We start from the raw sequence: 88491 nt of genomic DNA, 5'->3' as shown, positions 1-88491 counted from the left end.
GATGGAGAAGCGACAACTATGAACTAGCCAGCGACAATTACACCCGTCGACCGGCCAGAATAGTTGTCGCTGACCGGCCGTGCCGCTTGACGCTGTCTATGTTATTTAGGTTCTTTCTCCACTCTCGAATAAGGTCCTACTGCTCGCAGGGACCGTCGTTCGCCAATCGCCACATGTCGGGCCTACGGTCGGCGCACACGTGCCTGAACACAGTACACGAGCGGCGCGATGGGACGACCTTCGGTCGATCGCTTCGTCTCGCGAAAGCGAGGTTTCGCGCGCTCGAGTTGCACTCTCCGTATCGATCTGTGGCGGTTGTACTTGTACGAAAGACTCTACGTCTCGATGATTTTACAATGGCACTCGATACGGGCGCATGCGTTCTCCACCGCTGATTTGAGCGCGTCCCTTGTAGCCAGAATTCCGGCCGGACGCGGATACGGTTCCAGGCACGCATATATCACTTCTCCCGTAACCACATGTCGAATCATCACGTCGACCCAGACACTATCTGACTCTCGAAGAGGCTTTGCGACGTCGAGCGAAACTTCATAGTCTTCGTGGACAATTGTCTCTGCCAATGTTGTTCTCCCATAACCAAATACACGTCTCGTTTTAACGGTCGAGCGTCGCCCAAGCGCTGCCACGGCCCCATACCCCCTTCCAACGGGCCGATGTTCGTTGCCAAGAATGGAGCACTTTCTTCCCCCACACTTAAGCACGGCTTAAGTCGATCAACGTTCCAAGCGTCCTATCGCGCCGCCTACATCGACGAAAGCGCGATAAGCCCGCGATCGGTCCGGTTGTGGCACCACGGTCGGATGACGCTCTCGCCACACTAGCCGTGCGCTGAAGTCAGTGCAATCAAGGTCTTTTTGTTTTCGAGATCGAACCAACGGAGAGGCGAGTTGCGTCCAGGCTCAGCCCGACGCACCGATCGCTCAGCCAGCCCAGCACTGAAATTTTGCGGAACTCTTGTGCCAACGCGCGGACTGACTGTAAGTGAGAGTAACTGAGATGGGAGAAATTACCGATGCAATCGCTAAGTTCGGCAAATTGGTTCGACTTCGGGGCAATTTTCGGCATCCCGGCAATCGAGTGGCTCTATGCCGCGATTGCCGTGTTCGTGAGCTATCTGATTTTGTCAGGCGCACTTCGCGTCTGCGTCGCGCGCCTTGGCGCGATTGCGGCAAAAACGTCAACCCATTTTGACGACATTGTTGTTGATGTGCTTGACCGCACTCATCGGTTAACAATCGTGATGGCGTCGATATTAATCGGAGCGGAGTTCATCGACCTATCGGCCAAATGGGATAATCGAATCAGCCACCTGTGGTTCCTCGTCATCGGCTTTCAGCTCGCGTTATGGGTTAATCACGGCGTCTCAGTTTGGACTGCGCAGCGGCTCACCAGTGCGGCAGCTACCGCCCACAATCCCGTCATCACGACGATGATGTCGTGGATGCTCCGCGCATTGCTGTGGTCTGTTCTCCTCCTGGCTATCCTGGCCAATATGGGGGTCAATATCACCGCTTTCGTTGCCAGCCTGGGGGTCGGCGGTGTCGCCGTCGCACTCGCTGTCCAAAGCATTCTTAGCGATCTTTTCGCGTCCTTGGCCATCGGGCTCGACAAGCCGTTTGAGATCGGGGACTTCATCGTGTTCAATGACGTCGCCGGTAGTATCGAGCACATCGGTCTCAAAACAACCCGCATTCGTAGCCTGAGCGGAGAGCAGATTGTCTGCAGCAACACCGAGCTGCTCAAGAACACAATACACAATTACAAGAGAATGTCAGAGCGTCGGATTGTATTTGCCTTCGGCGTCACGTACGAGGCCAAACCCGAGCAGTTGAGAGAGGTCCCGCAGATTGTGAAGAAAGCCGTTGATTCTGCGGGTAACACGCGGTTTGACCGGGCGCACTTTAAGCAATTCGGCGAGAGCTCGCTGGACTTTGAAGTCGTGTACTACGTCACCGATTCCAGCTTCAACCTGTATATGGATATTCAACAGAAAATCAATCTGGATCTCATGACGGCGTTGACCGAGCACGGCATGGACTTCGCCTTCCCCACCCGAACGCTTTACGTTGTCGGCGACGGCATGAAGCAAGCGGAACAAAGCAATAGCGAGCCTACGCGCCCGCGCATCCGAGCTTTTGGCAATTCTTCGACGCCTATCAATGGCTAGCGCGCGCTAGCTGAGACAGACACCGCGTCGCATGTCGCTGTCGCCCACCGGGTGGCACTCAAGGCTGCTGAGTAAAAAAGGATCGTCTGTGCTTGACATCATCGCAATTAGCATTTCGATGACCGCGATCCTGGCCTACGTGAATCATCGATTCATCAGGCTTCCGACGACCATCGGCGTCATGGCGACTTCGCTGGGGGTCTCCGCCTTGCTCGTCGTCCTCGACGGGCTAGGATGGGACGTGCTCGGCTTCGTCCATCGCTTGAAGCTAGCCGAAGCAGGTTTTCTCCAGTCCGTCGACTTCAGTCAATTGCTATTGCAGGGGATGTTGTCGCTTTTGCTATTCGCGGGCGCGATGCATGTCGATCTCGCCAGGCTTGCGAACTATCGTTGGCACGTTTTGGCGCTCGCCATCGTGAGCACAAGTATCTCAACTGCCGTCATCGGCGTCGCAATGTGGTTGGTGTTGCCATCTCTCGGCATGCACCTGTCTCTGCCCTATTGTTTGGTGTTCGGCGCTCTGATCTCCCCGACCGACCCGATTGCGGTCATGGGCATCCTACGTTCCTCGGGCGCGCCTCGCAATCTTGAAATTGTCATTACTGGCGAGTCCCTCTTCAACGACGGCGTTGGCGTCGTGCTCTTTTCTCTGCTGCTGGCCCTGGCAACAAGTGGCGATGCACCGAGTGCGTCTAAAGCTTCCCTCATCCTGTTGCGCGAGGCTGGCGGGGGCCTTGCTTTCGGCTGGATATTGGGTTACGCCCTGTATCGACTCCTCGCATCAGTCGACCAATATCAAGTGGAGGTATTGCTCACTCTTGCCGCCGTCCTCGGAGGTTACGCCCTGGCCAGACATCTGGAACTCTCTGGTCCGCTCGCCATGGTCATTGCCGGCGTGATGACAGGAAATCGTAGTCGCAAGCAGGCTATGTCAGAGACAACGCGACACTATATCGACATGTTCTGGGAGCTGGTCGACGAAATTCTCAACGCCTTCCTTTTTGTTTTAATTGGAATGCAGGCCCTGCTCGTCCCATTCACCTCAAGGATGATACTGGCGGGCGCTCTCGCCTGCATCATTGCGCTCGCAGCGCGGCTCCTGACCGTCGGCGCTCCGATTGCCTTTCTCAAAAGCGCTACTGGACTGCCACGCGGCTCATGGGTAGTCCTCACATGGGGCGGCTTGCGTGGTGGCATCTCCGTCGCACTGGCCCTTTCGCTTCCGAGCGGTGACGCACGTGATATCACGCTGGCCATGACCTACCTCGTGGTCGTGCTCTCGATCTTCGGTCAGGGACTGACTATCGGACGCGTGGTTCGCAGGTCCGTCTGCGCTCGTGCAACCGATGGAATGACCGATTCAGACCGATGCTAGCGCTAGGTTTAACGCTGATCCCCGCACCTTGGATTCGTCATGCTGAGCACGGGGCGGCATCCGTACATGCCCGTCGACCCCTAACGAGAACGCCGGAGGCAAACTGATGCAGCTACTCGGTCTTCAACTCAACAAGCCTTCGTTCTGGGACATCACGCTCACCATGGCGGGCTGCGCTCTCCTCGTGCTACTCGTTTTTGCATGTTGCCTGGCGCTTGGATACGTTCCCGACCTCGTTACCAAGCTATTATTTACGGTATCCTTGATGTGGGGCGCATTGTGCAGTCTCTTTGGACTTCGACCATCGTCGGGACGCCGCCATGTTGTCGTTATCGTAGGAGGATGGATCCTTCTCGGTACGGTGTCACTTTTTGCGGTTCAGGCAGCAAGCGTTTGAGAAAGGGTTCCCCTGTCAACCCGATCGCTCCCCAACATCGCTTTTGGAGAACTTAAGGCAGTTGTCAAAAGGGCCGCTCCATGAAGGCAAGGCAGCGAGCGCATCAATCGACTGGGAACGCCGCCGTGCACGAATCGTGTCGATTAATGATGCAAATACAAGCGCTTTCGCTGCGGTTTGGAGTGCTTTGAGGATGACGTTGCCCACATTCCTCCATACGTGAAGCAGTAGCCTGAGAGGTTTGATCCGGGTACGATCTTGGCCCAATCTGACGATCCCTCCGCTCGCATCTTCGGATACGACAGTCCGAATGTCTCCGCATTTGCGCTCCCCGCTTGGCGCGCGCCCGCACCGTTCGTCGCGTTATTGTCAGTTGCGAAGGACGCGGTAGGAACAAGAAGGGCAATGCAAATTCCGGTACTTAAAAGGCAACTCATTTTTCTCTCCCGGTGTTCGGTCGGAGTTTCTCATGTTAGGGTAATACGATCGAAGCTTATCTCTCAGCCGCGAAGCGGTTCTCACGCATCGCCGCGTGTTCGACGTTTCGCTAATTGAAGCATCAGTGCAACTTGTCGATCGCCAACGGCAGCGGTCTTACTTCTCAAGTCTGCGAGACATCGCTTAAGTCAGCCTTAAGACAGGTCGTTGACACGCCGCCCAGCTAGTCCCAAATTCCACGCAGCAGCGGCTCTGTCCATTCAACAAGTGACGTGCTAGGGTAACGGTTTGCTCGTCGATAGTCGATACCGATGCGCGCCCGATCGGCGATTAATAAAGCCGGCGTACGCGCGCCATCGCGGCAGTTTCTATAAAAGCAATGACGAGCGGCTGGTCTCGGTGTTGTTATGGGCTAAGGAGACTCGATCATCGTCAGAGAACTTGTGACGCAGCAGCATCTGGCACTCGTGCTAAGCCTTTGTTTGACCCTGCTTGCTTGTTCCCGGGAGGACGGTCCGTTTGCCATGTCTCCAGTACTAACGGCTCGCACGGATGCTTCCGCGACGCGGGTCGCCACGTGCATTGAGTCTCATTGGGCTGACGCGACACGCAATCTGAGTTCTGCCGAGGCGAATCATTCGATCTTGGTACGTGCAAGAACCTTTTTCGCAGGCGTCCAAATCGGTGCACGACTAACGCAAATGTCCGGTCACACAAGAGTCGAGTATTTTGAGAGACGCCTTGCGGACCGCCGCTACGTTTCGATGGTTCGGAAATGTCTGCATCCTGGCGTGCGGGGCGAGCCCTAATCAATTGGGCGCCATCGGCGCACCACACGAACACTATTCATTGCTCCGCCGGATTATTCGCGACGGCGCGCACGCCCAAAGCCAGCAGACGCAACTGAATCTTATCTTCCTCGAGATCAAGCGCGAGCTCGGCTCGTTTCTGCGCTAGTACGGAGTGACGAACAGCCGCCGCCGCGAACGCGGCGTCGCCGTTGCGAGCGAGCAACGCCAAGGACTTCTGCAGCCGTATTCCGACTTCGACCATGCTCGCTCCATCACGGGACATCGGGCCGAAGAAGTCGTCGAAGAGATCATCGAGCGACAAGCCGGGCACGAAGATCTGGCCGCAGCCCGGCATCGTATCCTCCTTCAACTCCAGTCGTTTGTCCCACAGCGACAAGATACGCACGCCCCTACCGATGACATCGATCGCAGTGCCGGGGTCATTGACTGCCGGAGAAAGAGCACGTGACGCAATCTCAGAAAGGACCGAAATGCCAAAACGTGGATCCTGTTCGAATGAGCGCCGCACGCCAACTGTAAACGCGGCCCGAATCGACTCTACAGGCACGTCATCCAGCACTTCAATATGGGTCAGTACCGTGTGCTTGTCGACGAAGCTCCCCGGAAGGACACGAAGGGCAAACGAGGTGGACAGCTCCTCGGAAAGCTCACCGAGGGCCTGCATGTCGATATGCTGGATATAACCAATTGCATTTGAGTGCACAGCACGCCCACGTGCCAAGAACTTCTCATGTGGTAACGGACTGCCGCCCAGATAAGGATGCTTGAGTCGCTGCTCCAGCGCATCGACTGCGGCCGCCTCAACGCGATCCGACGTTTCACCGAGTCGGCCGAGACGAGCAAGGTGATCAATCCATCGCAGAAGCGTATATACGATCAACACTATGACCGCAATCGTCACCGCGAACATCACGACACGTCCGTTTTTTCCGTACAGGCCCGTGCTTAAAGCGATGATGCCGACTAGACTAAACAGAAACGAACCGATAAACGTAGCGAGTACATTCTGAGTTGTTGTGTCTTCAACAAGCAGTGGCGTAGCACGAGGCGTTACATTCGTTGTGGCCGACCCGTAGGCAGACACCATGATGTTTAGAGAAAATGTGGTAGCCGCCAACATGCTCGACGCGATGATGCCGAGAATATTATCAACCGCGTCTGCGCCGACGCGTGTGGAAAGCTCGTCTGGAATATAGCGCTTGACTGCCAGCGCGAGCAACGCCGTCGCGACACCTAAAACGGAGAAGAGGCCTGTGCGAAACCACAGTCGCTTGCTGATCCTTTTCAGCACCCATTGCCATCGAGCGATCATATCGAGACACTCCTCTACTCTGCTTATCGTTCCGCTTTCTTGAAGGGCCAAATCTTCTCCATGATTGGAGTAGTCTGACGCAGCGACCACACACAGAAACTGTTAAGCCCTATTCTGACGACGCCTCGACTTCGCCGCCGAGTGTACGACCGTCGCTATCACGTTGCGATTTTCGGTCGTTGCCGACCATTCTGCAATGCCGAGGTCGATGAGCGTTACGACGAGGAGAACAGGGCGCCCACCAATTAGAGCGCCGAGTGTAAGACCGACTTCCTGATTGGTGCCGCCGTACACTGGGACGACATAGACCGCACCAAATCATCCCTCGACTTGATCGCATTGCGCCGATCGCAGCCTCCGTTCCTGGTCGATCACGAGCCGCTCGTGGACGGTCTTCAACAGCATACTTCCATCTCAACGCGCGCATCCGGTCTGCTATTGGCCTGTTGTGCGATCCTGGCGTCGTGGAAGGATTTGCTTTAAAGAGCGTCCATTCGCACGCTGGAGCCCGAGCCGCCACACGGACCGGCTTTTGCAGTCGTTTCGAAAAGCGGCAGTCCGGCGGTGATACGGTGATGCTGACAGTCAGCGAAGAGCTCGGTGCGCTCGTTGAACTATTTCTTTCTCTCGTCGCTATTGGTCTGTCGATGTTCACTGGGAACCTGCTGCTCGACGCGCTCGACAACTTGACAGCGTCGGCGGCGGCCTGATCCTGATAACAACCGTACTTTTCGTGGCGCGCGAGTCGCTCTTCATTGCGGAGTCGGCGAACAAGCGAACAAGGAAACGCTTGAAGCGATGGATACGTGGCTTGGACGACGCGCCGAGACTCGGCGAATCGTGATCTGATTGTTTCAAACTGGTGGGGACGATTTCGTCGTCGCGGTTCAGGACGCACTGAACCTCTCGACGACACAGACGAATTTGTTCGCATGATCGCCACATTGAGAGTGCCCAGCGGTGAGATTCCCTGGAGCAAGATGGATATTTTCGAACCGGTCTTCCCTGACATCTCAAACCGCTTCGGACATCATTGGCCTGCGACCGTAGAAGTCTCTGATGAAATGCATTATTTGGCTTAGCCCGTCGTACCCCCGCCTTCACGCTCGCTCTTTACCGATCCTCCTCGACCCTCCGGTCCCATTGCTGAGCAGAGACGCCGACAGCATTTATCACGAAGCGTTCCTCAGACGCGCACTCTAGGTTCCGAGGGCCGCAGTGAAGGCGCATCGCCGGATTTCCAGCAAGCCAGACGCGAACGGAGTCACCCGCGCCCACCAGAGCATTCCGTCCCCATGCTACCCGGTATGTCAACGGCTCGCGAAAAAGCTGCCCATCTGATTGCGGTTCGACGATAGCCTCACCGGTGCCGAGGTCGCCCTCGATCAAGCGCAAGCGCACGATGGCACCATTATCGGCTTTTCCGGTGTAGATGACCGTATGGTCATAGCCATCGGCATAACAAACGGCGGACGCCAGAAAGAAGGAGATCGAAAGTAGCGCAGAAGTTCTGGTCATTCTGAAAGCTGGCTCCACTACACCCGTGCCTGTCGAAACAGTTGAAAGCTTACCACGCGACAGTTCACTATTCCCGCGCAACGGTCGTGTGAGATCTGCGCATTTGATGTGGGCAAAGGTTCCTCAGGCTCCTTCGGCACCGGATCGCCTTCATCGGCGTCTTCCTTGTCCCGGTCTGCGGTCGCCAACGAGTCCGTTGGCATGCGGTACGCACTACCCTACGTCGCTCTGCGCGTCCTGTCCACTACGGTTCCCTAATTGAAATGGAGACAACCCGGACAATTTGGGCTGCTTCGCTACTGCGTTTGCAGCCCCGCCGACGAAACCGCGCATCGATGACTTCTCATCGCGATCTCAGTTCTAACCGAATGTTAGTACCCGCTAATGATGAATTGCCGCGCGCAGCGTTTTCACTTCGCGCTCAGAGATCGGGGTGGCATGATTGCCCCAGGCATTGCGGATGAAACTGACAACCTCGGCAATCTGCAACGACGTTAGCTGGTCGTGAAATCCGGGCATCTCCTGCGGCGCGGGTCCTCTCTCGGTTGCGGGGCTCTTGCTGCCCTCGATCACAATGCGCAAAACCGATGTTGCGTCTTCCGCCATGACGAGCGGACTTCCTGCTAGCGCCGCAACCTTTCCCGGTTGCCCCCGTCCATCAGCTTCATGGCAGCGCGCACAGAACGATAAGTAAACGCCCGCCCCATGTCGCTCGACTTCGCCCGTACCGAGACTTCGTATCGTCTGGACCTTCGCGTGCTGATTGTTGTCGAAACTGCCGTAGGCCATTTTTGCAGGAAGTGACTTCAGATAGGCTGCAATCGCCTCGAGATCCGGCGCGCTCAGATGCTGCGTGCTTTCTTCGATAACAGGTGCCATGGCGCCGAACGCCATGGCGCCGGCGCCGTGACCGGTCCGCAAAAATCGTGCAATGTCCTCGGCGGACCAACGGCCGAGTCCGCTTGCCGGATCTCCAGTCAGATTGGGCGCGGACCAGTGATCGTTCACGGCGCCCGTCAGGAACCACGGTGAAGCCTCGCTGTACCCGAGTTCGTTGTAGGCCGGCCCGCGCGGCGTATGGCATGCGCCGCAGTGTCCAAAGCCTTGCACGAGATAAGCACCACGATTCCACTGCGCGCTTTGCTTCGGATCGGGAACATACTGATCACGATTGGCGAACGCGAAACTCCAGAACAGCAATCCCCAGCGCTGGTTGAAAGGGAACGGCAGCTCCGTCACGGGTGCGCGTTTGGCGGCCGGCTTCACACCGTGCATGAGATAGGCATAGAGTGCCACCACATCGGCATCGCTTACATTCGCAAGCGACGGGTATGGCATGGCCGGATACAATCGCTTGCCATCGCGGCGCCGACCAAAGCGGATCGCTTGCGAAAACTCTCTGAGCGTATAGCGCCCAATCCCGTACGTGGAATCCGGTGTGATGTTGGAGGCGTAGATCGGGCCAAAAGGTGAATTGATCGCCAAGCCGCCGCCCAGCGGCGTATGATCCGCCGCGTCATGGCACGCGGCGCAATCGCCGGCCTTCGCTAGATATTCGCCGCGCGCGATTAGCTTCGGATCGTTTGCGAGCGGCGATGCGGCATCAACGTTCGCAGGTAGATTGTCCCCTGCGCCCTGACTGCACGCACCCGTCAAGATGGCTGCTCCGATCAGGATCGAGGCGGCGAGGCAGCGGCTTGTTCGGATCGACTTTTCCATTTCCTAGTGCTATCGGCTACAGGAGAGAAAAAACACTTCGGCCTGGATCGTGAAGACCAGGCCGATCACAAAGCCGCAGCCGATCAGCGCGCTGCACAACGCGATGAAGCGCTTGCGTGTCACTTCTTCTTGCTCGCGTGTAGGCTGCGCATGCGAGGCTTCGCTATCTGCGTCGGCCCCCATGCGCCGCTGCAATCGCTGCAGGAAAACGAAGCCGAAGGTCGCCATTCCCGCGGAGATCACGGAAATGAGCATGGCCACAATCGATGTCCCATACAGCCACGCATGTAGATGCGAGACGCCCGACTGAGGTGGGGGCGGCGTGTTGCTCGAGCAAGCCTGTGCGGAAATCGTCTCCGAGACAATCACCTGGAGCAACCACGCACCCGGCGACAGAAAGAAGCCCGCACACGCGCAGAGCGCGAGACGCCGTCGTTCCTCGCGAGCTAGCCGCGTTTCGCTGGTTGCGCGCCGTTGCATCAGTGACCTCTGAGCCAAACCGGCGTCAAATAGAGCGACGTAAAGATGAACAGCCACACCACATCGACGAAGTGCCAGTACGCCCCGCCAATGCGTATCGGCGCGTAGCGTTCCTCGTCGAAATAGCCGAGCGCGATCCACACCGCCAGCAGCGACAGGATCACCAGACCGACAATGACGTGCGCCAAGTGAAATCCAGTGATGGTGTAATACAGCGAACCATACAGATGCGCGGTTGGGCCATATGGATGATCGTGCCACTCCTTCAGCTGGATGCCGACGAACAGACAGCCCAATATGATCGCGACCACCATCCAGCTCAGCGCCCGGCCGCGTCGGCTCTTCTTGAGTGAGCGCTCGGACAGCCACGCGAACACACTGCTTAGGAGTAGCACAGCGGTGCTCGCTGCGCCGATGCCGATCTTCGGGAGCCCTTCCGGCGGCCACGGCAGCGATGTCTGCGATTGCGAATAGAAGTAGCCGAAGATTAGATAACCGAACAGACTCGCCTCGGTGAGTATCAGCGCGAGCACGCCCCACCAGCCGCCCGAATGCTCGCCCGCGCTGCCCACTGGAAGTGTACCGTCGTGCCGCGCAGTGTCGACGCGCGCAGTCTGGTCGGGCTTCGGTGGTTCACGCTGAGCAAGCGAACGGCGCGGCCAGAGCCAGGCCACAGTCGTCGCCCCGCACGCGCTAAGTGCGATGAGCGCAAACGCGGGCGAATGCAGCAACATCGCGACAAACATCAGCGCGGCAAACAGTCCGAGGAAGAAGGGTGACCACGCGTCCTCCGGCATTTTCAGGATCACGTCCGGCATACCGCTCAGCGGATGTACGCCTAGGGCCTCGCGCCCTTGATGCAGCAGATAACCTGAATCGAGGCGGGAAAGTCCGCCTGGCGGATGCAGGCGTGGCTCCCAGAGCGGATGGCGCGATCCAACTTGCGGAAGCACTGCGAAGTTGTAAGCCGGTGGCGGCGATGGCGTGGACCATTCGAGCCCGGGTCCATCCCAGGGGTTGTCGGGCGCGTTTCTGCCGCGCCTTGCCGACCAGAGCGCATTTACCGCAAACAGGAGCACGCCGATGCCGAGCAAAAACGATCCGATTGAGGTGATGAGATTGGACGTGTCCCATCCCATGCCTTCGGGATAGGTATAAACGCGTCGCGGCATGCCGAGCAGACCGGAGATATGCATCGGAAAGAAACCCACGTTGAACCCGATGAACACGGTCCAGAAGGCGATCTTGCCGAAGCGTTCATTCATCAGCCTCCCGGTGAATTTCGGGAACCAGTACGTGATGCCACCCAGCACCGGAAATACGTTGATGCCGAGGAGCACGTAATGCAGATGTGCCACCACGAAATACGTATCCGTTAATTGCCAATCGAGCGGCACGGCCGCAGTCATGACTCCGGAGACGCCGCCCACCACAAACATGAGCACAAAGCTCCCGAAGTACAAGAACGGCACGGCGAAGACCGGTCGGCCGGTCCAGATTGTGGCGATCCACGCGAAGACCGCCACTGCGCTGGGTATTGAAATGAGCATGCTTGCCGCGCCGAAGAACGCCAGTGCAAGGGGCGCGATGCCGGTGGCGAACATGTGGTGGATCCACACCTCGAAACCGATGATCATCGTGGCAACCGTGGACATCGCCACAGCGGCATAGCCCACCAGCGGACGGCGGCAGAAAGTCGGCAATGCGTCCGACACGATGCCCATCGCGGGGAGCACAACCACGTAGACCCACGGGTGGGCGAACATCCAGAACAGATGTTGCCAGAGCAGCGGCCGGCCGTCGGCCGCGACATCGAAGAAATGCGTGCCAACGTTGCGGTCCATCCATAGCAGCATAAACGCGAGGCTGACCGCCGGAACCGCGAACAGGTTGGCGAAGGAGATGGTGAGCGTTCCCCACACGATGATTGGCAAGCGGTCGACCGACATGCCCACTGCCCGCATGCGAAACAACGTGACCACAAAGTTCACCGCACCCACGGTGGTCGAAATCCCCAACAACACCATGCCAAGTGCATACACGTCGATGTTCGGCCCGTTGTTGTAGTCGAGCGATGAAAGCGGCACATAGTTGAACCATCCCGCATTGGGCGCCTGCCCCAGCGGGAAGCTGCAATACAGGAAGATTCCTGCGAACACGTAGACCCAGTAGGACAGGGCGTTCAGCCGCGGAAAGGCCATATCACGCGAACCAAGCATAAGCGGCCAAAGAAAATTGGAGAAGCCGCTCAACACCGGCAGCGCGTACAGAAAGATCATCGTCACGCCATGCATCGTGAAGAGCTGCGCGTATTGCTCGGGCGTCAGCAGCGACTGGTTCGGCTGCGCCAACTGCAGGCGCATGATGAGCGCCTCGACCCCGCCCAAAAGCAGGAACACGAACGCCGTGACGATGTAGCGCAAGCCGATCTTCTTGTGATCGACGGTCGTGAAAAACCCTCGCCAGCCCGGCTCGGTCTCCCATATCTCGCGCAAACGCTTCTCAGCTTCCGAACCCTGTTCCACGCGACCAATTTCGGGCTCGCGCCGAAACGCGACTCGGGCGATTCGGATGACGCTGCGCTCAGGGGTCGTGGACATCGTCTAAGCCTTTTACCTTAGCGTGGCGAGATAGGCAGCGAGATCGCCTGCCTCCGAAAGCGTGAGCTTCATGTCCGGCATGAGGCATTCAGGCTTGATCTCTTGCGCATGTTGGATCCATTTCATCAGGTTCTCCGGCGTGTTCACGAGTGTCCCCGCTGCGATCAGCCTGCGCGTCAGTAGATGAGTGAGATCGGGGGCTTGCACGCCGGCGGATCCGCTGCCTCGAACGGTATGACATCCCGCGCAGCGCTGTTCAAAAAGTTTTCCTCCGCGCACCGCCTGCGGCGTCGCGGGCATCGGCGCGGGCTGTCGTTGCGCGGCAAGCCAACGCTCAAAGTCAGCCTGAGGCTGCGCATAAACTTCAAGTGCCATATGTGCATGCTGCGCGCCGCAGAATTGCGTGCACTGGCCGCGGTAGACACCGGGCCGGTCCGCCTGGATCCACTGCCGGTTCATGACGCCCGGAACGGTCTGCGTCTTGCCCGCCAGCTCGGGCACCCAAAACGCATGAATGACGTCGGCGCTCTTGAGCTGAATGAGTACGGGCTTGCCAACTGGGATATGAAGTTCGTTGGCCGTGGGAAACCCTCCACTGTCTTGGCCATAATCGATCTTCCACCACCAGTCATAAGCCGTCACAGTGACCGTCACTGCCGGTTCTTCCGGCGGGTCGGCGACTTGCGCTAATACCACCAGCATGTAGATCGTGATGCCGAAAAGCGCGAGCACCGAGATGGCTGTGCCGACATAGACCAGCTTCAACCCGCCTTGCGCAGTAAGCGCTTCAGGATCGCCCCGCTTGCGCCGCCGAAACATCGCAAGAAGGAGCATCGCGGCGATAACGATGCAAACGAAGCTGCATAGGGCCGCGAGAACCCAGCCAAGGTGTAGCACTGGGAGCGCCGCTGGGCCCTTGCCGTGCAGGAAATAGGCGAGCGGGGTCGGGCCGCTCGTGATGGTCTCGCCCGGCGGCGACTCCGCGCCGTAGGCCAGGGTGCACTGTCCGACACCCGCAATAGCCGAGATTGCAAACGAGAGAAGCAGAAGCGGTCGGCGCACGGAGCTCACATCTTCTCCTTGGTGCCGCGTCGGATGAGCCACCAATTGACTGGGTATGTCGTCACGAATCCCGCGATCATCGCCACCTGCATCCTGACCCAATAGGTGGGGTCCGTCGGATCGAGCGGACTGGCGAGTTCCGCAAAAGCAATCATGGCCCCGAACATGCCGATTTCGTAGGCAAGCAACGACAAGGTGTCCGCCTTGATCGCCGCAATGATGCCCGCCCGGAGGTCAAGCCCTCGCATCGGCGCGATGGAAAAATACTGAAACACGATGCCAATGAAGTAAGCCAAAGTGAATGCGACTGCCAGCTTCGCGGCCAGTGCGGACCCTCCAATCGACCATCCGAGCCAGAACGCGAGCCACTCGCCAATAAAGTCACCGAGCGCGCATCCTGCACCACAATGCGTCGCTCCGAGAAAGGCTGCTCGCCACATCGGCGGCTCGTCCTGCTGGATATGCGCGATCGCCCGCTGCTGTTGGCGTCCAAAGGAAAAATACAACGCAAGGCCCACTGGCCCCCAGTACAGCATCGTCAAAGGCCAGACGACCGCCATAATCGCCATTTTCTGACGATGCCCACCTACCGTAACGTCCCAAGCCACGACGCACGCGCTGACTACCGACAGCGCCAACCAAGTAGACGAGAACGTGCTTGCCGAGAGCAAGGGCATGAATGTTCTTCCTAGAGACACGGGCCTAAGACCGCGAGCCCATTGCTGTGCCAAGGGCGTTAGCTCGACCGTACGCGGCAGGAAGCGAAGAGCAAACTGCATTCCCCTCGCGCAGGATTTTTTTTGGCGTCGTACACTCCTTTTTCTTTCATCCAGCGATGGCTCTGCTTTCAGATTGCTACGGTCGCTTCCGGCCTTCATAGCGATGAGCCAGCGCCTCATACAACGGCGGTGCAAAAAGCCGTGACACCTGGCTTGCAATCAAAGCCGTTGCCATCAACGATATGACAAGCGAATGCCCGTTAATCATCTCGATGACGATCACGAAGGCGGTGATCGGGCTCTGAGTCACTGCCGCGAGATATCCCACCATGCCCAATGCAATCAGCATCGAGAGCTGCATGTGCCCAAAGAGCATGTGCAGCGCGTTGCCGATTCCCGCGCCGATAGCAAGGGAAGGCGCAAACAGGCCGCCAGGCGCACCCGGAAGATAAGAGCCGATCATCGAAACAATCTTTAACACGGGGTACTCCACGCCAAGCTGGACGCGTCCCTCGAGCATGCCTCGCGCTTCCGCGTAGCCGCTACCGAAGGTATGACCGCTCGTCGAGATGCCAATCAGCGCGATAACAAGTCCACACGCAGCGCCAAAGAGCACGGGGTGCCGCTCGCGCCAGTCCCGCAGTGACTTCGGCATCCACCGGTGGGTGTTCAACAGAAGCCAGCAGAAGATGCCGCCGGCCACGCCCGCAACGACGCCAATCGCGACAACGGCCAGCGCCAATAGATTAGGAAAGTCGGATCCGACGTTGATCGAACCGAAGTAGGTGTAGTTACCCTGAAGGCCCAGCGAGACTACACCGGCAAAAATGATCGCCGTAATCAACACGCCGCTAGTGCGCTGCTCGAAGCTTCGCATCAGTTCTTCAATGGCGAACACGACGCCGGCGAGCGGGGCGTTAAACGCGGCGGACAATCCCGCCGCTGCCCCCGCCAGCGCAAGCCGTCGCTCGAGACCGGCGGCCCGAAGCGCGCGCACCCGGGTCGGATAAAACCGTCGAAGCGAATACATCAATGCGGCGCCGACATGAATCGTCGGTCCTTCCCGGCCGATCGTGAACCCGCCCAGGATCGACAGAAACGAAATCCCAATCTTGCCGACCAGTATCCTTAAACTAAGCAACTCGGGCGCACGCTCACGTGCACCGTGCAATGTTGCAATCACCTGAGGGATGCCGCTACCCTCGGCGCCAGGAAAAAAGCGCCGTGTCAGCCAGACGCCCAAGGCGCCAATCGCTGGCGTAAGCGGCAACGGCAACCACCAATATTTTTCGGTGATAAGCAGGAAGTGCTCATACCCGAAGTCGATTAGGCGAGCATAAAGGACGGCGAGCACGCCCGTCGCGATGGCACCGAGCCAGAAAATTCCGTAATGAAACCACAGGCGTCGCCCTCGTCTGAGTGAGCGCGGTCCGATTATTGTCTTGAGTTGCATCCTAATGCCTGGTCGGTTGCTGCTATTGTGTCAGACTGTGCCATAAAGTATCCACTTTTAGTTATGTCACATCATGCCTTTTTTTCCACGCATTGAAAAAGTGACAGGATAGCGGCCGCGCCCAGCCGGGGAGCGCAGGCTTCGCCAGCGTTTGCTACGATGACCTTCTCGGTGGGGCGGCTTTCTTCTGGCATCCGTTCAAATCTTCGGCCGTCTCCGTTTCCTGACCTTCTCTCTTTAGCCTCAACATGAAGCGACCTGCATCAGCAAAAAGGGCGACTCCCGATAAGAAAGATCTCGAGCGGCTTTCCGCTTTCCGTTATCAGTTGCGACGCTTCCTGCGTTACTCAGAAGAGGTGACCCAAGCCGAAGGCGTGACGGCGCTGCAGTATCAGCTTTTGCTTCATGTCGTCGGCTTTCCCGAACGAAATTGGGCTTATGTGGGGGAACTCGCCGAGCGTCTGCAGGCAGCGCCCAACGGTACTGCAGCGCTCGTCAACCGGTGCGAATTGGCAGGTCTTGTGGTTCGGAAGCCAGCAAGGGACGATCGCCGACAGGTTGAAGTGCATCTGACTGCAAAAGGAGAACGCTGCCTCATGAAGCTTGCCAGACTGCACTTGGCTGAGATCGACTCGTTGGGATGGCTGATTTCCGCGTCCGAGTAGTGGCTGACACACTCAGTACAGTGATTTCTTAGTCGCACGGTCGAAGCTACACCGCCATAAGGATTTCATTGCCCTTTCGCTGCCTTGACCAGCGCCTGTCCGGCATGTCAATTGCGCTCGACGTTGTACTCAAGGAGCGCGATTCCGCACCCGTTGTATTTGTGTCGCGATACTCCTCTCACCGCCTTGCCGTCCGATCGAGGAGTTCGCTGTTATGTCGACCACTGTTGGAGACTTTTTAATCGACCGTCTGCACGCCTGGGGCGTGCGCCGCATCTACGGTTACCCCGGCGACGGTATCAACGGCGTGTTCGGCGCGCTTGCTCGCGCGAAAGGCAAGATCGAGTTCATTCAGGCGCGCCATGAAGAGATGGCTGCGTTCATGGCCTCCGCGCATGCGAAGTTCACGGGCGAACTGGGTGTGTGCATTGCCACTTCGGGACCGGGCGCGGCGCACCTGCTCACTGGCCTCTATGATGCGCGGCTCGACCATATGCCGGTGCTGGCCATCGCGGGCCAGCAGGCGCGCGCGGCGCTCGGCGGTCACTATCAGCAGGAGTTAGACCTTCCCGCGATGTTCAAGGACGTCGCCGGCGCGTTCGATCAGCAGGCGAGCGTGCCGTCGCAGATTCGCCATCTCGTCGATCGCGCGGTGCGGATCGCAATATCGGAGCGCAAGGTGACGGCGCTCATTCTGCCCAACGATCTGCAGGACCTCGAATACGAGCCGCCGGGCCGCAAACATGGCACGGTGCATTCGGGCGTCGGTTATAGCGCGCCGAAGGTCCTGCCTTACAGCGACGATCTGCAACGCGCCGCCGACGTTCTTAATGCGGGCAAGAAGGTCGCGATTCTTGTCGGCGCGGGCGCATTGCAGGCGACGGATGAAGTCATCGCCATCGCGGAGAAGCTCGGCGCGGGCGTCGCTAAGGCGCTCCTCGGCAAAGCCGCATTGCCCGACGATCTGCCCTTCGTCACGGGCTCAATCGGCCTGCTCGGCACCGAGCCGAGCTACAAGATGATGACGGAATGCGACACGCTGCTCATGATCGGCTCGGGCTTTCCCTACGCCGAATTTCTGCCAAAGGAAGGCGCCGCGCGCGGCGTGCAGATTGACATCAAGGCGGACATGCTGTCCATCCGCTATCCGATGGAAGTGAACCTCGTCGGCGACAGCGCCGAGACCTTGCGCGCACTCCTGCCCTTGCTACAACAGAAGACGGACCGCGCATGGCGCAAGGACATCGAAAGCTGGCTCGGAGACTGGTGGAACACGCTCGAGAAGCGCGCGCTCGAGCCCGCGAAAGGCGGCGTGAATCCGCAGCGCACCGTGTGGGAGTTGTCGCCGCGCGTGCCCGCGAACGCGATCGTCACGAGCGATTCGGGATCGGTCGCGAACTGGTACGCGCGCGATCTCAAGGTGAAGCGCGGCATGCTGTGCTCGCTCTCAGGCGGCCTCGCATCGATGGGCGCGGCCGTGCCATATGCGATCGCGGCAAAATTCGCGTATCCGGAGCGGCCGGTCATCGCGTTGGTCGGCGACGGCGCGATGCAGATGAACAACATGGCCGAACTTATCACGGTCGCCAAGTACTGGAAGCAATGGTCGAATCCGCGCTGGATCTGCATGGTGCTCAACAACCAGGACCTGAATCAGGTCACCTGGGAGCAGCGGGTGATGGAGGGTGACCCGAAGTTTGAGGCGTCGCAGGACATTCCGTCGGTGCCCTATCATAAGTTCGCGGAGCTGATCGGGCTGAAGGGCCTCTATGTCGACGATGCAGAACGCATGGCCGCGGTATGGGATGAGGCGTTTGCATCGGACCGTCCGGTCGTGATCGAAGTGAAGGCCGACCCGAACGTGCCGCCGCTGCCGCCGCACATCACGATGGCGCAAGCTAAGGCATTCGCGACGACGCTCATGAAGGGCGACCCGAATCAGGGCAACGTGATCATCGATACGGCGAAGCAGGTGCTCGGCGCGGTACTGCCGGGACACCGGGACAAGTGAGTCGCAACATGCTCCTCACCAAGCGAAAAGCACCGATCGAGACCGTGCGAACCGGCGCGTACACCATTGCCACCGACAAACCAGAGGCAGATGGCACGTTCGCCTGGAGCTCGACGACGCTCGTCATCGCCGAGGTCGTTGCTGCCGGCAAAACGGGCCTCGGCTACACGTATAGCGATGCGAGCGTCCGAAATCTGATCGACGCGACACTCGCGCCCACACTTATCGGCGAGGATGCCTGGAACGTCGAGGCATTGTGGTTGCGCCTGCAACAGCGCGTGCGCAATATCGGCCGCTCGGGCGCCGCGGCCACGGCGATCTCAGCGCTCGACTGCGCGCTCTGGGACGTCAAGGCGCGTCTGCTCGATATCCCGCTTGCACGCCTGCTGGGCCTGAGTCGCGCGCGCGTCCCGATCTACGGAAGTGGCGGCTTTACGACCTATACAGACGATGATATGCGCGAGCAGCTCGCGCACTGGGTCCAGGAGAATGGCTGTCGTTGGGTCAAGATCAAGATTGGCAGCGACTCCGCGCGCGATCCGCATCGCGTGCAAGTTGCCCGTGACGTGATCGGCAACGACGCAGGACTTTTCGTCGATGCGAACGGCGCGCTGGATCGTAAGCAGGCGCTGGATTATGCGCAGATCTTCGCGGAGCAGGATGTCGAATGGTTCGAGGAACCCGTCTCGTCAGATGACGTCGCCGGGCTCGCCTTGCTCAGGAACGCGCTGCCCGCGCCTATGGAGTTGGCCGCCGGCGAGTATGGCTACACGCTCGACGACGCCCGCGTGCTGCTCGCGAATCAGGCCGTCGACGTGCTCCAGGCCGATGTCACGCGCTGCGGTGGTATCACCGGCTTTCTGCGCGTGGCCGCGCTGTGCGACGCGTTCCACGTGCCGCTCTCCGCGCACTGCGCGCCGGCGATGCATTTACACGTCGCCTGTGCCGCGCCGCGCCTGAGGCATCAGGAATGGTTCCACGATCACGTGCGCATCGAGCACATGCTGTTTGACGGCGCGCCGCGCGTCATCGAAGGCGCCATCGCTCCGGACCTTTCGCGGCCCGGCTGCGGCCTCGATTTCAAGCACACGGACGCACAACGCTACGCGGTGTAAGCGACACAGGCCGATCAATGAAACCACTCACAACGGGAAACATCGCGATCGCATGCGGGCTTGCCGCAGCAGGCGCCGCGTTGATCGGCACGAAAACGAATCGGCGAGGGACTGCAGTCGAGACGCATATCGACACGGCGCGCACCTTCAACCACAGCTCGGCGCTGCTCGCGCTCTCAGTGCTCGCGGACAGCGCGATGGAGCATTACCGCGGCTGTTTCGACAACCCCGCTATGTACACGCCCCTCGTCGCCTCCGCGCTGTCCTTGCTCGCCGGGCTACACGGCGGACGCGATCACGAGCCGCAGCGGCATGCGGTGCGCAATTCAGTCTATGTCGGCGCGGCGCTCGCGGGAATCGCGGGCACTGGATTTCATCTCTACAACATCACCAAGCGACCGGGCCGATGGAGCTGGCACAACCTCTTTTACGCGGCGCCGATCGGCGCGCCGATGGCGCTCCTGCTCTCCGGCGCGCTCGGCGCGGTCGCCGAACGGCTGCGCGACCAGCCCGCTCATGAGCCGCGCCTCTTAGGTATGCCCGCGGGTCGGGCGCTGGCGCTGCTCACGAGCGCGGGGCTCGTTGGCACGCTCGGCGAAGTCGCGCTGCTGCATTTTCGCGGTTCATTTCAGAACCCGGTGATGTACGCGCCTATCGTCATTCCGCCCGTGGCGACGGCGCTGCTTGTCCATACCGCCCTCGCCAGGCCGCGTCCGCGCTGGTTCACGCGGTTTTGGCTGCGCATGACGACGGCGCTCGGCGTCGTCGGCGTAGCCTTTCATGCGCGCGGGGTCGCCCGCAATCAAGGCGGCTGGCGCAACTGGAGCCAGAACCTCTTCAACGGACCGCCGCTGCCCGCGCCACCAAGCTTCTCGGCGCTCGCGCTCGCGGGCCTCGCAGCGCAACGGCTACGGGAGACGGAACGATGACGCTGCCGCACTATCCTGGCTATGACGTGACAGCAAAGCGCGATACGCTGTCATGGGACGAGATCACGCGCGAGGTCATCGACGAACGGCTAGCGACGCCTCAAGACCCGCGCTTCTTCGACGCCGTCCAGTGGCGTGCGGTGAATGCGCTGTGCGCCTGCATCGTGCCGCAGGACGACGAGCGCGAGCCGGTCCCGTTGGCCGCGCTGCTGGACGCGAAACTCGTCAACGACAGTGGCGACGGCTATCGCGACGCGCGCCTGCCGCCGCTACGTGAAGCCTGGCGCATTGGCCTCGCCGCGCTGGATGCCGAAAGCCGCGCGCGGCATGAACTGCCCTTCGCGAGCCTCGTCAAGGAGGCGCAAAACGCGCTCTTGCGCGACCTGCAGCACGGCGATCTCAGCAACGACGCATGGTGCGGCATGCCGTGCGCCCTCTTCTTTTCAATGCGTGTGCTGCACGATATCTGCGGCGCGTACTACTCGCATCCCCGCGCGTGGAGCGAGATCGGTTTTGGCGGCCCGGCGAATCCGCGCGGTTATGTGCGCATGGTGTTCGGCCGCCGCGATCCGTGGGACGCGGCCGAAGCGAAGCCCGGCGAGGAAGAACGGGCACGGCGGGAGAACCAGCGTGTCCGATGATCCTCAGCACGCGCCGCGCGGCAAGCACGGCCGCGCGCCGGACGTCTTCCGTCACGGCGCATGGCTGCCGATGCGCGAATATGACGAAAGCGACGCGGTCGACTTCGCGATCGTTGGAACCGGCGCTGGCGGCGGGACGCTTGCCTGCCGTCTGGCGGAAAAGGGCTTTCGCGTCGTCGCCTTTGATGCCGGCGCCTGGTGGCGCCCGCTCGAGGAGTTCGCATCGGACGAGACGCATCAGTCCAAGCTGTTCTGGACCGACGAGCGCATCTGCGACGGCGACGATCCGCTCAAGCTCGGCAACAACAACAGCGGCAAGGCCGTTGGTGGCAGCACCGTGCACTTCGCGATGGTGTCGCTGCGCTTCCGACCCGAATGGTTCAAAGCGAGATCGCTGCTCGGCTATGGCGCGGACTGGCCGCTCGACTGGCGTGAGATGTGGCGCTACTACGCTCAAGCCGAGAACGCGCTGAAGATCGCCGGTCCGGTGAACTATCCGTGGGGACCGAAACGACCGCGCTATCCCTATCGACCGCACGAGTTGAATGCGTCAGCGCTGGTCCTCGCGCGCGGTTGCGAGGCGCTCGGCATCGATTGGACGCCGACGCCGCTCGCGACCGTGTCCGCGCCACGCGGCGAAGCGCACCCTTGCGTCTATCGAGGCTTCTGTGTGTCGGGGTGCGCCACCAACGCGAAGCAGAGCGCACTCGTCACGTGGATACCTCGCGCCGTGCATGCGGGAGCGGAGATCCGCGATCTCGCGATGGTCGGGCGCATCGTCATGGGCGACGACGGCCGCGCGAGCGGCGTCGAATACTTCCGAGAGGGACGCTGGCGCTTCCAGCGCGCCCGCAATGTGGTCGTTGCGGGCTATGCGATCGAAACGCCGCGCCTGCTGCTGATGTCCGCGACTGACCGATATCCCGATGGCCTCGCGAACAGCTCGGGGCTTGTCGGCAAGAACCTGATGGTGCAGTTGAATCAGGCCGTGTGGGGCACCATGGAAGAGGAGGTGCGCTGGCACAAGGGTCCGCCCTCGCTGTCAATGACCGAGCACTGGAACTACGAGGACCGCGGCAAGGACTTCTTCGGCGGCTATTGCTACATGAGCCAAGGGCCGCTACCCGTCGCATGGGCCTCGGTGCAGAACGGGCGCGGGTTATGGGGACAGGCACTTGTCGACGAGATGCGCAAGTACAACCATCAGGCCGGATTAAAGATCGTAGGTGAAGCGATGCCGCAGGAGCGCAATCGCGTCACGCTCGCCGACGAAAACGATCAATACGGTCTTCCTGTCGCGCGCGTCACCTATTCGATGTGCGCCAACGACAGGCGTCTCGTCGCGCATTCGCTCGATTACATGAGCATGGCGCTCGACGCTGCTGGCGCGCGCGACGTCTGGCGCCAGGACGACGACACCTGCCATTTGAACGGCACTGCGCGCATGGGCGACGATCCGGCGACGAGCGTCGTCAACTCGGACTGCCGCAGTTGGGATATCGAGAATCTGTGGATTTGCGACGGCTCCGTGTTTCCGACCGTGGGTGGCGTAAATCCGTCGCTGACTATTCAGGCGATCGCGCTACGTACGGCGGACCGAATCGAGACGTTAGCTGCACAGGGCGAACTCTAATACGAGGTCCATTATGAACAAAGTGGCTGTCATCACGGGGGCTGGCGCGGGTGTCGGACGCGCCGCAGCCGAAGAGTTCGCGCGTCATGGTTATGACGTCGCGCTTCTGTCGCGCGATTCCGCGCGGCTCGATCGCGCTGCCGGCGAACTTCGCAACCGCTATGGCGTGCGCACCCTACCCGTTTCGACTGACGTTGCCGACTCGAGCGCCGTCGAATCCGCGGCAAGCCACATCGAAGAGACGCTCGGGCCGATCGACGTTTGGGTGAACGTTGCAATGGCGACTGCCTTTGCGCCCGTGTCCCTGTTGACCCCCGAGGAAATCGAGCGCGCCACCAAGGTCACCTATCTCGGACAGGTGCACGGCATGATGGCAGCGCTCTCGCGCATGCGCGGGCGCAACTGTGGGACGATCGTGAATGTCGGATCCGCGCTCGGGTACCGGTCAGTGCCCCTGCAATCGGCCTATTGCGGCGCGAAGTTCGCGATTCGCGGCTTTACCGATTCACTGCGTTCGGAGATCATTCACGACCAGCTGAAGGTCCATCTGACGATGGTCGATCTGCCTGCCGTGAATACGCCCCAGTTCGACTGGGCGCTCAACAAGATGGGCAAGCGTGCTCGGCCCGTCGCACCGATTTTTCAGCCCGAAGTCGCCGCGCGCGCCATCTATTTCGCAGCGACTCACCGCCGGCGCGAGGTCTGGGTCGGATTTCCGACGGTCAAAGCGATCCTTGCGAACCGCGTCGCACCGACGCTGATCGACCGCTACCTTGCGAAGAGCGGTTATAGCGGCCAGCTGACCGATGAGCCTTTGCAGCCGGACGCGCCCAGCAATCTGTTCGAACCGGTAGCGGGACATTTCAACGCACACGGCCGATTCGATGACGAGGCCAAACCGCGGAGCTGGGAGATGTTCACTGATCGCCATCGCACGATGTTCTGGTCGCTTGCCTGCCTGGGTGCGTTGAGTCTGGCAGGGCTCCTTAGGCGCACGGGCTCCGTGAAATGAGCCGGCGGATCGAAGATTACGCACTGCTCGGCGACGGCAACACGGCGGCCCTAATAAGCCGTGACGGCTCGATTGACTGGCTTTGCTGGCCCCGCTTTGACGATGACGCGTGTTTCGCGGCCCTCCTGGGCACGCCGGAAAACGGCTGTTGGTCCCTCGCCCCGGACGAAGCGGTGGTCCGGCAGGACCGACGCTACCAGCCGGACACCGTGATCGTCGAGACCGACTTCGAAACGCAAGGCGGTCGAGTACGCATCATTGATTTCATGCCGGTCGGCGATCTTCCGAGCTCGGTGGTGAGAATCGTCGTGGGATTGCAAGGTAAAGTCCGGATGCACTCGTGTGCGCGCCTTCGCTTCGACTACGGCCGCCTAGCGCCCTGGACCGAGGAAAAGGACGGCATGATGCAAGCCTGCATTGGGCCGGACCGGGTGGTTTTGCGCACCGATGTGCAGTTGGACGTCGCCGATGACAGCATCCACGCCGCATTCGAAATCGTGGCCGGGGCACGTATCGCCTTCGTGCTGAGCTACGGGGCATCGCATGAAGCGCCACCGCGTCGTGTGGATGCGGAAGCTGCGCTGTTCGAGACGCAAACGTACTGGCACGCCTGGATCAACAAGTTCGACAACGTACGAACCGAGTGGCCGAACGCCGTGAGACGGGCGCTTCTCACGCTGAAGGCGCTGACTCACCACAGGACGGGCGCGATCGTTGCCGCCCCCACCACATCGCTACCCGAAGCGCCCGCCGGCGAGCTCAATTGGGACTACCGGTACAGCTGGCTGCGCGATACAAGTTTCGCCATGGTCGCCCTACTGAACGCTGGCTTCGACGTGGAAGCGCGCGCATGGCGCGATTGGGTATTACGGACAATTGCCGGGGCGCCGGAGCACATCCGCGTCATGTACCGGGTGGACGGCGGGCGGCATGTGCGCGAGTCGAACATCGACTGGCTGCAGGGTTTTCGTTACGCAAGCCCCGTTCGGATCGGCAACGCGGCGGCCGGTCAGCACCAGGTCGACGTGCTCGGTGAAGTCATCGATTGCCTCGACCTCGCACGACGCGCGGGATTGCCTGCCTCAAGACAGGACGATGTCGTGCAGCGGCGCATTATCGAGCACCTCGAGACGGTCTGGAACACACCCGGTTCGGGCATTTGGGAGTCGCGGGCGAAGCCACGTCATTACACGTATTCACGGGTGATGGCCTGGGTCGCGTTCGATCGATTTATCGCGCATCAGTCCTCGATCGCAGCCCGAGACGCCGAGCTCATTGCACGGTTCACCGTATTGCGCGAGACGATCCATGCCGAGATTTGTCGCGAAGGCTGGAATGACGGACTTGGAGCCTTCACTCAGTATTACGGCGGTGAAGAGTTGGATGCGAGTCTGCTGTTGATGCCGCTCGTCGGTTTCCTTCCTGCCGACGAACCCCGAATGGCCTCAACCATCGAGAGGATCCGTCGCGATCTGGATGAACAGGGATTGATACGCCGGCACAAGAAGATTTCGAGCGGTCCGCACGAAGGCGCCTTCCTGGCATGTTCGTGCTGGATGGCCGACTGCCTTCAAATGCAAGGGCGCACGACCGAAGCCAGAGAGCAGTTCGAACGGGTACTTTCCGTCGCGAACGATCTCGGCCTGCTTTCGGAGCAATACAACGTCCCGAGCGGGCAACTCGCTGGAAACTTTCCCCAAGTGCTCACTCATCTCGCCGTTATCAACACCGCGCTGGGACTCTGTGGGCCCACTCTGCAAAGAGGCGGCGGATGAGAAAGCGCCGAATCGCCTGACCCGCTCCCGAGGGCGACATCAATATTTGAGGCGTCTGGTAAGAGTTGCCCCGTCAACTCTACGCTAATCAGACCCGTTTATCTCAAAGACTTATCATCAGAGGTAGAGTCATGCGAAGCTACCATCTTCGCCTCGCGCGCCGGGGCCTCTACTTCGAGGCGCCTACGGTCTCGACGTTCCAGCTTCTAACCCAATAGTTCACCGGCTCATTTGGAACTTGAATTAGAAGCGCTGTTGGATCTGTAACCCCATCGTCAGCGACCACGCAGCCAATCGTTCCGTCTGGAAGCATTTTGACCTGCTGTGCAGCAATGAATGATGCGAGTTTTCGTGCATCAACCGGACGACTTGCCATAAAGATATCGTAGCTGATAGCAGCGGGCACATCACCGACAACGCGAACTCGGTGCGCCTCACTGCACGGCACAGCCTGCGCGCAAACTGAACCCATGAGAAATAGCAACGCAATCAGTGGACGCGTCGTCCGTTCCACGGATCGAAACTTTTGCGAAGGTCGAATATGCATATGTTGTAGCGTAACTCAGCTGGTCAGTTAAATTTTCACAAGTCGTGCGATCATGCTCTGCGACATCACATTATGTCGCGCGCAGCGAGCGACTATCGCTACATTGTCGCGGGCAATGTCGCTTTCCGCTCATCAGTTTTGTCCGGCGCGACATTTAAAGTTTGCATTGCTTGCGTTGCGATGGTGACAAACGGCGGGCCCGCAACAGCGCCCCCGAAATGCGATCCCCGCATCGGCCGGTCGATCGATACTGCAATCACCACGCGTGGCTGCTCAGCAGGCACGATGCCGATAAACGAGGCGCGGTATTGGCGGCGGTCGTAACCGTTTCTCGTCCACTTATATGCGGTTCCGGTCTTGCCCGCCACCGTGTAACCAGGTACGGCAGCCTGCGGCGCAGTACCGTCGCGAGAAACAACCCTCTCCATCATCACGCGAACTTCGCGCGCGACGCTCGCTGAATATACCCGGCGCCCGACAGGTACGGATAAGGCGCGATCACGGTGGTAGATCGTTGCAGGCACGATGAGCCCGTTGTTCGCGAAGCTCGTATAAGCTTGCGCAAGCTGCAGCAGCGAAGCGGAAAGCCCGTATCCGTAGGCCATCGTCGCCTGCTCGATTCGACGCCAGTGGCGATATGAGCGCACCCGTCCTGCCGCGGCGCCTGGGAGCCCAGCACGTGGCGCGTGACCGAGCCCGAGCACACGAAAGTTTCCGTACATATCGGCTGCTGAAAGCAGTAAGGCAATCTTGGTCGTGCCAACGTTACTCGATTTCTGAACCACCCCTGCCGCGGTGAGTGTACCGAAGTTCCTATCGTCGTGAATGGTTCGACCGTCGAGTCGCAGTTTCCCTCCGTCAGTACGGACGATGGTGTCGGGTGCGATCCGCCCTTGTTGCAATGCGAGTGCAATAGTCAGCGGCTTCATCACCGACCCCGGCTCGAAGATGTCGGTGACGGCGCGGTTGCGCACTTCCATGCCGCTTCGCGCGTCTTGCTGATTCGGATCGTAGCTCGGCCAGTTGGCCATTGCGAGAATCTCGCCGGTATGGGCATCAAGGACGATGGCAGAGCCCGACTTCGCATGCGATCGACTTACCGCCTTGCGCAAGGCGCCGAACGCCGCATATTGCATTGAACGGTCTATCGACAGCACGAGGTCGCTGCCATTGCGCGGCGCTTGAACAGCGAGTGTATCAATCACTTGTCCGCGCGCATTGCGAAGCACGCGCCGATGACCGTCCGCGCCTCGCAGCCGGGCTTCGGCAAAGCGCTCCATGCCTTCTTGTCCGCTACCGTCATGGCCGGTAAATCCGATGATCTGTGCGACGATCTCGCCTTCTGGATACGAGCGTCGATAGTCATCCTGCGTGTACAGCCCCGGAATGCCGAGGCGTAGCGCGCGTTCGGCAACCTCGGGCGGCACTCCGCGCTTTAAATAGGCGAATCCGCGATGTGCCGCATAGATTTGCTGGATCACAGCCGGTTCTAAGTCAACAAGTCGGGCGAGCGCATCGACCTGCTGTCGCGATATGTGATCGTCGGTGCCGGATGCGTCTACGCACAGCGAACGCGTCGGGCTGCTGATGGCGAGCGCCAAGCCGTTGCGATCTAAAATTCGACCGCGTGAAGCATGCAGTGGCCAGTCGCGCACCTGCCGCAACTCGCCCTGTTGGCGGTAGAACGCATCGTTGATGCCTTGTACCCAAAACGCGCGCGCAATGAGCGCGAAGAATAATACGGCAAATACGCCGCTGAGCGCACGTGATCGCCAATGCGCAGGGGCTTTCGGAGCAAGTGTGTGCCTCGACAGGCTCACAAATTTTTTGGACATTCTCATATCTAGGGAGCAAAAGGCTTGCGAATATCTGCTGACCGAAACATTGAGAGCGAAGGTGGCCTCCTTGCCTCACGAAGGCGCCGTGCAATGCGTTAGCGCGTCGAACCCGCAGGTCCCTGCGAGCTTCCACACGACGTTCGGAGATCAACGACGGTGCAAGGAACACTGGCACGAGCGCTTGAACCTCAATTATTCTCCGCTACAGCGTCCCGAGACTGGACGCGGCGAAACAATACGCGGGTCGAAATATGGTGCAAACTCATCATGAGCAGCGACTTCTCGAACTGGCACATTGTGCCATAAACAACCGAAGCTCCTTTTCGTCGCGAACATGATGCGACTCCGAATCCGATCGCGGGAAAGCACAGTCTGCTTCGGAAGCTCGTTGCACGAGGCGTGTTCGTCGTGATCGACTTTGACTATGAGAATATCCACTTCAGATGAAAAGATTGCTTGACGGACACTCATGGAGGACGATCGGGGGCCGATACCAAGCGTAGAAACTGATGCTCATGTCCTGCCACTGCGTATGAGTTGCTGCTGACGGAAGATGACTTCGCGCATCTGAGCAATGTCATCACAAGTAAAGTTCACGGTGCGAACCACTTTCTTCGCTGAACTACCGGCGCCGGCGAATCCCCCAGCTTTTTTGAGGCCCGACACAGGTCGCCCGCTTTACTCCCGGTCGCTTCCGCGCTGATGGGTGATGGACATGGTCGAGTCTGGCAGCGTGGACAATCCACGGTTCTTGAGGCAAGTCGAATGGTAGATGCTAAGCGGTGACCGCCAAGATGCCAACGATACTGGCAGCGCTCCGCTGCGATGAGGTCCACGGGTGGCGCTATGTTCGTAACCGAGTCGGTTGCACATGACCGTTTTAAACTGAGGTCGAAGCCGCATTTCCATTGGCGACGTGCGGTACGTTTGATTTGCACACTCGCTTGATAGCTGCCTGCAACGGACGATCTGGTACCCTGTCCGCACCCGCCCCGGTTTGAGCGGCGTAGTAGAGCGCCTGTCTGTAATGACCAGACCGCATGAAGGGTTGCTGTAATATAACAGGCCGACGAACTCGCGGGTCGCATTCACACGAACCCTTCTCCAATGCCCCATTCCGTTGAAATCGCTGCCGCCGTTATCTTCGCACTTGCACTCATCCATACTTTCTCGGTAGCACGGATCGAGACGCTTAGCCACCGCTTTCCCCGACACTCAGGTCTCTTTCACTTCCTTGCTGAGGTCGAGGTCATCTTTGGATTTTGGGCGCTTGTCCTATGTCTCGTGATGTGGATGCTGGTCGGGTCCGCGACGACTGTGGCCTATCTCGAGCATCGCGAGTTCACCGAAGCGCTGTTCGTCTTTGTAATCATGGTTATTGCGGCAAGTCGGCCAATCCTGGTGCTCGTCACAAACGTTGTGATCTGGTTGTCTCGGTTCTTGCCGGTGCGCACAGAAGTGGCGGCTGTCTGGCTCTCGCTGTCCGCAATTCCGCTTCTCGGTTCCTTCGTTACGGAACCGGCCGCAATGACGCTCGCTGCGCTTTTGCTGCGCGATAGATTGTTTGTCGCGCAGGTACCGGAGCGAGTCAAGTACTTCGGTCTTGCTTTGCTCTTCGTGAACGTCTCGATCGGTGGCGTTTTGACTGCGTATGCAGCCCCGCCGGTGTTGATGGTCGCAAGTGCGTGGGAATGGAACACTGGTTTTATGGCGACAACATTCGGCTGGAAAGCAGCCCTCGCCGTTGTTGTCAACGCATCGGTCTTCGTCGCGCTCACGGCTAAGAGCGTGCCGACGCTGCCGTCACGCGATTGTGCGGACGCTGTGCCGTTAGAGCGAGTGCCGGTAGGCGTCACCATTGTTCATGTCGTATTCCTCGCGCTGGTCGTCATCAATTCGCATCACACCGTCGTCTTCATTGGAGCGTTCCTTTTCTTCCTCGGATACACACAAGCCTACGAGCGCCATCAATCGCCGCTCATGCTCCGTGAGAGTCTCCTTGTCGCGTTCTTCCTCGGCGGCTTGATTGTGCTTGGCGGACTGCAGCAATGGTGGCTACAGCCGGTCGTGGGTTCGATGGACGCGCTCGCGCTCTACGTCGGCGCGACAGGGTTGACGGCTGTGATGGACAATGCAGCCATCACCTATCTGGGATCGCTCATCCCTGATTTATCTGACCGCGCAAAGTACCTATTGGTGGCGGGCGCCGTGACCGGGGGCGGATTGACCGTAATTGCCAACGCGCCTAATCCCGCAGGCTTGGCGATACTTGGCCGTCAGTTTCACGGAGGCGCCGTGAGCCCGCTGAAATTGCTCGGGGCCGCATTGCTACCCACTCTCACCGCCGGGGTAGCCTTCTTATTTTTGTAAAGGCTGGAAGGGACGACGTTAGTCGTGGCGCTCAAACGCTTCGCTCTTCGTGACCGTCATCGACACAGGATTCGCAGTCAGGTTCCGCCAGGCTAATGTCTCGCTTGCGCGATTTTGCGAGCGTCATACTAAAGCGCGAGAGCGCGAGACTACCTCGCCCGAGTCAAATGGATTACCGACGTAATCGTCCCCGCCTGCGTCGAGTCCGGCAATTCGATCTGTCGTATCCCTTGCTGTCGGCCGACACTAGAAGAGGAACTGCATGGCCATGCATGCGAAGGTGCGTCAGAAGACTCATCCCAGATAGACCGGTGTAATCCCAAGACCAGCACAACAATTTCGTAGCGAGTGGCCGACAGTGCAAGCTTTGCGCGTTGTCCAGTCGACCAGTCGAGCGTGAACAATGCATTGCGTGAGGTCGCCTCTACCCGGCACCGTCTTAAGGTCTCCCTCTAGCCGCTGCTCGATAGTCGTCGACAACCACGATTCGAGACAAACTAGTCGAGTTTCGCGGCGCGTCCAATTATGTTGCTGTAGTTGCATTGCGTGCCTCAAGTAGAGACTCCGACCTTCTTGAAGCCTCACCGCGACTTCTGCGTTGGCGCCGAAAAGGCCGCATAGCGCAACGGCGCGCGCGTGAATCGTTCTCAATTATAAAACCCGCTCGCCGTTCGAGAATTGATGATTCCGATGACGCATGAAGCATCGAACGCAGGTAAGTCCACAATCTCGCAGCAATTTTGGGTTTGCGACGCGACTACCCGGCGTTCCTACGGAGGGGCACAAACACCGCCGGAACATTTCTTGCGCAGCACAGATCGGCGACGACATCGACGGAGACGAGAGGAACGCTGATCGGAATCCCGCACAAACGATTCGCCACCGGTCCCGCAACCGCTTCACCTCGGAGAACCGCGAAGGTCGCAACAACGATAAGCCGCGTTAGCCACTCAAACAGACGTACAGGAGGTCTCAATCATGAAAAAGCTGATATCTGTCATCGCATCCGCACTACTTGCCACGGCAGCATTCCAACATGCAGCAGTCGCCGCAGACGCGCAAAAAGCTCAAATGAAGGCAAACAGCGAAAAGATGGAAGCCCAGGCTACAGCGAACAAGAAAAAGGCCGAAGCGCAGAGCGATGCGGCGAAGGCACAAGCGTCGGCGAACGAAGACAAAGCATCTGCACAGGCCGATGCCGACAAGAAGGCCGCCAAAGGCACCATGGCGACCACGGCAGCGGAGGCGTCCGGCGCCCGGAATAATGCGGCAAACGCGCAGACCAAGGCGAACAAGAAGATGCGGGATGCGCAGACGAAAGCCGACAGGAAGAAGCGGGATGCCGCCAACGATGCGAACGTAGCGCAAGCGAAGGCCGACGAGAAGAAGGTCGAAGCTCAGAACGACGCAAACAAGAAGGCAGCCGAAGCGAAGGTCGATGCCGCGAAGAAACAATAAGCTATGCGATTCACAGACGCCGTTTCACTTTCTTGCAAACCGTTTTCGTGGCGTTCTAAAACTCGCGTGCTTCGACCAGAGCCACGAGATCAAGCACGCGCCGATGATGCTCGACACGAGTCTTGTCGACTTGCCATTCGCGATGTCGGATTCGGCCTTTTGTTTCGTCGTAGGCGCCTTCCACCTGTTGCGCAAGAGGTGTGGTTTCGCTTACTTTCCGGATTCGGTCCACGGGCATCTTTCCTTCGAGCGAGCCGTGCCGGTGGTTCCAGTTGTATTCGAATTGCCCAGCCATCAATTCGCTGTTCGATCGGATCATTGGCCGGCTAATGGTGAAACCATCACTCGGTCAGGTGAGAAAGCTGTGACCGATCGAACTTGCCATTGAGGGGTGGCGAGCGTGGTGAGATCAGTTGCAATGTCATGGTTTCGCATATCAGACGTCTCTGCGCCGATTTGGCGAGGAACTCGCCGCCCTGTGAGTCTGGACACGCGCGATACGAAAAGACATCTGCTCGATCACGAGATCAAGGAAAAGTAGCGTATGACGGGCATTTCTGCGGGATCGGCGGCCAGTACGCGGAAGCGCGAACAGTCGTTGATGCCCTCGTACTGATAGACGCCCGCGCAATCTTCATGGTGTCCATCCGGACCGATCGCCCAGAACCGGGCGACCAGAGCGTCTGTAGGGCGACAGGCCAGGCTTCATCAATTTGAGTGATCTCCGCGACAAGATCTGCCTCCCGCAGCCGATACTACATCTGCGATCCCATTCCGTTCACGAGAGCGCAACATGATGCCTTGAAAGCGCTCGATATCCGCGAGTCGAAAATCCACTACGAAGTCGTCGGTCCCGATTCGTTCGCCGAATGACCATGCGTCAGCGCTTCCGGCGCAGCGGAGGTTCAAACAAATCGGACTTCAGCCATCGTCGCGCTCCCCATCATCCGATTCCATGCGCGGATGGGGGGGCCGTGGCCGGAAACCCTTCAGCTCGGCATGCGCCTGCGCCATGAACACATCAGGCCAAGTGCCGCACAGGATCTCGAACGGGATCCGCGCGTCGAGCAGAGGTGCGGCGAGACCATGGTCTTCCGGCAAGTCGCCCCACATGGCCCGCTGTACCAGGACCACGGCACCGCATTTCGCAATGTGCTCGAGCACGGGTTCGAATTCTTTGCCGAAAAGCAATGGGCCATAGGTCTGCGCGAGAGTGGTCAGGACCCGCAATTCAATATGGCTGGGTTTGACCGGCACGGGCCGTCCTTCGACGCTGTGACTTATCGCGCCAGCACGGCGGCGCCGTGTGATGGTCCGGTCAAGTTCGAGCACGATGCGCGCGACTTCCGGGTCGGGAAACGACTCGAATGCCTCGTCGTCGTCAAAATTGTCTGCACCTTGTCCCACGGCCCCACTCTCTATCGTAGATCGGCATTCGTCGATATTACCACCGAACCGCTACCACAATAATATTTTGTATTAGGACTCCGAATGCTTTGAAAACTGCCATATATTAGGTCACAACGCCCTGGTCGCAAGCCGAATTCGTCGATTTACTAGCGGCGCCAATCCGTCTCCAATGCATTTCTGACCACAGAAACGGTTTCTTAACAAAGACTCGAGCGATCACGACGCGTTGCTAGGTCCGTTCCTTGGCGAATGGTATAGGTGTCTTGAAACTGATCGGGTAAAAGACTCTCGCATCATTTCAACGCGAAAGTCCCAAACGCCATGCGTCCCTTCGGGGTGCACGTCGATTTTGATTAGTCTGAAGAAATATGGTGCTCCGGTCGTCGTTACCGCTTCGGACGCCTTGCCCTGCGACGAACTGTGAATTGCGGGTCCATCTCGGGCGGCGATGCCATAGAATCGTCTGGCTGTTGAACCACATCATGGTCAACCCACCGGCGCCGGGCTTCCCCGCCGCTTTGCGAAACACGTGGTCAACCAAGGAGGAAATATGGACAGTCCCATTACCATCGCCGGCACGCCGATGGACGCCTATCACGTTTGCGCGTTTTTCAACAGCCGCGATGAGGAATACGACGCGCTGAATCCGTTCTACCAACAGGCGATAGCGAATGGAGAAAAGAACTTTCACATCGTCGATCCCGCCAACCTGGATGACCATCGGGCGAGACTGGACGCTGCGGGCATCGACACGCATGAATGCGAGGCGTGCGGACAGCTCGAAATCTTCACATGGCCCGAGGCCTATCTGGATGACGACGGCGCATTCGACAAAGACCGCATGCTCGCGCTGGTAGATCGGCTCACCGGCTCAGGACGCGATAGGGGATTCTCCCAGCTCCGCATCATGGGAAACATGGACTGGGCATTTGGAGAAACGCCCAACGCGCCAGACCTCATCGCATACGAAGCCGAAGTCAACGAGATTATCGAACGCAACCGCCAGCCCGCCGTGTGCGTCTACGATATGGCCAAACTCTCGGGGGCCATGCTCATGGACGTGTTGCGCACCCATCCGCTGACCCTCATCAACGGCATCGTGCAGGAGAATCCGTTCTTTATCCCGCCATCGGAGATGATCAGGGAACTGGAGTTTCGCAAGCGACGCGCGCAGGCTTGAGACGTTCCTTCGCCCAGCAGAGCCATCGACATAGAAAAATGGACAACGACCGATTCAGCGGGGAAAGTGCGGAGCACGCGCTCAGGGACCTGATGGGATTGCTGGCGCTGCCAGCACTCTGGGCAGGCGGCGATGGCAAGGCCATCGTCGGATTGATGACGCAGGCCATCGAACGGATCGTTCCGCTGGACCTCTGTTATGTCGACGTTCCCTTGCTGCCAGCCGCTGCTCCATTTGTGCAGATGCGCTTGAACGGCCGCGATGTCACTACGGACAACTCCATCGCATGGCGGGAATCCGTAGTCGAATGGCACCGGCTCCCAATCGGTACCAGGGTCAATCTGTGCGATACGCCCGCGGGTCCGATGAGGATGATCCGCCTAAGCATGGGATTCAGCTCCGGGCAAGGAAGCGTGTGGTTCGGGGCCGCTGCCGCCCACTTTCCGACACTCAACGAGATTGCCTTCTTGCGTGCGGCCACCTCTCAGGCCGCGACCGGAATTCAGGCCGCCCGAGCGGCTCACGAGCGCGAGGAGGCAAACAGGGCGAAAGACGAATTTCTCGCCATGCTCGGCCATGAGTTGCGCAATCCGCTTGCGCCAATCACCACCGCACTGGCGCTGATCCGACGCGAACGCGGCAACGTGACCGATCGGTATCACGAAATCATCGAGCGTCAGGTCGCTCATCTATCCAAGCTGGTTGAGGACCTTCTGGACGTCAGCCGCATCACGCGAGGAAAGATCGAACTGAAGCGCGAGAGCCTGCGCATCAGTTCGGTCATCACTCGTGCGGTCGAAGCGGCCAGCCCGCTTGTAGAACAGCGAAATCAGCGACTCACGGTCGCGCTATCCGACGATGGAACGCAGATCTTCGGCGATCTTACGCGTCTAACGCAGGCGTTCAGCAACCTGTTAAACAACGCAGCCAAATATACGGACGCGGGCGGCGAAATTCGCGTCGAGGCGCGAACGACTCCCGGCCATGTTGCGGTCTGCATCCGTGACAACGGCGCAGGCATCAGCGCGGAGTTAATGCCGAGACTTTTCAAAATCTTTGAGCAGGGACGCACTACGATCGACCGGTCGAAAGGCGGCCTGGGCATCGGCCTCGCCCTCGTGAAGAATCTGGTGGAACTGCATGGCGGCACTGTCGATGCAAGCAGTGACGGGCCGGGGAAAGGTTCTACCTTCACGGTGACACTTCCTCTCGCAACGCGCGCTGAACTCGCCAGCGCGCATGCCTTGCCGGCTTCTTCCGCCTCGGAGTCGTCGAGCCGGACAGGCTTACGTGTCCTGCTGGTCGACGATAACGTCGATGGCCTTCTGTCGATGGAAGCCTTTTTGACGGAAATGGGCTTCGAGGTCGCTACGGCTCTCGATCCCATCGAAGCGCTGGACATCGCTGCGCGCTTCGCGCCGGCCGTCGCCGTTCTTGATATCGGCTTGCCCGGTATGGACGGATATGAATTGGCGCTCGCCCTGCGCACGCAACCGCAGCACGCACAACTTCGTCTTTTCGCTCTTACGGGTTACGGTCAGTCCGAGGATGTCAGGCGCGCTTCGGCGGCCGGCTTCGAACGACACTTCGTGAAGCCTGTGGCATTGCCTGACCTGGTTCGCGCGCTGGACGGCGATCAGTGAGGACCATCTACACAGTATGTAGCTGTCGCTGCAATTGTTCTGGTAGAGCTCGCGTCGAGCGCTGCCTTGAATCCTTCTCCCGTAAGCAGCTTCAGAATTCCATTAAAGCGATCCGATAATTTGTGCACACGCTCCTCTTCAATTTATACCGCCGCGGCACACGCAAGCTTGCCCGGTCCGCCCCCCACAAACTTCCACGAACGTCGGGACCACCCACATCTTTGGATCCAAGACTCTTTCCAAAGCGGTGGTTGCTGTATACACGGCGACCAACCGCTTCAAGTCCTCTTCGATCCTTCGAAATGAGAACGTCCCTTTTGTGAATCGAGCCGCCGCTTGAATGTCCCTTGGCAAGCGCAAAACAATTTCCGCAAATGGCCGAATGCGGTACGATGTTAGAACCAACCGAGTTGCGCCGCGCGGCTCGGTTTCCGTAAGGCCGAAGACGACCCCCACAAGCGTCCTTCGGCCCAACGTTCGTGACCGTCCGCTGCGAAAAGATTAAGCCGACGTTCGCAAGCCCTCTGTTATGTATTACCGGCTTTCGTCCAATAGCGCGGTCGATGCTGTCCAGCCCGAGCCAGTTGCAAGCGTCGACGGCGATCTTGCCCATCGTCGAGTGAGGCACCGACTACTGGAATTCGCGCAATATTTAGCCCGTCGCTCTCTTTCGCTGACAGTCCGCGCATTCGCTGATCGTGGATTTGCCGCGTTCCCTCGGCGGCGGTGTGCATGAATATTCAGATCACGCGTTGATCGGCAATTTAATCGATCGCAACCGATAGCTGCCTCTGGATCACCCAGCCGCGACCATCCGTGTAATCCGCCGCAGTTCTCAGGCAACACGCATGCACCCTTCAATGCGCGGGCCATCGGTGATCTCGTCGACGTGTCCCGATTTGCCGAGGTCAAGGCGACCACCAATACGGCGATAGGCGGTAATAACGGCGGCTTTGGCTGCTGGACGTTCCGGAAAAATTTAGGCCGAGCAAGCAGATGACAACCGTCGCGGAATAGAAAGTTACTATAGTGCGGAAAGCTGTCACGGCTCAACTTGCGCCGAATATAGCACCGACTGCGGATGCCACACCCATCGACAGCGCGCTCCAGAAAGCGACCCGTAATACACCACGACCCACTTTCGCTCCTCCGACGCGCGCGGCAAGTCCGCCAAGGATCGCTAGGGATACCAGCGCCGTCACCGCGGTACTTGGGGCCACCCATCGCTGCGGGGCGAGCGCCGTGACGATGAGCGGCAAAGCAGCTCCCACCGAAAAGCTGCTGGTTGACGCTAGCGCAGCCTGCAACGGATTTGCAACGGTCGTTTCCGAAATACCCAATTCGTCGCAGGCATGTGTGCCAAGTGCGTCGTGAGCCATTAAAGCCTGCGCAACCTGTTCGGCAAGTGCCATGTCGAGGCCGCGCTGTACGTAAATCGCGGCCAACTCTCGATGCTCGTGCGCCATCCGCATCGAGCTCCGCCTGCTCTTCGGCGAGCGCCGCAGTTTCTGTATCCGCCTGCGACGAGACCGATACGTACTCGCCTGTCGCCATCGACATCGCGCCGGCTACCAATCCAGTCAGGCCGGTCAGCACCAGATCGCCGTGTTCTGCGTACGCGGACGCGACGCCGATTATCAGACTCGCCGTCGAATTTATGCCGTCGTTCGCGCCAAGGACCGCAGCGCGTAGCCACCCGATCGCCTTGATTCGATGCGGTTCCTTGTGAGCCTTGGGCGTTGGCGGACCCTAGCGGTCTCGACCCTGATCACGCGACGGGCCTGCGTGGGGCAACATCCTTTGCAGCACATGGTCCTTCAGGACATAGCGGTGGAACAGCGCTGCGACGACATGCAGACCAATCAACGCGAAGAGCACCCATGCGAGGATGCCGTGCACATCCCCCATCGCGTGGCCGAAGGCCGAGCCCGGTTCGCTCAGCGCCGGATAGGACACCACGCCCAGCAAGCGGACCGTCCAGCCTCGTGAGGACGCGTTGATCCAGCCGAGCAGCGGCACTAGCACCAGGGCGGCGTAGAGGAGAACATGCGTTATGCGCGAGACGACGCTGAGTAGCGGTGGCAGTTCATCCGGCGTGGGCCAATGCGTCAATCGCCAGATCACCCGGATTGCCATGACGGCGACGAGCGTCGCGCCCACGCCAAGATGCCACGCGATCAGATCAACCGGCTGCGTGTCTTTGTGGACGTCCGGCATCGTCCAGCCGATCACAAATTGCATTGCGACCAACAGGACGGTTAGCCAGTGCAGTGTGCGTGCGACTGCGTCATATGCCGGACGCTGCACTTTGTAGACCTTCGCCATTCTTGCTCCTCAAGTTGTCACGACTTGATGAATTGATGGGAGTGCGCAGCCTGCGAATCTTGAGTTGATGGCCTGAAAAAAGCACTACGCAAATCCGATAGATGCTAGCGACTTTATCTTAAGGAAAGCTGACGCCCGGGAGGAGCGATCCGGATGCTCGACTCCGCTGCTTTTCCCGCACAACCGCCAATGTGGGGTCAGCACGACCGGAAGCCGGGAGGCCGAGGTTTTCCACTTGAATCACAGAATAGTTTGCGCATTAGCAGGCAACGTCATGGCCGGCTTCTTGCTGTTCGTCCCGTGCACCGTCCATTAACGCTCTTCACTCGGAACCCACATGCGCCTGCTAAACCGTCTGGCTATTTCACTGGTTTTGCCGCTGGCCTCCTGTGCGATCGGACCAACAGGTTCAAGCGACGCGGGCTTCGGCGTGTCGCCCGCCATGCCGGCTCCGGAATCGTCCTTGATTCCGATGGTCAACATCGCGCCCGTTCAGGCGCGCCCCAACGGTTTTATGCCCACCGCTCCCACAGGCTTTCGCGTCACCGAGTTTGCCGGTGGCCTCGCGCACCCGCGCTGGCTTTATACGCTGCCCAATGGTGACGTACTGGTCGCGGAAAGCGACGCGCCAAAAGAACACGATAAGGGCAGCGGCATATTCGGCTGGGTCAGAAAGCAGGTCATGAAGCGCGCCGGCGCCGGTGTGCCGAGCCCCGATCGTATTGTGCTGTTGCGCGATGTGGATGGCAGCGGCGTCGCGAGGACTCAGACCGTGTTTCTGGGTGGCCTCCACTCGCCGTTCGGCATGGCGCTCATTGGCAATCAACTCTATGTTGCCGATACGGACGCTCTGTTGCGTTTCAACTATGTGACGGGCACCACCCAGATTACAAGCCCCGGCGTCAAGGTTGCCGACTTGCCGGCCGGGCCGATCAACCATCACTGGACCAAAAATATCCTGGTCGATCACTCCGGCAAGCATCTGTACATCACGGTGGGATCGAACAGCAACGCAGGGGAAAATGGAGTCGACGCCGAAGAAGGTCGAGCGCGTATCCTCGTGTTCGACATTGACACGCGCCATGTGCGGCCCTATGCGACTGGATTGCGCAACGCCAACGGACTTGCTTGGCAACCGGACAGCGGCGCGTTGTGGGCGGCAGTCAATGAGCGGGACGATCTCGGCAACAATCTTGTCCCCGACTACATGACCGCCGTGAAAGATGGCGCTTTTTATGGCTTTCCCTACAGCTACTACGGGCAGCACATCGACACTCGCGTCAAACCGCAACGCCCCGATCTGGTTGCAAAAACCATCGCGCCGGACTATGCACTCGGCAATCATACGGCTTCGCTAGGTCTGGTCTTTTACGACCGGACACTGTTCCCGCCTCATTATCGTGGAGGGGCATTTGTCGGCCAGCATGGATCATGGAACCGTAAGCCGCGTACCGGCTACAAGGTGGTGTTTATTCCATTTGTCGATGGAAAACCTGCTGGCGTACCTGAGGATTTCCTGAGCGGCTTTCTGACGGCAGACGGCGACGCCGTGGGTCGACCCGTTGGTGTCGCACTGGACGCGCATGGGGCCTTGCTTGTGGCTGACGACGTCGGCAACGCTGTATGGCGAGTAGCGCCGCGTAACAACGACAAATCGGCTGACATCGCGCCGGTGGGTAAGTGACACAGCCCCGGCCGGTTTGATCGGCAACCGGGCGGCCGCAAGGTTATCGTGCCGATTAGAACCGCTCCATCACTCAAACCAGCATGCCCGTGGCGTCACTTCAAAAGACGGCGACCCGCAACTGGGTCCCGGTGACGCTCTACAGTAAAGAGCCAGCACTGGCGTGATTCGGCAGTTTGTCGTGATTGATCGGACATCCGCGCCGAATGACCGCTCGATCGCCAAACTATTGCGGCGGCTGGCGAAGCCTACCGGCGCGCTTAGTGGAAGGTAAGATATAAAATCACGGATGGGGAACGCTTCCGCGGAACTCACTACCGAAAACAAACCGCCCGCGCCCTAGCTTAGCTTGCACCAACAACCAACTTACAACCGCAGCAAGGAAAAAGCGGCGTTTTCATGCGCGTTACCCAGCAACTTCTCGGCAGCACGAAGCTGTGACAATATTTATCCGAGATTGCCCTACATACTGTGATTCTGCTTTTTGCTCACGGGCTGGCGACAAGCCAGTCTGCAGTTGGCGTTGGCATCGCTTTCAAAGCGGGCCTAGCAAAAAGGTATCCTTGCATCAGCGAAACATCGTTGGCAGCAAGGAAGTCACGTTCGCCCTTTGTTTCAATTCCTTCCGCAATCACTTGCACGCCGAGATCCCGACACATTGCCAGCACGCCTCGCACGATATTCTGTCGAACGCGATCAGTGTCTATTCCTCGAATCAACTCCATATCGAGCTTGATAAGATCGGGCTGAAAATCAACAAGCAGAGTAAGCCCAGAATACCCCGCTCCAAAGTCGTCGATTGCAGTTTTGAAACCGAAGCGTCGGTACGCGCGGAAGATGTCCACCAAGTGTCTTCGGCTAATGATATTTTCGCCCTCGACTGTCTCGAAGATAATTTGGTCGGTCGGAAAGTTGTGCTTCTCGGCCGCTTCAAGCGTGCTCCTTATGCAGGCCTCCGGTTGATAGACTGCATTCGGCATGAAGTTGATTGACAAGAAGCTGCCCATGCCTAACGCAGCAGCCTGAGAGATGGCAAGGGTTCGGCAGCGCTGGTCGAAGTAGTAGCGATTCCTTTCATCAACCTGCGCGAGAACGGACGCCGCTGGCTCCCCGTTCAAACCGCGAACCAGCGCTTCATGGGCATAGGGCATGCCTAGGCTTGTATCGACGATTGGCTGGAAAGCGAACGCCATGTCGATGGGGTGTTCCGGAGCGACCCGACATCCTGCGCATCGACGTGATGCGTCCTTAGACTGCTGTTCCCGCCCTTGTTGCTGTTTCTCAATCATTTTCGCAAGCCCAAAGCCTAAAGTTGCCTCGACATAGATCGTTATCGGCACGCCCGTGCAACAACTTGAGCCATTCTGAATAACTCTCTGTGCGTTGACGCTCAGCATTCTCTGTCGCATTTGACCGCCAATTTGGTGCCGGAACGCGAGTTGGTCGTAAAGCGAGAATCGCCAAGACGAGTCCGTCGCAGTTGCTCTCTCGTAGATAAAAATAAACTCGTCACCGATTGAGAAATAAAGTCGTCAACTGGCGGGAAATGACGGCCGACCGTGCCCTTCTTACTCCACTCCAATGAGGAAGTCCGACGTCCGCTAAATGAATCTTTCACCGCGATCTAGTCTTGAAGCTGTCAATCGGGCGAGATCGATACTCGCCGCTTTTGCCGTTGGCCCCAGGCATTCTCGAGCGACGCACTCACGACTACATGCGTTACGGTACGACCACGCTCTTTGCTGCGCTGGACATTGTCACTGGCGAAGTGATCGGCGAGGTGCACCGGCGCCATCGCAGCAGCGAATTCCTGCGTTTCCTGCGCACCATCGAAGCCAGCGTGCCGCCCTACTTGAGTGTGCATCTGGTAATGGACAATTACGGCACACCTAAGACTCCCCCGATCAAGGCGTGGTTCGCTCGTCATCCCCGCTTCGAGGTTCACTTCACACCCTCTTCGGCGTCATGGCTCAATCAGGTCGAACGCTGGTTCGCCACGCTTACCGAAAGATACCTTCGTCGCGGCACGCATCGTTCGACGCGCCAACTCGAAGACGCAATCCGGCACTACGTTGACGTCTACAACGCCTACACCCAGCCGTTCATTTGGAGCAAGTCGGCCGACGAGATCCTGGCTAGTCTCGAACGGTTTTGTGTGCGTGTTCAGAAGGCCGCGGGATGAGTGTCATGAATATTAAGACCGACGCGATCGACGAAGCCGCCCTGGCACTTCTCTACCTGACCCTGCACGATCAGTACCGCGCGTGGAAAGGCCTCGACTGGGACGTGCTGAATCGCCTTTACGAAAAGGGCTTCATCCGCGACCCCGTCAACAAGACGAAGTCGGTGGTCTTTACTGAGGAAGGGTTATATGAGTCCGAGCGCCTATTAGGCAGCATTTCGTTATCCGGGACCAAACGAGCAATTAATGAAACGAACTTCTAACTCACTACGCTAAGACTCCCAGTCACTGATGTGGAGGGGCTTCGAAACAGCCCATCACAAGGGCAATCTTCCCGGCGAACTAGAGATACCGATGGAATCGTTTGCGCGTGCGGTCGAGATCTACTGAAAGACAACGAGCTACGCGATGGTCGTGGGTATCGTCCAGATGAAGTGCTCTGGGAACACGCGGTGCGACAATGCGGATACGTGCAGTCTCGTCACGCCACGGGACGAGTCCTTGTCGCCGCGGCGTAGAGCGATGCCGCTTCACGAGCTAAAATTCCCAATCCTCACAATTGACGAGAGCAGTCTGTCCCCTGCGCTCGGATATCTTTTCCAGAAGAGGTGGGTCAATCCTCACGAGTCGCTGGTTTCTATTCTGTGGAAATTTGAGCGAGCCAACGCTTTGTCTGGGGCGATTGTCGCGCGATTCATGGGGTCCGACATCGATCCTTACGAGGGCGTGGCACCATACCGTGATCTGATTGACGTGCGCCACCTATGCAAACATCTCCGACTGCCAGCCGATATCGTGCGAATGGCAATCATTGACCGAATGGGCAAGCAACGGTACAGCGATGTGTTTCGCTTTTGCCGACGATGTCTTTCGCATGGGTATCACAGCGTTTTGCACCAACTCGAGTCTATAACTCGATGCCCGGGTCATCGAACCGTCTTGGAATCGGTATGTCGTCGTTGCTCACAGCAGGCCGCATATCGGATATGCGCGCAATCGCTTGAGGCCCGCTACCGATGCGCGAACTGCTTTGCTCCTTAGGGTCAGACCGGCTGACCTCCGGAAAATCAAGTTCACACGATGCTTTCTCGAACGCTGTCGAGGCTAGCGTTGCTTCGAGCACGCGACAGTCTGGTCGATCGCTCCTGTTTCAGCTCCCCTGTCGCAAAAAGGCTCGAGGCGGCATGGGTTGCGTCCGGTCCAATGCCTGTTTCTGGCTCTTCTCATCAACGCACAGCACGATCGCCTTGAGCGGCGGATCCAGGTACAGGCCGACAATATCCCGCACCTTATCGACGAACAACGGATCGCTAGAGAGCTTAAACGTCTCCTGCCGATGCGGTTGCAGTCCGAAGGCACGCCAGATCCGCGACACTGCCGTCTGCGAGAGCTTCATCTCTCGGGCCATCGTTCGAGTGCTCCAGTGCGTCGCCCCGGCAGGTACGGACTCAAGCGTCCTCGCAATAACAGCATCGACATGCGTGTCGTCGATTGTCCTGGGCGTACCGGGGCGTGGCGCGTCAAGCAGTCCGTCCACACGGTCTGCGACAAACCGCGCGCGCCATTTAGAGACAGTTTGCTGTGTAAGCTGCAGTTTCGCCGCGACCGTCTTGTTGTCCATCCCTTCGGCACAGGCAAGCACGATGCGCGCTCGCAATGCCAACGCCTGTGCTGTCTTGCGCCGCATCGTGAGCGCCTTCAGTTGCTTGAATTCCGATTCACTCAGCACGAGTTCTCGTTTGGGCCGTCCGCTCATCGCCGGCTCCTCGTATCAGTGCCACACATAGCACTTTAGTACGCGGCGAAAATAATTCAATGAACTTGTAACTCACCACACTAGAATGCGAGTTGACAAAGTTAATGTGGACTTATGCGAATTGACTATTTTATGTCGTTCGGATTGCGAATTAATTTGTCAACTCGGCGATCATCAGATCCAAGGGCCCGTTGTTGCCTGGACTTTCCGGGTTGACAGACTTATTTTGATTAACGCTTCTCTGACCCATGAAGACTGCTTGCGCTATCAGCAAATTTCTCGCCGACCCGCAGCCTGCCGCTACATGGGTGGCCGGGGGCGGCCGCAAGCATCCGCGCAGCGACGAGCGCTGGCGGCCGTTCTACGGTCCGCTGTCGCCGTCCAGTCAACGCCAGGCAACCGTCATCCTGAACGTGATGTTCTCGTGGCTGGTGCAGGCTGGCTACCTGGCCGGCAATCCGCTGTCGCTCTCACGCCAACGGACCCGACACGCGGCGCCTCGCATCACTCGTTACCTGGAGCCGAGCGTGTGGCAGGAGGTCAAGGACTTCATTGCGACGATGCCAAAGCAAACGGACCGGGAAAAGGCCCACGCGTACCGCGTTCGGTGGTTATTCGCCCTGCTCTATCTCGGCGGGTTGCGTTGCGGAGGTCGGCGCGAATACCATGGACCAGTTCTTCGTAAGACACGATGCGGACGGCGCGCTGCGCTGGTGGCCCACCGTTCACGGCAAAGGCGACAAGGAACGGCTCGTGCCCGCGACGCGCGAGATGATGATGGAACTGTCCCGCTATCGGCAGCACCTCGGATTGAGCGCCCTGCCGTTGCCCAACGAAGACACCCCGCTCGTGTTGCCGATCGGCGCCACGGCGTCGAACGAGCGCGCCGAGACGTGCACGCCGCTCACGCGCGCGGCGCTGCACGCCATCGTGAAGGACGTCTTTGCGGGCGCTGCGTCGCGCCTACGTGAACGCGACGATGCGCAAAGCGCGCGGGCTGATCTGCTCGAAAAAGCTTCCGCGAATTGGCTCAGGCACAGTGCCGGCTCGCACATGGCCGACCAAAAGATTGACCTGCGCATGGTGCGCGACAACCTCGGCCACGCTTCGCTGACGACGACCAGCATCTACTTGCACGTCGACGACGATCGGCGCCATCAAGAGACCGAAGAAAAGCACCGGGTAGACTGGTGAAGCTTAGCGAGGTCAGCTTAACGCGTCGCACCTGCTGCCGATTCCGTCCGCCAACCGCCACTCTACCCATGAAAGTCCTTGTGCTCGAACCCCCGATCTCTACCGACAAACAAACGCTCAGTTTCGTGATCGAATGCCGCGGAGAAAACGTAACGTGCGTCGTGCCGCGCAGATGCTTGGAAGTCTTTTTCTGGCTCCCGCCCGATGCGGACGATAGCCGATTGGTGAGCGTGTTCAGGAACGGGTTCGCTGGGATCGAAGCGGTCGCGCGACGAAAGCTGCGGGCGCGGCCAACTCGCTCGCTCAGCCTGACGGAGGCCGACTTTTCGACTGGTTGACCTATCTTAGTCTGTCTTGTTTCGCATCCTTAGGCATTGTCGAGTTCGCGCCATTTGAAGGCGCGCGGAGACGCAGTTGATTAGTTGCATCGTTGTGACAACGTTGCGCCTGGCCAACCACGTTCGGGCGCTACAGGTTCGTAACCGGCAACTCACGCTTTCGACTTCTCCGGGCTATTCGATTCATGTCCGACGTGCTCTCTGACGAAACCCGCCTCGTGGCCGACTTCGAACGCCTGAAAGTCGAGTTCCCCAAGACGCGGGAGCTTTATCGCGAGTTGTGCGCCCTGCTGTTTTTCCGCTTTGGCGTCCCCCTGGCGGCGAACCGCCTCTACCGCCTGGTCCGGGGTGGCACCATGAGTACGCCGGCGTGGGGTCTCGAGCGAGTTCTGGTCGGAGTGGCGCGAGAAGAGCCAGGTACCATCGGGAGCGACGACCCTTCGTTCGGCCTCGGCAACGCTGCGCGTCGACTTCGTCGCGCGGCGACGTGAGTTCGGCCTGCGCCGACGTCGCCGCCCGGGTCCACAGCGTCCCGATCAACTCGCCCGCCGCTTCGCTCAAATCCTTCGGCACGTCCGGATGCTGCCCGGGAAGAACTGTGCCGCACGGAAACGGCGCTCGAGCAACGCGCCGCGGCGCTGCTAGCCGCCCAGGTCGAGATACGGGAGCTGGAGCGGCAGCAGGCGCAAGAGGCCGCTACGCGTAAAGCGCTTGAGGCGCAGATCAAGCGTCTCGGCGAAGAGGCGGTCGCGCGCGAGCGGGAACTGGAGAATGGTTTCAGCCCTTCGAGCCAACCGCCTTTCAATGGCATCTGTCGGCTGAACAACAGCCATCGGATCGATTACATCTGTGGTCCGCGCTTCGTCTCATACCCGCAGCCATATTGCGAGAGAGCACTAGGCGAAGTCCCGAGCACCTGAAAAGCAAGCGGGCGTTGCCCTTAATCCTTGAGTCCGGTAAACGCGCAATAGGAACGTCGTGTCGCCTCCCTAGCATTGCGCTGCGATTGCACAGAGGATGCCGACAAACTCGCTCGTCGCTTGCGAAGCAACTTCGTCTTTTCGCGTAATGACGCTGTAATTGGACAGTGTCCGTCGTATCGGCACGTCCAGGTAACCTAAGAGGCCATGCTTGACGTACTTGTCCATCGCTACCTGCGGTTGAAGAGAGATCATGTCGGTGGCCTGAAGCAACTCCAACGTCGAAAAAATCGAGGGCGTCTCCACGATACCCACCGGCGCGATCATCCCAGCCGCCGTGAACGTCTCTTCGAAAAGCTGCCGCATCGCGGTGCCTTGCGGGTACAGGATCCACGGCCACTGGCCCAGGTCAGTGATCTCCACGCGCCGCCGCTTCAGCAACGGATGATGCTGCCCGACGACCACACGCGCAGGCTCTGCCAGCAGATCGACTACATGGAAAAGCGCTCCGTGTCGTGGCTCTGTCGGCCGCCCGACCATCACATCGAGTCGTCTTTCCTCAAGCCATGTCGCGAGCTGATCGCTACTTTGCTCGACCAACTTGATGATGAGTCTCGGGCGCCGACGCTGGATCTCCTTGATAGCCGCGGTGACAAGTTGCGCGGCCGAAGCCGGAATGAAGCCTACCGTGAGATGACCATAGCCGCCGTGCTTCAACGTCGCAAACTCGTTCGAAAACTTGCCGAGACTGGACAGCGCGTTGCCGGCGTAACGGACGGAGAGCGCTCCGAGATCGGTCGGCCGCATTTCGCGCGGTAGCCGTTCGAACAGCGGCGCGCCAAACATCGCTTCCAGATCGCTCAGGATTTTCGTCGCTGCCGGCTGCGTGATGTGCATCTGTTCAGCCGCAATACGGAGGTTGCGCGTGCGTCCGAGCAGGTCGAGCAACTGGAGATGCCTGAAGCGCAGCTTCGTGAGCACCGGAAGAGCGGAGTTATTCGGATCCTGTGACATAGGGAAAACTCCCGGATACCCATAACCATATGGAATTGATTTTACCCAATTCTCGATTGGACGCTTATCAAAAGCGCAATGGACAATCCAGAGCGCATCGGGCGCTAACTCGCCCGACAGCTTTGAACAACCAAGACCTTCTGATGCGATCACGATGAATACACAAGTCCGGTACTCTGCCGATAACCTGCAAGGCTTCGCCCAGCGTCTGCTCGTCAGGGCTGGAATGGAGGACGTCAAAGCGCTGGCGGTCGCCCGCACGCTCGTCGATGGCGACTTGATGGGACACGACACGCACGGGCTCGCGCTGCTGGCAGGCTATATCCATGAGATTGAAAGCGCCGCGATGGCGTGTTCCGGCGTGCCTAAGGTCGTGTCAGACCGGGGCGCCAGCCTGTTGTGGGATGGCGGGCGTCTACCTGGCCCGTGGCTGGTCCTGAGCGGCATCGAAACACTCGCGCCGAGGGCGAGAGAATTTGGGAGCGCGACGCTGGTGATTCGGCGCAGTCATCACATCGCCTGTCTTGCCAGTTACCTGGAAAAGGCCACGACGGACGGATTCATGATCGTGCTCGGCAGTTCCGACCCGGCGGTGCAGAGCGTGGCCCCCCACGGCGGCACGCGTTCGGTATTTACGCCGAATCCTATCGCGGCGGGCATTCCGACCTCGGGCACGCCGTTTCTTATCGACATCTCCTCGTCGACCGTGACGAACGGCATGACCGCGCGCCGACATAAGGCGGGTGAACTCTTCGAGGAGGCATGTTTTCTCGATGCGGACGGCCAGCCCAGCCGCGATCCCGCAGTGCTGTCCGCCGAGCCGGCGGGATCGATCCTCCCGGTCGGCGGCATGACGTGGGGACACAAGGGCTTCGGGCTGGCGTTGATGATCGAGGCGCTGACGGGCGGTCTCGCAGGTTATGGCCGTGCCGATCCTGCCGATGGATGGGGCGCCACCGTGTTCCTGTCGTTATACGATCCGGCGGCTTTTGGCGGTCCCGACGCGTTCGCGCGTCAAATGGACTGGCTCGGCGATGCCTGTCGGGATAATCCGCCGCGCCCCGGAACATCAGGCGTGCGGATGCCGGGAGATCGCGGGTTGAGCCTGAAGCGCGAGCAACTTCGCGACGGAGTCGCCCTACACCCGACGATCGCACCGGCGCTCAAGCCCTGCGCGCGGCGCTATGAAATCGAGTTTCCTGATGCATTGACGGGCTGAGTCGAGATGAGCGAGAGTCTCAGACTCTCGCTCGAAGCAGCGATCTCTTGCCGTTATACGTCTTGTGCAAGCGCGGCCGGGGGAATCGGGCCGCGCACGAGCAACCAATAACCGATCACTGCGACGGCGGCAACGCCCGCGCCGACGAACAGCGCGGGCTGGAACGAGTGTGACTGCTGCACGATGAAGCCCGTGACGACCGGTGCCAGCGCGCCGCCGAAGTAGCCTCCGAAATTCTGCATGGCGCCGATCGACGCGGTGCAGTTGGAGGGCGCAGCAACGGACGCGGTCGCCCAGGCCGCGCTGCTCGACACATAAAGGAGCAACATCGAGATCGAGATGAATACGACTGCCAGTGTCGCGCTATGCGTGAGGCCAGTCAGTACCGTGAATACGGCGACGCCGAAAAGCGAGGCCGCCATCGGGTACTTGCGGCTGTTGATCGCCGATACGCCTCGCCGTGCGAGCACGTCGCAAATCTTTCCACCAGAAAGACTGCCCACGACGCCGAAGAGATACGGGACCGCCGCCACCCACCCCGATTTCGCGATGGTCAGGTGAAATTCCATTTGCAGATACGTCGGTAACCATGCGTTGTAGAGCCACAAGACGTAGATCGTGCCGAAGAATCCCAACAGCATGCCCCACGTGGTGCCGAACTCAAACAGACGGCGCCACTCGCGCCATGTCGGACGGCTCTGGATTTCCCCATCGACGTCGGTCAGATACGCGCGCTCCCGCTGCGTCAGACTGACCTGACGCGGGTCGCGATGCACGAGAAAGAAACACAGCGCCACGACGAGACCGGCGATGCCCATGATGCCGAACATCCATCGCCATCCCACGGTCAACATTACGACTGTCAGCAAAGGCGCCGATATTGCGGTGCCAAGCGTCGATGAACTGTTCCAGATGCCGGTCGCGGCGCCACGCTCTTTCTTGCCGAACCAGTCGCGAACGACTTTGGCGCTCGTGGGAAACTGCGGCGCCTCTCCTATCCCCAGCACCATGCGAGCGGCAAAGAACTGCCCGAATCCGCTCACGACACCGCCGAAGGCTTGCGCCACCGACCATGTCGCAAGGCTGACAGACAGCATGACTCGCGCGCCGAAGCGATCGACCAACGCGCCCGCTGGCAGTTGCGCAAACGCATAAGCCCATAGGAACGCGGAAAGCAGCAGGCCCATTTCCCCGACCGAAAGTCCGAGATCCTGCCGGATCAGCGGATTCGCGATGGACAGCGTTGCGCGATCGATGTAGTTGATGACCCCGCTCAGAAGGAGAAGAGCAAGCGCGGTACGCTGGATTCGCCGCACCCTTGGCGTCGCTCGATCGTTGGAAGCGATGTTCTGAGCGCCGCTGGCGTCCGACTCGGGCACACGCGGCACCGCGGAGGATTGCTCCATGGGTAAGTCTCCTGGATATTTTGTTCTGTCGGCGAGGCCGTTCTTCGATGCAAGCGCGCGGATTGCAGCATCGGACTACGCACGATAGGTCCGCATCCGATGAAAATCCAATCAAATTTTCTCGTAAAGCAATTCCATTTGTTTATCGCGAGCTAAGGGCAAACCCGCGCGGTATTGTTCAGCTATCAGCGCAACACGGGAGGCGATTTAGCTAAAAGGGCTGGGATCAACGAGAGACCGTTGCGTCTCGGCGAAAACTTAAGACTATCCGATAGCCTCTATCGCGCCCATCCCTCTGACAGTAACAGGTGGGGATGTGCAAACCTCCTTCTACAGGCGGTCCGCGCGGTCCCACCGTTGAACGCGGATGTGTGACGTCGTCTGATAAGGAACGCTCGATGAATTGGTGCCTTGCGACCTCCATAACGCGGCTCTTTCAGTAATGCGCAGAATCGCCGTACAGCGGCAAGTCTTCTGAATCGGTAACCGGCGGTCCAGGGCTGATCTCAAGCGCATTGCCGACGCAAAGATGGAGATATTGCAGCCGCGACGAACGCCGCTCTTTTGGCCGAGCCGAGACTCCCAGCGCCAGAAGTCTCCGCGCCAAAACCAAACTCCCGTGGCCAACTACGAACTTCCAAGTGGGGCTCCAGCGCGACCGGTTCGTTTCGGAAGCAAATTGGTTATTCGGAGAATCGCCGACTATGCCGTCTTAGCCTCGCGCATCAGGCATAGGATCGCCCGTACTGCGGGAGCGACCTTTGCAAGGCTGAATATCGTCGGGCGCGTCGTATGCCAGAACCTCTGCTTGCACCTTGTCGATGAATGTGCTGCCGAGTTTCTGAGCATCGAAACCGCGATGGGCGGTAATAACGGCGGATATGGCTGCTGAACGGTCCGAGAAGATTTGAGACGAGCAAACAGATGATGACCGTCGCGGATAGCAAGTGACTGCATTGCGGAAAGAAGTCGCAGCTCAAGTCGCGCCGAATATAGCACCGACCGCGGATGCGACAGCCATCGACCCAGCCGATTTCGACAATCTCGGCAAGGGCGCAGCCGGCGCTGCCGTTCAGAACCTGAACCTGATGCTCGCGCAGTAATGTGGCTGCGGCTCATCGGTGGCTTTCGGCTGTGCGCGCGTGCTGGCCATAAGCATGGGTGACTACCCGCGCCAAGTGACATTTGTCGTTATAGAACAATTGCTCTAAAATCGGCGAACGATGGGAAACCCCGCGAGAACCCGGAGAACACGAGTGATCGAATTCTACTTTCACCCCACGCCGAACCCCGCGAAGATCGCACTCTTTCTCGAAGAGTCCGGTCTGCCTTACGAGCTGAAGCCCGTCGACACAAGCAAGGGCGAGCAGCATACGCCGGCTTTTCGCTCGATCAACCCGAACGGCAAGGTGCCGGCCATCGTCGATACCGAAGGACCGGGCGGCAAGGCTGCGACCCTCTTCGATTCGACCGCCATTCTGTTGTATCTCTCGGAGAAGACCGGCAAGTTCGGCGGCGCGGCGGAAGACCGGCCGCAGCTGTTGTCGTGGCTCATGTTCATTGCCAGCGGGCTCGGACCGTTTTCCGGACAGGCGGTGCATTTCCAGTATGCGGCGCCCGAAGGCCTCGATTACGCGGTGAATCGTTATCGCCGCGAAGCCGACCGTCACTATCAGGTGCTCAACGATCACCTGAAGGGACGCGAATATCTGGTGGGCAAAGACTTCACGATTGCCGACATGTCGGCGTGGGGCTGGATCGATCGAGCCCGGCGCGTGTTCAAGGGCGATGAGGATCCGCTCGCCGCGTTTCCCGAGTTGAAGCGCTGGTTTGCACAGATCGATGCCCGGCCCGCCGTCGAATGTGCGCGCGCCATCAACAAGACGCACGCGTTCAAGTCCGTGAACGACGACGAAACGAAGCGCGCGTTGTTTCCGTCGAACTTCCCGAAGACTGCGTGAGCGAACGGAGGCAGCATGCCGCGTCCCCGTGAGTTCGACGAGAATACCGCTCTCGATGCGGCGACCGCACAGTTCTGGTCGCATGGTTATGAGGCGACCTCGGTGCGCGATCTCGCCGCTACCATGGGTCTCACCGCCGCGAGCCTCTACAACGCATTCGGCGACAAGCGCACGCTCTACGAGCGTGTGCTGGAACGATACGTCGAGCGAGGCTTTCGCGATCGCGTGCGGCGTTTCGAGCATTGTCTTCCGCCGCGCGACGCCATCGTCGCCTTCTTCGACGAGATCGTCCGGCTGTCGGCCGGCGATCCGCATCGCAAGGGCTGTCTGATCGTCAATTCGGCGCTGGAGCTCGCGCCGCACGACAAGCAGTTTCATCGCGTGTTGCGCGGTGTGCTGGAGGAAATGGAAGGGTTCTTCACGCGCTGTGTCACGGCCGGTCAGGCGGACGGCACCATTCCGGCCGATCTCCCCGCCGCCGATCTCGGACACGGTCTGCTCGCGGCGCTGATGGGTTTGCGAGTACTGGCGCGTGTCGATCCACGGCGCATGGCGCTGAAAGCGGCCGCGCGGCCCATGCTTGCCGCGATTGGCGTGGAATCCGGCGCACGATCCACCACACTGAATCGCAGGCCACGCGCGCGCAAGACGACGCCCGTGTCGACGCAATAGCTCCGGAACAAAGTCACGCGCCGATGCACGCGACCTCTCACAATTCTCGTCTCGGCTGGTCTCCTCGCAGGTGAGCCGCTGCTTCCGTCTATCCCGACCGAGCCATTCCGCCGTTGCTGGAGGTACGACGCCGTCGCGGCCGAGCGTATCGAACGCATAGTTTCTCACGCGCGAACTCAAGTCCGCCCAGATCGTCCACGCACCGACGTCGCCATCCGTCGTCGAGACGTTCGTGCGCCAACAACTCGAGTCGCGGCGGGCGTTCGCCGATCGCGGCAGGCATTGCGAGCTCGTGTGCGCTTCCGGCCTCGCCTCGCCCCCCGAAGATTCGCCCTATCTCGTCTGGCTCGGGCGCGCGAGCACGTGGATCGCGGCGTGGCTCGCCAGCGACGAGCCGCAATGGTTCGCGCGCGACGCCGTCGATCCGCCGCCCGACATCGCCGATGGCTGGGCCGAATGGTGGCCGAAGGGCGTCTGGTGCGTGCCTGTACATGCGCCGAACGGCAAGCGGCTCGCGCTCGTCTTCGTGCTGCTCGACGATCCGCCAGCCGAAGCCTTCGCCGCCGTGCTGCGCGGCACGGTCAAGACCTGGGGTTACTGCTGGTGGTCGCTCACGCGCCGCAGCCTGCGCTTCGGCTGGCGGCCGTCGCGCCGGCATGTGCTCGTCGCGTGCGCGGCCGCCGCGCTGCTGCTGTTCGTTCCGGTGCGGCAGACCGTGCTCGCGCCTGCGGAAATCGTCTCGGGCAGCGCGCGCATCATCAGCTCGCCGATCGACGGCGTTATCGCTTCGCTCGCCGTGCGGCCCAATCAGCGCGTGGACGCGGGCGCGCTGCTCTTCTCGCTCGACGAGACGTCGCTCAAAAGCCGTGTCGACGTGCTGCAAAAACAGGTCGCCGTCGCGGATGCGGAACTGACCGCCGCGAGCCAGCGCGCCTTCGACAACGCGCAGAGCAAGAACGAGCTGACCGTGCTGAACGGGGTCGCGGAACAGCGACGCGCGGAACTCGCGGCGGTCACGGCGCAGTTGCAACGCACGCGCGTCTTCGCGCCGGAGAACGGCGTGGCCGTGTTCAGCGATCCGAACGACTGGATCGGCAAGCCCGTCATCACCGGCGAGCGCATCCTGCAACTCGCCGATCCGGCCAAGCCCGCGATCCTCATCCATCTGGCCGTCGCGGACGCCATCGCGCTCGATCCTGGCGACGAAGTCACGCTCTATCTGACGGCGTGGCCGCTCGCGCCGCTGCACGGCCGCATCGTCGAAACGAGCTACGAAGCGATCCTTCCCGGCGATGCTTCCGAAAGGCGCAGGTCGTCGCGAACGGCGGGCGAGGGCGCGTCGGGATCGATGTTCATCACAGTCCCGTCCAGGCGCGCAGCGCGGCGAGCGGGCGGCGCAGCAGATAGTACGCGAGGCTCACCGGCCGGCCGTACAGTTTCGCGGTGCCGTGCAGGCCGAGCCGCGCATGCTCGCGCTCGTTCGCATCGTCATCGACGCTCGCGAGCAGCCGCGTCGCGCTCGCGTTCGTGTTGCTCGCGCTGCCGTGGCGCACGCAGATTCACGCGGACGGCGTCGCGCGTGCGGAGCGCGTGCTGCGCGTGTTCGTGCCGTTTCCCGCGCGCATCCAGACGATTCGGCCCGCCGGCCCAGTGAGTTCCGACGCCACGCTGATGGAGATGGACGAACCCGACATCGCCGGACGAATGCGCCGCAGCGAAGCCGGCATTCGCGGCTACGAAGGACGGCTCGCGGGTCTCATCGCCGATGCGAACGGGCTCGATCAGCAGACTTCGGTGCGCGAGCGCCTGCGCGTGCAGGTCGAGGAAGCCGTCGCGGCGCATTCGGAGATCGCGCGCCTGAGCCTGCGCGCGCCGTTCGCGGGCCTCTGGACCGATGTCGATCCGCAATGGCGCGCCGGACAATGGATCAATCCGAAGGTGCCTGTGGGCGTGCTGATCGATCCGCAGAGCTGGCAGGTCGACGCGTTCGTCAAACAGGACGAGGTTCAGCGCATCGCCGTCGGCGACGGGGCTTCTACCCCGTCGGGCAGGTTGCGCCGATCGCCGGGCGCGTGCTCGCCATCGACACCACGCGCGTGCGTCAGCTCGATCACCCGATGCTCGCGTCGCGCTACAAGGGGCCGCTTGCGGTGTCGTCGGAGCGCGGCGCGCTGGTTCCCAACCCGGCGCTGTTTCAGGTGCTCATCGGAATGGATGCGCCGCCTGCCAACATGTGGGAAACGCGCGGGCAGTTGCAGATCGACGGCGCGCGCCGAAGTCTGCTGATCGAGGGCCGCACGCATGTGCTCGGCGCGCTGATCCGCGAAAGCGGCTTCTGACGCGTCTTCACGCGAGGACATCGACATGACGTGCGGGCTGCACTAGCCCTGGACGCGCGACGAATAAAGGATTGCATGGCAGCAATGTTGGTGCAGGACTCACCTCTGCGGGCGCGCTATGTCATGATTCCGGCCCGAATCCCCGAGTGACTCATCGAACGAGTCGATCCCGCGAGGTTGCCGCGCGACTGGCGCGGCCTCGATGCTCGGCTGAAATTGCAGCAAATCGGCGCTGCCTGGGTGCGAAAGCGAACGAACGCGGTGTTCGCCGTCCCCCGCTCTGTCGTTCCCGCGGAGACTAACTACCTGCTCAATCCGAACCATGAAGACTTCGCGCATTGAAGCCTTAGCCCTCGACCGTGCGTGATTGTCTGGCGCTACTCAGTGCAAACCGCCGCCGCAAGGAACGCGTCTGCGATCATCGGTCTGCCTAATAGGACGCCTTGCAAGGTGTCGCAGCCCAGCCGCGTTAGATACGTTTGTTGCGAGGCGGTCTCAACACCTTCGGCAACGATCCGCAGATTGAGTGCCTTTCCCAAAGCTACAATGGCTGAGATGATTGCCGCGTCCTCTGTGCCGTCAGCAAGTTGGCGGACGAACCCACGATCGATTTTGAGTTCGGTCGCAGGCAGGCGTTTGAGGTAAAGCAGGCTCGAATATCCGGTGCCGAAGTCGTCGATTGCGATTTGCACACCGGTCCGGCGCAATTCTTGGAGGACCGTCAAACTCAATTCGACGTCGCGCATCGCAGTTGATTCGGTTACCTCCAGAATCAGGCATTCCGCTGGTAGGTCATGCCGATGCAACGCGTCCCGCACAGCCTTTGCAAGACCCTCATGAGCGAACTGCATGGGCGACAAATTGACAGCGATGCTCCAGCCTGTGTATCCCGAATCGTGCCAAGCCTTCAATTGTCGACAGCTCTCGTCAAGCACCCATGCGCCAATTGACACGATTATCCCGGTCTTCTCCGCTAACGGGATGAAGCGCTCCGGCGCCAGTAACCCGTGAACCGGATGATTCCAGCGCAAGAGCGCCTCTGCTCCAACCGCTGGCCCGTTTGGCGCCCTGAACTTAGGCTGGTAGTGAAGGATCATTTCGCCTCGTTGCAGCGCCGAATGCAGCTCATGCGTGAGTTGCATCTGTTCATATGAATTCGCTTCCATTGAGCCTTCGAAGAAGCGGTACCCGCCACCTCCGGGCGCCTTAGCGTGATACATGGCTAAGTCCGCGTTGCGTAGCAACTCCTCCTGACTGGCACCGTCGTCGGGGAAGAGCGCAATGCCGATGCTTACCGAAATTTCGACTTCGTGGCTTTCCACCAAAAACGGCGTTTGGATCGCCTTGGTTAACGCTGCTGCGAGGTCGGCGGCTGCCGTCGCATGTTTGAGGAAGGACAACAGCACGAACTCGTCGCCTCCTACGCGCGCGATCGTATCAGGAGGCCGCAGCCTGGCGCGAATGCGCGTCGCGACGTCAATCAGCAACTGATCCCCGACGCGGTGACCGAAGGCATCATTTACCGCCTTGAAGCCGTCCAAATCCATGAACATGAGAGTGAACCGGTCGTCGGCATGCTTCGCGCTTCGAACCAGTTCTTCAAGCCTGTTTTCTAGAAGAACACGATTGGGCAACTCGGTCAGGCTATCGTGTAGTGCAAGGTGCGCAAGTTTTTTGTTCGCCGCCGCCAGCGAGGTTGCTAACGCGGCCGTACTAGCCTCCATGCGCAAGTCGAACACTGAAATCGTCAACGCAATCGCGATGACTGCTATAGCGACGACCATCGTCACAAAGGCAAGCCAGCCATGGTTCGCCCCGTCGTGGGCAGCGCCGCATACACTGCCCATTGGAAAGCGGGCGGCCGCCATCCCAGCGAAATGTATGCTAACAAAGGCGACACCCACCACCAGCGACGCACTGCTGCGACGAAACAACATCATCGATGTCCGGCCTCGCAGGCGAAATGCAAGGGACAGCGCAGCGCCAGAGGCGACAATCGCAAGGGTCACCGACAATACCGCCAGCGCAGGGTCGTACTCGATTGCGGGTCGCATCCGCATTCCCGCCATGCCGGTATAGTGCATACCGGCGATAGCTAGCCCCATCATCACGGCGCCAACGATAAGGCGCGGTATGGGCAACGCGTCCTGACAAACGAGAAAAAGGGCAAACGCGGATACCGCGATCGCTATAAATAACGACGCGATGGTGATCAAGGGGTCGTAGCCAAGCGGGATCGGCAAAGTGAAGGCCTGCATGCCGACGAAATGCGTCGACCATATTCCCAGGCCCATCGCGCAGGCGCCGCCGAGAAGCCACCACAGCGTCATCCGGCCTTTGGCGCTGGCAATGCGGCCGGCCATATCAAACGCGGCATAGGCAGCGAGAACGGCCACGAAAAGCGAGCAAACGACCAAAAGCGGGTTGTACGTGTGCGGAAGCATCGACGTTTTCCGGTCAAGGTGGCACAGGATTCACGTCATCGAATGCCGAACCGCACTGCCATGGCAAAAAACAGTCCGAATATTACGGGTTCGACGAAACGCCATTTGGAACGCTAAACATCCTTTTTCTGGAGCGCAATTGATATACCCGAGGGGCTCGGCGACCCGCGAACCCTAGTCGCTAAAGCCGACAACGGCACGGAATACCGCATCCAGGCCCTCGCTCGATTCAGCAATCAGGTGGGACAACGTGCAAGCGGCAACGACATGGGAGACGACAAGAATGCCAGAAAGCGCGCCAACCTGCTTCTGTACAGCTGTTATGACGGCCTGTCGGGGGTGAAGCAACCGGTCCAGATCTATGGCCAGGGAACGGCTATTTGTCGACTTCACTGATGACAATACGGCGTAGAGCAAAATTCGGCATATCGCTTTTGTCCAAGATAACAGGACCGCTTCCCGCCTTCCTTTTCGGACCAACCCGGATTGTTGCAGCTTAATCCTTTTTTCCGAACGTCGTCGCAGATACGGTAACGCGTGATTGCGCGTCCGCTTAAGTGAAAGTTTGTGTTACTGCGCGCATCTCCTGCTGCTTTCATTCACGTATCGCCCACGTGGTTGGTAGACAGTGCGTCCGGTCTGCTCACCACTGCCGATGCTTTTGAATAGGACGGCAACTCGCCGGAGTGCATTCCAGCGAAGCAGCCGTCCACCACATGAATATCAAGGAGATGGGCATGCGCGACGAGACGATGGTGCAAGAGGTATTGGAGCGACGCACAGAGCGGCGAGAGAAGCGCCGGCAATTTTTCCGGAGCGCCGGCGGGCTTAGCCTTGGGCTGGTCGGCGGAACAATTCTCGGTGCTTGCGGCGGGGGTTCGGGTGACAATGCGAATGCAGCGAGCGGGCCAACCGATCCTGAGATCCTCAACTTCGCGTTGAATTTAGAGTATCTTGAAGCAACGTTTTATGCCTACGCGACGACAGGCGCCGGTTTGCCCGCAAATCTGATGACAGGCGTGGGTACCCCTGGCGCAGTTACGCCTGGACAGCAAGTGTCGTTCTCGGATCCCGTGGTCGCTGCCTATGCAAGAGAAATAGCGAAGGACGAACTTGAGCACGTCGCGTTTCTCCGGACGGCGCTTGGCGGTTCGGCGGTCGCGATGCCCGCGCTCGACGTAGGTGGAGCGGACCCGACTGGCGCGTTCTCGCTTGCCGCGCAGGCAGCTGGGTTGGTGCCCGCGGGGACACCCTTTAACCCTTACCTCAACGACACGACCTTTCTGCTCGGCGCATTCATCTTCGAGGACGTGGGCGTCACAGCCTACAAAGGGGCGTCACCGCTCATCACCAACAAGACATACCTCGAAGCAGCCGCAGGCATACTGGCAGCCGAGGCCTATCATGCAGGGTTAATCAGGACCGTACTCTATTCGAAGGGTATGCAGACACCCAGCCTCATCAGTTCGGCACAAGCAATCTCCGATGCGCGTGACTCGCTCGATGCGTCGTCAGACGTTGACCAGGGAATTGCGGGGGCCAGCAGCGAGATTTCCAACATTGTCCCGCTCGATAATAACGGCCTAGCGTTTAGCCGAAGCTACGACGACGTTCTCAACATCGTGTACCTCAACAAAGGGGCTGTCGCAAAAGGGGGGTTCTTCCCGGCGGGTGTGAATGGCACGCTCCATATGAGTAGCGCGTTCGCGTAAGTCCACCAGCCACAATATAAAAGGCGTAACCGGGGGCGCGACGCAGTGTCCCCGAAACAATTCCATTCGGAGACGCGTTATGTACGAACTCTCAGCCGGGAAATTGCGTTGGAGAATGCGCCTCGCGATGCTCGTTCTGATTTTGCTCGCGGGTATCGCATTGGATCTGCATCACACGCTTAATCTCGGATCCGTTCACTAGTTCAGCATGATCAGATACGCTAATCCTTCGATAACGATCGGTCTCTGCGCGCTTTCGTTCGCAGCGATTCCGCTATCTTTCCTTTTCAAAGACACGAAACAGCGAGCAGACGTTCGATCTCGCCCAAATGCCATGCAACATCCCGCCAAGCGCCACCGGTTGACGCGCCCAAATAGTCGAGATGTCTTCCTATACAGCGCACCGGCAATGTGCGGGATGTCACCGCAAAGTCGACGCACAAGTCCGCCGGTTCGCTCAAGACTACGCGAAATGATAACGAAATCGAGGCGGCAGCATCCGCGTCTGACGCAACCGCGCAGAACGACGCGCAGTCAGCGGTGATATCAACCGACACGTGGCCAACAATTTGCGTCGCACTTGTCGCTTTCGACGACAGAATCCATTCAAATAGCAGGGGGATTGCGCTACTGACTGTCCCAGGCACAGTTTGTCATCGGCATCCAGCGAGGCCGCAACTTCGTATTAAAGGTTGGGGTCGCAATCATACGCCGTTTCAGGAGCTTTGATGTTGCTGTCATGCCAACAAATAAGACAGGTTGCCTCGCTTGCCGTTTGTCTGTCGGCGCTTGCCCTTCTTGCTGCTTGCAGTGCTGTGAGCCTCGTCAATGCTTTGACGCCACATACCGACTATGACGCTTATCCGGGGTTACGCTACGAGAGCGGTGAGCGTCATCTGCTTGATGTCTACGAACCGAAGGCACCATCAGGACCGAGTGCCGGTCGACCGATTGTCATTTTCTTTTATGGAGGAAGTTGGCAGGAAGGCGAGCGTGGCGATTATCGGTTCGTTGGCGAAGCACTCGCTTCGCGTGGCTACGTAGCGGTAATCCCTGATTATCGGCTCTATCCTGACGTGGAATTTCCTGCATTTATGGATGATGCAGCAGCAGCCGTATCATGGGCTCGGGTGCATGCATCAGCGTTCGGCGCCGACCCTCGCCGTCTTTTCATCATGGGTCATTCAGCCGGCGCGCATATCGCCATGCTGCTCGCGACGGATGAACACTATTTGCGCTTGCACGGCATCAATACAACCAATCTCGCTGGCGCAATCGGTCTTGCCGGACCCTATGACTTTCTGCCGCTTCACGACCCGACGCTCGAAGCGATATTTCCCTCGACTTTGCGTGACACCAGTCAGCCTATCAAACATATCACTGGACGCGAGCCGCCAATTTTTCTGGGCGTCGGCACAGCAGATCGGACCGTCGATCCGGGGAACACGATGCGTCTCGCCCGACGCCTGACGGCAGTAGGCGACCAATTTGTGCTCCAGAGATATCCAGCGGTCGATCACGCGATGATCGTGGGAAGCCTTGCGAGACCCGTGCGTGCACTAGCGAGTTTCATCGCCGTTGCACCGGTACTCAATGACATTTCCGAGTTTGTCGATGACCACCCTGGGCGTTGAGGCACAGCGCGCTGGAAGTTGTACGGGGTCGAAATGTGACAACAATCATCCGTTTGAATGATTGCGTGCAGCAAATGGCGAAGGGCTGCGAATGGCCGAGTTCTGTCGCCGATGGACGTGTCGCTTCCGACGCGCGACGTGCGACGTGCGACGTGCGACGTGCGATTCCAGAACGTTGTTGCAACGGCGGAGCCGGTCGCCGGAATTCGGAGCAGAGTCGGTGGCTACTTCAGAACTTGTGCCGCATGCCGACGCGCATCGAGACCTGCTTGTCGGTCGTCGACGGCGTTAGCCCGGTGATCTGCGCGACCGCGCTCTGTCCTAGCGAATCGGTTCCGCTCGCCTTCTCGTAGACGGCAACCGTGTACACGTCAGTTCGCTTGGAGAGGAAGTAGTCGGCGCCCACGCTGAAGAGGTCGTAATTCGCACCGCCCTTGCCTCCCGCGCCGCTATTTAGCGTGTAGTTATACGCAAGCCCAGCCAGCAGCGACGCGCTGCTCGAAACGATGGCGATCCTCGGCACGGTATCGCGAGCCGCCGGAGAAGCAGTCGGTGCTGACTCGAACCTGGTCGTGCTTCAGGTAAGTCAGTATGACTTTATATGGACGCCTCCCTTTTTGCGAAGGTTTTTCGTGTGCTCGACTTGATGGGGCGGTTGCTGCTTTATATCCGGCCTGTTGCAGCCAATCATTCGGCTGCGGGCCCCGATGAAATCCGCTGACTCCCACCTCATTTCCGTGTCGAGCTCAAGGCTCTTCGTCATACCCAGGTTTAGGGAATCCCGGTCCGACCTGTCTTGTCATTGCACACGATTGCCAACGCAACCTGTCGAGGTGCCACCTGTGAGAACAGCCCCTGTGTAACGCAAATTCTTTATTGAGGTTTCGAGCTAACGTACTCCCTGCCGTACTGCCTGTCGTGGGCGAGAAGTGCCCAGATGGTTCTTGCGATCTTGTTGGCTAGCGCCACGATTACCACGTTGAACGGTCGGCGTTTGCCGAGCTGCTCAACCCATGCGCCGGCCCTGTCTGGATGTCGCAGCACGCTGCGAGCCCCGTGGATCAACAGCGTGCGCACATACGCGTCTCCTCTCTTGCTGATGCCCAGCAACTGAACCTTGCCGCCAGAGCCGGTCTGTTTGGGCACCAGACCGAGCCAGGCGGCGAATTCCCGTCCTGATCGAAAGGCCTTCGCGTCGCCCATCGTCGCGACAGCCGCCGTGGCGCTCAACAAACCAACGCCCGGTATGGCCGCGATTGTCTGACATGCCTCGTCGTCCTTCATCCATGCCTGCAGACGGTGTTCGATCCCGGCAACCTGCCTGTCCAACTCCGTCAGGCCGCTCTATTGTTCACGCAACGTGTCGATCAGCATGGCAGGCAAACGCTCCGACAGCTTTGCCAGAACGCGAGGCATCGCCTTGTCGAGTGCTTCCCGACTGCGGCCCATGACCTCGCCGTATTCAGCAAGCAGACCACGCAGGCTGTTGATCTGCATCGTGCGGAACTTCACCAGTTGCTGCCGCATCCGGTGCAGTGCCAGCACGGCCTGCTGCGCCTCGGTCTTGACCGCGACCGGCTTGCTGGGTATCTGCGTGGCCATCCAGATGGCTCGCGCATCCGCTGGATCGTTCTTGTTGCCGATGTTGAACGCCTTGACGAACTTCGGCGGCATCAGCTTCACCAGGTGACCCATCTTCGTCAGTTGCCGTGCCCAATGCTGCGCGCCGCCACACACTTCCATACCGATCACGCAGGGCGCCCAATTCGCGAAGTATTCAAGAAATTTGTCCCGCTTGACTGCCTTGTTCACGACTTCACCGGTGGACGGGTCGACCCAGTGCACCTGAAACACGCTTTTGGCAATGTCGACGCCTATGGCCGTATGGTTCATGGCAGACCTCCTCCGGTTGGCTCTGAAGAGTTCAATGATCTTCCATTCCGACCGTATTGATTCGGTCGGTCCGCGAGCATGTGGGTCTGTTCATCGCTTCCACCTCACGCGGGGTGGGAGGCGTCCATTCCATTTCCGTGGGTAGAGGGGCTGGCCTGGCGTGGGGCATCAACGCGGGTTAGCATCGCTGCCAGAGCCGCATGGGTGGGCAAAGGCCGCACCCCGGCAACTTCCCCACGGAGGCCAGCATGGACAACGATAGCGCGGTGTACGTCGGGCTTGACGTAGATAAAAATAAATTCGTCACCGTTTGCGAAATAAAGTCGTCAACTGGCGGGACATGATGGCCGACCGGGCCCTTCTTACCCCACTCCAATGAGGAAGTCCGACGTCCGCGAAATAAATCTGTCACTGCGATCTAGTCGCGAAGCTGTCAACCGGGCGAGATTGATACTCGCCGCTGCCGCCTCAAGCCTTTCTACGATAGGTGAGCTAAAACAGGAGCGATCGATCAGACTGTTGCGAACTCTACGAAACGCTAGCCTCGACAGCGTTCGAGAAAGCATCGTGTGAACTTGCTGCGAAGCCTTGGCTTTAGCGGCCGGTGATTTTCCGGAGTCCAGCCGCTCTGACCGTAAGGAGCAAAGCAGTTCGCGCATCGGTAGCGGGCCTCAAGCGATTGCGCGCATATCCGATATGCGGCCTGCTGTGAGCAACGACGACATACCGATTCCAAGACGGTTCGATGACCCGGGCATCGAGTTATAGACTCGAGTTGGTGCAAAACGCTGTGATACCCATGCGAAAGACATCGTCGGCAAAAGCGAAACACATCGCTGTACCGTTGCTTGCCCATTCGGTCAATGACTGCCATTCGCACGATGTCGGCTGGCAATCGCAAATGTTCGCATAGGTGGCGTACGTCGATCAGATCACGATATGGTGCTACGCCCTCGTAAGGGTCGATGTCGGGGCCCATGAATCGCGCAACCATTGCCCCAGACAATGCGTTGGCTCGCTCAAATTTCCACAAGATCGAGACCAGCGACTCGTGAGGATAGATCCACCTTTTCTGGAAAAGGTAACCTAGTGCAGGTGAGAGACTGCACTCATCAAGCGTGAGGATTGGGAACTCAAGCTTGTGGAGCAGCATCGCTCTACGCGGCGGCGACGAGGACGCGTCCCGTGGCGTGACGAGACTGCACGTATCCGCACTGTCGCACCGCGTGCTCCCAGAGGACTTCATCTGGACGATACCCACGACCATCGCGTAGCTCGCTGTCTTTCAGTACGATCTCGACCGCCCGCGCAAACGATTCCATCGGTATCTCAAGTTCGCCGGGAAGATTGGCCTTGTGATGGGCTGCCTCGAATGCTCTCCACAACGTGTCAGCGTCGTTGACGAGCCGAAACCCGGAATTGAACGCTCGCGGAACATAGAAGCGCGAGAAACTCCAGTCACTCTCTTCTGGATAAGCTGTCTGATCGTAGCCGTTCAGGCATGTCGCAACGTCGTGTGCATTGCGAATTCCATAAAATGCGAGGTCTTCCACCATCAAACGCGAAACGATCTGCGTTTTGCCTGCGACCTGCATCGCGTGTTTCTGGCCAATCAGCTCTTGTTGACCAACGAGGAACGTGAACAGCTTGATCTGCTGCCTGTCGAGCGCGTCATGCACATCACGCAGCCACTCGTATTCATTGTCGTTGTAGCGCTGCGCCTCATCGCAGAAAAGCAATACGACACCGCTTCCGGCGCAGGAAGCAGCTTGTCTAATTCGCAGCGTCAAACGCATCCGCTTCGATGTGTTGGAACCCCCGTTCGGATCGGGATCACCTACCGCTTCAAGCAGGTTCGCGAAGAATGGTCCCTCAGCGTGTCGCGGCTTGTGCTCGCATTGAGCGTGAAACGTCGTGACGCGAGGATTGTTGCGCGCCAGCAAAAGACGAATATACTCAATCGCTCGAGTCTTACCGATACGAGAAGGCCCATAGATCAGCGCTCCCATGATCCGGTAACGAAGACACCGGACCACCAGCTCGTAGAACGCTTCGATCGCTGGCGTGGCGATTCGGTAGTTCCCGGTCGCGAGCGGGTGCAGCGACGAATCGACCGGGCGTTTTATCTCAACTGGCATGCTGCTCCTCCCGCATAGCTGGCTTCAGAAGACTTGACCAGTACCGATCCCAAGCTTTCGTGCGCGTGTTGGAGCTGACGGCTTGGCGGCATCATCTCGCTTTGTAGATGATTCGTCGTGCGTCGTTAGCTTTGCCTCAGCTGAACCGGTCACCGGTCCCAAGGGTGTCCGCACTGTCGGTGCGGACGCAAGAAGACGCACTAATTGAGACAGGTCGGACGCTGCCCTGCGTGCGCCCTTCGCCTTGTGAAGTTTTTCATGGACATATTCTTCGATGGGATTGGACTCGACGGCCGTTCGTGATCGCCGACGACCCTTCTCCTTAAGAATCTCCTGCCTTAGTTTGAGGTTGTGAGGCATCACCCGCCACGCGCCCTGCGCATCGAGTACGCCGAGTTCCGTACCGTCGAGCAGGAACGCACGAACGCTACGCAGATCGCCCGCGTTTAGATAGATCAGCAACCTCTGGCCGATCAAGGACGTGCTGCACGCAAGCACATCGCTTGTATAACGCACGCCGTAAAGGTTGATATGCGGCCGGATGCCTTTGTTCAGATAAGCACGCACAGGGCAGCGTCTTGCGGATTGCAACAGACACAGGGTACGTCGATGACGTTCGGGGAGCCACGTGAGCAGTTGCTGACGCCCGCGCACGAAATACTCCATTGCCTCGAGCGGCGTAACATTGTTCAGGCCGGCGTGCGGTGTTCCGTGATACGTCGCGATTGCATATTCAACCAGTTCGTCGAGCTCGTCGAGCGATATGTACAATCGCACGTTACCCTTGGGGTCGGACAATGCACGACGCACATCGTGCGGGTGCGAGCCTGTGTAACCCGGCAGTCTAGAAGACAGCCTACTGGCGATGGTTCCGAAGAATCTTTCGATATACGGCCTTTCGTCCGGGCTAAAGGTCGGCCCTGCATCAACACAACAGCCCACGAACTCACACAGAGCAGCGAGCGACTCGTTGGCAAGGTTTGCCTTCGCGTTGTCGAGTTTGATCCACTCCCACGTTGCATAGGCAAGTTCTGGCATTCGTTGTGATGGAAAACCTCCGCCTGCCTCGTAGCTCAGACCGGGAATCGTGAAACATCGTGCTCGATGCCCCTCCAATGCGTTCTCGATCGTCTTTACGACATCATAGCGACTATATTCGCGACCCAGCGCGATGTGGTAACCCAGCACCGCTCGGGTGCACACATCGATGATCGCTAGAAACCAGACACGTTCGATTTCAAACTGATGTTCAAAGCCCAACTGATCTCGCACCACGACTTTAAGACGGATATCTAGGCGATGCCCGTCGAATTCCACCACCTGATACGGTCTTGTTACACGTTGGGCGCCGTTATCCTCGTCGTGGGTAGGCAACCCTTTGAGATGCGAAGCGCCGACCGCCCGTGCACCGGTGGCAAACGTACGCAGCATCTCGCCCTTCAGATAGGCGGCAAGTGAACGGACCGCTCGCCCGTCAGTATTGAACGGGTAGTCGGCGACGGTCAGACCTGCTGCACGACACTGTTGCAGAAAGTCGGCGTGAAGCGCTCGAAGCCCGCACAGTCTGGTGCGAAGCCGATCTTCGGTATGAACCTGACTCAGTGTCACACGCCGACGCTTAACCTGTAAGCGTAGCCACGCCGAGAGTGACGGATGAACGTCGAGCAGTTGACAAAACGCCCCTGCCGCACCACGACTCCCTCGCTCACCGTGCACGGTGATTTTACTAACGCGTACGTACGCCGCGACCCTCCGGTACTTATGCAATCCGCGGAACCCAAAAATGCGTCCATCAGGGTGAGTCGACATTCCGCGCTTCAGCCAACGATATAATTGACGCCGGTTCACGCCGGTGGCCTGCTCGATAGACGTGATTGCCTCTCCACGGGCGAAGCGCTCAATCGCCTGCATTCGCGTTTCGATGAGCGTGCGCGCCGCCGCGTCGAGTTCCGTCCACGCAACGCCGGGCCAAGTCGCTAAATCAAGTGTCTGCAGTTCAGGCTTACGACGATTCATGCTAGATCCCATGGCAGACGAACGGAGTCAAAGACGACAATGGCGTTGTTCGCAACGTCGGCGCACTCACCCGTCCCGCATAGAGCAGCGCGAAGGTTGCCGCGCGCGCAAGAATCGGATCACCGCCTGAAAATTTGCGTTCGACGGCCGCCAAGGGTTGAGGGCTTGTTAAAAAATGTTCAACACCATCGAGGAGCGCGTTCGACAAGAGGCCCCGAGTAATAACGATGCAGGGAAGCATGCGCTTCCAGTTGTCAATCCAAGCCCGTGATGCGGCCAGGTCGGCCACGCGAACAGACTGGATGGTGAGTGGATTTTCGACGTTACCGTCGTATCTCAGATCGTCAGGAAGTTCACGCTCCGTGAGTAATAAAATCTCCTGACCGTCTCGATACGCGACCAAGAAATCCGCTAGTTGCCGATGCCCATCGTACTGAACATACCCAGGGCGCTCGCAAAAAGAGCGAACAGTCGGGTCCGTCTCAATGCGAACCCATAAATCCAACTCACTACGACGATATAGCGTCAGCCTTCGGTTCATCTTCGGACTGAACGTTTCGATCCGATGCGAGCCACGCGGTCGGACAATGCTGATCGGCTCCAGAGCCTTCCTAGTTTGTTCCATGGGATCAGGTACTTAGGTCAGTGACTCGGAGTCTAGAATGCGAATTGACAAAGTTAATGCGGACTTATGCGAATTGACGATTTTATTTCGTTCGGATTGCGAATAAATATGTCAATGCGATCATACAAATATCCGAGGAGTCGGTGGTTTCCTGGCTTTCCGGGTTGACAGACTTAATTTGATTTACGCTTCTTTGACCCATGAAGACTGCTTGCGCTATCAGCAGTTTCTGGCCGATCCGCGGCCTGCCGGCACGTGGGTGGCCGGGGGCGGGCGCAAGCATCCGCGCAGCGACGCGCGCTGGCGGCCGTTTTATGGGCCGCTATCGACGTCCAGCCAACGCCAGGCAACCGTCATCCTGAACGTGATGTTCTCGTGGCTGGTGCAGGCCGGCTATCTCGCCGGCAATCCGCTCTCGCTCTCGCGCCAACGGACCCGGCACGCAGCGCCTCGCATCACTCGTTATCTGGAGCCGAGCGTGTGGCAGGAGGTCAAGGACTTCATTGCGACGATGCCAAAGCAAACGGACCGGGAAAAAGCCCACGCGTACCGCGTCCGATGGTTATTCACCCTGCTCTATCTCGGCGGACTACGCATTGCAGAGGTCGGCGCGAACACCATGGGCCAGTTCTTCGTGCGACGCGATGGGGACGGCGCGCTGCGCTGGTGGCTCACCGTGAACGGCAAAGGCGACAAGCAACGGCTCGTGCCAGCCACCCGCGAGATGATGATGGAACTGTCCCGCTACCGGCAGCACCTCGGCTTGAGCGCCCTGCCGTCGCCCAATGAAGACACACCACTCGTGTTGCCGATCGGTGCCACGGCGTTAAACGAACGCACCGAGACGTGCGCGCCGCTCACGCGCGCGGCGCTGCACGCAATCGTGAAGGACGTCTTTGCGGGCGCTGCGTCGCGCCTACGTGAACGCGACGATGCGCAAAGCGCGCGGGCTGATCTGCTCGAAAAAGCTTCAGCGCATTGGCTCAGGCATAGCGCCGGCTCACACATGGCCGACCAAAAGATTGACCTGCGCATGGTGCGCGACAACCTCGGCCACGCCTCGCTGACGACGACCAGCATCTACTTGCACGTCGACGACGATCGGCGCCATCAAGAGACCGAAGAAAAGCACCGGGTAGACTGGTGAAGCTTAGCGAGGTCAGCTTAACGCGTCGCACCTGCTGCCGATTCCGTCCGCCAACCGCCACTCTACCCATGAAAGTCCTTGTGCCCGAACCCCAGATCTCCACCGACAAACAGACGCTTAGCTTCGTGATCGACTGGCGCGGAGAAAGCGTGACGTGCGTCGTGACGCGCAGATGCTTAGAAGTCTTTTTCTGGCTTCCGCCCAACGCGGACGATAGCCGACTGGAGAGCGTGTTCAGGGACGGGTTCGCTCGGATCGAAGCGGTCGCGCGACGCAAGCTGCGGGCGCGGCCAACCGGTCAGGTCCGCCTGACAGAGGTTGATTTTTCGGGTGCTTGATCGTCAGCCGCTCTTTTTTAGACAGATCCTGAATGGCGAGCTCGTTGCAATTTTAAGACGCGCGGGAACGCAGACGATTAGTTGCGTCCTGTGACAGGCGAAGTCGCGCTTTCGTCTTATTGCGGAGTAACAGGCGTCATCGGCTATTCACACTTTCGACCCCTAAGAACCCTTAACAAAATGAACGAAGGGGCTGTTAACCCGCGATGAATGCTATTAACCTTTTCATTGTTTCGACGGTGAAAAGGACATGGCCAAGCCGATACTCGACGATGACCTGTGGGCACTCATCGAACCGTTGCTGCCCCCTCCCAAACAACGCCGGACCCGTTACCCGGGACGCAAGCCGCTGGACGATCGTGCGGTGCTCACCGGCATTCTCTTCGTGTTACAGACAGGTCTGCGTTGGGACCTGCTACCGCGTGAGATGGGCTGCGGCAGCGGCATGAGTTGCTGGCGTCGCCTGCGTGACTGGCAGGCCGCCGGCGTCTGGGAAGAGTTGCACGAAGTGCTGCTTGGGCGATTGCGCGCAGCCGACCAAATCGACTGGTCTCGCGTCATCGTCGATTCCTCTTCAATCCGCGCTGTGGGCTCAGGTCAAAAACAGGACCGAATCCCACAGACCGCGCGCGACCCGGCTCAAAGCACCATCTCATCACCGAAGCGCAGGGCATCCCGCTCGCGGTGATACTGACCGGCGCCAACCGCAACGACGTCACTCAACTTCAAGCATTGGTCGAGGCTATACCGCCCATCCGCGGCAAGCGTGGCAGACCACTGTCAAAGCCTCGGGTCGTTCAGGGCGACCGAGGCTACGATCACGATAAATATCGACGTCCACTGCATGCCGCCGGCATTGCGACCGAAATCGCTCGGCGCGGTCAGCCCCACGGTAGCGGGCTAGGCAAAACACGCTGGGTTGTGGAGCGGACCATCTCGTGGCTTCACAACTTTCGCCGACTGCGCATTCGCTTCGAACGGCTCGCTTTCATCCACGAGGCCTTCATGAAGATCGCTTGCTGCATCGTATGCTGGCGACACCTGCAAAAGTCATTCTGTTAACGCCTCTAGCACTACAGCCGTAGTTATTTTTTTCCTATACTAAGTTAGTACAACTACTTTGCATAGGATCATGAAAGAGATTGCTAAGGCATGGGAGCGTGAACTGGATGAATTGCATGAGAGATTGGCTGGCCTGTTCAGGCGCGCTGAACCGAGACAGCGTTCGCGAGCCTATCTAAAAGGTTTGCTTGGTACGGTCGAACGCAAGAACGGCTGGCAGCTTGCCGAATGGATCGGCGAAGCCACACCCGATGGTGTGCAGCACCTTCTCGAGAGGGCACAGTGGGATGCCGACGCGGCGCGCGACGTACTGCGCGAATACGTCGTTGAACAACTCGGCGAGCGTGACGCCGTGCTGATCGTGGATGAGACGGGATTCCTCAAGAAGGGTGAACACTCTGCCGGCGTGCAACGCCAATACAGTGGTACAGCAGGTCGCATCGAGAATAGCCAGATCGGTGTGTTTCTCTGCTATGCGGGCAATGGAGCTAGCGCATTTATTGACCGCGAGCTGTATATGCCCGAGTCATGGATCGACGATCGTCCTCGCTGCAAGCTTGCAGGCGTCCCGGACACGATGGGATTTGCAACCAAGCCGCAGCTCGCGCGCCAGATGCTTGAACGGGCGCTCGATGCGGGAGTACCGTGCGGCTGGGTCACCGGCGATGAGGTGTATGGCGGTGACCGTCCTTTGCGGCTGTGGCTCGAATCGCGCGCGCAGTCATTCGTGCTGGCGGTGAAGAAGAGCGAACCACTATGGTGGCAAGGCCCGACCACTATGCGCGCCGACAAGATTGCAAAAGCCTTGCCACCGCAGGCTTGGCGCCGCCTCTCGGCCGGAATCGGCGCAAAAGGCGCGCGTCTATATGACTGGGCACTTACGCCGTTGTGGCGCCTGCAGTTGAGCGCCGAGGAGCGTCGCTTTGGTCATTATCTGCTGGTACGCCGCAGTCTTGACGAGAATCGCGAGCACGCGTATTTCGTCGTCTACGCGCCCCGCAGCAAGGTCACCCGTCAAACTCTAGTCAACGTCGCTGGCAGGCGATGGGAGATCGAAGTCGGCTTTGAGGCCGCCAAGGGTGAATGCGGCCTCGACCAATATGAGGTGCGTCGCTGGCAGGGCTGGTACCGCCACGTCACCCTGGTGTTGCTGGCGCACGCGGTACTTGCTGGCCTGAGGGCGCAAGCCAAAAAAAACAGCTGAAGGTTCACTGCCATTCAGCATCCAGGAGATCCGCCGGCTATTGTGCCGCCTGATATGGCGAACGCTGCACTCCGTCGAGCACGTGATGTCGTGGTCAATATGGCGGCGCCGACATCAGTACCGAGCCCAGCAGTGTCATTATCGACGACGCGGCGGTGTGCTTCCGGCGTATCTACGGCTGTAGTACTAAGCGGCCCGCGAATGAAAAAAGAGTGGAGGACCGTTTTGGTTCCGATAGCAGCCACCTTCGGTCGGCGACATGGACGGTGCGCTAAAGTAGTTAGCCGAGGCCAACGAAAGATTGGCGCACGCAGCGATGCCTCCTGGACTTGACCGAAGGTCGGTTTAAGGCGGGCGTCTTTCGCTTCGGGACACTGTCAGTGGCCCAATGGCCCTGGGTACCCATTCGAAAGTTGTAGGTATTTTGGGTTAGGATGAAGGTACCGTACCCGACCAACGCCGCGTCGCCAATCTGCTCGGACCTCAAGTGGGTCTTGGGCAGGTTCTGAGGAGGCACCATGCTTCACACATTTCTTGCAAATAACAGCGACGACCTGATATCGCGATGCAGGACCAAGGTGGCGCAGCGGCCGGCGCGCGACGCGTCTGTTCTGCAACTCGAAAATGGCGTTCCGCTGTTTCTCGAACAACTCATCAACACGTTGCGCATTGAGCAAACAGACCGTCCAGCGGATAGCGTCATTGTGTCGGGCTCGCCGGGAGGTAATCCTCAGCGTTCGGAGATCGGGGAAGCGGCAGCCCAGCACGGACACGAGTTACTGCGCCTGGGGTACACGGTCGACCAGGTTGTCCATGACTACGGAGACCTGTGCCAGGCCATTACTGACCTGGCACATGAGCGTGATGCGCCGTTTTCGATCGACGAATTCCGCACGCTGAACCGCTGCCTGGACAACGCGATCGCCGACGCTGTGACGGAATTCAGTTATCAGCGAGATTCCAGGATGGCGAGCCAGCAGGCACTGGAAGAAGGCGAACGCATGGGCTCGTTCGCCCATGAGCTTCGCAACTTCCTGCATACGGCGACCCTTGCATTCGAGGCTGCGAAAGCCGGAAATCTGCCGTTGTTTGGCGCGACGGGCGCCGTACTGGACCGGAGCCTGAAAGGCCTAGGGAAGCTTATCGAACATTCGATCGAAGACGCCCGCAGGCCTGCTCCGGACAGCGCGAAATGGACACTCTTCTCGCTGTCGGAGTTCATCAGTGAAACCAAGCACGCTGCAAATCTCGCTGCGCAATTACGCGGATGCGGCTTTGTCGTAACCCCGGTCGATCCGCAACTTGCTGTCAGCGGCAACCGCGATCTCCTGTACTCGGCGCTCGGCAATCTCATACAAAACGCATTCAAGTTCACGCGGTCAAATACCGATGTGACACTGAACGCGTATGCCGTTGCAGACAAGATTCTCATCGAAGTGAAGGATCATGGCGGTGGTCTCCCGCCGGGCAAGGCAGAACAGATGTTTCTGCCGTTCACCCAGTTCGGCGCCGATAAATCCGGGCTTGGACTCGGCCTGTCGATCGCACGGCGCAGCGTCGAATTGAATGATGGCGTTCTCAGCGTGCGCGATATTCCGGGCATCGGATGCGTATTCACGATCAGTCTTCCGCGACACGCGTTGATGAAAAAATAGGGCGGTTTCAAACTGAAGTGCAACACGGAGTCTAGTGTTTAGAACCGTGAGGCTGACTGGCTGAGGCGAGCGTGGCGGCGAAGACCTCGAATGGAGAATGGAACGCGTGAGTCGCGCGAGGCCGGCTGTTTAGGCTGTCGGCGATGGCGTCGAGTTCGTCTTGACTGTATACCGACAGGTCGGTGCCTTTAGGCAAATATTGACGAAGCAATCCGTTGGTGTTTTCGCAGGTGCCGCGTTGCCAAGGGCTGTGTGGGTCGCAGAAGTAGACGCGCACGCCAGTGGCTGCAGTGAGTTCTTGGTGCCGCGACATTTCTTTGCCCTGGTCGTAGGTAAAGGTTTGTCGCAACGGCGCGGCAATCGAGTTGAGTTTGGCAGAGAAGCCCGCTAACGCGGAAGCGGCGGTGGCGTCTTCCATCTTGGCGAGTAGCACCAGGCGGCTAGTCCGTTCGACCAGCACGCCGACCGAAGATTGGTTGGCGGCGCCCTATACTGGCCGCGTTGAGGCTCTGCCCTGGGCAATTTGCTGGCAGCAAAGCGGCCATTGAGCAAGGGGAAGCGAGAGCTCGGCTGATTGAAGTGGATGTCGATCTCGACCGGCGGCTCCTGGCCGCACTCGGTCATGGCCCCAAAGAACCACGCAAGCGCCGCCGCTCATATTGACGCCGCTCTAAACGGTACGGGCGTCAGAAACTCAAGATGCTACCAATAGACGCACAGTTTGGACGAAGCGTCCTTTCTCCAATTCTCCGGCAGACGACCTCGGTCATTCGGCAAGCGCCACCTCATCGCTGGCTGCAACGCGCGGGAGACGATACGCATCGGACAGCTCCGCAGTGGATCGGATTTTGATGAACGAGCGTCTCAAGCAAGGCACCTGTCGGATATTTGGCCAGATAGACCACTGGCCGTCCTGCAAAATCACCACGATCAGAGCTCTAATGAGCACTGTAGCGCCGCTCATACGAGGCGCCCCACACAGTAGTCTGGGAAAAAATAGATCGCGACGGAATCGCGAAATGCGCCCAAAATGCACTGCAAGGCGGCCACTCCGCGGTCGACGCAATCGGAGAAACACCATGGCAAAGGGTCAACTACGCGGTAATCGCGAGGCAAAGGAACCTAAACAGCCGAAAAAAGTACCGTCTCCAGCATCGGAAGTGTCGTGGATGACCTCCACCAAGACTTCCACCGCGGGTTCACCAGCGAAAGAGAAATAAATCACACCTGAAGGCGCGACCCGGGATCTCCGTCTTCTGACCTCCCTCTTCCGCGCGCACGGCTTGTCGCGGGCCATATGGGTTAGCCAAAGGCTGGCTCATTTCCTCTTCGCTACTGGATGTGTCGCGCAACAGCGCGCGACTTACCGCAAGCGCGCTTATGCCGGCGTTCATCACGCCGGCAAGCCGTGCGCACGACCCAGAATCGTCGTAGCGATGTCGTCTGACACGCCTTGCGATAACGTCGCGCGACGTCTGGCGCTATGCGCTAAAACTACCTATTCGCAGGAAGGGGCGTCTGTGAACACACTGCTTCAGTACGCCGCACGATTTCGCTCGCGCTCGCCGCCATGGACAGATGCCGCGCCAGTGCGCGATGAACTATTCGGTGTCGAACGGCTCGAGCAACACGCGCAAAGTCTCGCCGCCGCGCAGCCTGTTACGAACACACCACCCGTCGTGCTGGCGCTGCACACCCGGCTCAACGATAACGCTGCTGTCCTGCTTGCGGCTTACCGCGCGAGTGCCGTGGAACTGGAGCGTGGCGGGGGCGTGGAGCCTGCAGCCGAATGGCTGCTCGACAACTATCATCTCGTCGAAGCACAGATCCGCGAGATTCGCGACGACCTTCCGCCAGGCTACTACCGTCAGTTGCCGAAACTCGCTGCAGGTCCGTTCGCTGGATATCCGCGCGTATTTGGCCTTGCGTGGGCGTACGTAGCGCACACCGACAGTTACTTCGATGCGCAAGTGCTGCGACGTTTCATCGACGCTTATCAACGGATTCAACCGCTGACGATTGGCGAATTATGGGCCGTGGCGATCACGTTGCGCATTGTGCTGATCGAGAATCTACGACGTCTCGCCGACCTGATCACTGAAGGTCGCAGCGCGCATGCGGACGCCGACGCGCTCACCGACCGTCTGCTCGAATCGGGCAACGCGCGTTCTGCACTGGAAGCTGATATCGCGACACGTTCATCGGGGGTGTTGTCGGAGCCGTTTGCCGCGCAACTCGCTAAACGGCTGCGTGATCAGGACCCGCGCACCACACCGGCGCTGGGCTGGCTGGAAGAGCGGCTGCAACGCCAGGGCCTTTCCGTCGATGAAGTCGTGCAGCACGCACAGCAGCGCCAGGGCGCATCGAACGTCACGGTGCGCAACGTGATCACCAGCATTCGCCTGATTTCCGACATCGACTGGACGGAACTGTTCGAGAGCATGAGCCTCGTCGACGCGCGGCTGCGCGCGGGAAGCGCGTTCGGCACGATGGATTTCCCGACGCGCAATCTGTATCGCAGCGCAATCGAGCAGCTGGCGCGCGGTTCATCCGCGAATGAACTCGAAGTCGCCGATCTCGCGTTGGAGTTGGCGCAAGCAGCCATTGCAGCAGCGGGCGATACGGCACGCGCGGGACGCGCTGGGGAGCCCGGCTTTCATCTGATCGCCGAAGGCCGGCGAGCGCTTGAGCAAGCACTGGATTTTCGGCCACCGCCGCGTCTGCGGATCACGCGGTTCAGCGTACGTCTGGGCATCCGCGGCTATGTCGGCACGATCCTGACACTCGCCACCATGCTGGTAGCGCTGACGTTGTGGGCTTTGTGGTCACTGTGGTCCACACCGCCGCGAGAGGCCGAGGTCTGGGTACTCGCGTGGTTTGCGATATGCGGATTTCTGCCTGCCACCGAGGTCGCGACCGCGCTCATCAACCGCGCGGTGACATGGAATTTCGGCGCAGTCACGTTACCCGGGCTCGAACTAACCGCTGGCGTGCCGTCATCGCTACGCACGCTCGTCGCCGTGCCGACGCTTTTGACCGCCGAGGCCGATTTGCGCGAGCAGATCGAACGTCTCGAGGTACATCATCTGGCGGGCGCTGGCGGCGATCTGTCGTTCGCGTTGCTGGCTGACGGGCTTGACGCTGACGAGGAAGTGCTGCCGGGCGACGCGCCTCTTCTCGCCATCGCGGCCGACGCCATCGAAGCACTGAACCGCCGGTACGGCCCAGGACCTGCCGGCAGCCGTTTCCTGTTGCTGCATCGTCGCCGCGTGTACAACGCGAGCGAAAAGAAATGGATGGGCTGGGAACGCAAACGCGGCAAGCTGCATGAACTGAACCGGCTGCTGCGCGGCGCGACCGACACGAACTTCATTCCGATCGCCGGGCGCGCACCACAGGTGCCGCCGGACGTGCGTTACGTCATAACACTCGACGCCGATACGCGTCTGCCGCGCGATGCCGCGCTGCGCCTGATCGGCAAGATGGCGCATCCGCTGAACCTGCCGCAATTCAGCGAAGCCGAGCAACGCGTGGTCAACGGCTATGCGATCCTGCAGCCACGTGTAACGCCATCGCTACCTGTCGGCCAGGAAGGGTCGCTCTATCAGCGCGTGTTCTCCAGTCCAGGCGGCATGGACCCGTATGCGGCCGCCGTATCCGACGTCTATCAGGACCTGTTCGGCGAAGGCTCGTATACCGGCAAGGGCATCTACGACGTCGATGCATTCGAAGCGGCGTTGCATGACCGCGTGCCGGAGAACGCGCTGCTCAGTCACGATCTGTTCGAGGGGGTGTTTGCGCGCGCGGGCCTCGCATCCGATGTAGAAGTGGTCGAGGAGGTGCCGTCACGTTACGACGTCACGGCCAAGCGCCAGCATCGCTGGACGCGCGGCGACTGGCAATTGCTGCCATGGATCGCTGGACAGCGAGGCCGTGTGCGGCCCGCGCTACCCTCCATCGGCCGCTTCAAGATGCTCGACAATCTGCGCCGCTCGCTGCTCGCACCCACGATGGTCGCTGCGTTCGCGCTGTGCTGGTTGATGCCGCTGCGCGCCGGGCTCGTGGGCGTACTCGCGATGCTGTGCGTGTTCGCCATTCCCGCGTTCCTGCCGACGCTATTTGCGCTGCTGCCGCGGCGTGCCGGGATTCGCCTGCGCAATCACCTGCGCGTCCTAGGTGCAGACGTGCGGCTTGCCACGTTGCAGATCACTTTATCCACCGCATTCGTCGCGGATCAGGCATGGCGCATGGGCGACGCGATCATCCGGACGCTGGTGCGGTTGTTCATCACGCGTCGCAATTTGCTCGAATGGACGACAGCGGCACAGTCGAAGGCTAGCCCGCGCCTCAATTGGCGCGGCTTCTATCGACAGATGACGCGCGGTATCACACTTGCCTTCGTATTGTGCGCTAGCGCTTTAACCTTTGAGCCAGCGCATTGGCCGCTTGTTCTGCCATTTGCATTGCTGTGGCTTGCCGCACCGGCGCTTGCCTTGTGGTCAAGCCGTTCTCCGGCAGTCGTCGGGCGCTTTGCGATGTCCGACGCAAACGCCCGCGACCTGCGCCTGATCGCGCGGCGTACATGGCGTTTCTTCGAGACCTTCGTTACGCCGCTAGAAAACATGCTGCCGCCGGATAACTTCCAGGAAGATCCGAAGCCGGTCATCGCCCAGCGCACTTCGCCGACCAACCTTGGGTTGTATCTGCTATCCGCTGTCGTTGCGCGCGATTTCGGCTGGGCGGGGACGGCGGAAACCGTCGACCGGCTCGAAGCCGCCTTCGCCTCGATGCAGAAACTGCAGCGTTTCAATGGACATTTCTACAACTGGTACGACACGCGGGACCTGCGGCCGCTGGCACCCGCGTATGTCTCATCGGTCGATAGCGGCAATCTCGCCGGCCATCTGATTGCGCTTGCCAACGCGTGCGAAGAATGGCTGCCCGCGACGCTTGCGCCGGCTGCCAGGTCCGGCATACGCGACAATCTGCAACTCGCGCGCGAAGCAGTCAATGCGCTGCCAGCGGCAAACGCGGAGCACGGAAAACAACTCGTCGAGATTTTCGAGGAAATCGATGCGCACCTGCGTGGCCCGCAGATGCTCGATGCGTTGTCGCCGTCGCTGATCCGGCTCACAAAGAAAGCCGCACAGAGGACGCGTGCGATCATGCCGGCCGGTGGCGACGATAGTTATGCGGATCTGATGTTCTGGATCGAAGCGTTGAACCGCAGCGTGAGTGGGCACGATCGCGACCGGCGGCAACTGGTTGCCGAGCCGGAGCTTCTGCAAGCGCGTCTGCGCTCGCTTGCCGACACGTCGCGCGCGATGGCGCTCGGGATGAACTTCGCGTTTCTGCTCGATCAGGATCGCAAGCTGTTGTCGATCGGCTACTCGGGGGCGGATAACAGTCTCGATAGGAGCTGCTATGACCTGCTTGCGTCAGAAGCGCGGCTGGCGAGCCTGTTTGCGATCGCGAAGGCCGATGTGACGACGCGTCACTGGTTTCGCCTCGGCCGCGCCGCGACGCCGGTCGGCAACGGTTCCGCGTTGATCTCGTGGTCGGGGTCAATGTTCGAGTATCTGATGCCGTCGCTGGTAATGCGTGCGCCGGTTGGCAGTTTGCTTGAACAGACCAGCAGGCTGGTGGTGGAACGACAGATGTCGTACGCAAAGTCGCTCGGCATGCCATGGGGCATCTCGGAATCTGCGTATCGGGCCCGCGACATGGAGTTCAATTACCAATATTCGAACTTCGGCGTACCTGGTCTCGGCCTGAAACGCGGCCTCTCCGAAAACCGGGTCATCGCACCTTATGCGACGGGTCTTGCGACCATGGTCGCTCCGCAGGCCGCCCTCGAGAACTTCGCGCAACTCGCGAAACTCGGCGCATTGGGCCGGTACGGCTTCTACGAGGCGCTCGATTTTACCCGCGTACGCTTGCCCGACACAGAACGCTTCGCAATCGTCCGCAGTTTCATGGCTCACCATCAGGGCATGACGATTGTCGCGATCGCCAACACTTTGCTAGATGCAGAGATGCGAGCGCGCTTTCATCGCGAGCCGATGATCCAGGCCAGCGAGCTGCTGTTGCAGGAACGCATGCCGCGCGACGTCGCCGTGGCCCAACCGCGCGCCGAGGAAGTGAACACTGCCGCAACGGACGCCGCCACAATGCCACCACCGACGATCCGGCGCGTGTCGGAGACGACAGCGTCCAACGGTCCCCCGATTACACATCTGCTGTCAAACGGACGGTACGTGGTGATGCTCACCGCGACCGGCGCCGGTTACAGCCGCTGGCGTGAACTCGCGATCACGCGCTGGCGCGAAGACGCCACCCGGGACCACTGGGGCTCGTTTATCTACCTACGCGATACGCTGGGCACACAGGTATGGTCTTCCAGCGCGCAACCGGCCGCTTTCGAGCCCGAATACGGCGACGTCGTGTTCGACGAAGATCACGTGGAATTTACTCGCCGCGACGGATCACTGACCACGACCATGGACGTGTTGGTTTCCGGCGAAGCGGACGGCGAAGTGCGTCGTGTATCGCTCGCGAACACCGGACGCAGCTCGCGCGAAATCGAACTGACGTCGTACGCCGAACTCGCGCTGGCTACGCCAGCCGCCGACAACGCGCATCCGGCTTTTTCACGCATGTTCGTGCGGACCGAGCATCTCGCCGAATTCGAAGCGCTGGTGGCGACACGGCGTCCGCGTTCTAACGACGAACCGCACGTGTGGGCCGCACATTTCGCCGTGGTCGAGGGCGAGATCGTCGCCGAACCGCAGTACGAAACGGATCGGCTGCGCTTTTTGGGCCGCGGAGGCCATGCGCGCTCGGCCGCGGCGATCGTCGACGACCGGCCGCTGTCCAATACCACCGGTACCGTGCTCGATCCGGTCTTCTCGCTTCGCTATCGCGTAAAGATTCCGCCGGGCAAGGTCGTGCGCGTGACGTTCTGGACGGTGGTGGCCGAATCGCGCGAGCAGTTGCTCGATCTCATCGACCAGCATCACGATCGCAACGCATTCGATCGCGCGAAGACACTCGCGTGGACGCAAGCTCAGGTGCAATTGCGTTACCTCGACGTCGAGGCCGAAGAGGCTGCGGACTTTCAGCGGCTTGCGGCACCAATCCTGTATGCCGATGCACGCTTCAGGGCCACGTCCGATGCGATCGTTCGCGGCGCCGGGGCGCAGTCAGGCTTGTGGCCGCACGCGATTTCGGGCGACCTGCCGATCGTGCTGCTCAGTATCGGTGATGTCGAAGATATCGCGCAGGTGCTGCAGCTATTGAAGGCACACGAATACTGGCGCATGAAGCGGCTGGCGGTGGATCTCGTGATCGTCAATGAACGGGTTTCGTCGTACGTGCAAGACTTGCAGGGAGCGATCGAAACGGCGGTGCGCAGCAGCCAGTCGCGGCCCCGCTATGATGGCGAACTCGCGCAGGGTTCGGTTTATGTGCTGCGGGCCGACCTGATGAGCGTCGAGACACGGGCGCTGCTGCTATCGGCCGCGCGAGTGACGCTGCTCGCACGCCGGGGCTCCATTGCGACCCAGCTTGGCTACCTGTCGCAAAGGTCGGGACGGCCGGCCTTGCCGCGCCGTCAAAAACCGTCTTGGCTATCGTCGTGGCACGCGACCCCCGATAATATGTCCGCGGTGCCGACGCTGACAGCAAGTCTCGAATTTTTCAATGGCCTGGGCGGCTTTGGCAGCAATGGCAGAGAGTACGTGACGGTGCTCACCGCGCACGCCAGTACGCCCGCACCATGGATCAATGTGATTGCGAACCCCAGCTTCGGCTTTCAGGTCGCCGCGGAAGGCACCGGCTATACGTGGGCCGACAGCAGCCGGGAAAACCAGCTCACTCCCTGGTCGAACGATCCTGTAGAAGACCCGGTGGGCGAAGCCATCTACGTGCGCGATGAAAGCACCGGCGACGTCTGGACCCCCACTGCGCAGCCGATGCGCGACGGGGGCGTGTACGTTGCGCGACACGGGTATGGCTACAGCCGCTTCGAGCACGACGCGAACGGCATCGCACTCGGCTTGCTGCAATACGTGCCGCTTGCCGATCCCGTGAAGATCACGCGGCTCACAATGCGCAATTTGTCTGGCCGCAAAAGACGGCTATCGGTAACGGCGTGGCTCGAATGGGTGCTCGGGACCTCGCGAAGCGCATCGGGGCCGTTCGTCGTGACGGAAATCGACGCGTCCACGGGGGCGATGTTCGCGCGCAACCCATGGAATATCGCTTTCGGCACGCGTGTCGCATTCGTCGACCTTGGCGGCCAGCAAACCGCGTGGACAGCGGATCGCACCGAGTTTCTTGGCCGCCATGGCGACCCGGCTGCGCCCGCCGCGTTGACCGGCAGTACGCCGCTGTCCGGCGCGACCGGCGCGGGATTCGATCCTTGCGCGTCCCTGCAGACGTTCATCGATCTGGGGGCGCACGAGACCGTCGAAGTGGTCGCGTTCGTGGGCCAATGCGCATCCGCCGCCGACGCGCGAGTCCTGATCGAACGCTATCGTGCCGCGGACCTCGACGCGGTGCTTGCCGATGTCACACGCCATTGGCAGGACGTACTGGGCGCCGTTCAGGTCAGGACACCCGATCGGGCGATGGACCTGATGCTCAACGGCTGGCTGCTGTATCAGACGCTTGCGTGCCGCGTTGAAGCGCGCTCGGCGTTCTATCAGGCGAGCGGCGCGTATGGCTTCCGCGACCAGCTACAGGACATGATGGCGCTGACGCACGTGCGGCCTCTCGACACACGGCGGCATTTACTGCTTGCCGCGTCGCGGCAATTTGTAGAGGGCGATTTTCAGCATTGGTGGCTGCCGCACTCGGGGCAGGGTGTGCGCACGCGAATCTCCGACGACCGCGTTTGGCTCGCCTACGCGGCTGCGACGTATATCGGCTGCACGGGCGATCGCACGGTACTGGACGAGGTCGTGTCCTTCCTCGACGGTCCGCTGCTGCAGCACGACGAGCACGACGCCTTCTTCCAGCCGATGCTCGCGGAGGAATCTGCTTCATTGTTCGAACATTGCGCACGGGGTCTCGATCAATGTATCGAATTGACCGGCGCGCACGGTTTGCCGTTGATCGGCACAGGCGACTGGAACGACGGGATGAATCGCGTCGGCGCCAACGGCCGCGGAGAAAGCGTCTGGCTTGGCTGGTTGTTGTTGCGCACCATCGAGATGTTCGCGCCGTTCGCGCAATCTCATGACCCGGTGCGTGGCGCGCGATGGCGCGCGCACGCCGTGTCGGTGCGCGAGGCACTGGAGCGTGACGCATGGGATGGGGAATGGTATCGCCGCGCGACCTTCGATGACGGCAGCTGGCTCGGCACGGGCACCAACGAAGAATGCCGCATCGATTCGATTGCGCAGTCGTGGGCCGTACTGTCAGGCGCGGCCGATCCGCAGCGCGCGCGGCTTGCGGTGACTGCGCTGGACGAGCAGCTGATCCGTCGCGATGACGGGATCGCATTGCTGTTCACACCGCCGTTCGACAAGTCGTCGCATGACCCGGGCTATATCAAGGGCTATCCGCCGGGGCTACGCGAGAACGGTGGGCAGTACAGCCATGCGGCGATGTGGGCGATCTTCGCGTTCGCGAAACTGCGGGACGGAAACCGGGCGGCGGGTTTATTTTCGCTGCTCAACCCGGTCAATCACTCCCGTACGTCAACGGAAACCGAGCGCTACAAGGTCGAGCCCTACGTGGTCGCCGCCGATGTCTACTCGGTCGCGCCCCATGTCGGGCGCGGCGGCTGGACGTGGTACACGGGGTCAGCCGGATGGATGTACCGCGCGGGAGTTGAGGGCATTCTGGGCATTCGCAGGGATGGCAATTTTCTGGTGGTCAATCCATGCATTCCAGACTCGTGGGCGGGCTTTGAAGCGACGGTCTATGTGCATTCGACGCGCTACGAAATCCGTGTGGAATCTGTCCCAGGGTCGCGTGCGATGCATGGTGTGCTCGACAATAAGGTAGTTGATTGCAGCGGCGATGGCGTACATGTGCCACTCGATAGCTACTCACACACGCTGTTGATCGCCGTGTGTCCGGGTGTTGCCGACGAAGTCGACGCGCGGGAGCCGGCCGTGTAACGTACGCGAGGCATTTGCACGATGCCTCATCCGTGATAACTGGACAAGAAAAAGAGGCTGCTTGCGCTTTTTTTCTTCCGGCTCGAGTTTGTGTACAACGGAGGGGCGCAAGCGCCCCCCGGTTTGATAGCAGCGATCTAGTCGTCGCACTCTCCGTGATGCTTAGTCCACACAGGTGGCAACCGCCGCAGACTTTTCGCAAGCCACAGATTCACCGAAGATCGGCCCTCCATCCGGGGATCAAGCTCTGCTACCGAAGGTTCTGCGTATCCTGCTGATTGAAGACGGTCTGGATGCCCGGGAGGCAATGCGCACTTTCCTAGAGTTTGAAGGACACGCAGTGAGTGCTGCCTCCGACGGTGAGGATGGCTTTAATCGTGCCGTCACCCAGGCGTACGACGTCCTCACTTGCGCTATCGGTCTACCAGGGATGGACGGAATTGAACTCATGTAGAAGCTTCGCACCGATGCGCGCGAAACAGTCTCATTCGCGATAGCACGGTCAGGATAGGGCGACGCATTGATTCGAACGGAGCCCTTGACCGGTGCGCATGCACTTCGCGGCGCAGCACGCTTAAGAGGCCCCGGCGCTGGCATTCTCTAGATGGCGGGGTCCCCGTCACAAAAGTAACTCGCAGCCACGTTTTCCGTTTTGAAAACGATCATCGACCCACAACTGGGCTCCGTGCGGGCGAACCTGAAGATCACACTGCTTAGGCGGTTCTCGCTCCCTACGGCCTGGACATACCGGGCGCACGGCATTCACTGAGCCTGGAAATCGACAAGCCGACGCCAATATTCATCTTGCCGGCCCTCGGGACTTCCTTCCTGCTGCCACAGGACGTAGGCCCGCTCCCGAAGATGTTGGTCAAGAGCGCGATGCCAATACTGTTCCGCATGCCCATCAGGGCGCGCGTCCTTTTCCCAGAGCAAGTACGCGCGCTCCCGAACCGCCTGATCCAAACCGAGCTTCGTCTCCGAATTTTTCTCCAGGTCATCGCCGTAGGGAGCCATCTGCCCACCCCGACTAATATGCATCCTGGCCGTTAGAGTGCTGAGTTCAGCGTCGGGGACAAGCCGGCCGTGCGCTGCCGCTTCAAGCGCCTTGGCAAGATATTCGAAGTCGTGCGCGGCATTGCCCGGCTCGCTCAGGGTTATCGGGTACGTGTGGAGCACGGTGCCGCTGCGGTCTATTACGTCAACCAATCGATCGTTCATGACTGCCATCCTGGTGTTTGTGCGTTCTATGAAAAGGTTCGGACTGGTTTGATCAGTCGATTTAGATCGCGACGCTGTCATATGTCGCTGTTGTCCTGCCCTGAACAGACGAGCCCGGTCGGAAAGCTTTGGCTTAGTTAACAGGGCCAAGCAAAACGTCGAGCGCGGCCTGCCCCGCGATCCGCCTAGCAGATAGGTCCAACCACCATTGAGCGCACCGTTACGCAGCGGTATCCGGCCTCCCGGCGCCCCGGGTACTTCGGGATTAGTGCCGCCTTTGATCCTGAGAGATCACGTCAAACATATCTTCAGTAGCCGGAGTCAACTAAACATCAATCCCGAAACTGCGATACGCGTTCACTCTGTGCATGAAAGAAACCTTATTCGTTCTCGCGACTGTGAGCGACGCCTCGACGCGTCCTTGTGAGTCTCCGATCGAATAACCACCTCTCACTCCCCCACGAAGTGAGCGCCGCCTACGCACTGTACACCCTTGTCGCCCGGTGAATTCGTTTTATTACTTCACCCTATGGGATGCACAACCTCCCGGTTCCGGGCGGCCCGGTATGAGGAAGTGCCGGCTTCGATGCAAGCGATACGCGGCACTAGCGAAGGATCCCCGATGATTACGGTCAAAGTGCAAAAGGTCCTTTTCTAAAGACTATGTTGAAAGAAGGACAAGCCACCTTCCTGTTATCTTCGCAATCAGGATTGCCACCCGTCGCTAGTGCGGTCGGCTGGTTGCAGCGGTTTGCCGAGCACACGCTGTGTCGTATCCCGCGCACGTCCGCGAGTCGATTCGCAGTTCATCCCAGCTCTCACAGGTACGAGCTACAGATTGCGTAACCACTACAACACCATCTGGATGGAATGGTAGCTAATCTTCGTCCTCGCCGTGCATCTAGGACACTGCCGTAGCTACCATGCAATCCACGATCGGCGCGACGATGCGGACGCACGAGATGATGCTAAAACCGTCAGCCACGTGTCGGATATCCGGGCCCCTCCCATCCCGGTGTCTGACATCGCGTACGAGCCGATCGATGGGCGGCTCACCGCCTGAGGGGGAAGCCGCCACGACACCAGATCTTTTTTTATTCCGTCGCGATTTAGTTTGCTTTGCTGCGGCATTGAGCGCATTGTGAAGTAAGCGAAATGTATCACTGACCGCACATTTTTCGCGATCCGCATCGACACAGTCAATGACGGTCAGCCCCGCAAAATGAGCGCGCCATAATGACCATTCCTACTATCGAATACCGAGGGTACGAGCTACGCGCATACTCTCACCAGGAATTCCCGCTTCATCGGGACCCTTATGCCAACGGTCTAAGGAAGTTCTCGTCGGTTGTTCGAATCGAGAGTATTCAACCTAGCAATGTAAAACCAAGGCGCTACGAAACGGTGTTCGCTGGGACAACACCCGGTAACGATACGGACGCCATCGACCTCGCAATGCAATACGGCAAAGACATCGTAGATGGAAAGGTTCAAGCAAACCAACTTTGACATCCTGCTTTATCACAGTTTTATGTCGCGCACCGGATCCGCGTGGGATGTGGTGTGCAGACGTCGCCGCCCGCGTTGAATGGACGCCCACCAACGTCGGCCGCAAAGAATGATGTTCTCGATTGTTCTTTATCCCTGCTCGACGATTCGGGTGAGAGATCCGGGGCCGGCGTTACTTCCCTGCTCTTCCCTATATGACGAAAAGGGCCACACCGAGGGGCCTATATGACGTATGCGATCTACGCAATTCTGACCGGGATGACGATGATATTTGTTGTTTCGTTCTATCGATATCGCCAAAGCGTTGGGCATGGAGAGGAAGTCCCTAGCTCAGGGAGAATCCTTTGAGCGACAAATTGCGCAACACACTTGGCTTTGGTCGTCGGATATGATTACAGAGCCGGGGCGTTTCGAGCGTCCCGCCCCCGAACCGCGAATCCACCGTTCGAGGTCCATATCTACCACAGGTGGTGACGCTCCACGGATATAGCCTCCCCACGCGCATTCGCGGTTCTCGAAGCCAAAGAGTCGTACATATCCATCTAGAGAGTAACCATAAGTACCGAACAGATAACGAAACTTTGGGCCGAATTCGACGAACTTGCATCAAACAGCGAGAATCCGGACGTCCAATTCTTAATCCGGGCAATCAGACTTCACGCAACGGTTTTGAACATTCGGCTCGCCGCGCTCGAGGAACAAGCGGAGATGAGATATTCGGGCGCCAATACTTACTGATCTTCTGCCCGCGTTCGATAGTAAAGAATTGCTGGAATAACTCCTCGCCTGCCGGGCGCCGATGCTCCTGATAGTGGCACAGTGGATCCAAGACCGGCCTCCGCGCATATGCGACAATGCGTGAGACGGCGTCTGACGTTACTGCCACCGCGCCCCACCCCGCGGTATCAAAGTTTCGAATCTTGCGGCACGAGCTTCTCGTGCAACTCAGCGGTCAGCGTCTCGACCCGCTGAATCAACTTCTGGGTAAGCTCCGTCAGCTCCGTGTTTCGCTGCAGGAGTTCAAGCAGTTGTCCCGCATTTTGTGCTGCGATCTCCTGCCGTTGCTCGTTCGCGACGGCAAGCGCTTCCCTGTGTAGGGCGTCAGACTCGGCGAGCACAGTGTCACGCGCTGCTTGCCGCGTCTGGGCAAGCAGGATGAGCGGCGCAGCGTAGGCTGCCTGGAGACTGAAAGCCAGGTTAAGGAGAATAAATGGATAGACGTCGAAGGTCGTTAGACCCAGGACGTTGACTCCTATCCAGATCGCAACGATGGCTGTCTGCGTGCCGAGAAAAAGGGGCGTTCCGAAAAAACGTGCAAAAGCCTCCGCCTTCAGCGCAAATGTGTCGTTGCCAAAAGCTGAAGCAAGGTGCGCGTGAGGACGATGGAAGCGGAAGTGATCAACTGTCGGATTGTCGAGCGCAGCGGTAGCCGAGCCGGGCTTCATTGTTTCCATCGTCCCCTCCAGGGCTAGTCGTGGCGGAGCGCCGCCAATCAGGTTTGCGGCACGCAATACCAAGCAAATGCGCGGATCGAAGTCATCGTCCTGTGCTCAATGCAGTGTACCGCTCGCTCTGGCATGACGCTAACCTGGATTGATGGCTAGACGTGCCAGTCGTCTGGACGGCTCGATGATGACCTTCAACGCGCACGCATGTACAGCGTTACCGAAGGCGTCGGAGGCGTTCGTGGTGTCGTCCAGACGGAAGCGGGGCGCGGATCAGCGCGCTTGGCTCGAGGCGGCCCGAACGCGCCGATAGAGGATATCTGCTGCCAATTGACTTCCCCCATTTGAAGGTCGTCTAACCACAGCAACTCCGCACGCAAGATCGTTGGTCGCGCTGCGCTCGGTTCGCGCTAGCGAATTGCGCCGCTAGCCGACGTTCACACCTCTGGCTCATTCGCACGATCCCGGCTGACATTTAGTTTGCTTTACTGCGCCATCAAGCGCATTGTGAAGTGATTCAGATGTACCTCTGGCCGTCCTTTTCCGCATCTCGATGAACATAGTCCAATAACGGTCAGCATCGTTTACGGGACACGTCATTGTGACCATTGCCACCATCGAACAGAGGGTAAGGGCTTCGTGCGTATTTTCACCAAGAATTCCCGCTGCATGGTGACCCGTATGCCAAATGTCCGCGTCAGTTCTTGTCTGCCGCCCAAAGCGACGCCGTTCCGCCCAGCGAGGCTACTGCCCGGCGCCATGCGACGTTGTTCGTTATAGCACGCCAACCTATGCGGGCGATGAGATCGATCTAGCGATGCAATACGCGAAAGACATCGTCGACGTGCCGGTTTAGGTCAGCTACCTCTGACACATTGAAATCCAGTCCAGGCTCAAGTGGAGCAGATCATGGGCGGTTTCAAGATTGAAGCGCAACAGCGGATTTAATGTTTAGAGCCATGAGGTTGAGCTGCGGAAGCGAGTGTGGCGGCGAAGACCTCGAGTGGCGAA

Annotated in this window: 53 protein-coding genes and 11 pseudogenes; 36 read left to right on the top strand and 28 right to left on the bottom strand. The window is 59.5% G+C overall.

All coding sequences use genetic code 11. The features are described from left to right. Nucleotides 1–1033 precede the first annotated feature (1033 nt). On the top strand, nucleotides 1034–2188 hold the full coding sequence (locus QCE73_RS36670; RefSeq protein ID WP_309885738.1) for a mechanosensitive ion channel family protein: 1155 nt from the start codon (nucleotides 1034–1036) through the stop codon (nucleotides 2186–2188). Nucleotides 2189–2276: 88 nt separating this feature from the next. After that, entirely contained in the window at nucleotides 2277–3563 is a 1287-nt protein-coding gene (locus QCE73_RS36665; RefSeq protein WP_309885737.1) for a sodium:proton antiporter, read from the top strand. 1681 nt (nucleotides 3564–5244) lie between these two features. On the opposite strand, the gene QCE73_RS36660 is transcribed toward QCE73_RS36665, so the two are convergent. Continuing rightward, a complete protein-coding gene (locus QCE73_RS36660) occupies nucleotides 5245–6522 on the bottom strand; it encodes a DUF2254 domain-containing protein (protein WP_309885736.1) in 1278 nt (425 codons plus the stop codon). A 575-nt stretch (nucleotides 6523–7097) separates the two neighbouring features. On the opposite strand from QCE73_RS36660, the gene QCE73_RS36655 reads away from it, so the two are divergent. Further along, a complete protein-coding gene (locus QCE73_RS36655; RefSeq protein ID WP_309885735.1) occupies nucleotides 7098–7232 on the top strand; it encodes a hypothetical protein in 135 nt (44 codons plus the stop codon). Between the two features lie 403 nt (nucleotides 7233–7635). Here QCE73_RS36655 and QCE73_RS36650 read toward each other — a convergent pair whose 3' ends face one another. The 7 genes from QCE73_RS36650 to QCE73_RS36620 all read right to left on the bottom strand — a co-directional run bounded on the left by QCE73_RS36650 (nucleotide 7636) and on the right by QCE73_RS36620 (nucleotide 16073). Continuing rightward, nucleotides 7636–8040, bottom strand: coding sequence for a hypothetical protein (locus tag QCE73_RS36650; protein ID WP_309885734.1), 405 nt, complete (start codon nucleotides 8038–8040; stop codon nucleotides 7636–7638). 381 nt (nucleotides 8041–8421) lie between these two features. Continuing rightward, nucleotides 8422–9759, bottom strand: coding sequence for a cytochrome c (locus QCE73_RS36645; protein ID WP_309885733.1), 1338 nt, complete (start codon nucleotides 9757–9759; stop codon nucleotides 8422–8424). Between the two features lie 9 nt (nucleotides 9760–9768). Next, nucleotides 9769–10014 carry a hypothetical protein gene (locus QCE73_RS36640; RefSeq protein WP_309885732.1) on the bottom strand — a complete coding sequence of 82 codons (246 nt, stop codon included), beginning with the start codon at nucleotides 10012–10014 and terminating at the stop codon, nucleotides 9769–9771. A gap of 224 nt (nucleotides 10015–10238) precedes the next feature. After that, a complete protein-coding gene (gene ctaD, locus QCE73_RS36635) occupies nucleotides 10239–12839 on the bottom strand; it encodes a cytochrome c oxidase subunit I (protein ID WP_309885731.1) in 2601 nt (866 codons plus the stop codon). Between the two features lie 12 nt (nucleotides 12840–12851). After that, nucleotides 12852–13886, bottom strand: a complete 1035-nt coding sequence (coxB, locus tag QCE73_RS36630; RefSeq protein ID WP_404989866.1) for a cytochrome c oxidase subunit II — start codon at nucleotides 13884–13886, stop codon at nucleotides 12852–12854. 20 nt (nucleotides 13887–13906) lie between these two features. Then, nucleotides 13907–14578 (bottom strand): DUF4396 domain-containing protein, encoded by a 672-nt coding sequence (locus QCE73_RS36625; RefSeq protein WP_309885730.1) that lies wholly within the window; start codon nucleotides 14576–14578, stop codon nucleotides 13907–13909. 178 nt (nucleotides 14579–14756) lie between these two features. Beyond that, nucleotides 14757–16073, bottom strand: a complete 1317-nt coding sequence (locus tag QCE73_RS36620; RefSeq protein WP_309885729.1) for a chloride channel protein — start codon at nucleotides 16071–16073, stop codon at nucleotides 14757–14759. A 248-nt stretch (nucleotides 16074–16321) separates the two neighbouring features. Here QCE73_RS36620 and QCE73_RS36615 point away from each other — a divergent pair, with 248 nt between their 5' ends. The 8 genes from QCE73_RS36615 to QCE73_RS36580 all read left to right on the top strand — a co-directional run bounded on the left by QCE73_RS36615 (nucleotide 16322) and on the right by QCE73_RS36580 (nucleotide 25854). Next, nucleotides 16322–16738, top strand: a complete 417-nt coding sequence (locus QCE73_RS36615) for a MarR family winged helix-turn-helix transcriptional regulator (RefSeq protein WP_309885728.1) — start codon at nucleotides 16322–16324, stop codon at nucleotides 16736–16738. Nucleotides 16739–16952: 214 nt separating this feature from the next. After that, nucleotides 16953–18749: a thiamine pyrophosphate-requiring protein gene (locus QCE73_RS36610; protein WP_309885727.1), complete on the top strand. Its 1797-nt coding sequence runs from the start codon at nucleotides 16953–16955 to the stop codon at nucleotides 18747–18749. A gap of 8 nt (nucleotides 18750–18757) precedes the next feature. Further along, entirely contained in the window at nucleotides 18758–19864 is a 1107-nt protein-coding gene (locus tag QCE73_RS36605; protein WP_309885726.1) for an enolase C-terminal domain-like protein, read from the top strand. Between the two features lie 17 nt (nucleotides 19865–19881). Next, entirely contained in the window at nucleotides 19882–20793 is a 912-nt protein-coding gene (locus QCE73_RS36600) for a hypothetical protein (protein WP_309885725.1), read from the top strand. Then, on the top strand, nucleotides 20790–21434 hold the full coding sequence (locus QCE73_RS36595) for a gluconate 2-dehydrogenase subunit 3 family protein (RefSeq protein WP_309885724.1): 645 nt from the start codon (nucleotides 20790–20792) through the stop codon (nucleotides 21432–21434). The genes QCE73_RS36600 and QCE73_RS36595 overlap by 4 nt, the downstream gene beginning before the upstream one ends. Further along, nucleotides 21424–23067: a GMC family oxidoreductase gene (locus QCE73_RS36590; protein ID WP_309885723.1), complete on the top strand. Its 1644-nt coding sequence runs from the start codon at nucleotides 21424–21426 to the stop codon at nucleotides 23065–23067. Before QCE73_RS36595 ends, QCE73_RS36590 begins: the two co-directional genes overlap by 11 nt. A 13-nt stretch (nucleotides 23068–23080) precedes the next feature. Then, on the top strand, nucleotides 23081–24079 hold the full coding sequence (locus QCE73_RS36585; RefSeq protein WP_309885722.1) for an SDR family oxidoreductase: 999 nt from the start codon (nucleotides 23081–23083) through the stop codon (nucleotides 24077–24079). Then, the gene (locus QCE73_RS36580) at nucleotides 24076–25854 is read left to right on the top strand and encodes a glycoside hydrolase family 15 protein (RefSeq protein WP_309885721.1); all 1779 of its coding nucleotides are present in this window, start codon (nucleotides 24076–24078) and stop codon (nucleotides 25852–25854) included. The genes QCE73_RS36585 and QCE73_RS36580 overlap by 4 nt, the downstream gene beginning before the upstream one ends. Nucleotides 25855–26499: 645 nt before the next feature. On the opposite strand, the gene QCE73_RS36575 is transcribed toward QCE73_RS36580, so the two are convergent. Further along, nucleotides 26500–28236, bottom strand: a complete 1737-nt coding sequence (locus QCE73_RS36575; protein ID WP_309885720.1) for a penicillin-binding protein 2 — start codon at nucleotides 28234–28236, stop codon at nucleotides 26500–26502. Nucleotides 28237–29346: 1110 nt separating this feature from the next. On the opposite strand from QCE73_RS36575, the gene QCE73_RS36570 reads away from it, so the two are divergent. Then, nucleotides 29347–30609 (top strand): putative Na+/H+ antiporter, encoded by a 1263-nt coding sequence (locus QCE73_RS36570; protein ID WP_309885719.1) that lies wholly within the window; start codon nucleotides 29347–29349, stop codon nucleotides 30607–30609. Between the two features lie 978 nt (nucleotides 30610–31587). Then, complete coding sequence (locus QCE73_RS36565) at nucleotides 31588–32067, top strand: hypothetical protein (protein ID WP_309885718.1); 480 nt, start codon at nucleotides 31588–31590, stop codon at nucleotides 32065–32067. Between the two features lie 55 nt (nucleotides 32068–32122). Here the strand turns inward: QCE73_RS36565 and QCE73_RS36560 are convergent. Continuing rightward, nucleotides 32123–32779, bottom strand: a pseudogene (locus QCE73_RS36560) (integrase core domain-containing protein); the annotation flags it as partial. Between the two features lie 209 nt (nucleotides 32780–32988). Next, the gene (locus QCE73_RS36550; RefSeq protein WP_309885717.1) at nucleotides 32989–33474 is read right to left on the bottom strand and encodes a hypothetical protein; all 486 of its coding nucleotides are present in this window, start codon (nucleotides 33472–33474) and stop codon (nucleotides 32989–32991) included. Between the two features lie 553 nt (nucleotides 33475–34027). Between QCE73_RS36550 and QCE73_RS36545 the strand changes: the two genes are divergently transcribed. Both QCE73_RS36545 and QCE73_RS36540 read left to right on the top strand, forming a co-directional pair. Further along, nucleotides 34028–34657 (top strand): MEDS domain-containing protein, encoded by a 630-nt coding sequence (locus QCE73_RS36545; RefSeq protein ID WP_309885716.1) that lies wholly within the window; start codon nucleotides 34028–34030, stop codon nucleotides 34655–34657. Between the two features lie 38 nt (nucleotides 34658–34695). Next, entirely contained in the window at nucleotides 34696–36300 is a 1605-nt protein-coding gene (locus QCE73_RS36540) for an ATP-binding protein (RefSeq protein WP_309885715.1), read from the top strand. 1049 nt (nucleotides 36301–37349) lie between these two features. Here QCE73_RS36540 and QCE73_RS36535 read toward each other — a convergent pair. Beyond that, nucleotides 37350–37935, bottom strand: a pseudogene (locus QCE73_RS36535) (VIT1/CCC1 transporter family protein). A 114-nt stretch (nucleotides 37936–38049) separates the two neighbouring features. Beyond that, nucleotides 38050–38625, bottom strand: a complete 576-nt coding sequence (locus QCE73_RS36530) for a cytochrome b (protein WP_309885714.1) — start codon at nucleotides 38623–38625, stop codon at nucleotides 38050–38052. A gap of 337 nt (nucleotides 38626–38962) precedes the next feature. Here QCE73_RS36530 and QCE73_RS36525 point away from each other — a divergent pair, with 337 nt between their 5' ends. Beyond that, nucleotides 38963–40309 carry a sorbosone dehydrogenase family protein gene (locus QCE73_RS36525; RefSeq protein ID WP_309885713.1) on the top strand — a complete coding sequence of 449 codons (1347 nt, stop codon included), beginning with the start codon at nucleotides 38963–38965 and terminating at the stop codon, nucleotides 40307–40309. Nucleotides 40310–40797: 488 nt separating this feature from the next. On the opposite strand, the gene QCE73_RS36520 is transcribed toward QCE73_RS36525, so the two are convergent. Continuing rightward, entirely contained in the window at nucleotides 40798–41598 is an 801-nt protein-coding gene (locus QCE73_RS36520) for an EAL domain-containing protein (RefSeq protein ID WP_309885741.1), read from the bottom strand. A gap of 362 nt (nucleotides 41599–41960) precedes the next feature. Here QCE73_RS36520 and QCE73_RS36515 point away from each other — a divergent pair. Both QCE73_RS36515 and QCE73_RS36510 read left to right on the top strand, forming a co-directional pair. Beyond that, nucleotides 41961–42491 (top strand): annotated as a pseudogene (locus QCE73_RS36515) (IS630 family transposase); the annotation flags it as partial. Nucleotides 42492–42496: 5 nt separating this feature from the next. After that, nucleotides 42497–42738, top strand: a pseudogene (locus tag QCE73_RS36510) (DUF6429 family protein). A gap of 924 nt (nucleotides 42739–43662) precedes the next feature. Here QCE73_RS36510 and QCE73_RS36505 read toward each other — a convergent pair. Beyond that, nucleotides 43663–44247, bottom strand: a pseudogene (locus QCE73_RS36505) (IS630 family transposase); the annotation flags it as partial. 178 nt (nucleotides 44248–44425) lie between these two features. Between QCE73_RS36505 and QCE73_RS36500 the strand changes: the two are divergent. The 3 genes and pseudogenes from QCE73_RS36500 (at nucleotide 44426) to QCE73_RS36490 (ending at nucleotide 46270) form a co-directional block, all read left to right on the top strand. Then, nucleotides 44426–45441 (top strand): annotated as a pseudogene (locus QCE73_RS36500) (tyrosine-type recombinase/integrase). A 68-nt stretch (nucleotides 45442–45509) separates the two neighbouring features. After that, nucleotides 45510–45779: a DUF1488 family protein gene (locus QCE73_RS36495; protein WP_309885712.1), complete on the top strand. Its 270-nt coding sequence runs from the start codon at nucleotides 45510–45512 to the stop codon at nucleotides 45777–45779. Nucleotides 45780–45964: 185 nt separating this feature from the next. After that, the gene (locus QCE73_RS36490; protein ID WP_309885711.1) at nucleotides 45965–46270 is read left to right on the top strand and encodes a hypothetical protein; all 306 of its coding nucleotides are present in this window, start codon (nucleotides 45965–45967) and stop codon (nucleotides 46268–46270) included. A gap of 150 nt (nucleotides 46271–46420) precedes the next feature. Here the strand turns inward: QCE73_RS36490 and QCE73_RS36485 are convergent, their stop codons facing one another. Both QCE73_RS36485 and QCE73_RS36480 read right to left on the bottom strand, forming a co-directional pair. Beyond that, a complete protein-coding gene (locus tag QCE73_RS36485) occupies nucleotides 46421–46573 on the bottom strand; it encodes a hypothetical protein (RefSeq protein ID WP_309885710.1) in 153 nt (50 codons plus the stop codon). A 195-nt stretch (nucleotides 46574–46768) separates the two neighbouring features. Beyond that, nucleotides 46769–47713, bottom strand: coding sequence for a LysR family transcriptional regulator (locus QCE73_RS36480; protein WP_309885709.1), 945 nt, complete (start codon nucleotides 47711–47713; stop codon nucleotides 46769–46771). A gap of 154 nt (nucleotides 47714–47867) precedes the next feature. On the opposite strand from QCE73_RS36480, the gene QCE73_RS36475 reads away from it, so the two are divergent. Continuing rightward, nucleotides 47868–48932 carry an Ldh family oxidoreductase gene (locus tag QCE73_RS36475; protein WP_309885708.1) on the top strand — a complete coding sequence of 355 codons (1065 nt, stop codon included), beginning with the start codon at nucleotides 47868–47870 and terminating at the stop codon, nucleotides 48930–48932. Nucleotides 48933–48985: 53 nt separating this feature from the next. On the opposite strand, the gene QCE73_RS36470 is transcribed toward QCE73_RS36475, so the two are convergent. Further along, nucleotides 48986–50338 (bottom strand): MFS transporter, encoded by a 1353-nt coding sequence (locus QCE73_RS36470; protein ID WP_309885707.1) that lies wholly within the window; start codon nucleotides 50336–50338, stop codon nucleotides 48986–48988. Nucleotides 50339–51285: 947 nt separating this feature from the next. On the opposite strand from QCE73_RS36470, the gene QCE73_RS36465 reads away from it, so the two are divergent. The 5 genes from QCE73_RS36465 (at nucleotide 51286) to QCE73_RS36440 (ending at nucleotide 55257) form a co-directional block, all read left to right on the top strand. After that, complete coding sequence (locus QCE73_RS36465) at nucleotides 51286–51441, top strand: hypothetical protein (RefSeq protein ID WP_309885743.1); 156 nt, start codon at nucleotides 51286–51288, stop codon at nucleotides 51439–51441. A gap of 153 nt (nucleotides 51442–51594) precedes the next feature. Beyond that, nucleotides 51595–52299, top strand: coding sequence for a glutathione S-transferase C-terminal domain-containing protein (locus QCE73_RS36460; RefSeq protein ID WP_309885706.1), 705 nt, complete (start codon nucleotides 51595–51597; stop codon nucleotides 52297–52299). A 15-nt stretch (nucleotides 52300–52314) separates the two neighbouring features. Continuing rightward, nucleotides 52315–52971, top strand: coding sequence for a TetR/AcrR family transcriptional regulator (locus QCE73_RS36455; RefSeq protein WP_309885705.1), 657 nt, complete (start codon nucleotides 52315–52317; stop codon nucleotides 52969–52971). 232 nt (nucleotides 52972–53203) lie between these two features. Further along, nucleotides 53204–54625: an efflux RND transporter periplasmic adaptor subunit gene (locus tag QCE73_RS36445; RefSeq protein WP_404989865.1), complete on the top strand. Its 1422-nt coding sequence runs from the start codon at nucleotides 53204–53206 to the stop codon at nucleotides 54623–54625. Nucleotides 54626–54642: 17 nt separating this feature from the next. Next, nucleotides 54643–55257, top strand: coding sequence for an HlyD family efflux transporter periplasmic adaptor subunit (locus QCE73_RS36440; protein ID WP_309885740.1), 615 nt, complete (start codon nucleotides 54643–54645; stop codon nucleotides 55255–55257). A gap of 430 nt (nucleotides 55258–55687) precedes the next feature. Here the strand turns inward: QCE73_RS36440 and QCE73_RS36435 are convergent, their stop codons facing one another. Next, entirely contained in the window at nucleotides 55688–57754 is a 2067-nt protein-coding gene (locus QCE73_RS36435) for an EAL domain-containing protein (RefSeq protein WP_309885703.1), read from the bottom strand. Between the two features lie 737 nt (nucleotides 57755–58491). Between QCE73_RS36435 and QCE73_RS36430 the strand changes: the two genes are divergently transcribed. Both QCE73_RS36430 and QCE73_RS36425 read left to right on the top strand, forming a co-directional pair. Then, complete coding sequence (locus QCE73_RS36430; RefSeq protein WP_309885739.1) at nucleotides 58492–59466, top strand: ferritin-like domain-containing protein; 975 nt, start codon at nucleotides 58492–58494, stop codon at nucleotides 59464–59466. Between the two features lie 728 nt (nucleotides 59467–60194). Continuing rightward, nucleotides 60195–61100, top strand: coding sequence for an alpha/beta hydrolase (locus tag QCE73_RS36425; RefSeq protein WP_309885702.1), 906 nt, complete (start codon nucleotides 60195–60197; stop codon nucleotides 61098–61100). A 229-nt stretch (nucleotides 61101–61329) separates the two neighbouring features. On the opposite strand, the pseudogene QCE73_RS36420 reads toward QCE73_RS36425, so the two are convergent. The 5 genes and pseudogenes from QCE73_RS36420 to QCE73_RS36395 form a co-directional block, all read right to left on the bottom strand. Continuing rightward, a pseudogene (locus QCE73_RS36420) lies at nucleotides 61330–61677 on the bottom strand (porin); the annotation flags it as partial. A gap of 296 nt (nucleotides 61678–61973) precedes the next feature. Next, nucleotides 61974–62993: pseudogene (locus tag QCE73_RS36415) on the bottom strand (IS110 family transposase). Nucleotides 62994–64150: 1157 nt separating this feature from the next. Beyond that, a complete protein-coding gene (locus tag QCE73_RS36405) occupies nucleotides 64151–65131 on the bottom strand; it encodes an ATP-binding protein (protein ID WP_045463095.1) in 981 nt (326 codons plus the stop codon). Nucleotides 65132–65155: 24 nt separating this feature from the next. Beyond that, nucleotides 65156–67147, bottom strand: a complete 1992-nt coding sequence (locus QCE73_RS36400) for an integrase (protein WP_309885700.1) — start codon at nucleotides 67145–67147, stop codon at nucleotides 65156–65158. Between the two features lies 1 nt (nucleotide 67148). After that, nucleotides 67149–67688, bottom strand: coding sequence for a hypothetical protein (locus QCE73_RS36395; protein ID WP_309885699.1), 540 nt, complete (start codon nucleotides 67686–67688; stop codon nucleotides 67149–67151). Between the two features lie 271 nt (nucleotides 67689–67959). Between QCE73_RS36395 and QCE73_RS36390 the strand changes: the two are divergent. The 5 genes and pseudogenes from QCE73_RS36390 to QCE73_RS36370 all read left to right on the top strand — a co-directional run. After that, a pseudogene (locus QCE73_RS36390) lies at nucleotides 67960–68919 on the top strand (tyrosine-type recombinase/integrase); the annotation flags it as partial. A gap of 68 nt (nucleotides 68920–68987) precedes the next feature. Next, a complete protein-coding gene (locus tag QCE73_RS36385; protein ID WP_309885698.1) occupies nucleotides 68988–69257 on the top strand; it encodes a DUF1488 family protein in 270 nt (89 codons plus the stop codon). A 250-nt stretch (nucleotides 69258–69507) separates the two neighbouring features. Next, nucleotides 69508–70319 (top strand): IS5 family transposase gene (locus QCE73_RS36380; RefSeq protein WP_309885697.1). Its coding sequence is split into 2 segments (ribosomal slippage): nucleotides 69508–69856 and nucleotides 69856–70319, totalling 813 coding nucleotides; the frame shifts between segments, so codons are not numbered across the junction. A gap of 70 nt (nucleotides 70320–70389) precedes the next feature. Beyond that, nucleotides 70390–71707 (top strand): annotated as a pseudogene (locus QCE73_RS36375) (IS701 family transposase). A 334-nt stretch (nucleotides 71708–72041) separates the two neighbouring features. Continuing rightward, nucleotides 72042–73178, top strand: a complete 1137-nt coding sequence (locus QCE73_RS36370; RefSeq protein ID WP_309885696.1) for a HAMP domain-containing sensor histidine kinase — start codon at nucleotides 72042–72044, stop codon at nucleotides 73176–73178. A 31-nt stretch (nucleotides 73179–73209) separates the two neighbouring features. On the opposite strand, the pseudogene QCE73_RS36365 reads toward QCE73_RS36370, so the two are convergent. Further along, nucleotides 73210–73665, bottom strand: a pseudogene (locus QCE73_RS36365) (IS30 family transposase); the annotation flags it as partial. 298 nt (nucleotides 73666–73963) lie between these two features. Further along, nucleotides 73964–74083: a hypothetical protein gene (locus QCE73_RS39520; protein ID WP_404989864.1), complete on the bottom strand. Its 120-nt coding sequence runs from the start codon at nucleotides 74081–74083 to the stop codon at nucleotides 73964–73966. Between the two features lie 615 nt (nucleotides 74084–74698). On the opposite strand from QCE73_RS39520, the gene QCE73_RS36360 reads away from it, so the two are divergent. After that, entirely contained in the window at nucleotides 74699–83308 is an 8610-nt protein-coding gene (locus QCE73_RS36360) for a GH36-type glycosyl hydrolase domain-containing protein (protein ID WP_309885695.1), read from the top strand. A 175-nt stretch (nucleotides 83309–83483) separates the two neighbouring features. Continuing rightward, nucleotides 83484–83762: a response regulator gene (locus QCE73_RS39515; RefSeq protein WP_062257718.1), complete on the top strand. Its 279-nt coding sequence runs from the start codon at nucleotides 83484–83486 to the stop codon at nucleotides 83760–83762. Nucleotides 83763–84070: 308 nt separating this feature from the next. Here QCE73_RS39515 and QCE73_RS36355 read toward each other — a convergent pair whose 3' ends face one another. Together QCE73_RS36355 and QCE73_RS36350 are read right to left on the bottom strand one after the other, a co-directional pair. Further along, complete coding sequence (locus QCE73_RS36355) at nucleotides 84071–84526, bottom strand: DUF2934 domain-containing protein (RefSeq protein WP_041734058.1); 456 nt, start codon at nucleotides 84524–84526, stop codon at nucleotides 84071–84073. Nucleotides 84527–86940: 2414 nt separating this feature from the next. Continuing rightward, nucleotides 86941–87489 (bottom strand): DUF1003 domain-containing protein, encoded by a 549-nt coding sequence (locus QCE73_RS36350; protein WP_062257724.1) that lies wholly within the window; start codon nucleotides 87487–87489, stop codon nucleotides 86941–86943. Nucleotides 87490–88491 lie beyond the last annotated feature (1002 nt).

It is taken from the genome of Caballeronia sp. LZ029 (assembly GCF_031451275.1).
Lineage (GTDB): Bacteria > Pseudomonadota > Gammaproteobacteria > Burkholderiales > Burkholderiaceae > Caballeronia > Caballeronia jiangsuensis.
Note: the sequence above shows the minus strand (reverse complement) of the source record. Positions and strands in the feature narration are given on the sequence as shown.

Bases quoted from the DNA above. Each gene is read 5' to 3' on its own strand.
- QCE73_RS36670 (WP_309885738.1), top strand. From the start codon at position 1,034: ATGCAATCGCTAAGTTCGGCAAATTGGTTCGACTTCGGGGCAATTTTC.
- QCE73_RS36660 (WP_309885736.1), bottom strand. From the start codon at position 6,522: ATGATCGCTCGATGGCAATGGGTGCTGAAAAGGATCAGCAAGCGACTG.
- QCE73_RS36655 (WP_309885735.1), top strand. From the start codon at position 7,098: ATGCTGACAGTCAGCGAAGAGCTCGGTGCGCTCGTTGAACTATTTCTT.
- QCE73_RS36650 (WP_309885734.1), bottom strand. From the start codon at position 8,040: ATGACCAGAACTTCTGCGCTACTTTCGATCTCCTTCTTTCTGGCGTCC.
- QCE73_RS36645 (WP_309885733.1), bottom strand. From the start codon at position 9,759: ATGGAAAAGTCGATCCGAACAAGCCGCTGCCTCGCCGCCTCGATCCTG.
- QCE73_RS36640 (WP_309885732.1), bottom strand. From the start codon at position 10,014: ATGCTCATTTCCGTGATCTCCGCGGGAATGGCGACCTTCGGCTTCGTT.
- ctaD (WP_309885731.1), bottom strand. From the start codon at position 12,839: ATGTCCACGACCCCTGAGCGCAGCGTCATCCGAATCGCCCGAGTCGCG.
- QCE73_RS36625 (WP_309885730.1), bottom strand. From the start codon at position 14,578: ATGCCCTTGCTCTCGGCAAGCACGTTCTCGTCTACTTGGTTGGCGCTG.
- QCE73_RS36620 (WP_309885729.1), bottom strand. From the start codon at position 16,073: ATGCAACTCAAGACAATAATCGGACCGCGCTCACTCAGACGAGGGCGA.
- QCE73_RS36615 (WP_309885728.1), top strand. From the start codon at position 16,322: ATGAAGCGACCTGCATCAGCAAAAAGGGCGACTCCCGATAAGAAAGAT.
- QCE73_RS36610 (WP_309885727.1), top strand. From the start codon at position 16,953: ATGTCGACCACTGTTGGAGACTTTTTAATCGACCGTCTGCACGCCTGG.
- QCE73_RS36605 (WP_309885726.1), top strand. From the start codon at position 18,758: ATGCTCCTCACCAAGCGAAAAGCACCGATCGAGACCGTGCGAACCGGC.
- QCE73_RS36600 (WP_309885725.1), top strand. From the start codon at position 19,882: ATGAAACCACTCACAACGGGAAACATCGCGATCGCATGCGGGCTTGCC.
- QCE73_RS36595 (WP_309885724.1), top strand. From the start codon at position 20,790: ATGACGCTGCCGCACTATCCTGGCTATGACGTGACAGCAAAGCGCGAT.
- QCE73_RS36585 (WP_309885722.1), top strand. From the start codon at position 23,081: ATGAACAAAGTGGCTGTCATCACGGGGGCTGGCGCGGGTGTCGGACGC.
- QCE73_RS36580 (WP_309885721.1), top strand. From the start codon at position 24,076: ATGAGCCGGCGGATCGAAGATTACGCACTGCTCGGCGACGGCAACACG.
- QCE73_RS36575 (WP_309885720.1), bottom strand. From the start codon at position 28,236: ATGTCCAAAAAATTTGTGAGCCTGTCGAGGCACACACTTGCTCCGAAA.
- QCE73_RS36570 (WP_309885719.1), top strand. From the start codon at position 29,347: ATGCCCCATTCCGTTGAAATCGCTGCCGCCGTTATCTTCGCACTTGCA.
- QCE73_RS36565 (WP_309885718.1), top strand. From the start codon at position 31,588: ATGAAAAAGCTGATATCTGTCATCGCATCCGCACTACTTGCCACGGCA.
- QCE73_RS36545 (WP_309885716.1), top strand. From the start codon at position 34,028: ATGGACAGTCCCATTACCATCGCCGGCACGCCGATGGACGCCTATCAC.
- QCE73_RS36540 (WP_309885715.1), top strand. From the start codon at position 34,696: ATGGACAACGACCGATTCAGCGGGGAAAGTGCGGAGCACGCGCTCAGG.
- QCE73_RS36530 (WP_309885714.1), bottom strand. From the start codon at position 38,625: ATGGCGAAGGTCTACAAAGTGCAGCGTCCGGCATATGACGCAGTCGCA.
- QCE73_RS36525 (WP_309885713.1), top strand. From the start codon at position 38,963: ATGCGCCTGCTAAACCGTCTGGCTATTTCACTGGTTTTGCCGCTGGCC.
- QCE73_RS36520 (WP_309885741.1), bottom strand. From the start codon at position 41,598: ATGATTGAGAAACAGCAACAAGGGCGGGAACAGCAGTCTAAGGACGCA.
- QCE73_RS36495 (WP_309885712.1), top strand. From the start codon at position 45,510: ATGAAAGTCCTTGTGCTCGAACCCCCGATCTCTACCGACAAACAAACG.
- QCE73_RS36490 (WP_309885711.1), top strand. From the start codon at position 45,965: ATGTCCGACGTGCTCTCTGACGAAACCCGCCTCGTGGCCGACTTCGAA.
- QCE73_RS36480 (WP_309885709.1), bottom strand. From the start codon at position 47,713: ATGTCACAGGATCCGAATAACTCCGCTCTTCCGGTGCTCACGAAGCTG.
- QCE73_RS36475 (WP_309885708.1), top strand. From the start codon at position 47,868: ATGAATACACAAGTCCGGTACTCTGCCGATAACCTGCAAGGCTTCGCC.
- QCE73_RS36470 (WP_309885707.1), bottom strand. From the start codon at position 50,338: ATGGAGCAATCCTCCGCGGTGCCGCGTGTGCCCGAGTCGGACGCCAGC.
- QCE73_RS36455 (WP_309885705.1), top strand. From the start codon at position 52,315: ATGCCGCGTCCCCGTGAGTTCGACGAGAATACCGCTCTCGATGCGGCG.
- QCE73_RS36440 (WP_309885740.1), top strand. From the start codon at position 54,643: ATGGAGATGGACGAACCCGACATCGCCGGACGAATGCGCCGCAGCGAA.
- QCE73_RS36435 (WP_309885703.1), bottom strand. From the start codon at position 57,754: ATGCTTCCGCACACGTACAACCCGCTTTTGGTCGTTTGCTCGCTTTTC.
- QCE73_RS36430 (WP_309885739.1), top strand. From the start codon at position 58,492: ATGCGCGACGAGACGATGGTGCAAGAGGTATTGGAGCGACGCACAGAG.
- QCE73_RS36425 (WP_309885702.1), top strand. From the start codon at position 60,195: ATGTTGCTGTCATGCCAACAAATAAGACAGGTTGCCTCGCTTGCCGTT.
- QCE73_RS36405 (WP_045463095.1), bottom strand. From the start codon at position 65,131: ATGCCAGTTGAGATAAAACGCCCGGTCGATTCGTCGCTGCACCCGCTC.
- QCE73_RS36400 (WP_309885700.1), bottom strand. From the start codon at position 67,147: ATGAATCGTCGTAAGCCTGAACTGCAGACACTTGATTTAGCGACTTGG.
- QCE73_RS36395 (WP_309885699.1), bottom strand. From the start codon at position 67,688: ATGAACCGAAGGCTGACGCTATATCGTCGTAGTGAGTTGGATTTATGG.
- QCE73_RS36385 (WP_309885698.1), top strand. From the start codon at position 68,988: ATGAAAGTCCTTGTGCCCGAACCCCAGATCTCCACCGACAAACAGACG.
- QCE73_RS36370 (WP_309885696.1), top strand. From the start codon at position 72,042: ATGCTTCACACATTTCTTGCAAATAACAGCGACGACCTGATATCGCGA.
- QCE73_RS36355 (WP_041734058.1), bottom strand. From the start codon at position 84,526: ATGAACGATCGATTGGTTGACGTAATAGACCGCAGCGGCACCGTGCTC.
- QCE73_RS36350 (WP_062257724.1), bottom strand. From the start codon at position 87,489: ATGGAAACAATGAAGCCCGGCTCGGCTACCGCTGCGCTCGACAATCCG.